This window comes from Chloroherpetonaceae bacterium, from assembly GCA_025056565.1.
In the GTDB taxonomy this organism is placed as follows: Bacteria; Bacteroidota; Chlorobiia; order Chlorobiales; family Thermochlorobacteraceae; genus Thermochlorobacter.
On sequence record JANWWA010000007.1, the window covers coordinates 1 to 115,343 of the forward strand.

General features: G+C 49.8%; 102 protein-coding genes, 1 tRNA gene and 1 pseudogene (1 of these 104 running past the window's edge). 55 read left to right on the forward strand and 49 right to left on the reverse strand.

The features are described from left to right. Window positions 1-174 precede the first annotated feature (174 nt). Window positions 175-798: a Uma2 family endonuclease gene (locus NZM05_06755; protein MCS7013315.1), complete on the forward strand. Its 624-nt coding sequence runs from the start codon at window positions 175-177 to the stop codon at window positions 796-798. Window positions 799-858: 60 nt separating this feature from the next. Here NZM05_06755 and argH read toward each other — a convergent pair whose 3' ends face one another. Next, window positions 859-2,295, reverse strand: a complete 1,437-nt coding sequence (gene argH / locus NZM05_06760) for an argininosuccinate lyase (protein MCS7013316.1) — start codon at window positions 2,293-2,295, stop codon at window positions 859-861. A 95-nt stretch (window positions 2,296-2,390) separates the two neighbouring features. On the opposite strand from argH, the gene NZM05_06765 reads away from it, so the two are divergent. Both NZM05_06765 and NZM05_06770 read left to right on the forward strand, forming a co-directional pair. Then, window positions 2,391-3,047: a hypothetical protein gene (locus NZM05_06765; protein MCS7013317.1), complete on the forward strand. Its 657-nt coding sequence runs from the start codon at window positions 2,391-2,393 to the stop codon at window positions 3,045-3,047. 86 nt (window positions 3,048-3,133) lie between these two features. Further along, window positions 3,134-3,988, forward strand: coding sequence for a PHP domain-containing protein (locus tag NZM05_06770; GenBank protein MCS7013318.1), 855 nt, complete (start codon window positions 3,134-3,136; stop codon window positions 3,986-3,988). A 109-nt stretch (window positions 3,989-4,097) separates the two neighbouring features. On the opposite strand, the gene NZM05_06775 is transcribed toward NZM05_06770, so the two are convergent. Further along, window positions 4,098-5,837 carry a hypothetical protein gene (locus tag NZM05_06775; GenBank protein ID MCS7013319.1) on the reverse strand — a complete coding sequence of 580 codons (1,740 nt, stop codon included), beginning with the start codon at window positions 5,835-5,837 and terminating at the stop codon, window positions 4,098-4,100. A gap of 169 nt (window positions 5,838-6,006) precedes the next feature. Beyond that, window positions 6,007-7,212, reverse strand: a complete 1,206-nt coding sequence (gene aroC / locus NZM05_06780; GenBank protein MCS7013320.1) for a chorismate synthase — start codon at window positions 7,210-7,212, stop codon at window positions 6,007-6,009. A gap of 189 nt (window positions 7,213-7,401) precedes the next feature. Here aroC and acs point away from each other — a divergent pair, with 189 nt between their 5' ends. The 7 genes from acs (at window position 7,402) to NZM05_06815 (ending at window position 17,487) form a co-directional block, all read left to right on the forward strand. Next, entirely contained in the window at window positions 7,402-9,291 is a 1,890-nt protein-coding gene (gene acs / locus NZM05_06785) for an acetate--CoA ligase (GenBank protein MCS7013321.1), read from the forward strand. 169 nt (window positions 9,292-9,460) lie between these two features. Continuing rightward, window positions 9,461-11,857, forward strand: coding sequence for a TonB-dependent receptor (locus NZM05_06790; protein MCS7013322.1), 2,397 nt, complete (start codon window positions 9,461-9,463; stop codon window positions 11,855-11,857). A gap of 69 nt (window positions 11,858-11,926) precedes the next feature. Next, a complete protein-coding gene (locus NZM05_06795; GenBank protein ID MCS7013323.1) occupies window positions 11,927-12,769 on the forward strand; it encodes a DUF4249 domain-containing protein in 843 nt (280 codons plus the stop codon). Window positions 12,770-12,892: 123 nt separating this feature from the next. Continuing rightward, on the forward strand, window positions 12,893-13,249 hold the full coding sequence (locus NZM05_06800) for an SxtJ family membrane protein (GenBank protein MCS7013324.1): 357 nt from the start codon (window positions 12,893-12,895) through the stop codon (window positions 13,247-13,249). A gap of 49 nt (window positions 13,250-13,298) precedes the next feature. Beyond that, window positions 13,299-14,555: an alanine racemase gene (gene alr, locus NZM05_06805; protein MCS7013325.1), complete on the forward strand. Its 1,257-nt coding sequence runs from the start codon at window positions 13,299-13,301 to the stop codon at window positions 14,553-14,555. A gap of 62 nt (window positions 14,556-14,617) precedes the next feature. After that, window positions 14,618-16,450, forward strand: coding sequence for a glutamine--fructose-6-phosphate transaminase (isomerizing) (gene glmS, locus NZM05_06810; protein MCS7013326.1), 1,833 nt, complete (start codon window positions 14,618-14,620; stop codon window positions 16,448-16,450). Between the two features lie 5 nt (window positions 16,451-16,455). After that, window positions 16,456-17,487: an ABC transporter permease gene (locus NZM05_06815; GenBank protein MCS7013327.1), complete on the forward strand. Its 1,032-nt coding sequence runs from the start codon at window positions 16,456-16,458 to the stop codon at window positions 17,485-17,487. Between the two features lie 48 nt (window positions 17,488-17,535). Here the strand turns inward: NZM05_06815 and NZM05_06820 are convergent, their stop codons facing one another. After that, complete coding sequence (locus tag NZM05_06820; protein MCS7013328.1) at window positions 17,536-17,724, reverse strand: hypothetical protein; 189 nt, start codon at window positions 17,722-17,724, stop codon at window positions 17,536-17,538. 359 nt (window positions 17,725-18,083) lie between these two features. Here NZM05_06820 and NZM05_06825 point away from each other — a divergent pair, with 359 nt between their 5' ends. After that, window positions 18,084-18,482 carry a response regulator gene (locus NZM05_06825; GenBank protein MCS7013329.1) on the forward strand — a complete coding sequence of 133 codons (399 nt, stop codon included), beginning with the start codon at window positions 18,084-18,086 and terminating at the stop codon, window positions 18,480-18,482. Here NZM05_06825 and NZM05_06830 read toward each other — a convergent pair. From NZM05_06830 to NZM05_06865, 8 genes are all read right to left on the reverse strand, one after another. Beyond that, the gene (locus tag NZM05_06830; protein ID MCS7013330.1) at window positions 18,452-18,901 is read right to left on the reverse strand and encodes a hypothetical protein; all 450 of its coding nucleotides are present in this window, start codon (window positions 18,899-18,901) and stop codon (window positions 18,452-18,454) included. The two genes, NZM05_06825 and NZM05_06830, sit on opposite strands and share 31 nt — an antisense overlap. A 442-nt stretch (window positions 18,902-19,343) precedes the next feature. Further along, a complete protein-coding gene (locus tag NZM05_06835; GenBank protein ID MCS7013331.1) occupies window positions 19,344-19,493 on the reverse strand; it encodes a DUF5989 family protein in 150 nt (49 codons plus the stop codon). 15 nt (window positions 19,494-19,508) lie between these two features. Then, window positions 19,509-20,636 carry a hypothetical protein gene (locus tag NZM05_06840; protein ID MCS7013332.1) on the reverse strand — a complete coding sequence of 376 codons (1,128 nt, stop codon included), beginning with the start codon at window positions 20,634-20,636 and terminating at the stop codon, window positions 19,509-19,511. Between the two features lie 34 nt (window positions 20,637-20,670). After that, window positions 20,671-21,057, reverse strand: coding sequence for a hypothetical protein (locus NZM05_06845; GenBank protein ID MCS7013333.1), 387 nt, complete (start codon window positions 21,055-21,057; stop codon window positions 20,671-20,673). Further along, the gene (locus tag NZM05_06850) at window positions 20,999-21,274 is read right to left on the reverse strand and encodes a DUF433 domain-containing protein (GenBank protein ID MCS7013334.1); all 276 of its coding nucleotides are present in this window, start codon (window positions 21,272-21,274) and stop codon (window positions 20,999-21,001) included. The genes NZM05_06845 and NZM05_06850 overlap by 59 nt, the downstream gene beginning before the upstream one ends. Before the next feature lie 49 nt (window positions 21,275-21,323). Then, entirely contained in the window at window positions 21,324-22,220 is an 897-nt protein-coding gene (gene prpB / locus NZM05_06855; protein MCS7013335.1) for a methylisocitrate lyase, read from the reverse strand. 22 nt (window positions 22,221-22,242) lie between these two features. Continuing rightward, entirely contained in the window at window positions 22,243-23,625 is a 1,383-nt protein-coding gene (locus tag NZM05_06860) for an MmgE/PrpD family protein (GenBank protein ID MCS7013336.1), read from the reverse strand. A 172-nt stretch (window positions 23,626-23,797) separates the two neighbouring features. Then, window positions 23,798-25,183 (reverse strand): ammonium transporter, encoded by a 1,386-nt coding sequence (locus NZM05_06865; protein MCS7013337.1) that lies wholly within the window; start codon window positions 25,181-25,183, stop codon window positions 23,798-23,800. A 213-nt stretch (window positions 25,184-25,396) separates the two neighbouring features. Here NZM05_06865 and NZM05_06870 point away from each other — a divergent pair, with 213 nt between their 5' ends. The 8 genes from NZM05_06870 to atpH all read left to right on the forward strand — a co-directional run bounded on the left by NZM05_06870 (window position 25,397) and on the right by atpH (window position 29,705). After that, window positions 25,397-26,188 carry a M23 family metallopeptidase gene (locus tag NZM05_06870; protein ID MCS7013338.1) on the forward strand — a complete coding sequence of 264 codons (792 nt, stop codon included), beginning with the start codon at window positions 25,397-25,399 and terminating at the stop codon, window positions 26,186-26,188. A 12-nt stretch (window positions 26,189-26,200) separates the two neighbouring features. After that, window positions 26,201-26,629, forward strand: a complete 429-nt coding sequence (locus NZM05_06875) for a polymer-forming cytoskeletal protein (protein MCS7013339.1) — start codon at window positions 26,201-26,203, stop codon at window positions 26,627-26,629. After that, window positions 26,626-26,928: an AtpZ/AtpI family protein gene (locus tag NZM05_06880; protein ID MCS7013340.1), complete on the forward strand. Its 303-nt coding sequence runs from the start codon at window positions 26,626-26,628 to the stop codon at window positions 26,926-26,928. The genes NZM05_06875 and NZM05_06880 overlap by 4 nt, the downstream gene beginning before the upstream one ends. Beyond that, window positions 26,925-27,332, forward strand: coding sequence for a hypothetical protein (locus NZM05_06885; protein ID MCS7013341.1), 408 nt, complete (start codon window positions 26,925-26,927; stop codon window positions 27,330-27,332). The genes NZM05_06880 and NZM05_06885 overlap by 4 nt, the downstream gene beginning before the upstream one ends. A gap of 15 nt (window positions 27,333-27,347) precedes the next feature. Then, on the forward strand, window positions 27,348-28,262 hold the full coding sequence (atpB, locus tag NZM05_06890) for a F0F1 ATP synthase subunit A (protein ID MCS7013342.1): 915 nt from the start codon (window positions 27,348-27,350) through the stop codon (window positions 28,260-28,262). Between the two features lie 47 nt (window positions 28,263-28,309). Then, window positions 28,310-28,537, forward strand: a complete 228-nt coding sequence (atpE, locus tag NZM05_06895) for an ATP synthase F0 subunit C (protein MCS7013343.1) — start codon at window positions 28,310-28,312, stop codon at window positions 28,535-28,537. Window positions 28,538-28,602: 65 nt separating this feature from the next. After that, window positions 28,603-29,145 (forward strand): F0F1 ATP synthase subunit B, encoded by a 543-nt coding sequence (locus NZM05_06900; GenBank protein ID MCS7013344.1) that lies wholly within the window; start codon window positions 28,603-28,605, stop codon window positions 29,143-29,145. A gap of 20 nt (window positions 29,146-29,165) precedes the next feature. Beyond that, complete coding sequence (atpH, locus tag NZM05_06905) at window positions 29,166-29,705, forward strand: ATP synthase F1 subunit delta (protein MCS7013345.1); 540 nt, start codon at window positions 29,166-29,168, stop codon at window positions 29,703-29,705. Window positions 29,706-29,804: 99 nt separating this feature from the next. On the opposite strand, the gene NZM05_06910 is transcribed toward atpH, so the two are convergent. From NZM05_06910 to NZM05_06925, 4 genes are all read right to left on the reverse strand, one after another. Further along, window positions 29,805-30,692 carry a PorV/PorQ family protein gene (locus NZM05_06910; protein MCS7013346.1) on the reverse strand — a complete coding sequence of 296 codons (888 nt, stop codon included), beginning with the start codon at window positions 30,690-30,692 and terminating at the stop codon, window positions 29,805-29,807. Window positions 30,693-30,753: 61 nt separating this feature from the next. After that, a complete protein-coding gene (locus NZM05_06915; protein MCS7013347.1) occupies window positions 30,754-31,545 on the reverse strand; it encodes a rhomboid family intramembrane serine protease in 792 nt (263 codons plus the stop codon). A 271-nt stretch (window positions 31,546-31,816) separates the two neighbouring features. After that, a complete protein-coding gene (locus tag NZM05_06920) occupies window positions 31,817-33,013 on the reverse strand; it encodes a phosphoglycerate kinase (GenBank protein ID MCS7013348.1) in 1,197 nt (398 codons plus the stop codon). A gap of 18 nt (window positions 33,014-33,031) precedes the next feature. Further along, window positions 33,032-35,074, reverse strand: coding sequence for a hypothetical protein (locus tag NZM05_06925; GenBank protein MCS7013349.1), 2,043 nt, complete (start codon window positions 35,072-35,074; stop codon window positions 33,032-33,034). Between the two features lie 67 nt (window positions 35,075-35,141). Between NZM05_06925 and NZM05_06930 the strand changes: the two genes are divergently transcribed. The 4 genes from NZM05_06930 (at window position 35,142) to NZM05_06945 (ending at window position 39,480) form a co-directional block, all read left to right on the forward strand. Further along, the gene (locus NZM05_06930; protein ID MCS7013350.1) at window positions 35,142-35,624 is read left to right on the forward strand and encodes a metal-dependent hydrolase; all 483 of its coding nucleotides are present in this window, start codon (window positions 35,142-35,144) and stop codon (window positions 35,622-35,624) included. Window positions 35,625-35,765: 141 nt separating this feature from the next. Beyond that, window positions 35,766-38,108, forward strand: a complete 2,343-nt coding sequence (locus tag NZM05_06935) for an adenylate/guanylate cyclase domain-containing protein (protein ID MCS7013351.1) — start codon at window positions 35,766-35,768, stop codon at window positions 38,106-38,108. 2 nt (window positions 38,109-38,110) lie between these two features. Then, window positions 38,111-38,749 (forward strand): leucyl/phenylalanyl-tRNA--protein transferase, encoded by a 639-nt coding sequence (aat, locus tag NZM05_06940; GenBank protein MCS7013352.1) that lies wholly within the window; start codon window positions 38,111-38,113, stop codon window positions 38,747-38,749. A 116-nt stretch (window positions 38,750-38,865) separates the two neighbouring features. Next, window positions 38,866-39,480, forward strand: coding sequence for a rhomboid family intramembrane serine protease (locus tag NZM05_06945; GenBank protein MCS7013353.1), 615 nt, complete (start codon window positions 38,866-38,868; stop codon window positions 39,478-39,480). On the opposite strand, the gene NZM05_06950 is transcribed toward NZM05_06945, so the two are convergent. Next, complete coding sequence (locus tag NZM05_06950; protein ID MCS7013354.1) at window positions 39,481-40,314, reverse strand: AMP nucleosidase; 834 nt, start codon at window positions 40,312-40,314, stop codon at window positions 39,481-39,483. 104 nt (window positions 40,315-40,418) lie between these two features. On the opposite strand from NZM05_06950, the gene NZM05_06955 reads away from it, so the two are divergent. Genes NZM05_06955 through NZM05_06965 form a run of 3 tightly spaced genes read left to right on the forward strand, consistent with a single transcriptional unit; the run spans window position 40,419 to window position 44,845 of the window. Beyond that, window positions 40,419-44,081 carry an SDR family NAD(P)-dependent oxidoreductase gene (locus NZM05_06955; protein MCS7013355.1) on the forward strand — a complete coding sequence of 1,221 codons (3,663 nt, stop codon included), beginning with the start codon at window positions 40,419-40,421 and terminating at the stop codon, window positions 44,079-44,081. Between the two features lie 19 nt (window positions 44,082-44,100). Next, on the forward strand, window positions 44,101-44,322 hold the full coding sequence (locus tag NZM05_06960; GenBank protein ID MCS7013356.1) for a hypothetical protein: 222 nt from the start codon (window positions 44,101-44,103) through the stop codon (window positions 44,320-44,322). Next, window positions 44,309-44,845 (forward strand): DinB family protein, encoded by a 537-nt coding sequence (locus NZM05_06965; GenBank protein ID MCS7013357.1) that lies wholly within the window; start codon window positions 44,309-44,311, stop codon window positions 44,843-44,845. Before NZM05_06960 ends, NZM05_06965 begins: the two co-directional genes overlap by 14 nt. Before the next feature lie 258 nt (window positions 44,846-45,103). Here the strand turns inward: NZM05_06965 and pth are convergent, their stop codons facing one another. Then, on the reverse strand, window positions 45,104-45,682 hold the full coding sequence (pth, locus tag NZM05_06970; GenBank protein MCS7013358.1) for an aminoacyl-tRNA hydrolase: 579 nt from the start codon (window positions 45,680-45,682) through the stop codon (window positions 45,104-45,106). A 168-nt stretch (window positions 45,683-45,850) separates the two neighbouring features. Between pth and NZM05_06975 the strand changes: the two genes are divergently transcribed. From NZM05_06975 to NZM05_07000, 6 genes are all read left to right on the forward strand, one after another. Further along, complete coding sequence (locus NZM05_06975; GenBank protein MCS7013359.1) at window positions 45,851-47,698, forward strand: ABC transporter ATP-binding protein/permease; 1,848 nt, start codon at window positions 45,851-45,853, stop codon at window positions 47,696-47,698. A 156-nt stretch (window positions 47,699-47,854) separates the two neighbouring features. Further along, a complete protein-coding gene (locus tag NZM05_06980; GenBank protein ID MCS7013360.1) occupies window positions 47,855-50,440 on the forward strand; it encodes a M14 family metallopeptidase in 2,586 nt (861 codons plus the stop codon). 19 nt (window positions 50,441-50,459) lie between these two features. Then, window positions 50,460-51,965, forward strand: coding sequence for a M28 family peptidase (locus NZM05_06985; GenBank protein ID MCS7013361.1), 1,506 nt, complete (start codon window positions 50,460-50,462; stop codon window positions 51,963-51,965). Window positions 51,966-52,116: 151 nt separating this feature from the next. Then, on the forward strand, window positions 52,117-53,043 hold the full coding sequence (locus NZM05_06990) for a DUF6268 family outer membrane beta-barrel protein (protein MCS7013362.1): 927 nt from the start codon (window positions 52,117-52,119) through the stop codon (window positions 53,041-53,043). Between the two features lie 15 nt (window positions 53,044-53,058). Next, window positions 53,059-53,952 (forward strand): histone deacetylase, encoded by an 894-nt coding sequence (locus NZM05_06995; protein MCS7013363.1) that lies wholly within the window; start codon window positions 53,059-53,061, stop codon window positions 53,950-53,952. Between the two features lie 94 nt (window positions 53,953-54,046). Next, window positions 54,047-54,814, forward strand: a complete 768-nt coding sequence (locus NZM05_07000; GenBank protein ID MCS7013364.1) for a tetratricopeptide repeat protein — start codon at window positions 54,047-54,049, stop codon at window positions 54,812-54,814. Window positions 54,815-54,829: 15 nt separating this feature from the next. Here the strand turns inward: NZM05_07000 and NZM05_07005 are convergent, their stop codons facing one another. Together NZM05_07005 and NZM05_07010 are read right to left on the reverse strand one after the other, a co-directional pair. Next, entirely contained in the window at window positions 54,830-56,317 is a 1,488-nt protein-coding gene (locus NZM05_07005; protein ID MCS7013365.1) for a DNA photolyase family protein, read from the reverse strand. Window positions 56,318-56,323: 6 nt separating this feature from the next. After that, window positions 56,324-56,716 (reverse strand): hypothetical protein, encoded by a 393-nt coding sequence (locus tag NZM05_07010; GenBank protein ID MCS7013366.1) that lies wholly within the window; start codon window positions 56,714-56,716, stop codon window positions 56,324-56,326. A 224-nt stretch (window positions 56,717-56,940) separates the two neighbouring features. Here NZM05_07010 and NZM05_07015 point away from each other — a divergent pair, with 224 nt between their 5' ends. Genes NZM05_07015 through NZM05_07035 form a run of 5 tightly spaced genes read left to right on the forward strand, consistent with a single transcriptional unit; the run spans window position 56,941 to window position 60,985 of the window. After that, complete coding sequence (locus NZM05_07015; GenBank protein ID MCS7013367.1) at window positions 56,941-57,480, forward strand: hypothetical protein; 540 nt, start codon at window positions 56,941-56,943, stop codon at window positions 57,478-57,480. Window positions 57,481-57,535: 55 nt separating this feature from the next. Next, window positions 57,536-58,444, forward strand: a complete 909-nt coding sequence (locus NZM05_07020) for a prohibitin family protein (protein MCS7013368.1) — start codon at window positions 57,536-57,538, stop codon at window positions 58,442-58,444. A 23-nt stretch (window positions 58,445-58,467) separates the two neighbouring features. Next, window positions 58,468-59,550 carry an LPS export ABC transporter permease LptG gene (gene lptG / locus NZM05_07025; protein MCS7013369.1) on the forward strand — a complete coding sequence of 361 codons (1,083 nt, stop codon included), beginning with the start codon at window positions 58,468-58,470 and terminating at the stop codon, window positions 59,548-59,550. After that, on the forward strand, window positions 59,532-59,906 hold the full coding sequence (locus NZM05_07030) for a YraN family protein (GenBank protein MCS7013370.1): 375 nt from the start codon (window positions 59,532-59,534) through the stop codon (window positions 59,904-59,906). Before lptG ends, NZM05_07030 begins: the two co-directional genes overlap by 19 nt. A gap of 14 nt (window positions 59,907-59,920) precedes the next feature. Next, complete coding sequence (locus tag NZM05_07035; protein MCS7013371.1) at window positions 59,921-60,985, forward strand: glucose-1-phosphate thymidylyltransferase; 1,065 nt, start codon at window positions 59,921-59,923, stop codon at window positions 60,983-60,985. A 50-nt stretch (window positions 60,986-61,035) separates the two neighbouring features. Here NZM05_07035 and gltB read toward each other — a convergent pair whose 3' ends face one another. The 4 genes from gltB to NZM05_07055 all read right to left on the reverse strand — a co-directional run bounded on the left by gltB (window position 61,036) and on the right by NZM05_07055 (window position 68,094). Next, entirely contained in the window at window positions 61,036-65,463 is a 4,428-nt protein-coding gene (gene gltB, locus NZM05_07040) for a glutamate synthase large subunit (GenBank protein ID MCS7013372.1), read from the reverse strand. Between the two features lie 187 nt (window positions 65,464-65,650). Beyond that, a complete protein-coding gene (locus tag NZM05_07045; GenBank protein ID MCS7013373.1) occupies window positions 65,651-65,977 on the reverse strand; it encodes a hypothetical protein in 327 nt (108 codons plus the stop codon). Between the two features lie 67 nt (window positions 65,978-66,044). Then, window positions 66,045-66,425 carry a DUF779 domain-containing protein gene (locus NZM05_07050; GenBank protein ID MCS7013374.1) on the reverse strand — a complete coding sequence of 127 codons (381 nt, stop codon included), beginning with the start codon at window positions 66,423-66,425 and terminating at the stop codon, window positions 66,045-66,047. 133 nt (window positions 66,426-66,558) lie between these two features. Further along, complete coding sequence (locus tag NZM05_07055) at window positions 66,559-68,094, reverse strand: aldehyde dehydrogenase (protein ID MCS7013375.1); 1,536 nt, start codon at window positions 68,092-68,094, stop codon at window positions 66,559-66,561. 288 nt (window positions 68,095-68,382) lie between these two features. Here NZM05_07055 and plsY point away from each other — a divergent pair, with 288 nt between their 5' ends. After that, the gene (plsY, locus tag NZM05_07060; protein MCS7013376.1) at window positions 68,383-69,093 is read left to right on the forward strand and encodes a glycerol-3-phosphate 1-O-acyltransferase PlsY; all 711 of its coding nucleotides are present in this window, start codon (window positions 68,383-68,385) and stop codon (window positions 69,091-69,093) included. Window positions 69,094-69,100: 7 nt separating this feature from the next. Here the strand turns inward: plsY and NZM05_07065 are convergent, their stop codons facing one another. Then, window positions 69,101-71,122, reverse strand: a complete 2,022-nt coding sequence (locus NZM05_07065) for a site-specific recombinase (protein ID MCS7013377.1) — start codon at window positions 71,120-71,122, stop codon at window positions 69,101-69,103. Window positions 71,123-71,295: 173 nt separating this feature from the next. Here NZM05_07065 and NZM05_07070 point away from each other — a divergent pair, with 173 nt between their 5' ends. Beyond that, window positions 71,296-72,300, forward strand: coding sequence for an NAD(P)H-dependent glycerol-3-phosphate dehydrogenase (locus tag NZM05_07070; GenBank protein ID MCS7013378.1), 1,005 nt, complete (start codon window positions 71,296-71,298; stop codon window positions 72,298-72,300). A 77-nt stretch (window positions 72,301-72,377) separates the two neighbouring features. On the opposite strand, the gene icd is transcribed toward NZM05_07070, so the two are convergent. The 11 genes from icd to recF all read right to left on the reverse strand — a co-directional run bounded on the left by icd (window position 72,378) and on the right by recF (window position 81,857). Continuing rightward, the gene (gene icd, locus NZM05_07075; protein MCS7013379.1) at window positions 72,378-73,652 is read right to left on the reverse strand and encodes an NADP-dependent isocitrate dehydrogenase; all 1,275 of its coding nucleotides are present in this window, start codon (window positions 73,650-73,652) and stop codon (window positions 72,378-72,380) included. 30 nt (window positions 73,653-73,682) lie between these two features. Further along, window positions 73,683-74,600, reverse strand: a complete 918-nt coding sequence (locus NZM05_07080) for an FkbM family methyltransferase (GenBank protein MCS7013380.1) — start codon at window positions 74,598-74,600, stop codon at window positions 73,683-73,685. A gap of 57 nt (window positions 74,601-74,657) precedes the next feature. After that, window positions 74,658-75,581: an enoyl-ACP reductase gene (locus tag NZM05_07085; protein MCS7013381.1), complete on the reverse strand. Its 924-nt coding sequence runs from the start codon at window positions 75,579-75,581 to the stop codon at window positions 74,658-74,660. 104 nt (window positions 75,582-75,685) lie between these two features. Further along, on the reverse strand, window positions 75,686-75,976 hold the full coding sequence (locus NZM05_07090; protein MCS7013382.1) for a hypothetical protein: 291 nt from the start codon (window positions 75,974-75,976) through the stop codon (window positions 75,686-75,688). Beyond that, window positions 75,977-76,714, reverse strand: a complete 738-nt coding sequence (locus tag NZM05_07095) for a toxin-antitoxin system YwqK family antitoxin (GenBank protein ID MCS7013383.1) — start codon at window positions 76,712-76,714, stop codon at window positions 75,977-75,979. It abuts the gene before it with no gap. A gap of 10 nt (window positions 76,715-76,724) precedes the next feature. Further along, window positions 76,725-77,021, reverse strand: a complete 297-nt coding sequence (gatC, locus tag NZM05_07100) for an Asp-tRNA(Asn)/Glu-tRNA(Gln) amidotransferase subunit GatC (GenBank protein MCS7013384.1) — start codon at window positions 77,019-77,021, stop codon at window positions 76,725-76,727. A gap of 6 nt (window positions 77,022-77,027) precedes the next feature. Further along, a complete protein-coding gene (locus NZM05_07105) occupies window positions 77,028-78,305 on the reverse strand; it encodes a pyridoxal phosphate-dependent aminotransferase family protein (protein MCS7013385.1) in 1,278 nt (425 codons plus the stop codon). Between the two features lie 168 nt (window positions 78,306-78,473). Further along, the gene (locus tag NZM05_07110) at window positions 78,474-79,190 is read right to left on the reverse strand and encodes a DUF4159 domain-containing protein (protein ID MCS7013386.1); all 717 of its coding nucleotides are present in this window, start codon (window positions 79,188-79,190) and stop codon (window positions 78,474-78,476) included. A gap of 43 nt (window positions 79,191-79,233) precedes the next feature. Then, window positions 79,234-80,436 (reverse strand): glycosyltransferase family 2 protein, encoded by a 1,203-nt coding sequence (locus NZM05_07115; protein MCS7013387.1) that lies wholly within the window; start codon window positions 80,434-80,436, stop codon window positions 79,234-79,236. After that, window positions 80,433-80,726: a DUF721 domain-containing protein gene (locus NZM05_07120; GenBank protein ID MCS7013388.1), complete on the reverse strand. Its 294-nt coding sequence runs from the start codon at window positions 80,724-80,726 to the stop codon at window positions 80,433-80,435. Before NZM05_07120 ends, NZM05_07115 begins: the two co-directional genes overlap by 4 nt. 12 nt (window positions 80,727-80,738) lie before the next feature. Further along, window positions 80,739-81,857: a DNA replication/repair protein RecF gene (gene recF / locus NZM05_07125; protein ID MCS7013389.1), complete on the reverse strand. Its 1,119-nt coding sequence runs from the start codon at window positions 81,855-81,857 to the stop codon at window positions 80,739-80,741. Window positions 81,858-82,238: 381 nt separating this feature from the next. Between recF and NZM05_07130 the strand changes: the two genes are divergently transcribed. Both NZM05_07130 and can read left to right on the forward strand, forming a co-directional pair. Beyond that, window positions 82,239-83,900: a SulP family inorganic anion transporter gene (locus NZM05_07130; protein MCS7013390.1), complete on the forward strand. Its 1,662-nt coding sequence runs from the start codon at window positions 82,239-82,241 to the stop codon at window positions 83,898-83,900. Next, the gene (can, locus tag NZM05_07135; GenBank protein MCS7013391.1) at window positions 83,863-84,585 is read left to right on the forward strand and encodes a carbonate dehydratase; all 723 of its coding nucleotides are present in this window, start codon (window positions 83,863-83,865) and stop codon (window positions 84,583-84,585) included. The genes NZM05_07130 and can overlap by 38 nt, the downstream gene beginning before the upstream one ends. 56 nt (window positions 84,586-84,641) lie before the next feature. Here the strand turns inward: can and dnaN are convergent, their stop codons facing one another. Together dnaN and NZM05_07145 are read right to left on the reverse strand one after the other, a co-directional pair. Then, window positions 84,642-85,775, reverse strand: a complete 1,134-nt coding sequence (dnaN, locus tag NZM05_07140) for a DNA polymerase III subunit beta (GenBank protein MCS7013392.1) — start codon at window positions 85,773-85,775, stop codon at window positions 84,642-84,644. 159 nt (window positions 85,776-85,934) lie between these two features. Next, on the reverse strand, window positions 85,935-88,214 hold the full coding sequence (locus tag NZM05_07145) for a hypothetical protein (protein ID MCS7013393.1): 2,280 nt from the start codon (window positions 88,212-88,214) through the stop codon (window positions 85,935-85,937). A gap of 20 nt (window positions 88,215-88,234) precedes the next feature. Between NZM05_07145 and pgeF the strand changes: the two genes are divergently transcribed. The 4 genes from pgeF (at window position 88,235) to NZM05_07165 (ending at window position 92,427) form a co-directional block, all read left to right on the forward strand. Next, the gene (gene pgeF, locus NZM05_07150; GenBank protein ID MCS7013394.1) at window positions 88,235-89,062 is read left to right on the forward strand and encodes a peptidoglycan editing factor PgeF; all 828 of its coding nucleotides are present in this window, start codon (window positions 88,235-88,237) and stop codon (window positions 89,060-89,062) included. 43 nt (window positions 89,063-89,105) lie between these two features. After that, window positions 89,106-89,615 (forward strand): hypothetical protein, encoded by a 510-nt coding sequence (locus NZM05_07155; protein MCS7013395.1) that lies wholly within the window; start codon window positions 89,106-89,108, stop codon window positions 89,613-89,615. A gap of 112 nt (window positions 89,616-89,727) precedes the next feature. Further along, window positions 89,728-92,331 carry a PAS domain S-box protein gene (locus NZM05_07160; protein ID MCS7013396.1) on the forward strand — a complete coding sequence of 868 codons (2,604 nt, stop codon included), beginning with the start codon at window positions 89,728-89,730 and terminating at the stop codon, window positions 92,329-92,331. 23 nt (window positions 92,332-92,354) lie between these two features. Further along, window positions 92,355-92,427 (forward strand) — tRNA-Gly (locus NZM05_07165). Here NZM05_07165 and NZM05_07170 read toward each other — a convergent pair. Continuing rightward, window positions 92,427-92,963 carry a YkgJ family cysteine cluster protein gene (locus NZM05_07170; protein ID MCS7013397.1) on the reverse strand — a complete coding sequence of 179 codons (537 nt, stop codon included), beginning with the start codon at window positions 92,961-92,963 and terminating at the stop codon, window positions 92,427-92,429. The genes NZM05_07165 and NZM05_07170 overlap by 1 nt on opposite strands. Before the next feature lie 198 nt (window positions 92,964-93,161). On the opposite strand from NZM05_07170, the gene mnmG reads away from it, so the two are divergent. From mnmG to NZM05_07185, 3 genes are all read left to right on the forward strand, one after another. Next, entirely contained in the window at window positions 93,162-95,042 is a 1,881-nt protein-coding gene (gene mnmG / locus NZM05_07175) for a tRNA uridine-5-carboxymethylaminomethyl(34) synthesis enzyme MnmG (protein ID MCS7013398.1), read from the forward strand. A gap of 305 nt (window positions 95,043-95,347) precedes the next feature. Continuing rightward, entirely contained in the window at window positions 95,348-97,792 is a 2,445-nt protein-coding gene (locus NZM05_07180; GenBank protein MCS7013399.1) for a ribonuclease H-like domain-containing protein, read from the forward strand. A gap of 27 nt (window positions 97,793-97,819) precedes the next feature. Further along, window positions 97,820-98,071: a hypothetical protein gene (locus NZM05_07185; GenBank protein ID MCS7013400.1), complete on the forward strand. Its 252-nt coding sequence runs from the start codon at window positions 97,820-97,822 to the stop codon at window positions 98,069-98,071. Here the strand turns inward: NZM05_07185 and NZM05_07190 are convergent. After that, window positions 98,068-98,526 carry a DUF2452 domain-containing protein gene (locus tag NZM05_07190; protein ID MCS7013401.1) on the reverse strand — a complete coding sequence of 153 codons (459 nt, stop codon included), beginning with the start codon at window positions 98,524-98,526 and terminating at the stop codon, window positions 98,068-98,070. The genes NZM05_07185 and NZM05_07190 overlap by 4 nt on opposite strands. 155 nt (window positions 98,527-98,681) lie before the next feature. Between NZM05_07190 and NZM05_07195 the strand changes: the two genes are divergently transcribed. Then, window positions 98,682-98,954, forward strand: a complete 273-nt coding sequence (locus NZM05_07195) for a NifU N-terminal domain-containing protein (GenBank protein ID MCS7013402.1) — start codon at window positions 98,682-98,684, stop codon at window positions 98,952-98,954. Window positions 98,955-99,034: 80 nt separating this feature from the next. Here the strand turns inward: NZM05_07195 and NZM05_07200 are convergent, their stop codons facing one another. Then, on the reverse strand, window positions 99,035-100,750 hold the full coding sequence (locus NZM05_07200) for an alpha/beta hydrolase-fold protein (protein MCS7013403.1): 1,716 nt from the start codon (window positions 100,748-100,750) through the stop codon (window positions 99,035-99,037). A 100-nt stretch (window positions 100,751-100,850) separates the two neighbouring features. Between NZM05_07200 and lpxK the strand changes: the two genes are divergently transcribed. The 3 genes from lpxK (at window position 100,851) to NZM05_07215 (ending at window position 106,135) form a co-directional block, all read left to right on the forward strand. Next, window positions 100,851-101,924: a tetraacyldisaccharide 4'-kinase gene (gene lpxK / locus NZM05_07205; protein ID MCS7013404.1), complete on the forward strand. Its 1,074-nt coding sequence runs from the start codon at window positions 100,851-100,853 to the stop codon at window positions 101,922-101,924. Window positions 101,925-102,361: 437 nt separating this feature from the next. Beyond that, entirely contained in the window at window positions 102,362-104,788 is a 2,427-nt protein-coding gene (locus tag NZM05_07210; protein MCS7013405.1) for a TonB-dependent receptor, read from the forward strand. Window positions 104,789-104,899: 111 nt separating this feature from the next. After that, window positions 104,900-106,135, forward strand: a complete 1,236-nt coding sequence (locus tag NZM05_07215) for an MFS transporter (protein ID MCS7013406.1) — start codon at window positions 104,900-104,902, stop codon at window positions 106,133-106,135. 55 nt (window positions 106,136-106,190) lie between these two features. On the opposite strand, the gene NZM05_07220 is transcribed toward NZM05_07215, so the two are convergent. The 8 genes and pseudogenes from NZM05_07220 to NZM05_07255 all read right to left on the reverse strand — a co-directional run bounded on the left by NZM05_07220 (window position 106,191) and on the right by NZM05_07255 (window position 112,070). Further along, on the reverse strand, window positions 106,191-106,763 hold the full coding sequence (locus NZM05_07220) for a tetratricopeptide repeat protein (protein ID MCS7013407.1): 573 nt from the start codon (window positions 106,761-106,763) through the stop codon (window positions 106,191-106,193). Between the two features lie 4 nt (window positions 106,764-106,767). Continuing rightward, window positions 106,768-107,304: a tetratricopeptide repeat protein gene (locus NZM05_07225; GenBank protein ID MCS7013408.1), complete on the reverse strand. Its 537-nt coding sequence runs from the start codon at window positions 107,302-107,304 to the stop codon at window positions 106,768-106,770. Between the two features lie 27 nt (window positions 107,305-107,331). Beyond that, on the reverse strand, window positions 107,332-107,544 hold the full coding sequence (locus NZM05_07230) for a sigma-70 region 4 domain-containing protein (GenBank protein MCS7013409.1): 213 nt from the start codon (window positions 107,542-107,544) through the stop codon (window positions 107,332-107,334). Window positions 107,545-107,847: 303 nt separating this feature from the next. Further along, window positions 107,848-108,669: pseudogene (locus NZM05_07235) on the reverse strand (chlorophyllide a reductase iron protein subunit X). A gap of 47 nt (window positions 108,670-108,716) precedes the next feature. Continuing rightward, on the reverse strand, window positions 108,717-109,010 hold the full coding sequence (locus NZM05_07240; GenBank protein ID MCS7013410.1) for a YciI family protein: 294 nt from the start codon (window positions 109,008-109,010) through the stop codon (window positions 108,717-108,719). Between the two features lie 2 nt (window positions 109,011-109,012). Further along, window positions 109,013-109,978 carry a chlorophyll synthesis pathway protein BchC gene (gene bchC / locus NZM05_07245; GenBank protein MCS7013411.1) on the reverse strand — a complete coding sequence of 322 codons (966 nt, stop codon included), beginning with the start codon at window positions 109,976-109,978 and terminating at the stop codon, window positions 109,013-109,015. Window positions 109,979-110,072: 94 nt separating this feature from the next. Further along, window positions 110,073-110,543, reverse strand: coding sequence for a 2-vinyl bacteriochlorophyllide hydratase (bchF, locus tag NZM05_07250; GenBank protein MCS7013412.1), 471 nt, complete (start codon window positions 110,541-110,543; stop codon window positions 110,073-110,075). 207 nt (window positions 110,544-110,750) lie between these two features. Continuing rightward, on the reverse strand, window positions 110,751-112,070 hold the full coding sequence (locus tag NZM05_07255; protein ID MCS7013413.1) for a serine hydroxymethyltransferase: 1,320 nt from the start codon (window positions 112,068-112,070) through the stop codon (window positions 110,751-110,753). Window positions 112,071-112,187: 117 nt separating this feature from the next. Between NZM05_07255 and NZM05_07260 the strand changes: the two genes are divergently transcribed. The 3 genes from NZM05_07260 to NZM05_07270 form a co-directional block, all read left to right on the forward strand. Beyond that, window positions 112,188-113,267: a GTP-binding protein gene (locus tag NZM05_07260; GenBank protein ID MCS7013414.1), complete on the forward strand. Its 1,080-nt coding sequence runs from the start codon at window positions 112,188-112,190 to the stop codon at window positions 113,265-113,267. Between the two features lie 368 nt (window positions 113,268-113,635). Beyond that, the gene (pstB, locus tag NZM05_07265) at window positions 113,636-114,532 is read left to right on the forward strand and encodes a phosphate ABC transporter ATP-binding protein PstB (GenBank protein ID MCS7013415.1); all 897 of its coding nucleotides are present in this window, start codon (window positions 113,636-113,638) and stop codon (window positions 114,530-114,532) included. Between the two features lie 99 nt (window positions 114,533-114,631). After that, on the forward strand, window positions 114,632-115,343 hold the start of the coding sequence (locus NZM05_07270) for a hypothetical protein (GenBank protein ID MCS7013416.1). The gene runs 839 nt beyond the window's last position; 712 of the gene's 1,551 nt are visible here — the first part of the coding sequence; the start codon lies at window positions 114,632-114,634; the stop codon falls past the right edge of the window.

Sequence of the window (115,343 nt, forward strand, 5' to 3'; positions counted from 1 at the left end):
GCACCTTGCTGGGGTGGCTCATCTTCCCACAAGCCGAAGAAGTGCGCCTCTATCAGCCCAACTTGCCCCCTCAGCTCATCAAAGGCTTTGACCAAGTCCTCCGTGCTGACCCCATCCTCCCAAACTTCTCACTCGACCTTAGGCTTCTGAAATAATGCCTATCGTTCATACATTATGCATAACGACGGAGATGACGCAATGCTTGATGTGAGCGCCTATTTATCCAAGATTACACTCTCGTTGCCGAAGACGATGGAGATGAGCGACGAGGACTTCTACGAATTTGCCAAAGCCAACCCCACCCTCAAAATGGAACGCGACAAACACCGCCACATCATCTTGATGGCTCTCACAGGCGGCAATACAGGTCGGCGAAACTCCGAAATTGTCGCTGAACTCACACTATGGAACCGCACACATAAGCTCGGCGTCGTTTTTGATTCTTCGACGGGTTTTCGGTTGCCCAACGGCGCAATTCGCTCTCCCGATGCCGCTTTTGTGCGCCTTGAACGCTGGAACGCTCTTTCCGACAAACAAAAAGAAACCTTCCCACCCCTCGCCCCTGACTTTGTCGTGGAACTGATGTCCAACTCCGATGACCTTGCCGACGCCAATGAAAAAATGCACGAGTATCTGGAACACGGCACCTTGCTGGGGTGGCTCATCTTCCCACAAGCCGAAGAAGTGCGCCTCTATCAGCCCAACTTGCCCCCTCAGCTCGTCAAAGGCTTTGACCAAGTCCTCCGTGCTGACCCCATCCTCCCAAACTTCTCACTCGACCTTAGGCTTCTAAGATAGGTGCTCTCTCCAATCGTTACGGTCGCTTGGCACACTGCATACACTCTTGCTAGACTTTTTTTATGCTTTTCTTTTTGCTGCGTTGCCTTTTCCTGAGAGCATTTTTTTCCAAAAATCCAGTTGTGCCATCACTTCTTTTGGGGCGGTGGAGCCTTCGGAGCGTTTGCGTGCTGGTGAGCTTTCAGGATTGAGATAGGCATAGACATCGTCCTCAAACAGCGGAGAAAATTGCTTTAAGATTTTGAGGTCTAAGTCCTGTAGCAAAAGATGCTGCGCAGAGGCATATTGCACGATCTTTGCCGTAATTTCGTGTGCTTCACGGAAAGGAACGCCTTTGTTAGCCAGATAATCGGCTAAGTCTGTAGCGGTGGTATAACCTTGCAATACGGCACGGTGCATCTGCTCCACATTGAAGACCGCCGAGCGCAGCATGGCTGCAAAAACCCGAAGGCAGGCTTCAGTGGTATCTGCCGCATCCAGCATTGGGAATTTGTCTTCTTGCATATCTCGGTTGTATGCCAGGGGCAGACCCTTCATTACGGTCAGGATGTTCATCAGGTCGCCATAGACACGACCTGTCTTACCACGCACCAGCTCTGCCATATCAGGATTTTTTTTCTGGGGCATAATGCTACTTCCTGTAGTAAAGGCATCGCTCAGCGTGATAAAGCGAAACTCCTCTGACGACCACAGCACGACTTCTTCAGCCAGCCGTGATAGATGCATCATTATGATTGAGCAGGCAGCAATGAATTCAATCAGGTAGTCTCGGTCGCTTACGGCATCCATACTGTTGCGCAGAACGTCGGAGAAACCTAATGTGCGGGCAGTCCGACGGCGGTCAATCGGGTGTGGAGTGCCAGCAAGCGCCGCTGCCCCCAGTGGAGAGACATTTAGCCTCACTCGGCAATCTTGCAAGCGAGACTTGTCGCGCTCGAACATTTCGCAGTAGGCAAGCAGATGATGCGAGAGTAGAACTGGCTGTGCACGCTGCAGATGAGTGTATCCGGGCATCACAGCATTGAAGTATTTATCCGCTTTGGCAACCAGTTCCGTTTGCAATGTAGTGAGGCAGGCGATGAGTTCATCAATTCGGCGACGCAAATAGAGTCGTTCATCGGTGGCGACTTGGTCGTTGCGGCTGCGTGCGGTGTGCAACTTGCCTGCTACGCTGCCCACGAGGTCATAAAGCCGCTTCTCAATTGCAAGATGAATGTCCTCTTGACCATTTTCAAACGGAAACTTGCCCTGCTCCAGCTCTTTTTCAACGGTGTGAAGTGCTTGCGTGAGTGTCGCTGCTTCTCGCTTCGAAAGCAAGCCTTGCGCCGCCAGCATGTCTATGTGGGCTAAGCTGCCTTGAATGTCTTCTTTGTAGAGCCTTGCATCGAGATTGATCGACTTTGAGAATTCAAAGGCAAGCTCATCTAATTCTTCTCTGAAGCCACCGCCCCAGAGTTTTGTATTGCTGCGCCTTGAAGATGCTTTTGATTTTGCCATCGCTTAGTTTTTCTCTCAAAGTTACTCTGTTTCGTCGCTAAATTGCGACAAAGTTGGTTTTGATTTGCCCACGCTCTTACGCAAGTGGTTTGAAAATGTCATTCTCGAAGGTGCTTTTCTTTGAAGGCTCTGCAGGAAAGTTGGAGGCAATTTTTAATCCAGTGCCCTCGCCACTGTTCTTGGCGGTGGTCTGTCACCCCCATCCGCTCTATCAAGGCACGATGCACAATAAGGTGGTTGCCACAACTGCACGCGCCTTGCACAATTTAGGCGGAGCGGTGCTTCGCTTCAACTTTCGGGGTGTGATGGCGAGCGACGGGCGGTATGATAACGGTATTGGCGAACAAGACGATGTTCGAGCTGCTATTGATTTTCTGTGCTCTATGCATCACAGTCTGTCCATACCCGTCGTTGTTGCTGGCTTTTCTTTCGGGGCATGGGTTGGACTGTCATATGGCGCTAGCGATACTCGCGTGTCACATCTTATTGCTATTGGGCTTCCCACTCGCCTGTTTGAAACAGCTCCCTTTGCGACATCGGTCAAGCCGAAGCTCTTTATTCACGGTCAGTGTGATACAATTGCTCCCTTTGAGCACTTCCTGCGCCGCTATGAGGGCATTAGCGACCCCAAAACGCTCTATGCCGTCCCTGATGCGGATCACTTTTTTACAGGCAAGCAGGACGCTATTCAGCATGCTATCGTGGAGTGGAGCGTCGCACAAGGATTGGCGGCCAGTGCTGAACAGCGGTAAGCTCAGACCCCCCCGCTGTTAGGAATTTTTGCCTACCCTCAGTAAGTTTCTTCGAAAAATGAGAAACGATAAACTTCATCAACGATATGACACCGTTACGCGCTACCGATAGCGAGCGCGGGCTCGCTGCGGTTGACTTACACATGCATACGACTTGCTCGGACGGAAAGTATTCACCTCAGGAACTTGTCAGAAAAGCCTTTGCAGCAGGCTTAAAAGTTATCAGCATCACAGACCACGATAACCTTGCAGCGTATCACGAGGCTAAACCTGTTGCCGATGAATTAGGTATAGAATTGATTCCAGGTGTTGAAGTCAGCACTTCCCATCAAGGTCGTGATGTGCACATCTTAGGCTATTTCGTTCAAGAAGATTCTGAGCTAAACGAGTATCTGAAAGCCTGCCGCGAGCGCCGCATTTTGCGCACAGAGAAAATTGTCGAAAACTTGCGCAAAATGGGTGTCTATATCCGAATCGAGCAAGTCTTCGCAAAAGCTGCAAATGGCTCGGTTGGGCGACCGCATATTGCTGCTGTGTTGCAAGAATCAGGCTATGTGCAAAGTTACAGTGAAGCCTTTGCGAAGTATATCGGCACACACAGTCCTGCTTATGAAAAGAGCGAGGAGACCGAGCCAGCTGAAGTAATTCGCCTCATCAACGAAGCAGGGGGGCTTTCCTTTCTTGCACACCCCGGGCGATTTGTGCCCGACGACACAGTTCGATACCTTATTGACCTTGGCATTGATGGCTTAGAGATTATTCACCCTGCACACGACTCAGAGCGGCAGGAGTTCTATCGCGCCATCGCCAACGAATACTTCCTTCTAATGTCTGGTGGCTCTGACTATCACGGCGCCAAGCCACAAGATGACGAACTTTTCGGGCAGATGTATATCTCCTACAACTGGCTGGAGAAAATGAAAAATCGTCTTGCTGTGTGAGTTTTAAAGAGCTGAGCCCTGACTACACTTGTCAGGGTTTTTTGTTCTGACTGTCAAGTGTGAAATGCTTCTCTTTTACACGGTTTCAAGTGCATTTCATTAGCGTGGCTCAGTAGTCAATATCTGTTGGAAGCAGCGATGTTACATCCACTGCCGAAGAGCTTGGCAGCGTGAAGGAAATGCTTGCACCAATCACCACGCCTGAGAAGTTAATGTCTTGGAAGGGACGCATTCGGTCTTCGTCTGTTCTCAAATTAATTTCGTCACTACCCCTAAACTTAACTGAGCCGACAAGTGGCGCCGTTGTAAGCTTGTAGCCTAAGCTAACAGAGAAGAGCAAGTCAGGACTGAGCATCAATTCCAGCGAAGCATCGAGTCGAGCACCCAGCATCATTAGATTCAAACTTTCCAGCTGACCTGTATTGTTGTTGCTGCCCGAGATACTCAGAAAATCTGCACCTGCCAACGCACTGAGGCTGAGATTAATCCAACTAAACCAGAATTTTTTCTGCGCGCCTAAGCTAACATTCCATGAGGTGAGAAAAACGTCTGAACCTCTGGCAAGTGGAATCGCCAGTCCTCCCTCAAGCAGTCCGAAGAACTGAGTAATACCAGTGTATCGCGCCAAATTCAGCAGCAGAGCTGCTTCTATACCTGCTGCCGAGCTTGCATTCTCGTTGAGTGCAAATATGCTGCCAAATCCAATTCGCCCTGCAACAAGGTTGTTGTATGTGAACTCATTAGCAGGGACAGCCGTGCGTGGAATGTTAAGCGTTGTAAATCGTGGGCGAATGCGTACATCGACAGGTAGGCGCGGGCGCTCAACTAACAAACTGCCACGGTCAACGCCTGCACGAATGTAGCCATAAAAGAGCGACGACTGGCTATCATCATTGCGATTATCGACAACTTGTGCAGCGCGGTAAAACCCAATTTCTTTTGCAACCACTCCGCCATTGCCATCATCATAGAAATCCACCACATTGAAGCCATCGTCCAAATTTATGCCTTCTCGCTTGCCAAGTCCTGCTGTCACAAACTGCCCTTCCACGCTACGAATTTCCGCTGAAAGCTTGAACTCAGGCAACTCACGCATAGCTAAAGCTTCAGCTTGTGCCCACCCGCCGATGGCCTTCAGCCGTGCGTAGGTTTTTCCATCAACTTCTCGCCGCTTGAGTTTGACCTTTTCGTCGGGGTTGTGGCTCCAAGCCCCCGCCTTCGGCTGAGACAGACTTGTAAGTAGCACCGCCGAAGCATTCTTGCCATCATCTGAGACGATGATGCGATACCACAGGATATAGCCCTTGACTTCTACCACGAAGTTGTCAGCTACTGTCTGCTCTGTGTAGTCCGTGATAACAGGTAGGTAAATGAACGCTGAGTTATAGACTTTCTTAATATCTTCTGCAGTGAGTCCTGAGCCTTTCATTTTATCAACGGCTGCACGCGCCAAATCTTCTTCTTTGAGATTACCTTGCGCCCGCAAGGCAGCTACCGCTTTTACCACCTCGAGCACTTTTGGCACCACAGTTTGATTTAAGGCTGCCCCAATGCTCTCAGGGCTTAGGTCTGTTTGATTGGCCTTCTGGCGGAACTCTCGCATAGTGTTTTCCGAGAGCACGTTAAAGTCGAAGCGCGGCAGTTCTATGTATGCTTTCAAGCGATTCTGCACAATATCCAAGTCGGGCTTTGTTGCCAGTCCGGGCTTGATGAGCACAGACCCAAGCGATGTAATAGATTTTCGGGCATACTTGCGCTCCTGCGCGCTGACCGCTGAGCAGATAAGCAGGCAGATTACCACTCCTAACAGCGGCTTGCAAAGACGGGACAGAGAAGACACTGCGTTCATTTTTCGCAAAAGTTTTTGTTCAGGGGGCAAGTTGCCCCGCAAAGATAGACGATATGCGGAGATTCTCAAAGCCGCAAGGTGTGAGAGCAGCGATTTTGCCCTGCTGTCCTGCGCTGCTCAGCACAGGGCAGTGTTCCAAGTTCCATCGTCCGACGATACCCTTTTCTGCCTATGGCGAAACTGACTTTCGCTGAAAACGCGCCGCTATGCGGTCTCTGTATTGAGCTAATCGCTCTTGCACCTCTTGCAGGCTATCACCTCCAAACTTTTCAAGTAGGGCGTTTGCAATAACGGGCGCAATGACTGCTTCGACAATCACGGAACAAGCAGGAACAGCACACACATCGGAGCGCTCAATGTGAGAGTGTGTTTTTTCCAGCGTCTGCAGGTTGATAGAGTGAAGTGGATTCATCAGCGTAGAGATAGGTTTCATCGCCACACGCAGGTGCAGCGGTGCACCGTTTGTCATACCGCCTTCCAAACCACCTGCTCGGTTGGTCTTGCGAGTTGGCATTCCTGTTTCATCAAAGAACAGCTCATCGTGCACCTCTGAGCCAAAACGTGTCGCATTGCGGAATGCCGGCCCGATTTCAAATCCTTTTACCGCTTGAATTGAAAGAACAGCTTTGGCTAACTCGCCGTCTAACTTGCGGTCGAACTGCACATAACTGCCTAAACCGATTGGTAGGCCTGTTACGAAGACCTCAATAATGCCACCGAGCGTATCGCCACGCTGTTTTGCCTCGTCAATACAGGCCATCGCTTTTTCTTCCGCTTCCTTATGCAACATTCGCACAGGAGACATGTCGGCTGCCTGACTGATTAGCTCTGCGCGCTGCGATAGCATAGCTTCAAGGGTCGCTGGGGCTTCAGGCTCCAGAGCCGGCCCGATGGCTGATACATAGCTGCCGATAGAAATTCCACACTCTTGCAAGAGTAGTCGTGCTACTGTGCAAGCGGCCACGCGCGCGGCTGTTTCTCGCGCAGAGGCACGCTCAATAACAGGACGAATGTCGTCAAAGTCGTATTTCAGCACTCCTGCAAAATCTGCATGCCCGGGTCGTGGCACTTCTACAGGCTTGACAGGCGATGCAGGCGGTGCAAACTGACTCATCTTTTCCATCCAATTTTTCCAGTCGGCATTACGAATCAGCAGCGTAATTGGCGAACCTATCGTCTTACCAAAGCGCACACCTGAGAGAATCTCGACCGCATCAGATTCAATCTTCATTCGATGACCGCGCCCATAGCCTTGTTGACGGCGATAGAGTTGCGCATCAATCTGCGCAGGTGAGAGGGGCACGCCTGCTGGCATCCCTTCTACAATTGCCGTTAGCGCCGGCCCATGTGATTCTCCTGCTGTTAGATAGCGTATCATTTAGCGTTCTCTCTTGCTTAGGAAAGTTAAGCTGCTTGCTGGCAAGAAAGCAACGGTTGTGAAGTTTAACCAGTGCGAGCGCACGATTTCATAGCCTGCTGCAATGCCACAAAGCAGCTTTGAACTCTCTTTTCACCTATCTAACTTTTCCTGCCCTTACTCAGCACAAACAAAGGAGAGTCATTTATGTCATCTATTGAAACGCTTGCGGCTGAAAAACGTGTCATTGTGCCACCTGAATCGCTTCGTAAAAATGCACTGATTCAAGATTACGATGCGCTCTACCGATACAGCATTTCTGCGCCCGAAAAATTTTGGGAAAGCATTGCCAGTGAACTCTGGTGGCAAGAAAAATGGCATACCGTCCTGAAATTTGAGCCACCGCATCACGAATGGTTCATTGGCGGCAAGACGAACATCACTATCAACGCACTCGACCGCAATGTCAACAGTCATCGGCGCAATAAAGTCGCGTTCATCTGGACGACGGAAAGCGGCAAGGAAGTCGTGGTCACTTACGACCGATTGCTCCGCCGTGTCTCGCAAGTGGCTAACGCGCTCAAAGAAGCAGGCGTGCGGAAAGGCGACCGCGTGATTATCTATATGCCGCTCACGGTGGAAGGCATTTACGCCATGCTTGCATGCGCGCGCATCGGTGCAATTCACTCTGTCGTCTATGCAGGAATGGGCGTCGGCGCGCTTAGAACGCGCATTGAGGACTCTCGTGCCAAAGTCGTCTTCTGCGCCGACGTAACTTACCGCGCAGGCAAGACCGTCAACCTCAAAAGCATCGTCGATGAAGCGGTGCGCGACATTGAGTTCATTGAGAAAATCGTCGTCTTGCGTCGCCAAGAACCGAAGCAGGAACTTGCCTCTTCGCGCGAGGTCGATTTCTTCGAGTTCATTGAGCATCAACCGCAGCACTGCGACGCAGAAATTGTCGATGCCGAACATCCGCTTTTCATTCTCTACACGAGCGGCACGACCGGTAAACCCAAAGGCGTGGTGCACGTCCATGGCGGCTATATGGTCGGCACATACTACTTTGCACGCGCATTCTACGACATCAAAGAGACTGACGTTTTCTGGTCGACTTCTGACCTTGGTTGGGCAGTTGGACATAGCTACATTGTCTATGGGCCGCTGCTCAATGGTGCCACTGTGCTCGTGCGCGAGGGCGCGCTTGATTATCCGCACCCAGGCATCGTTTGGCAAACGGTTGAGCGACACGGTGTCAATTTGATGTTTACTGCGCCCACTGCAATTCGTATGTTTATGAAGCACGGTGCGGAGCACGTCAAGAAGTTCGACACCAGTTCGCTCCGATTGATTGCCTGCGCAGGCGAACCGCTCAATCCCGAAGCCCATCAGTGGGCGCAAGAGACCATTCTTGGCGAGCGGGGTTTCGTAGTTGATAATTGGTGGCAAACAGAAATTGCTTCGCCTGTGATTGGCACGCTGCCTGCCTTCAAAGCTAAACTCGGTAAAGCTGGCAAGCCAATGCCAACTGCAGTGGTTGATATAGTTTCACCTGACGGCAAGCCAGTGGCCCCCAATCAAGGCGGATTGCTCATTTTGCGCCGACCGCTTCCGTATATGATGCGCACCGTTTGGGGCGACGATGCACGCTACAAAAAATACTGGGAGGATTTTGAAGGCTGCTACACATCAGGCGACGTGGCGTTCTATGATGAAGAGGGTTACATCTGCATCTTAGGTAGAGCCGATGATGTGATGAATGTCGCTGGGCATCGCATCGGCACGGCGGAAGTGGAGAGCGCCTTCCTTACGCATGGCGCCGTTGCCGAAGCCGCTGTCATCGGCTTGCCTGATGAAATCAAAGGCGAGCGTATCAAAGCCTTTGTGGTGCTCAAAGCAGGACACGAACCTACGGAGACTCTGCGCAACGTCTTGCGCGACCATGTGCGGCGCGAGTTAGGACCGATTGCCACGCCGAGCGAAATTGAGTTTCGCGCAACGCTTCCGAAAACACGCAGTGGCAAAATTATGCGTCGCTTGCTCAAAGCCGAATCACTTGGACAAGACGTCGGGGACTTATCAACACTGGAAGAGTAAAGTGCCCACCCCGAGACTTTAAAGCTCGAGCATTGCTTTCAGTAGATAGCGATGCAACTGTGGTGCCCCTACAATTCTTGCTCAGAGGGAACGAATCTGGACAGCTTTGCAGTTTTTGCAAGTGTCTTGCAGTTTTCCCGCTTCTCATAGCTTAATTACTTGGCTGGTTATGTATCGAGATTGTTTTTCTAAGGCGAAGGGCTTTCTGTTCACACTCTTCCTTGTTACAGTGTCTCACACAGCACTGGCACAAACGGTTACGCTAAGCGGCTATGTGCGCGATGCCAAAACAGGCGAAGAGCTTGTTGGTGCAACGGTGCAACTTAAAGAAATCGCCAGAGGCACTGCTACGAATGCAAATGGTTATTACGCTATCACGGCTGAGCCAGGCACTTACACGGTCATTGTGCGCAGCATTGGCTACCAAGAATTGCGCCAAACCCTCACACTTAGAAGTAACCTCACTAAAAATTTTCTCTTAGAGCCAGCTGAGCTGCAAGCAGAGGAAGTTACCGTATCTGCAGAACGCCCCTCAACAAATGTAACCAGCACAGAGATGGGTGCTACAAAGTTCGATGCAGAGACCGCTAAGCGCGTGCCTGTTGTTTTGGGCGAGACCGACATTTTGAAAACACTACAGCTATTGCCCGGCGTCTCAGCTCCCGAAGGCACCACAGGCTACAGTGTGCGCGGCGGTAGCACCGACCAAAATCTTATCTTGCTCGATGAAGCCACAATCTACAACGCCGCACACCTGCTTGGCTTTTTTTCTGTCTTCAATTCCGATGCAATTGAGGACTTTAAGCTCTACAAGGCAGCTATCCCTGCTAATTATGGCGGTCGGCTCTCATCGGTCTTAGATGTGCATCAGCGCAGAGGCAATCCTAGCGAGCTTAGTTTGAATGGCGGGATTGGTCTCCTCAGTAGCCGACTTCTTTTTGAAGGCCCGATTGTTAAGGAGCGCGGCTCTTTTTTACTTGCAGGACGCCGCTCGTATGCGGACCTGTTTTTAAATCTCTCACGCGACTTTCGGGGCACTGTGCTTTACTTTTATGACTTGAACCTGAAAGCCAGCTACACCTTCAGCGAAAATGACCGTCTCTCTTTCTCGGGTTACTTGGGTCGTGATGATTTTGGTTTACCTGAAATTTTTGGCACGGGATATGGCAATCTTGCGCTTTCGCTCCACTGGAATCACCTTCTCAGTCGTAGCTTTTTCTCGAGTTTCACCGCAGTTTACAGCAGTTACGATAACATTTTACGCATCCTTTCCCCTGGTGCTGAATTTCAATTGATTTCGGGTATTATCACCCCTACTTTCAAAGCTGATTTTACTTATCTTATCAGCGACGACCACCAAATTGACTTCGGCATTGAGGCTGTCTACTATCAGTTCATACCTGGTCGCCTCGAGCCCTTGCGCGATTCACCTATTCGCCCGTCAGTGCTGGACGAGAAGTATGCCTTTGAGCCATCATTCTACATTCGGCACGAGTTTCCTCTCACGAAGGAACTTAGCCTCGATTATGGCGCGCGGTTTAATTTCTTCTATCGCTTTGGTCCAGAGCCTATTCGGGAGTATGTTGATGGGAAACCGCTGGTGTTTAGCCGCATCACAGGCCGCTATGAAAACGGGCGGGTTGCTCGCACTACCAACTTTAGTCGCGGTCAGCTCATCAGCTCCTTTTTTGGCATTGAGCCACGCATCGCCTTGCGCTGGCTAATTGATGAATCGACCTCCTTCAAAGCAAGCTATAATCGCACCCGTCAGAACTTGCATTTTGTTTCTAACACTGCCTCACCTACGCCGCTCGACCTCTACACACCAAGCGGTCCTTTCTTCGAGCCTCAGGTAGCAGACCAATTTTCAATCGGGTTGTTCAAAAATTTGTTTGGTAATGACATTGAAATTTCACTCGAGGCTTACTACAAAGACCTGCGTAACTTGATTGATTTTGTTGATGGCGCAAATCTCTTTGGCAACAACAACATAGAAACAGAGGTGCTGCCTGGCATCGGTCGCGCTTACGGCATTGAGCTATTTGTGCGCAAAAACACGGGCAAACTAACAGGCTGGCTAAGCTACACGCTCTCCCGCTCTGAGCGCAAAGTAGATGGTGTTGACGGCGGTCCAGGCATCAATCGTGGAGAGTGGTATCTTTCACCTTTTGACCGCACGCATAACCTCAATCTTGTCGGAATCTACAAAATCAGCGATGCTTGGACGGTATCGGCTGACTTCGTGTTGCAAACAGGCATTCCTGCCAATTTTCCCATTGCTGCATATGAAATCTCGGGGGCAATTATTCGTCACTTCCCTGAGACGCGCAACGCCGAGCGCTTGCCGCTATACCACCGCTTAGATGTTTCCGTGCGCTGGGACGCCAGCGCGCCTGATGCACGTTTCAAGTCAGCGTGGGTGCTGGGACTCTATAACATCTACAACCATCGCAACGCAGCTTCTATTACTTTCCGACAAAGTCGTGAAAATCGCTTTCAAGGCGAGGCAATTCGATTGGCATTCTTTGGAATTGTGCCAAGCCTGTCGTGGGAATTCAAGTTTTAATCTTGGTGCTGAATCGTCATGCGACCGCTGAGTGCAAAGTGTGTTACTAAAGCTGCTTTCGCTATCGCTTTGTTTGTCTCTGCCTCGTGCCAAGACCCTATTCAATTAGACTTGCCAACTGAGGCGCCACGCTTGGTGGTGGAAGGCATCATTGAGCGTAAAGTAGGCGAGCCTGATTCAGCGTTTCAGCGCATCAAGCTCACAAAGAGCATTGCATTTCTTGCAGGCGTGCGCCCGCCCCTTGTGCGCAATGCGCAAGTCAGTGTCATTCGTTCCGATGGTGTGGAAACTCCGTTTGTCTTTTCAGAACGCGACAGTGCATACATTACTACTTCGTTGGTTGTGCAAGAAAACTTTGGCTACCGCTTGCGCATTCTCTACGATGGCGAGGTTTATGAAACAGGCCTTGATAGCGCACGGCGCGGCGGCAAGATAGACTCCATTTATCAAAAACCGCGTCGCAACAACGTTTTTGCTCCTACGCGCGGCCTAACCGTTGCGGTCGACTTTACAGACCCAGCAGAGGTGCGGAATTTCTACTTCATCAAGCTCTTCAAGAATGGGCGCGATACGCAGGAGATTACTCCCGGCAATCAATTTTCTTCAATTCGTTCTGACGAGTTTTTCAACGGTCAGACTTTGCGTGGCTTAGAGCCGCCGGGTAACATTCTCTTTCAGCCGGGTGATACAGCGCTGGTAAAAGTTATCTCTATTGGTGAGTCGCTCTTCGAGTACCTGCGAGCACTTTTCATTCAAACGCAGGGAGGTGGTGGCGGCACTTTCAATCCGCCCCCTGCACCTATTCGCTCCAATGTCCTTAACCGCACCAATCCTGAGCGATACCCACTTGGATACTTTGGTGTTGGCTGGACTTCGCAGCGAAAGCTCATCATTCGCCCTCAACCGCAATGAGCAGTTGTAGCATTGCATAGCACATTGCCTTACTCTCTTTCAAGGGGAGTCATTTCTGCTTGCTAGACTTGCACAGTTTCTTTTTCTGTTGCACCTTGAGCACAAATTCATTCAGGCAGCGCGATGCACTTATCGCACAAGGCAGAGTTAGCGATTGTAACAGGGTTTCTTGTGCTGTTTTTGATTTTTCAGCAGGCGTGGTTGGTGTATGTTGCCTGTACGTTCGGCATTGCCTTTCTCCTTTCCGCTACGCTTACGCGTGTCATTCTCTGGGCGTGGTTCAAGCTATCAGAGGCATTAGGTTACCTAAGTCAGCGCATTCTGCTCTCTACTCTCTTCTTTCTACTGCTCACGCCGCTGGCACTTTTGCGACGTTTGCAGCACAAGAATCCCCTCTTTCTGCACGCTCCGCCACCGAACTCCATGTTCAAAGCGCGCTTACACAGATTTAGCCGCATAGACTTTGAAAAGACGTGGTAGTCTTCATTAGAGCGCCGCACCTTGCTTGCTGCTCTCACGCGGCTAAACTTTGAGAAAATGTGCAAAGCTGTATCTTTGCGAAAACTTTGCTATCACGCTGAACACTTTGCTAAACGCAACGGACTTAATTGCAGCACAGGCTCACTCGACGCGCTCTGCTTCGTCGCCTGCAGAATCGCATACCTTACTGCCTCACCTGTCGCAAGCGGTGATTTCTCTCCGCCACCTTCGGCAAAATGTGCGCGCCCTGAAGCAGTGGATTGGTCAGCGAGAGATAATGGCGATTGTCAAGGCAAACGGGTATGGGCACGGCGTAGAAGGCATTGCCAAGCCGCTGGTCTCGGAGGGTGTGTCTCACTTTGGTGTCGCAAACATCAGCGAAGCCATACATCTTCGCCATGTGTTGCAAAAGCAAGCCGTGCGTCAGCCTGTGCATATTCTTGCGTTTGCTTCTGCCCTACCTGAGCATTTGCCGCTTTATCTCCAGCACGATATTGAGCTTTCAATCAGCGATGAGCGGCTATTTCGCTGTGCAGAAACAGTTGCTGCCAGCTTCGGCAAGCCAATCGTAGCGCATCTAAAAATTGACACAGGAATGGGCCGCTTGGGCGTAGCTCCCTCTGAAGCACTTGCACTTGCTGAAAAGATATTTCACTCGCCTTTCGTTAAACTAAAAGCGCTCTATACGCATTTTGCATCCAGCGGCGTGGACTGTGAGTTTACACGCACGCAGCTATCCACTTACCTTTCGCTGGTGCGTGAGTTTGAGCATCGCACACAGAGACGGGTTCTAAGGCATGCTGCCAACAGTGGCGCAATTCTAACTGAAAGAGCCTCGCACTTGGATATGGTGCGCCCCGGCATTTTGCTCTACGGCTATGCACCCAGCTCCGACTTCAAGGTTACTATGCCGCTTCAACCTGTGATGCAGCTGCAGTCTCGCGTGATGTTCATCAAGTGGGTTGAGCAAGGCACCACCATCAGCTATGGACGTCAATGGCGTGCACCACGCCGCACACGTATTGCTACTGTCTCGATAGGATACGCCGATGGCTACCCGCGCGCGCTGTCGAACAAAGCGACTGTCTGGATTCGCGGCAAGCCTTTTCCACAGGTCGGTGCCGTTACAATGGACGCTATAATGGTTGACTTAGGCACCGATGAATCGGTGCAGGTTGGTGATGAAGTGGTACTTTTTGGCTGGAATGCAGAGCCGGTTAATAGCTTGGCTGAGCGCATCGGCACAATTGGCTACGAAATGCTGTGTGCTGTGTCGCCCCGTGTTGCTCGCGTCTGGGTAGAATAATTCACTGTTTTTTATCTTGCGTTTTCTGCAAGAAAAAATCGGTAACTCAAACCTGCCACACAATGTGCGGAATTGTCGGATACATCGGTTATCGGAATGCTGCACCGATTCTGATTGAGGGTCTTAAGCGCTTGGAGTATCGAGGCTATGACTCTGCAGGTATTGCACTGCTCAATGGTAAGCTGGAAATTCACAAGCGCAAAGGAAAGGTGGCTGAGCTGGAAGCGTCCTTGCCCAGTTCGCTGCTTCAAGCGACAATGGGCATCGGGCACACGCGCTGGGCAACACACGGCATTCCAAACGACATCAACGCACACCCACACACCAGTGGCGATGGCACAATTGCCATCATTCATAACGGCATCATTGAAAACTATGCCGCCATTCGTGCTGAGCTACTGAGAAAAGGTCATCAATTCAAGGGTGAAACAGACACTGAAGTGCTGGCACACCTTATTGAGGAAGTGCAGCGTGAAGTAGACTGCGATTTAGAGACTGCTGTGCGCTTAGCGCTCCGTGAAGTGGTCGGCACATATGGATTATGCATCATCTCCACACGCGAGCCTGACAAGCTCATTGTTGCTCGCAACGGCAGCCCACTGCTGATTGGCATTGGTGAAGGAGAGCACTTTGTCGGCTCAGATGCTTCACCCGTGGTTGGCTACACCCGCAAAGTTATCTATCTCTCCGATGGAGAAATTGCAACGCTCACGCGTAACAGCTGCAGCGTCAAGACTATAGAAAACATTGAGCTACCTAAGCCAATCGAAGAACTTACCATTAGCATCTCTGAAATTGAGAAAGGGGGCTACGAGCACTTTATGCTCAAAGAAATTTACGAGCAGCCTGATTCAATTTTGAATTGTATGCGTGGGCGCGTGCTTAGTGAAGAAAATGCCATTCGCTTAGGCGGCTTGCGAGAGCATCTCGATAAGCTGCGTGCTGCGCCTCGCATCATCATTTGTGCTTGTGGCACCAGTTGGCACGCTGGCTTAGTAGGCGAGCGATTGATTGAAGACCTTGCACGCATTCCCGTTGAGGTCGAGTATGCTTCCGAGTTTCGCTATCGTAATCCTATCATCAGAGAAGGCGATGTAGTGATTGTCATCTCGCAGTCAGGCGAAACTGCAGATACGCTGGCTGCACTGCGCGAAGCTAAAGCGCGGGGCGCGCTGGTTGTTGGCGTTTGCAATGTCGTCGGTTCTACGATTGCGCGCGAGACGCATTGCGGCGTCTATACGCACGCAGGGCCTGAAATTGGCGTCGCTTCCACCAAAGCCTTCACGGCACAAGTCACCGTGCTGGCACTGATAGCGCTCTCTTTAGGCCATCGCCGCACCCTCTCTGACGCAGAAGTGAAAACTTTCATTACGGAACTTTTGCAACTGCCGCAAAAGGTTCAGCAGATTCTTTCGCAAAATGAGCTGATTGTCAAAATTGCGGACACCTTCAAAGATGCCCGCAACTTCCTCTACTTGGGGCGCGGTTACAATTTCCCTGTGGCACTTGAAGGCGCTCTGAAGCTCAAGGAAATTTCCTATATCCATGCCGAAGGCTACCCTGCGGCTGAAATGAAGCACGGTCCAATTGCCCTCATTGACGAGAATATGCCTGTCGTGTTTATCGCTACCAAAGACGCAATCTACCATAAGGTGATCAGCAACATTGAGGAAGTGCGCAGCCGCAAAGGACGCGTGATTGCAATTGCAACAGAGGGCGATGATGCCATCAATCATCTAGCGGAATTTGTTATTCGCGTGCCCGAAACACTTGATGCTCTGCTTCCTATCCTCACTGTAATTCCGCTTCAGCTCTTAGCATATCACATTGCGGTCATGCGCGGGTGCAATGTCGATCAGCCACGCAATTTGGCAAAGTCTGTAACCGTGGAGTAAAGCGCATGCAAGCTGCATTACCCAAGTGGGTAGAGTGGTCTAAACCGCTCTTAGCGATTTTCGCTGCATTTGGGCTTAGCGCTGTCTTGATTGCGCTTATCGGGCAAGACCCCATTGAGATTTATGAAAAGCTCTTTTCACGCACACTAGGCACAGGATATGGCATCGGTCAAGTGCTCTACAAGGCGACACCTCTTGTGCTGACAGGCTTAGCTGTTGCAATTCCCTACAAAGCAGGACTGTTTAACATCGGTGGCGAAGGACAAGCAATGATGGGCGCATTTTTCTGTGCATTAGTGGGTGCATCGCTTTCTCCCTCACTGCCTGCTTGGCTTGCTGTATCAATCTGTTTGGGTGTGTCGGCCCTTATCGGCAGCCTCTGGGCTGCAATAGCAGGATTCTTGCGTGCTCGCTTTGGCATCAGCGAAGTCATTGCAACGATTATGCTTAACTTTGTCGCACAAGCCATCGTGAGCTACTGGCTTAGTCAAGTTGCACTGCCCGGCACCACACGCACTGCGGATATTCCTGACGCTGCTTGGCTACCTCGTCTTTCTTTTCTTGTGGCTACGGCACGCTCACCTCTAAACGCCGCCATTTTTCTCTCCGTGCTACTGGCATTGCTGGTGCATTGGCTGCTGGCACGCACCCGACTTGGTTATGAACTGCGTGCTGTTGGCTTGAATGCCGAAGCTGCACAGTATGCGGGTATCAATGCACCGTTTCACATTATGTTTTCAATGAGTGCTGCAGGGGCGCTGGCAGGACTGGTTGCCGCAAATTATGTTTTGGGGTACCGCCACTACTATGAACTTGGCAGCACCGCCGGCATCGGGTTTCTCGGTATCGCAGTCGCAATGCTCGCCAACACTAATCCGCTTGGCATTCTGCTCTCCGCCCTGCTCTTCGGGCTATTGGACTACGGCGGGCTGACTATCAATGCAGACGTGCCCAAAGAGATTTTCCTCATTGTCCAAGCCCTCGTGATTCTTTTCGTGATTGCTTCACAGCGACTTTCTGATGCGTCGCTGCGCTAAGTCTCCCGTGATATTCCACTCTTTTTGCAGTAAGATACAGTGGCTCTCTTAGGTGTCTTTTTTGATTTTGATAATCAGCTCGCTGAGCAGTGCCACCTGCGCCTCCAGTTTCAAAATTTCCTTCCGAAGCTCCTCGTTTTCCTTGCGTAGCGCATCAACTTCCTTGCGCAGCGCTGCTTCATCGGACACTCCCTGCACTGCTCTTTGCGGTCCAACGGTGTGATTTGAGTCAAACATAGTTCCCCTTCCTGTCAAGAGCCAGTCTGTATCGATATTAAATTTTCGCTTTAGAGAATGAAGCAATTGAACTCCAGGTAACTTCTTGCCGCTTTCTACTTCACTAACAAAGCCTGTGGAGGTGTGCAGATATGAGGCAAAAGACTGCTGATTAAGATTGAAAAAGAGCCGCACCTCTCTCAGCCGAGCTCCAATACCCTCTGCTACCTTGCGTTTTTCCTCATCCGTGTCATTTATCTCTACCATATTACAAATTTTCTTTTTAGAGAAAAAAAATTTGATTTTTCTCTAAAGAGATGTAGCTTTTGTGCGTAAATTTTCCCTAATCGTTTCAGTCCTGAAAAAACTATCGTTGCCTTATGCTGCTCTTGCTGGAAGATGACCACGTTCTACGAGAAACCCTGACTGACTTTCTTTCGGAGCAATACAAGGTGGTTGCTGCCCCGAATGGCGCAGTCGGTGTGATGCTTCTTGAGCGTTTTGGTAACGCTATCTGCGGTATCCTCACGGATTATGAGATGCCAATGATGAATGGTATAGAGTTTTTGCGATTTGCACGCAGCAAAGGCTTCATGATGCCTGCCCTTGTGATGACAGGCAAAGATTTGAGCCAAGACGAGATGAATGAGGTATTGCTGCTAACTGGCTGCCAGCCGCTGCTCAAGCCTATTGACTTTGACACCATCTTAGCAGAAGTGCAGCAGAGGCTTTCTTTGCCTTCCTCTGGCTACAGTGAAGGGTCATCTCCCGCTCTTTGATGTTGGGCGACTTCTCGGTCGTATTCCAGCATTTTCTCTACGGCGTTATACTCCACCACCAGCGAAATCACCGTAGCGCGAACCGTCTCTAAGCTTGGCTCTGTTTCTTTGAAGTTTTTGCAAGTAAAGTGTTGATGCTCGCAAAAGGCTTCAAGAAAATAGCCAATGTATGTCTCTTCGCTCTCATCTTCCCGGATGCGCACAGCCTCTCGCATCTCGAGTCCGTAACTGAGCAGATATCGGTTTTGCTTGTCAAATATCGCAAACGCATAAAGCACAGGCGGTTCGCTAAGATACTTCTCTCGCAAGACTTCGGTGTCAAGTGGGCAGACATAGACATCTATGAAATACTGGTCGGTCTCAATTTCTTCGACCTTCTCAAGGCGTGCCCAGCGCGGACTAAGTTGCGTCTTTGACATAAATGTTTGCTTTCAGATAAACCGTGCAGTTGATTTCAGTAAGCTGGACTTGCTTCTGCACCTACTAGGTGTTGTTTGAAAGTGATTTTTTGCACTGTTTCGTTCAGTATTAGCTGCAATCTTACTTTTGCCGCAATGCGCTGATTTGCCAAAGAGTGGAGAAGTGCTGCGCTCAAAGCTCACCTGTTGCAGACACATTTTTGCTGTCAAGGCTACACAAGCGCCCTTTGTGGCTTGAACAGAAGCATAGCACAATAGAGCGCGCTTAGAGAGGCTCACTTCATTTCCAGCACGATGAGCCTACATCGTGTCCCTTCGGAGCGAAGTCGTGGCGCTGCTTTGCTTTCTGAGCCCACACCTTAGGAGCGCCAGAGATGCAAGAAGCAGATTTGGAGAGAAGTAGATTTCATCCATTCTCCCTGATGCCCGGTGCTGCTGCAACCTAAAACAATGTGTAGATGAAGGGTGCGATTGCAGTGCCGCCGCCCAGAACAATCAACACGCCAAGAAACAGCAGCACCACGATAATAGGCGCTAACCACCACTTTTTGCGCTCTGCTAAAAACTGAAATAAATCTTTGAAGATGTCCATTGCTTTGCCGTTCAATTATAGATGTAAGTCCTCTGCGCCGTCATAGAGTGCACGCGGTCGAATCAAGCGGTTGTCGCTGTGCTGCTCAGTGATGTGGGCTACCAGCCCTGCAATGCGTGAGCAGAAGAAAATTGGCGTATAAAGCTCAATTGGAATACCCAAAAGGTAGAACATTAAGCCAATTGGATAGTCGGCATTTGGATAGATGCCTTTCTCGCGCGCCATGACTTTTTCAATCGTTTGATGAATTTTGTAGAGTTCTTCACCATCTTTGTGTCGATGAATGAGCTTTGGCAAGTAGTCTTTCAGCAGCCATGCACGTGGGTCATACTTTTTCATATAGACACGATGCCCAAAGCCCATAATTTTGTCTTTTCGTGCGAGCTTTTCCATAATGATTTCTTCGGCTTTCGCAGCGCCGCCTTTTTGCAGCACATCAAGCAACATATACACGCAAGCTTCATTTGCCCCGCCGTGCAGTGGGCCCTTAAGTGACGCCACTGCACCCACGATTGCGCCGTAGATGTCAGCAAGCGTTGATGCAATCACACGCGCCGTGAAAGTGGAATTTGGCAGTTCGTGGTCAATGTAGTTGGTTAAAATCAGGTCGAACATCTTAGCGGTTTCCTCATCAGGTCTTTCGCCTTGAATCATATAGAGGAAGTTTTCAGAGAACGAAAGCGAGGGGTTTGGCTTGATGAATGGCAAGTTGCGATTGGCACGATAAGCATTGACCATAATGGTCGGAGCCTTGGCTAAAATTTTTACGCCCTTTTCAATATCTGCTGCTTTGGAATTGTCATTCAGCAACTTGTGGTCTTCGTAGCCTGAGAGAATAGACAGTCCTGTGCGGAGCAAGTCCATCGTGTCCATTCCTTTTGGTAGCAACTCAAAAATGCGATACATCTCGTCAGGTATGAACATCTCTTGCTTGATGTGCTCGGCAAAGGCCTTTGCTTCGTCAGGGGTAGGTAATTTTTCATAAATCAACAAGTGCGCCACGTCAAGGTATGGGACGCGCTGCGCCAGCTCTATCAGGTCATAGCCGCGAATGATGATTTTTTCCTTCACTACATCAAGGGCGGACACTTTGGTTTTAACCGCAAGGATGTTTTCCAATCCGGGGACAAACTGCTCACTCATAGAGGTTTAGGGTTTTGTGTTTTGTTGATAGAAGTTACCAAGTTTCAAAGTTCCGCTGGTCGCTGCCCAGCGTCCAGAAGTGAATGCCGTCAGGCGATAGCCTTACCACTTTCCCCAAGCGCTGCCTTAGCTGACGGAACTGCTTGTGTCTTAGAAAACGGCGAATGTAGGTTGCTTCCTCAGATTGCGCCACATCCAAATACACAAGGCAGTAGCGCTGATGCCGCAATTCCGCTTTGTAAAAGTCTCTATCTGCTGTAAAGAACGTGATATTTCCGCGTTGATGTAGAAGCGGTATGATTTTCTGTAAATCATCATCTCCAAGCACTGCAATATCTTTTCCAATTTGGCGAATGCGAATCTTAAAGCGTCGCAGCTTTTGAGCCTCTGGCTCGGGTATGTTTTCGTCCAGAAGGTTCATAAATTTTTTCCAGAGCCTTTGCCGCAAGCATCACTGCTTCGGCTACCGCTTCTTTGGAGATGCGGTGATGAAAAGCTGCTGCCGCTGCTTCAAGCGAATATCCTTCGGCAATCAGCTCTAATACTCGAGATACAGGAATACGCGTGCCTTTAAAGCGCAGTTCGCCTTCGCCTACTTTTGGGTCGCTAAAAATGTATTTGCCAATTTCTCGCCGCATTGCTCTCTGAGCTATGGATTACACAACTCACCCTCGGGTTTTGCCTTAGTTAGAATTTTCGCTCCAGTGCAAAGGTTTTGTCCACTGATTCATAGTCGTGATAGCGAATCAGCTCGTATAGCTCTTTGCGCGTCTGCATACGCTCAAGCCACTTTTCTTGGGTGCCGCTTTCCAAAAGTTCCTTGAAGACACCTTCTACGGCTTTCATCGCTACTCGAAGCGAGGTTACGGGGTAAATTACGACCTTGTATCCCCAGTCTTCGAACTGCTGTGCTGAGATGTAGGGCGTTTTGCCAAACTCTGTCATATTCGCCAGCAGCGGTGCTTGGATTTCCTTTGCTGCCAATTTGAACTCTTCCTCGCTTTGCAGGGCTTCGGGGAAAATCAGGTCCGCACCTGCTTCAGCATACAGGTTTGCCCGGCGAATGGTCTCGCCAATGCCAGCAATCGCCTTGGCGTCAGTGCGTGCCACAATCAGCATTTCCTTGCGCACGGATTTTGCCGCACGAATTTTCTCAATCATCTCTTCAGCTGTGATAATTTCCTTTCCGTCCAAATGACCGCACTTTTTTGGCATCACTTGGTCTTCAATCTGCACTGCGGCAGCGCCTGCTTCCTCGAGTTCTTTCACGGTGCGCATCACATTAAGCGTCTCGCCAAAGCCTGTGTCCACATCCACGATGAGCGGCAAATCACTGGCGCGCACAATCGCACGCACTGCATCGGCTAATTCGGAGAGCGTAAAAAGCCCCAAGTCTGGCATGCCCATTGAGGCAGAAAAAGCAGCACCCGAAAAGTAAGCTGTGTCGAAGCCTACTTGTTTGGCGCAGAGCGCCACCAGCGCATTGAACACGCCAGGCGCTTTGATAATTGCGGGCTGCAAGAGTCGCGTCTTTAAGCGCGCTCCTGCCGACACTTGTGAGCGATGTTGCACCAGCCAAGTCATATTGCAAAAAGTTGTCAGGTAGTTAAATGCGAATAGCTTCTACGACTTCAGCGACGGTATGCTTTTCGTAGTTGAAGACCATTTCTACGACACGGTCGCGCTGTGCATCGGTCCAGCAGTGTTCTGTATTCGCAGCGAGCTTTTCGACTACTTCGCTATCGCTCATTGGATTTTGCGCATGCCCTCTCGGGAACGAGACCTCAAGCGAGTGGGTCTGACCATCATCTGTTGTAACCGTGATGCGGTTGGGAATACCAAATGGATAACCTTCTGTCAGTTTCGGGTCTTCCGCAACGGTTACACTGTTCTTCAGAATTGCACGTGTCGTTGGGTCGAAGATGCGCGCATGCGAGAATGATTCTTTGGTGATTTTACCATCCATCAGCGCTACCAGCGTGATGTATTGAATAGAATGGTCTGCTGTTTCACGCGTTTTTGGCTCCCACTTCTCAGGGTCTTTGGCAATAATCTCATACGATGCCTTGAAGGTGTCAATATGCAGCGATTTGATTTTGGCACCGTTCATTTTTTTGTGAAGCTGCAGCGCTGCATCGACGGCACTTTGCGCATGATACTCGACGGGCCAGAATTTGATGTAGGTATCCAGAATGCGGCGTGGCGGTTCTTTTTTCTCTAATCTCTCGAGCACCCTATCATCAAACTTTTCGCCGTTTAGCAATTGGCGGAAGAAGCCCATTTCACCTTCAAAAGGCTGATAGGGTCCAGTCACACCTTTTGCCGCCAGCAAAGCGCCAAAGACACCGTTGCGGGCGGAGTTTGCTGCAGCGGCGCCTTTCCACATTGAAAGTTCGCCTGCTCGCGTCTGCCGCATTGAAGCGTGCGGCACGATGGCAATTGAAATTGCATGCTCAATTTGCTCTCCTTTTAGCCCTAAGAGCTTTGCTGCTCCGCACGCTGTGCCAATGCCAATGTAATTCACATGGTCCCAACGATTTTTACGCAGACTTGCCGCATCGCAAAGGTTAATTGGAATTTCGTAAGCGATTGCCAGCGCAGTGATAAGCTCTTCGGTCGAATTGCCATTCCACTCAGCGAGTGCCATCAGTGCACCAATCATATCTGACGGATGAAGCGGTTCTTTGGAAAGGTAAGTGTCATTGAAGTCGAGGTAGCGCACTGCCACGCCATTGACAAAGCCCGCAATTTCAGGTGGTGTTTTTGTTGCCGTGCCCCAGAGTGTGCTGCCACGCTGTCCAGGCGCAAGTGCAAAGTCGTAAGCGTAGTTGCGCACGGCTTTTGGTGTATCTTCGCCGATTGCACTCATAGCCGTGCCAAAACTATCCAGAATGCGGCGCTTGACCTCATGGATGGTCTCCTTTGGCAATTGTGAATATGTGATGGCTTCAGTATAGGAGGCAAAGAGCTTACTGTAACGATCCGACATTGTTTGACTTCGTTGAAAGGTTGTTTGGAAGCAATAGTGGGCGAAGATAAAAAACTTACGTGGAAATTCGCTTGGCAAGCTTGCTCATTCTGTCAAGTTGACGGTTCTCTGCAAATAAAAGAGGGCGGGTTACAGCCGCCCTGCACACCAGATTGCCCTTTTGCGCACTCCCTTAGTTCACTGACGCGGTTATCGGCGCATCTTGCGAGACACTCTTTGTATGGCTGCTACCCAGCGTGGGTGCGAAGCTATCGAGCGATTCACCATGCTGGCTAATGTCAAGACCGATTTCTTCTTGCTCTTCGCGTACTCGCAGGGGAATAATCATATCAGTTACCTTGTAGAGTATGTACGACCCGCCAAAGGTGTAGACGGAAACAATCAGCAAAGCCAAGAGATGATAAAGGAAGGTCTCTGTTTTCCCGAAGGCTAAGCCAACGCCCTGCGCAAAAATTCCTGTCGCAATCATTCCCACGATGCCACCAACGCCGTGACAAGGGAACACATCCAGCGTATCGTCCAGCGTAGATTGATTTTTCCAGTGCACGGCAAGGTTGCTCACTATGCTTGCAATCGTGCCAATGAAAAGACTTGCTCCAACACTCACATATCCAGCTGCAGGCGTAATTGCCACAAGTCCGACCACCGCACCCACACAGGCGCCCAAGGCAGATGGCTTTCTGCCACGCAGACCGTCGAAGAAAATCCATGAGAGCATGGCTGCGGCTGATGCAGTGTTGGTGGCTAAGAAGGCCGATGTGGCGGTCTCATTCGCCGCCAAGGCTGAGCCCGCATTGAACCCAAACCAGCCAAACCAGAGCATTCCCGTTCCCAAAATCACAAATGGGATATTGGCTGGAGTGTGTGCCTCGCCTGAATGGTGCGACTTACGCCGCCCTAAAAAGAGTGCGCCTGCTAAGGCAGCAAACCCAGCTGACATATGCACCACCGTGCCCCCTGCAAAATCCAGCACGCCCCAGTTGCGCAGAAAACCATTCGGATGCCATGTCCAGTGTGCCAGAGGCGCATAGATAAAGAGGCTAAACAAGCAGATGAACAGTAGGTAACTTGAAAAGCGCACGCGCTCCGCAAAAGAGCCCGTAATTAACGCAGGGGTGATAATTGCAAACTTTAGCTGAAAGAGTGAAAAGAGCACCAGTGGAATGGTCGGTGCCAGCGCTTCGTCTGTCGAGACACTCACACCTTGAAACATAAAGAAAGTCAGCGGATTGCCGATGAGCCCAAACTTTTCTCCCCCGAGGCTTTCGCCAAAGGCCAGGCTGAAGCCACACACAATCCAGAGAATGGAAATGACGCCCATAGCAATAAAACTTTGCAGCATGGTCGAAATGACATTGCGTCGTCCCACCATTCCGCCGTAGAAAAACGAGAGTCCGGGCGTCATGAGCAACACTAAGCCTGTTGCAGTCAGCATCCAAGCTACGTCGGCTGCAACGATTGGCTTTGCGTTTGGATTTATTGGCGCAACGGGCACAAACAGCCCTACTATACTGGCTAGGACAAGTAACGCAAACGGCACTATCCACTTTTTCTCCATTGCTTCCTCCATTTAATAGGTTAAGCGATACAGCGCTAAAGTAAAAAATTTTTAAGTTTTTCCAAATCAAACCTAATCTTTTTAGAAATAGCACCGCTAAAACTTTATATTTGAAAGCAATTCCTCAGCTCAACCAGCTTCTTCCTCATTAATTCTGTGCGCTGGGTTTGGCATTGCCTTACAAAGGTTTTATTTTCTTTTGCTTTAAGCATTATGGTCAAGCGTAAGAAAGCCGTTGTAACCTACGAGGTTGCAATTATTCCCAGTGATGGCTCGGCGGCACGTACATACAGCGGATTGACTAAAGGCAAGGTTATTTCCGCTCTGGTTGCACTCTGCGCTGGTGTAGCGCTTATCTCGACGCTGCTGATTGCACTCACGCCTATTCGCACTTTGCTTCCGGGCTATGGCGATGCAGACCGCTACCAGAAACTCTTGCTTGAGAATCAAATGCGCCTTGATAGCTTGAGCAGTCGCTTGATGTTGTTTGATGCATACAGCCGAAAGTTGCGCACGGTGCTTGGCGCGCTTAGCGACACGAATGCGAAAGGCACCCCTTCTATGCCTAGTCGCACACGAGCAGGTGTTGCGGTCTCACTCCCAAGTGATGCCTATGCGTCTCTTTCTCGCAAAGCGCCTGAGACATTTTTAGGGTTTCTGGTGCAAGGCACACCATCGCAGCCCTTTCGCCGTGAGCGCAGCCACTACGGCCTTGACATTGCGACCGCCTTAAACGAACCCATCGGAGCTATTGCAGATGGCACCGTCATCTTTGCAGATTGGACTGACGACTATGGCTACACGCTGATTCTCTGGCACGGTTCATACCTTAGCTTCTACAAGCACTGCAACGCAGTGCTGGTGCGAGACGGCGAACCTGTGCTCAAAGGTCAGATTGTTGCGCTGACGGGCAACACAGGGCGAGAGAGTTCTGCACCGCACTTGCATCTTGAAATTTGGAAAGACGGTATTCCACAAGATCCTGAGCTTTATCTTTCTAAATAACTGACGCAGCACATGTTTGGGAAAAAGGACAATCGTCAGACGGCTTTTGCCACTTCTCTGCCAAGCAATGGAAGTGAAAACAAGCTCAGCATCGTTGCAGAAGGCACAACAGTGCGCGGCGATTTTGAAACTGCTGGCAATTTGCGTATTGACGGCAAAGTGCTTGGTAACATTATCTCATCAGCAAATGTTGCCATCGGTCAAGGTGGTTCTGTAGAGGGCAATATCACAGCTGCAATGGTTAAAATTTCTGGTCGCGTGCATGGTAACTTGGAAGTACATGGTCGATTAATTTTAGACGCCACTGCGGTACTTATCGGTGAAGTGAAAACCAAGCTGCTCTCGGTAGAAGAAGGGGCTACCTTCAATGGCAAGGTTACAATGGAAAGTGGGCTTGGCACAGAAACCGTTACCTCTGTTAGCAAGGAGTATGCACAATGAGCCTGCTGGGCGATCTGCGCAAATCCGTGCGTGAAGCGGGCGAGGCACAGCGTAAGTCGGCTGCATATTTGAGCGTTGGGATTCAGATAGCTGTTGCGTTTGCACTGTTCGTGTTTGGTGGCTACAAGCTCGACGAGGCACTGGGCACAAAGCCTATCTTTCTACTTCTTGGCATGCTGTGTGCCTTGATTGCCCTTTTTACGATTCTCCTTCGCCTTGCAGGATGGAGCTCAGGATCTTCTCGCACCCTTTCAGATTCTACATCTCCGAAGTCTAATTCAAGCACTAATCCACAATGAAATTAATATCCGCTAAACCGCTCTTGGATTTTCTTGCCTTGATGGCTATCTTTACTTTTCTTCTGTGGATACTGATTGCGCTGGCTGGAATTGGGTCGCACTCGGTTTTCTATGCGTGGGCGATTGTCGCCACAAATGCAGTGCTGGGCTATGTCCTCTTTGAGTACGGCTACGCGATAAAATCGCCCCATTTCTTCCGCACCGTGTTGCTTGGGCAAGCGATGCGTCTTTTTTTTGTCGCAGCCGCTATTGTGGCACTCACGCTTCTCCGAGTGGTGGAATTAGCACCTTTTGCTTGGTCAGTGATAGGCTTTTACGCAGTTTATCTACCTATTGAGGTGTTGGCATGCCTTGGTAGGATGAAAATGGAAAAAAGATTGGAGAAGTTAAGACAACTTTTTTAACTGTCTGTGGCTTATATGCTTGGCTTGAAGGCATCTTTTCTTGCGCTTAGCCTTGCGGCAATCGTGAGCTTGCCTGCTTTGGCTTCCGACTCCAAGCACGATGAAGGCGATAGCCAGAAATTAGACGTAATGCATCACATTTTAGATGCTCGCACCTTAGATTTTGAGCCTTTCGGGGAGATACATTTGCCGCAGTTTCCACCCATTCAGATTGGCAGTTTTACGATTGATATTTCACCTACTCGCCATGTGGTGATGATGTGGATTGCCTCGGCGTTGCTCTTAGCGCTGATGATTCGCGTCGGCAATCGCTACAAAGCGATGACTTCACCAGCGGCGCCAAGCGGGCTAGCGAATGTGGTGGAAGCGGTCGTGCAGTTTATCCGTGACGACATTGCGCGCCCGAATATTGGTGAGCACTATCAGCGCTTTCTGCCTTATCTTTTGACGGTCTTTTTCTTCATTCTTTTCTGCAATTTGCTTGGTCTGGTACCTTTTGCTGCAACTGCTACGGGCAACATTGCCGTAACGATGACGCTTGCTACGTTCACATTTGTTCTCACGCAGTATGCAGGTATTCGGGAAAACGGCATTCGTGGGTGGCTTGCGCATCTGACAGGCGGCGCACCGCCTGTGCTCTGGATTATTATGATTCCTGTGGAAATTGTCAGTCTCTTTGTCAAGCCCTTTGCACTCACGATGCGTCTTTTTGCCAATATGACCGCTGGGCACACGGTTATTATCGTGCTCATCAGCTTAATTTTTATCTTTAAGAGTTTTCTAGTCGCACCTGTTTCAATTGCACTCACGCTGGCTATCTACGGCTTGGAGCTGTTTGTTGCCTTTATGCAGGCTTACATTTTCACGATGCTCTCGAGCGTTTTTATTGGCTTAGCGATGGCGCATGGGCACGAAGAGGGTGCGCACTGAATAGTGCGTTTTTTCTTTTAACCATCTCCTGGAGGAAAACATCAAACATGGGTAACGAAGCACTTGCATTTCTGGGCGCAGGCATCGGCGCTGGTATTGCCGCTGTCGGTGCGGGCATTGGTATTGGCAATGCAGTAGGCTCTGCTGCCGAAGCAATTGCCCGTCAACCTCAAGCCTCGGGCGACATTCGCGGTCTGACTCTCATTGCTGCGGGTCTGGTTGAAGGTGCAGCGATTATTGCGCTGGTCGTGTGCTTGCTCCTTGCCATAAAGTAACCTATCGGGCGTAAGGCATTGCCTTGCGCCCATTTTCTTAAATTTGCGTTGAACCGATACCGTTTATGGCGCTACTTAGTCTCATTTTGCTGGAGGGCAGTCTGCTGAGTCCCAACCCTGGACTGATTTTCTGGACTGCGGTTACTTTTCTCATTTTGCTGTTCGTCTTGCGTGCTACAGCTTGGACGCCGATTGTCAATGCCTTAGACGAGCGTGAACGCAGCATTCAATCGGCAATTGCACGCGCAGAACAAGCTCGCACCGAAGCTGAAAAACTCTTAGCTGAGCACAAAGCGATGCTGGCTAAGGCTCAGTTAGAAGCTGACCGCATTATTCAGGAAAGCCGAGTGGCGGCAGAAAAGATTCGCAGCGAGATTTTGGAGAAGGCAAATGCCGAAGCACGCAAAATGATTGAAGAAGCCAAGCTCACAATTGCCACAGAAAGACAGCGTGCCTTAGCGGCTCTGCGCGATGAGGTCGCTGAACTTGCTATTAAGAGCGCTGAGCTGATTATTCGCCACAATCTTGATGCAGAGCGACACAAGGAGCTTATTGCCGCTGCCCTAAATGAGATGCCCGCTCAGGTTACAGAATTTGCTGGCAAGTAATTCAAAAACGTTTGCGCCAAATGAAATCACGTGTTGGTTTGCGCTACGCCACAGCTATCCTTCAAGGTGCGGGTGAAGATCTCCCGACTGTTGCCCAAGACCTTGAGCTGGTTAAGCAAATCCTTGCTGAATCCAAAGAACTCAGCAATGTGCTCAAAAGTCCCATTGTAAAAGACGATGACAAAATTGCCATCTTAAAGCAGGTCTTCATCGGTAGAATTTCCATCAAAACGCTGGAGGCACTTGAGCTACTTGTGCGCAAAGGTCGCAGTGCCTTTATTGCAGATACGATTGCTGAATTTCAAGCTTTGCTTGATGCCCAAAACGGAGTGCTCAATGCCGAAGTTTGCAGCGCTGTGGAGTTAGATGATACACAGAAGAACCTGATTTCAGCACAGTTGGAGCGCCTTATGCACAAAAAGGTTCGTCTCTCCACTAAAGTAATGCCAGCTCTCATCGGTGGTCTGACCATCCGTATTGGTGATACCGTCATTGATAGTAGCGTCAAACACCAGCTTGAACGATTGCGCGGAAAGTTTAAGCAAGCTGTGCTGAATTAACTGCTCTCTCTGCTCCTTATGTTTGTCTTTTCCTCAGCCGCATCATCGGTCAGAGTTGCTACGCTCCTACAGCTATCGCACGCAATTGGCTGTTCTTTCTTAGTATTGGAACTGCAGCGTCAAAATGTTGGCTGAGCCTAATTGGCTGGTGAATGGAATAAAGGCGTAGTCAAAGACGATACTTGCCCACTTAATGCCCACACCCGCTGAGAAGTTGCGGGCTGCATTTCCAAGCATTGCACCGATGCGAAGCCAGAGCAGCTCTCGGAACATATACTCTGCTCCTACGCTCAGATGTGCTGCATCTGAAAAGACGCTCACGGCGTTGGCTTCCAGTATCAAGGAACTTTCCACAGTGGGCAGCATCAGTTGGTAGGCAGCGCCAATGCGTAGCAGCGCTGGCAGTCTTGTGCTTTCACTTGCCAGTGCATTCATTGCTCCCACATTTTGCAGCGATGCTCCTAAAGTTAGTCCCTGAAGCGGGCGGAACAGACCTGATATATCGACTGCAAAGCCCGTTGCATCATCAATAAAGATGCGCTCAAAGAGAAACTTGCCCGTTAGAGCTATGGCGAGCTTATCTGTTAGGTTTTGGCTGTAGGCGACACTGGCAGCGAGATTTTGTGCCGCAAATGTGCCTTCGGGCGTTGGCGTAGGACGCAAGCGAATCGGAATGTTACTTACCGTGAGCCAAAAGAGCGAAACGCCCAGCGCACTTTGACCGAAGTTGAACTTGGTTGCGACGTAACTTGCATAGGTATCCAAGAGCCAGAAACTTTGCGAGAAAAGGATACCAGATTTTTCGCTTGCAGAAAGTAGTGCAGAATTGTAGTAATTCGCTGCTGCGCTTTGTGCAGAGGCGACACCTGTGTTGGCTAAGGCTTGTTCTCGCGCAGTTACGCCTACTTGCAGGAAGGAGAGCCCCGTTTGGCTGAACAGCGACAGTGGATAGCAGAGCAGAAGAATAGCAAGAAAAAATTGACGCATAGCGCTAAAAGTAGGAAGGGACTTACTTCTGTGTAAGCCCAGCAAAAGCCCCTTATGTCGCTTAGTTTTTATCTTTGCTGGCCTCTAGTAAGATGCGCTTTTCTTCGCTAGTGAGCGACTCATAGCCACTGCGTGAAATCTTGTCTAAAATCTCATCAATGCGGTCTTGCGTGATGTGACGAGAAGAGGAGCGATACGACTGTGAGCGCGACCCACTGGCTGAAATTTTTTCAAACCACGACTGGAACGGGAACTCTCGCTGCATTACCTTTATGTAGATGTATCCAATCGCCATTCCGCCCAAGTGGGCAAAGTGCGCAATACCGCTGGAAGATTGGTCGAAGCTCGCAATAAACTCTAAGACAGCATAGAGTGCGACCAGATACTTCGCCTTGATAGGAAGGAGAAAATAAATGTAGATGTATCGGTCAGGAAACATCATTCCGAAAGCCAATAGCACGCCATAGACGGCACCTGACGCCCCTACAGTCGGATACACGCCGCTTGTTAGCAGCAGATTGATAATTCCTGCACCAATGCCACAGGTAAAGTAGTAGATTGTAAATTGCTGCGTGCCCCAATAGTTTTCAATCTCTGCCCCAAACATCCATAGCGCGAACATATTGAAGAGAATGTGCCAAACGCCGCCGTGCATAAACATATAGGTTACAAGCTGCCAAATCTCAAAGCGGTTCGAGTCCAACGTCCAGAGCGCGCCAAACTCCAACAGAGGCACCCGCATCGGTGTAAAAAACTGGAAGAAAAAGACGACTACATTGACGATGATGATTAACTTAATCGCAGGCGGCATCACGGAGAATCCACCTGGGCGATACTCATCGTAATACCTCATACTGTCTCCTTCCTTGTTTAGTCTCAGTAAGCGAAACAGATGTTTGTGGCAAAAGATTCGCTCAAACTTAATACGTGTTCAGATTGCAAGCAAAATTTCACCTGTTCTTTTTGCCTTCGTTCTATGCCTTCTTTTTTTGCAAGTGAAAGGATAGGAAAGCCTTGCAACCTGTTTCATTTTTCCTTCTTGCAGTCTTCATCAATCTATCCTTTGCACAAGTGCACTTTGCACAAACGTTCTCCACAAACTTGTTACAACATGATTCCACTGGCTACTTATCGTTCAGTGCTGCGATGCCGGGCAACACTTTGCCTTCGAGGAACTCCAGACTTGCTCCGCCGCCTGTTGAGACATGCGTAACGGATTTTTCCAGACCTGCTTTGGCAATTGCCGCCGCACTGTCACCTCCACCAATGACCGTGATAGCCCCTTTTGCCGTTGCTTCAGCTAAGGCTTTTGCAATTTCCACTGTGCCAGTGGCAAACTTTTCCATTTCGAAAACGCCCATCGGGCCGTTCCACACCACTGTCTTAGCGCTAAGAATTTCCTTTCGATACATCTCAATTGTTCTCGGCCCGATGTCCATTCCAATCCAATCGTCTGGAATGTCCGTAATCTGCACAACTTTGCTTTCCGCATCAGGCTCAAATTTATTGGCGACCACCACATCCAGTGGCAAAAAGAGTGAGACACCTTTCGCATCAGCACGCTCCATTACCGCTTTTGCCACGTCTAACTTGTCATCTTCAACCAGCGACTTGCCCACTCTTAGACTATTTGCTTTGAAGAAGGTAAAAATCATTGCACCTCCAACCAAGATTTTGTCAACCTTATCAATCAGTCGCTCCAAGACGTCAATTTTGCCTGAAATTTTTGCTCCTCCCAAGATGGCCACGAAGGGTCTTGCGGGGTTTTCAGTCGCTTCACCGAGATACTTTAGCTCTTTTTCAATAAGAAAGCCTGCCACCGCTACTGGCACAAAGCGCGTGACGCCTTCGGTTGAGGCGTGTGCACGGTGCGCTGTGCCAAACGCATCATTGACATAAATCTCACCTAACGCTGCCAGCTTCTTTGCAAACTCTGGATTGTTATCCTCCTCGTCAGGATAGAAGCGCAGGTTTTCGAGCATCAAGACCTCGCCGTTTTTCAAGGCGTGCACCTTTGCTTCGACTTCAGGACCGATGCAGTCTTCTGCCATCTGCACAGGTCGCCCTAGAAGTTCAGAGAGCCGTTCTGCTGCGGGTCTAAGGGAGAACTCCATATTGCGCTTGCCTTTCGGTCGCCCCAAGTGCGACATTAGAATTACGCGCGCGCCGTCGCTTACAAGTTTCTGAATCGTAGGTAGCGACTCCCGAATACGCGTGTCATCTTCAATGCGCCCCGACTTGTCAAGTGGCACGTTGAAGTCGACGCGCACCAGTACCCGTTTGCCGCTAACAGAGATATCCGAGATAGTTTTCTTGTTCATACTACACTGCGTTAAAAGTTAGTCTGATGAGCCGATGCGATAGGTGCTTTGAACAATTGCACGCAGTTGCAGCACATCGCTTGCACGCACACGTGCCAGCTGTGGTTGAGCACCTTGCCTTGTGTCGGCTTGCAGTTCAAGAAAGAGATAGCGTGCCCGAGGCAATGCTTTCAGCTCTTCATCATTTAGCTCGAGCACAATGCGGCTTGGCGTCAAGGCTGTGCTCTCGCCAGCCGCATTGACAGGTGCCGCAGCAATCGTTGCAAAGTCAGCGCGCGGTAACGACAGCGTTTGGCGCGTGGTGGCACTGACTACAATCGGTCGATACGCCGCATCCAGAAATACCGTCCTAAGACGCGTGTTGATGGGGAGACTGGATTGCACCTGCAGGGCAAGGCGTGCAGCTTGCACACTGCTCAGGTCAGGCGGTGTTAGTGCTACAGTATCACGCAAACCAAAGGCTGCAAGGTTGAATCGGAAGGGCAAGCGGAAACTGAGAGCCACGCTGACGCGACTTGTATCCGTTACGAACCCAAATACTCGGTTTGGGTTCAGCACAGCCGTGCCGCGCGTCACGATGCGATTCGGCAGGCGCGTAAAAACTTGCGAGATGTTGCTATTCTGCGCATTGAGTACCAGCCGCGTGGTGGCATTTGGTGACACTTCCAGCGTAATTGGCTGACCATTCAGCAGCACATCTAAAGAATCACGTCGACGCGCACTGAAAGTTACAAAACGGGTCGTAGATCGCACCAAAAAGCCAATTGAACTTTGAAAGTCCAGCGTGAGATTTGGAAATAGTTCTCCACTCAGCGTGTCGACATCCGACAAGTTTAGCTCAAGCGGGTCGAGTGTAAAGCTAAAATCCAGCGGACGGTTTTCATCGACACGCCAGACCACGCCTTCCGCACGAGAAGCGGCAATCTGCGCGGTTTGATAGACGGTTACAAACTCTGTGTTTGGGTCAATGCGAATAAAGTCTCGTGCTTCGTTGGTGCGTGCCGTAATTTCATACGGAATCACGGTATCACCCTGAGCTGTAATCGTCCAGCCCCCGAGATTCGAGATAGTTACAACTGCGGTTTGCAGTGCTGGCACGAAGGTCTCCTCTTCATAGCGGCGATTGCCTTGCGTAACGGTGGGCAGGACTACACGCGCAGTGCCGTTAATCGCAATTGGATTAATAAAGCGTATGCTGACTGTTCCGCGTCGCAGTGTAACGCTGCGTAAGCGCTCTACAACCCCGCCTGTCGCACGCACCGTGCCCTTCTCCAAAAAGGTCTGTGCTTGGAAGCGCACTTCTGCCGCAGAGTAGGCAACTGTGTCGGTTGGCTGAATTGTTACCGTGAGCGGTGCCGTCAGTGCAATGGTTGCAGCCTGCGCTGGAATGACGCCATTTACAATCCGCACTGCTAAGCGACTTGTAAAGCGCTGATTAGACAGCATCACTGAGTCCATCACCGTTTGACCTGCATTCAGGCTCGGCACGGTTATTGCGCCTAGTGTTACATTTTGCGTCAGGTCTTGCAGCTCAAAGCGTAGTTGCTCGAAGCGCACACCTGTGCCATTGGACACACGGATTTTGATGCCGCCTTCCACCACATCTACAAAACGAATGTTCTCGTCGAGCTCGAAGCGATATGCTTCAGAGCGAAGATTGTCGAATCGTGGCAAAGTCGTGCTACCTGTTGGCAACGAAATGCCCGATGCGGAGGCGATACTACCTAAGGATTGCGTTGCGCTCTTTTCGAACTTAGGAATTCGCAGTCGTCGGCTTGCTTTTGTGCGTGCTGAATCTGAGATGCGAATTGTCAGTGAGTCGCCAATGTCGAAGGTGCTGCGGTATGTGGTATCATAGACGAACTGAATATCGCCAGACGGTGTAATTTCTAGCGGCGGGTCTTTTAATTTTCCAATGAGCGAGCGAGCGGTGTAGCTTGCGTTCAAAAGCGGAAATGCACCCGAAATATCCCAGATGGGTGTAACAGGACGCTCTATGTTGCAACTAATTGCGCCAAGTAGCAGCGTGAGCAAAATTGCACGGGCTAGCAAGGTTTTCACGGCACAATTTCTCGGGATAGACAAGTTTGCAGCGTAAAGTAAGAAATAATTTCAAAAAAGCGTTTGAATGGCATCATATCGCGGACACTTGTGGGGCGGCATCATTTTCTTTGTTCCATTTGTGTTGCTCCTTGTTTTTTTCTTCGACTTCTACCGCCAGCCTCTTCCAGCGCTGCTGGTGCAGATTGTGATTTTGCTCGGCATTACAATGCTGTTTGCACTGTTTCCTGACATTGACATCAAGAGCAAAGGGCAGCGCATTTTCTACCTCATCTTTTTTTGCGTCGACATTCTCCTTATTGCCACAGGGCACTGGCGCGAAGCAGCATTTTTGGGACTTTTTGCGATGTTACCACTTATCACCGAGCATCGTGGCTGGACGCACTCTTTTTGGGCTGCGCTTGTTATTCCGCTGCCTTTTTTGCTTCTTCCTATCTGGTTTGCCAAAGCTGGCTGGAAAGCGGGTCTGCCCTACTACCTTGCTGCCGTTACAGGCTACCTCAGCCATCGTTTCATGGACGGTATCTTCTTTGGTCGTGGAAAGCGCTGAGATGTGTCTGTCCGTGCAGTGCTGCACCTGAATGGCTCTTGCTTTGCCTCCTTCCTAACACCGCTGCTGCCTGCGCAACTGCTGACACGATTTGTCTATAAATTTCAGCGTGCTAAATTTCTCTGAAAACCGTGATGCACTATGGCAGAGCGAGATTACGACAGCTCAACCTTGCGAGAATTTTTAAAGCATAAAGTCTTCGGTAAGGTTTGGTTTAGCGCACTGCTTATTGCTCCTGCTGTTGTGTTCTTCGCCTTTCTGATTGCGCGGCTTGATGTGCTCAGCAATTTGGAGATGAAGCTCTTGGACACCAAGTTCAATCTGCGCCCCTTAGATACGACCTTCAAGCAGCGTTCTCAGGTGGTGCTGATTGGCATTACAGACCAAGCGCAGCAAGCGGTGCAGTCATTTCCATGGCCGCGTGACTACCATGCGCGCATTATTCGCAATCTGCACCGTGCTGGCGCAAAAGTGATTGCCTTTGACTTGATGTTTGACGAAGTTGACAAGCGAGGCGGTGATGCTGCTTTTCGAGCAGCAGCTGCAGAAGCGCAAAATGTTGTGGTCGCAGGACGCGAGCCAACCTCTATGACGGAAGGACGGCAAGTAGAATACAAGTCGCTTGGCAAGGTCGACTATGTAACCATCTTTGACGGCTCGCCGGGCACAACAGTTGGCAACGTTTATGTGCGTCAAGATAACGATGGGGTACTGCGACGCTATCATCCTGCCAGCGCTAATGTGCTAGGCAATCAATTTCTCTCCTTTGCATATGCGATTCTCAAGGTTTATTTCCAGACCAGCGACTCTTTGCGCTACGAAGAGGGGGATTTTGTCTTTGCAGGCAAGCGAATTCCCAGTTTCGACGGCGAGTCTGTGCTGCTAAACCCTTACGGTCCAAGTCATGCCTTTCCCGAGATTTCTGCCGAGAACATTCTCGATGACCGTGAGTTTATGACCAAGTTCGAGTATGAGCAGTTTCAGCAAGTCATGAAAGAAACAGGGCTAGACTCACTTTCGCTGGTTCGGAATGAAGAGCTACGCGACCTCTGGGCAACTGACCTCTTTGACGACCCGCTAAGCGGCATTCAAGAGCAAGTTAGGGGCAAGATTTGCATTATCGGTCCAATGTTTCCCGAAGCTAAAGATGATTTTCCTACCTCAATGTGGACAGATGGTCGCCCTGACCAAAACAAGATGTATGGAGTTGAGATTCACGCCACAGCTGTCCAGAATTTCATTGATGGACAGTTCATTCGAGTGGCGAATCCATTTGCGGTGATTGGTGTGCTCCTGTTGCTTAGCTACGTGCTCTTTGTAGCTGCTGTCTCTATCAAGCGCGTGCGCATCCCAAACCAAAAGATTATGCTTTTTGTAACGATTGGCGCAATGCTGCTTGCTCTATACAGTGCCAGTGCGCTTACCGTCTATATTCTTGGTGCCAATCCTCTGCAATACTTCCTCTCTTTGCCCCTTACTACGCAACTACTCTTTGTTGGCAGCACCATTGCGGGTTCAATTGCTGCAGCCTTTGGCTTTAAGCGCGCTGGCACTATGCAGGAATTTAGCGTAGAGGTGCTATCGCTGCTTCTGTCAGTTGGTCTGTTTGTTGCGGCGTATCAATACTCCATTTACCACTTTGTGGAAGATGGCGTGCTGATTTATGCCATTCCTTTTGCGACCACAATCGCCTTCTCATATGCTGCCACAATTCTCTACCAGTATTTTACGGAGTCGCGTCAGAAGAAACTTATCAAAGGCTTCTTTAACGCATATGTGCCACCTGCGCTGGTGGAGCAGATGCTTGCTAATCCCGATTCCTTTAAGTTAGGTGGTGAGCGCCGTGAGCTGACAATGTTTTTCAGTGACATTAAAGGTTTCACCAATATCTCCGAAGGCTACAAAGACAACCCCGAGAAACTCGTTGAGCTTCTGAATGAGTATCTCGGCACGATGACAGACATCATCTTTAAGTATGGTGGCACGCTGGATAAGTATATCGGCGACGCCGTGGTCGCATTCTGGAATGCACCGCTGCCCGTAGAAGACCACGCTAAACAAGCCTGCTGGGCTGCGTTGGAGATGCAAGAGACGCTGAAAAAGCTCCGTGAGAAGTGGATTGCAGAGGGCAAGCCGCCGATTTACTCGCGTATGGGTATCAACACTGGCACAGTCATCGTTGGCAATATGGGCTCGCAGTCTCGCTTTGCTTACACAGCAATGGGTGATGCGATGAACTTAGCTGCACGTCTTGAAGCGGCAAATAAGGCGTTCGGCACATCAATTATGATTTCGCAATACACTTATGAGCGTGTCAAAGACTATTGTCTTTGTCGGGAGCTTGCGACTATTACTGTGCAAGGCAAAGCTGAGCCTATAAAGGTTTATGAATTGGTCGGACGCAAAGAGCCGGGCAAAGTCTATGAAGAATTGCCACCTGCTGAAACTGCCTCGAAGGGTATTCTAGCGATTGCCAAAGATTAGCTATGGCGATAAGTTACAATCAAGCGGCGCCGATGGCCTCTCGTCAATCCAGATATGAGCTTACGCCTGATATGTTGCTTTATGCTTACTCGGTTGGCATTTTTCCGATGGCGGATTCAGATACTGGAGAGGTGCACTGGTATCAGCCCAAAATGCGTGCAATTATTCCGATTGACACCTTCAAGCCCCCTCGCTCACTGCGGCAAGTAATCAAGAAAGGCATCTTTGAAGTGCGTCTCAACACCGCATTTGAGCAAGTGATGCGCAACTGCGCCACCGAACGTGGCGACGGCTTAGGCACATGGATTTCCGAAGAGATGATAGATGCTTACACACGTCTTCATCACTTGGGCTATGCACATAGCGTTGAGACTTTTCTGAATGGTCAGCTAGTCGGCGGTCTCTATGGCGTTGCTATTGGCGCCGCATTTTTTGGAGAGTCAATGTTTTATCGCGTCTCAAATGCTTCAAAGGTGGCCTTTGTCGCACTGATTGAACGCTTGCGTGCCCGTGGCTTTGAGCTTTTGGACTCACAGTATATCAACGACAATGTCAGGCGCTTTGGAGCCATTGAGATTCCGCATCACATCTATATTGAACGCCTACAAGCTGCCCTGCGCAAGCCTGTCTCATTCGTTTAGGGTAAGCCCATCGTGAATCGCAATGACGCAAGCGAGCACACTACCTGACCTTGCTGCACTGCTTCAATGCGCAAGAAGTGATTTTCTTTCTCAAGGGTGCTTGAACACTGTGTGACATGAACCTCTTTCAAGCTGCACCTGCTGCCACCAGCATCTTTATTGCAAACATTGCTCTAAGCCTCGTGGCGTTTGTAGGTGGCAAGTCGATTTATGAAAAACTCTGGCTACATCCTTATAGCATTGTGCGCCGTCATCGCTATTACCTACTTCTTACCAGTGGGTTTATTCACGCTGACTTCGGACATCTTGCCTTCAATATGATTACCTTTTTCTTCTTTGGCTTTCCACTGGCAAGACAGATTGGCGATATGGATTTCCTTGCTGTCTATTTTGGCAGCCTTATTCTTTCTAACATTCCGACTGTGATAAAGGAGCAGCACAACCCTGACTACAAGAGCATTGGCGCCAGCGGCGCAATTTCGGGCGTGCTTTTTGGATACATTCTTTTTGCGCCGCTAAGCAAAATCTATGTCTTCCTAATCCCGATTGGCATTCCAGCAGTGCTTTTCGCTGGACTGTATTTGGCGTTTAGTTACTATGCAGCTCAGCACAACTGGGGCAATATCAACCACGAAGCCCATTTCTGGGGTGCGCTGGCGGGCACACTGCTCACGATTTTGCTTGAGCCACAAGCACTGGACATTTTCTACCAAACTGTGTTGGGTGCCTGATTACCACTCGAAGTGTCTCACATCGAGCGTGTCGCCACGCCGACGCAGTTCTTGCAGTGCTTTGATGCCAAGCTCAAGGTGCTTATGCGTGTATTCGGCAAAGACATGGTTCGCTGAGGCTTTGGTTTTGATGCCCTCTTTTGTGAGTGGCAAATCACTTACTAGCATCAATGCCCCAATTGCAACCTTGACGGCAAACCCCGTGATAAAGAGCGTAGCGCACTCCATATCAATCGCAATGGCGCGCTCCTGAAGTAAGCCTTGCTTGAATTCTTCATCAAATTCCCAAAAGCGGTAGTCCGTTGTATGAATCACACCTGTGCGATACGAGTAGCCGTTTTCTACCAACACTTGCGAGAGAATTTTCTGAATATTGAACGTAGGTAAGGCAGGCACGTGCGGCGGCATATAGTGCAGTGAAGCGCCATCGTCGCGAATTGCGGCAATTGGCAAGATAAATTCGCCCACTTTGAGCCGCTTGTTTAGTCCGCCACATAAGCCCAGCATAATCACCGCTCTTGGCTTTGGCTTGCGGAATGAAAGCAAATCCATCACAAGTGCTGCAGTGGGGCTGCCAATCTTGTAGTCAATCAGTGAGATGTCTTCGCTTGGCACATTGACGGCTTGAAAGCCTGAGCCTGCCACAATCGGTGCATTGAACTTTTCAGCAAATTCCTTGACATAGCGCGTAAAGTTGGTGAGCAAAATGTAGTTGCCGATTTCACTGGCGGCACAGCCAGTGTAGCGCTCAAGCATATCCAAGCCAATTTCTTCCTTGTGCACTGCGCGCGGCAGCGCATAGACATCTTGTGAAGTTGGTTTTTCGGCCTTCATAGCGATTTTATTTCGTCTGCGATTCTTTTAACTTTACTCTTCCTTCGAACCTATTGAGAGCAAACACTCTGGGCACATTTAACGAATTATCGGGAGAATTTCCAATGCCAGCAAAAGAGAAAAATGTCGCACTCAAGCCCCTCGGTGAAGCTATCACGCAAGGACGACTTCAAGACAAAATTTGCCTTATCACTGGCGGCGCCGGCAATATTGGCGAAACCATTACGGCGCGCTTTTTATCGGAAGGTGCGATTTGCATCATTACAGGACGCAATCAAGAAAAACTCGAGCAATTGCGCCAAAAGCTCTTTGCTGCTGAGAGCAATGGGCGCTCAAAGTCGCTTCACCTGATGGCATTCAATGCTGCTGACCCCGAAGCCGTTCATCGTGCAATGGACACCATCAAGCGTGAGTTTGGTCGCCTTGATGTGTTAGTGAACAATGCGGGTACAGCTGGCCCAAAGCAACTGCTTTCGAATTTGCCCTTTACTAAAGCGGAGCTGGAAGCCCTGCGTCAACAGGGCTTTATGGACAGTGAAACCGTCTCAGATGCAGTGGGCAATATCTTGGGCATCACTTGGCTGATGACACGTGCGGCATTTGAGATTCTCTCCGTTGGTGCCAGTGTCATCAATGTCTCTACCATTTTTTCGCGCACAGAATACTTCGGACGCGCCGCTTACAGCGTGCCTAAGTCTGCACTTAATGCACTGAGCAAACATCTTGCAAAAGAGCTTGGGCTTTCAAAGAAAGGCATTCGGCTCAACCTTGTCTATCCAGGGCCAATTGATACCGACCGCATTCGCATGGTCTTCAACGCAATGGATAAGCTCAAGGGGCAAAAAGAAGGCTCTATGCAAGAGCACTTTTTCGGCAAGATGATTCTGCAGCGCGAAAGCGAAGCTGGAATGGGCAAAATGTTTCCGAAAACCGAAGATGTTGCCAGTGTGATTGTCTTTCTTGCCAGTGATGAATCAGCGGCATTTGCAGGGCACTCGTTCGAAGTTACCAATGGTATGCAAGTGCCTGAGGAAAGTCGCACGACGCTCACGAGTCGCCCACGCCTCCGCATTTCCGATGGAACAGGCAAAAAAACGCTCATTATCGCAGGCGACCAGATTGAAGATGCCACCGGCTATGCCAAGAAATTCCTTGATGCGAAGTCCAGTGTGATTGTTGTCTTTCAGCATCCAACTTACTACGAGCGTGCCAAGGCGGAGTATCCACACTTAGACATTCGGCATTTCAACGCACTTGACGCTGAAAGTCGTCACGCTTTTTTTGAAAATCTGCTCAAAGAAGCACCGATTGATAATGTGCTCATTTTGCCACGCTGCGAAAAGAACTTCCAAAATGCCTACCTCCTAGATACAAGCGATGAGATGGCACAGAAATTTTTAGAGCAAGAAATCGTTGGCACGCTGGCAGTTGCATCGTCGCTGGCAAAGTTCTTTGTCGCCGAGCAAGAGCTACTGCGCGAAGCTCCGCGCGTGGTCTTCGTTTCTTCACCAGCTTACGGGCGTTCAGTGTATCACGACATCTTACGCGCTGCCAATGAAGAGCTGATTCGCATTTGGCGCGATGAAGCTGAGACCTTGAAAGCACAAGGCAAACAAAAGTTTGGTATCGTGGCGCATCAACTTCTACGCTATTCGCAAAAAGAGGAGAACAATTTTGAGCTGACAGCAGGATTTGCACTGGAGCTGCTTTGCACAGCAAAGAAACTCGAAGAAATCAACCTCTACTTGCCAACCTACATTGAGCAACCTGCACAATCAGGGTTGATTGACTCACTCTATGGCATGCACTTGGGCAAAGTCGCTGTCATCACAGGTGGTTCACAGGGTATTGGTGGTGAAATTGGGCGGATGTTGGCTCTGGCAGGGGCACGGGTAGTGCTGGCTGCACGGCGTGAGCCAGAATTGCAAGCCAAACGCAAACAAATCATTGCCGAGCTGGAACGTATCGGCTACTCTAATCCTGAAGAGCGTGTCGCAATTGTGCCGAATGTGGACGTTGCAGATGAAGCGGCGCTCGGCAGATTGGTGGAGTTTGTCGTGCAACGCTTCGGTCGTGTTGATTACCTTATCAACAACGCAGGCATTGCGGGTGCAGAAACGATGGTTGTCGATATGAGCCTTAAAGACTGGAGGCATACCCTTAAAGCCAATCTTATCAGCAACTTCTCCCTGATGCGCAAGGTTTTGCCGCTGATGAAGCGACAAGGCTATGGCTACATTTTGAATGTCAGCTCATACTTTGGCGGTGAAAAGTATGTGGCAGTGCCGTATCCCAATCGCGCTGACTATGCAGTCAGCAAAGCAGGGCAGCGCGCACTGGCAGAAAGTTTTGCCAAGTTTTTAGGGCCTGAACTGGTTATTAACGCAATTGCACCAGGCCCTGTGGAGGGTATCCGCTTGGCTGGTGAAGGCAATCGCCCTGGACTGTTTGAGCGGCGCAGCCGACTGATTCTTTCTACAAAGCGCGTCAATGACCTCTATGCAGCCACGATTCAAGCCTTAGAAGCGGGTGCTAAAATCGAAGACCTCTTGGCATCTATGCAGCACAATAGTGTAGCAGAACTGCTCGATGGCGCTACTGTGCATCAACGCTTGCAACTGCTTGCGCAACACATTCAGAGCACTGCCGATAGCCATAGTGCTTCCTACACGCATCTGATGGATAAGACGATTGCTGAAAAATTCATTGAACGCTTAAAAGTCGGTTGCTACCTAACTGACCACCAGCTTGCTGAAAAATTCTTGCGCGACCTGCCGCTACCCACAGAGGACTTTTTCAGCAAAGAGTTTCTGCTTAGAGAAGCCAAAAAAATTCATGACGGCATTCTCAGTATGCTTTACCTTAAGCGAATGCCAACCGAAGAAGATGTGGCGCTTGCTACGGTGCACTACCTTGCTGCAGGTGGTGTCTCGGGCGAAACGTTTCATCCATCGGGCGGTTTGCGCTTCGATCGCACTGTCACTGAAGGCGAACTTTTTGGCAAACCCAAGCAAGAGCGCTTGGCACAGTTTGAAGGCAAGACCATTTACATCTTCAGCGAGTATCTCTTTGAAGAAGCTGCACGGCTCATTCAGGCATACATTGGCGAATACAAGGTTAAGCAAGTGGTGCTCTTCACAAAGAGCACCTATATTGCAGAGCAATTCCGTTTGCGTTTTGCGGAATGGGCAAAGTCAGGTCGCCTGCATGCGCGCGCCATCGGTATGCAACTGGAAGATGCTATTGATGCAGCGGTTGCAGACTTTGGTCGCCCAGACGCAGTTATCTCCATGCCTTTCGAGCCCATTCCAATTAAGCCGCTGGTAGCCGACAAGTCAGGCAACTGGGAAAATGTCTTCAACGAAGAGGATTTCGAGGAGCTGGTGGAGAACAACCTTACTTTCCACTTCCGTATTGCACGAAAGTGTTCACTTCTGGGTCCGCTACAAATTGTGCTCGTTACGCCCAAAACTTCGCAGCGCTCCACTGCAGAAGAGTTTGCGCTTGCCAATTTCATCAAGACAACGCTCCACAGTCTTACCGCGACATTAGGCGTTGAAAATGAACGCCTCATTCATCACGCGGCTGTCAATCAAGTCGACCTCACACGGCGCGCCAAGTCTGAAAAGCCGCAAACTGAGAGCGAAATCGAGGAGGAGTTGGAGCGATTCGTTACAGCTTGTCTGCTGACTTCTGCGCCGCTGCCTACGCCAGAAGTGTCGCGCTATCGATCGCGCATCTATCGTGGCAATGCGATTACAGTATAACCAATTTGCTATGAAGTCAATGCGTAGCTTACCTTGGCTGCTTTTCTTTTCAGCCTTTCTTTCTGGCGCCAGCTGGGCGCTTCTTATTGCTGATTGGCAGCGTGTTGAGCAAAGCGGGTATTTTCTCTTGCAGGGTGCCGCAGGATTTTTCTTTGGGCTGGTTGCACTTTGGCAAGTGAAAGCGTTGCGTGAAGCCCTTTTGCCACCTAACTCTAACGGCAACTACTATGGCCACAATTAGAAATCCGTTCGAGCCAATGCCACCTGTTTCCAGCACGGCTTCACATGCGCCTGACCTCGAGCGCTACGCCAAAGCGCCCAGCAAGATTGAACTGGCTCTCGAGCGACTTACAGAATCGAAACTTAGGTGGAAGCCTAACCCAAAGAAGTGGTCAATTCGTGAGATTGTCTGCCACCTTGCTGACTCTGAAATCGTGGGTGTAGCCCGCATGCATCAAATTGTCTCATCGTCAAAAGACTCGCCTCCTACACTGATTGCTTACGACCAAGACGCTCTGGCAGAGCGATACGGCTATAACAGCTACGATGAACAGCAAGCACTGCAGCTCTTCAAAATTCTGCGCAAACACACCACTGCCCTGCTGAAAGCCCTGCCACCTGATGCTTTCGAGAAGAAGGGCATACATCCTAAGCTCGGTATGATGAGCTTGGCTGACCTTGTCAAGCTCTATGCTGACCACGCTGAGACGCATTTGCGCCAAATTGAAACTCTTAAAGAGCAGCTCAAAGGTGAGGAGCGGTAAGTGTGTCCTTGCAAATTTTCGTAAAGTCCAGCAAAACGCACAACGACCGCCAGTCCCGAAGAAGCCAAAGCACACTCGGAAGAGCTTATTGAAAAAACCCTCGCAGGCGAAACGGTTGAAATCCTTGCCAAAGGACGTCAAGCCCAGCCGGAAGTTGTCAAGACCAGTAATGACCACATCGATTTGCCTCTGCCAGTAGGAACTGCCTAGAGAAAAATTGCTTGGCAACTTACTCTGCGCAAAGGCAACTCCACCTTGCTACAGCGAAGCAGGTTCTTTGCGATTAAAGCGGGTCATGGCGAGCTGAATGCCGTGTTCGACGAAGCACAAGCATGCCTTTACGCAGTGCGCAATTGCTTCTTGCACAATCGGCAGTTCATCAGCACGGAATGGTGATAGCACGTAGTTTGCTGCCGCTCCCTTGTGAGGTGGATTGCCAATGCCAAACCTTAGACGCGCAAAGTCCTCTCGCCCTAATTCTGTAATAATATTCCTCAATCCATTTTGCCCTCCAGCTGAGCCTTTCGGGCGCAAGCGCACTGCACCTAAGGGCAGATTCAGGTCATCGCACACGACCAGCACATCTGACACACTCACCTTGTAGAACTGCATAGCTTGCCGCACTGCCCGTCCTGAAAGGTTCATATAGGTCAATGGTTTTTGCAACAGCACATCAATGCCAGCGTAATGCGCTTTTGCAAGGAGATAATCTCCTTTGCCTGACTGGAATGCCACCCCTAATTCTTGGGCAAGCGCATCAAGAATTGCAAAGCCGATATTGTGGCGTGTGCCGTCGTATCGTGGTTCGGGATTGCCTAATCCTACGATGAGTTTCATTGCGATTGCAGATTTGCTTGCACCAGCTAAACTTGACAGCGCTTCTTGGAAATTCCCAAAGTGAAGAATCATGTTAGACCATACATCCTTTGGCGACGCTCAAGTGCGAAATTTTTTGCATCAGCCTTCCCGTTTTCTGAGTAGGGTTTTACAAACGCTTATAGTTCAATGGCAGAGCAAAAGACACCTCAGAAAGGCTTGCAGATGGATTCTGATGCACCATCGGGCAATGTGTTTGATGCATTGCTCCTGCGTCGCCTCTACCGCTATGTGCGTCCGTATCCGCTTCTCTTAGCCAGTGCTACGCTGCTCACTGTTCTTGCTGCACTTTTTTCGCCCCTCCGTCCGTATCTGGTTAAGCTCGCTGTGGACAACCATATTGCCATAGGCGATACAGACGGTCTAATGCGGCTCAGCGCCCTGTTTCTTGGCGTGTTATGTCTGGAAGCGCTGACACAATTTGGTAGCGCCTATCTTACCCAACTGCTGGGGCAGAAGGCGGTCTTCAACCTGCGTCAAGAGCTATTTGCACACGTGCAGCGCCTTGCGCTCTCGTTTTTCGACCGTAATCCTATTGGCAGACTCATGACACGCATTACAAATGACGTGGAGTCGCTCAATGAAATGCTTTCGAGTGGACTGGTTTCACTGCTTGGCGATGTATTTCAGCTTGCATTCATCATTGTGATGATGCTCATTCTGGATTGGCAACTTACGCTGGTGAGTTTTAGCGTTCTGCCACTGATGTTTTGGGCAACGATGGTGTTTAAGAAGTATGTGCGTGTCGCTTACCAAGATGTGCGCACCGAAGTTGCGCGACTGAATGCCTTCTTGCAGGAACACATTACGGGTATGATGATTGTGCAGCTTTTCAGCCGAGAGCAAAAAGAGTTCGAGAAACATTCTGAAATCAATGCTGCGCATCGAGATGCGAACATTCGCTCTGTGTGGTACTACTCCATTTTCTATCCCACCATTGAGTTGCTCTCTGCTATTGCGCTCGGCTTAATCATTTGGCATAGCAGCCAGCGTATTTTGTCGCACTCGCTTACGCTGGGCGTCGTGATTTCTTTTGTGCAATATATTGCTCTCTTTTTCCGACCGCTGCAAGACCTCTCCGATAAATTCAACATTATGCAGACTGCTATTACCAGCGCTGAGCGCATTTTTAGACTGCTTGACCAAAAAGTTTTTATCAGAGCGCCAGAGCACCCCGTCATACTGCAGCACGTCCGTGGCGATATTGCCTTCGAGAATGTCTCCTTTGCCTACACAGATGAGAACTGGGTGCTGCGCGACATTTCCTTTGAAGCTAAAGCGGGCGAGAAAATTGCATTGGTAGGAGCAACAGGTAGCGGTAAATCTACCATTATTAGTCTCCTGTCTAAGTTTTACGAGCCGCAAAAGGGCAGAATTCTACTCGACGGCATAGACATCCGCCAAATTCCTGAGCGAGAACTTCGCCGTCACATTGGTGTGGTTTTGCAAGATGTCTTCCTTTTTTCGGGCACTATTCGTGACAATATCACGCTAGGTAATGCCGAAATTAGCGACGCTGCGATTGATGCCGCTGCTCGGCTGGTCGGCGCACACACATTCATTGAGAAGCTACCCCGTCAGTATGATTACCTTGTGCAAGAGCGGGGGAGTGCTTTATCAGCTGGGCAGCGTCAGCTTATTGCATTTGTGCGCGCACTGGTGTATGACCCCAAAATCTTAGTCCTTGATGAAGCAACAAGTTCGGTTGACACAGAAACCGAGCAGCTCATTGAACGCGCCTTAGAGAAGTTGATGGCTGGGCGCACGGCTCTTATCATCGCCCATCGGTTATCGACCGTGCAGAAGGCAGACAAAATCATCGTTCTGCATCGGGGCACTATTCGGGAAATGGGCACGCATCAAGCACTTTTGCAGCAGCGCGGGCTTTACTACAAGCTCTATCAATTGCAATATGCTGAGCAAGTAGGCGTGCCTCACTCTGCAGAGAACCTCACCGCCAAAGATGAAGCATCTTGATACCATATGCCTGACTGCGCTACGGCACTTCGCTTAGAGTAGGTAGCAAACCGTGTTTGCACGTTTTTTCGCTGCCTCACTTTTCACAACGCTGGAAAAACCGTAGATTCCTGAACGAATTAACCTTTCTAAAAACCGTTCATCCAAGCTGGTGCCATGACACATCGCTTCTTTCTTGCTCCCCTCCTTTTGCTCTTTCTATACACGCCGCTTACTGCACAAGTCAAACTGGACTACTACCTACCCAAAGTTGACTACAATCCTCAAGTGCCTACCCCTGAGGCGTTCTTTGGTTTTCAAATTGGCGAATGGCATTTGCGTCCTGACCAGATTGATGCCTACCTTTATGCGCTCGCCGCTACCAGTGAGCGAGTTACAATCGAGCGAATCGGCAAAACATATGAAGAGCGACCGCTCCTACTGGTTATCATCACTTCACCAGAAAATCAGCGTAACCTTGCCTTCATTAAGCAGCAGCATAAAGACCTTACCAATCCACAGAAGTCCAGCCGCCTGTCCATTGAATCAATGCCTGTGGTGGTTTGGTTAGGTTACAGCGTGCACGGTGACGAACCCAGTGGCGCTAATGCTGTGCCGCTTATTGCGTATCATCTTGCGGCCGCGCTTGACGACGAAGTCGAAAAGTGGCTTCGCAATACGATTATTCTTCTTGACCCGCATATCAATCCTGACGGCATTGCACGCTTCGCACAATGGGCGAATATGCACAAAGGCAAGCACGTGATTGCTGACCCAGAGCATCGTGAGCACAATCAACTCTTTCCTGCTGGGCGATTTAATCACTATTGGTTTGATTTGAACCGTGATTGGCTGCCTGTGCAACTTCTCGAAAGCCAAGCCCGTCTGGCTAAGTTTCATGAGTGGATGCCAAACATTCTAACCGACCATCATGAGCAAGGCACGAATGCGACCTTTTTCTTTCAGCCGGGTGTGCCTTCACGAAATCATCCGCTCTTGCCTAAGCGTACTATTGAGCTGACCGAAGCAATTGCACAGTACCACGCCAAAGCCCTTGACGAAATTGGCTCGCTTTATTTCACGAAGGAGAACTATGATGACTTCTATTTCGGCAAAGGCTCTACTTACCCAGACCTGCAGGGCTGCATTGGCATTCTCTTCGAGCAAGCCAGCTCTCGCGGGCATGCGCAAGAAAGCGCGAACGGTGTGCTGACTTTTTCCTTCACCATTCGCAATCAAGTGGTTACCACTTTCTCTACACTGCGAGCTGCACAAGCCCTGCGGAAGGATTTGCTATCACACCAGCGCGACTTTTTTGCTTCCGCTTTAGTGGAAGCAGAGAAATCACCTGTTAAGACATATATCTTTGGCTCCCCAAGCGACGCTGCAAAGAATTTTCATTTTGTTGATTTTCTGCGGCGGCACGGCATAGAAGTGTATGAACTAACCAAAGACCTCAAAGCAGGAGGCACTGAGTTCAAGGCTGGTAAAGCCTTTGCTGTGCCCACCAATCAACCGCAGTATCGGTTAATTACGGCTATTTTTGAGAAGCGCACCTCGTTTCAGGATAGCCTTTTTTACGACATTTCAGCTTGGACCATGCCGCTGGCATTTGGCTTGCCTTTTGCAGAACTTGGCTCACGCGTAGAGGGCAAGCGCATTGACACGCTGATTTTCCCACAAGGCAAAGTGATTGGCAGCAAAGCCAGCTATGCATATCTCTTTGATTGGTCGCCCTACTATGCACCGCGCGCTCTGTATCAACTGCAGAAAGCTGGGCTTCGCGTCAAAGTTGCCACCCAGCCTTTTGAAATCACGACTCAAGCTGGCATGCGCAAGTTTGATTACGGCACGGTAATGGTGGCTGTAAGCCAGCAGCGCCTCTCACCAGATTCACTCTTTGCACTCATGGAGCGTGTGGCAAGGTCAAATGCATTGGAGATTTATGCCGTTAGTACTGGGCTTTCAACTGTCGGCTTAGGCAGCTCGAGCTTTGAGACAGTGTCGCTACCACGCCTTGCTATGCTTACGGGCGTGAGCATTACGCCAACGGACGCTGGCGAAATCTGGCATCTCTTAGACCAGCGCTTCGATATAGAGCTTTCGCTCCTCGAACTGTCACAATTAGGCAGAGTCAATCTTTCCAAGTATTCGGCAGTGCTGATGCCAAGCGGCAGTTACAGTGCACTGGATTCAGCAGGCATTGCGAACCTACGCCGATATGTCTTGCAAGGCGGCACTCTCGTGGCAATAAAAGGTGCAGTGGAGTGGCTCATTCAGCGCGGCATTATAACAGAGAAAATTAAAAAGCCGAAGGACGATACGGCACGCATCCGTCGTCCCTTTGAACACATTGAGGAAGACGAACGCGCCCAAACTATCACGGGTGCAATTTTCGAGGCTACGCTTGACCGCTCGCATCCGCTTTGCTTCGGCTACGAGAGTGACAAAATTGCACTCTTTCGTGACCACACACTTTTTTTAGAGCTTTCACGCAACCAATACGCCACACCCTTGCAATACACTGCAAAGCCGCTTCTTTCTGGCTACATCTCCAAGCGAAACGAGGAAGCGCTGCGCAACACCGCTGCTGCACTGGTGAGCCGCGTCGGCGCAGGGCGTGCTATTCTCTTTGCCGATAACCCTAATTTTCGTGCCTTCTGGTATGGCACAAATAAACTTTTTCTCAACAGCCTTTTCTTTGGTGCGATAATGACACGTGGTGCACGTGCTGAAACACCCAATGAAGACGCTTCACATTAACACTAAACTGTAACTCTAAATGAAAGCTCTCATACTTTGCCTCGCGCTTGCTTTTCTTGCCTTGCCCTTAGCCGCACAGAAGCGGAATGCTTCGCGAACACCTTCCTTGCCAGAGTTTCTGCTCTCATCGCAGGAAACAGCTGCGCACATTCGCTTCCTCGCTTCTGATGAATTGATGGGCCGAATGACGGGCGAAATCGGCAATAACGTTGCGGCACGCTACATCGCTGAGCAATTTCGGCTCTACGGCTTAAAAGAGGTACAAGGTGCAGCTGGTTACTACCAGAAAGTACCCCTTGTGAAAGTGCGACCACCAAAAGATGCGTTTTTGGTTTGGGGGACTGATACGCTGCGTCAAGGCAAGGATCTATTGGTTCTAAATGGCTCAAAACTGACTGTGACTGCGCCTGTTGTGTTTGCCAAACACGGCATCGTTGATGACAAGGCAGGACGCAACGATTACGAAGGCATAGACGCAAAAGGCAAAATCGTGGTGGTCAAACTCGGCGATGCTGACAATACCGATGTGCGGCAAGCCCTGCGTTTGCGAGAAACCAAGCAGAAGGCCGCCGCTGAGCGTGGGGCGATGGCACTCCTTGAACTCTATGATGCCACTGTCCCATGGTCGCTTATTATGCAGTTTGCTAACCGTGAGACCATTCAACTTCCTTCTGAAGAAACCGCTCACCTCACATACATCTGGCTTAGCGATGCTGGGAAAACATATCTCGAGCGCGCCCTGCGCACTGAAAGCCTCACGATTGAATCCAGTGGGCTTCAGCGCGAGCCGTTCTTCTCACAAAATGTGATTGGTCTTATTGAAGGCAGCGATCCCAAGCTCCGCAATGAATACATTTTGCTTAGTGCGCACTACGACCACATCGGCACAGGACGACGTCCTAACCAAACTGATACAATCTTCAACGGCGCTCGCGACAACGGCATGGGCACCACCGCTCTCCTTGCCGCCGCCAAAGCCTTCTCCCAGAAACCGCCCAAGCGATCGGTCATCTGTTTGGCTGTGACTGCAGAAGAGGTAGGGCTTTTAGGTAGCCAATACTACGCCACACACCCCCTCGTGCCGCTGGAACAAACTGTTTTTAATCTTAATGTTGATGGCGCTGGCTACAACGATACCACCATTGTAACCGTCATTGGTTGGGAACGCACCACTGCAATGAAAGACATCGAAGCAGGCGCCAAGGCTTTTGGTTTGGGCATTATTAGCGACCCTGCACCAGAGCAAAATCTCTTCGACCGCTCCGACAATGTTAGCTTTGCTGCAAAAGGCGTCCCCGCACCGACCTTCAGTGAAGGCTTCCGTAGCTTCGACGCAGAAATTGGCAAATACTATCATCAACCTGCTGACCAAGCCGACGAGAATTTCAACTTTTCGTATCTGCACCGATTCTGTCAAGCCTACATTCATGCCGCGCGCCGTATTGCTGACCGTCCTGAGCGTCCTCGCTGGGTCAAAGGCGATAAGTATGAACCCGCGTTCAATCTGCTCTACGGCAAAAGGTAGCGACCTCTGACTTTCCCGCCATGCCCTCGCCCTAAAAGGCGTAGAGCGAGGGCAACACCAATTCACCGCATTCGAACTTAACCCTCTTTGATTGCCCTGAAATTGCACGTAATTTCGCCCACTTTCACTGCAACCAAAGAACCAAAGCACGATGAGACTTTTTCTCTACCAGCTTTTGACCTTTTCACTTTGCTTTGTCATTTCCGCTCCGCTTTACGCCCAGCGCGAGCAGCTTGGGATTCGCTATGAGCAATTTGGCGTGGTGAATTTGGACCGAGCAGAGCCGTCGCTTGCAGGCAATTCGTTCAGCGCCTCTGCGCTTTCTCTGAACGCTTCGTTTAAGGTGTTTTTGGACAAGCGTGGGGCATCATCGCTAACAGTCGGAGCGCAGTATCGCTTTGTGTCAATTGCGCAAAGTATCAATGTGCGTCCGAGTAATAACCCCGGCCCAAGTGTGCCTGCACCACGCGAAGCACACCTGCTTTACTTAGACTTGGTGTGGCAACAGCGACTTTCTACGGACTTTACTTTGCTGGTCGCCGCACGTCCAGGTATTTTTTCAGACTTTCGCAACATCGTCTTTGACCACACTCGTTTGGAAGGCGCAGCGTTTGTAGACTGGCGGCTCAGCGATGAGCTTACCTTAGGACTGGGCGCCTCCCGCACCAGCAACTTCGGGCGCGTGCTCATTGTGCCCATTCTTCATATCATCTACTTTGGCGGCGAACTTTTTATGATTGATGCCATCATTCCACGCAACCTTGACTTTATCTTTTACCCGTCAAAAGAATGGGAAATTGGACTTAGTATTTTGCTTAATGGCAGTGAGTATCGTGTAGGTGATGCCGCTCTGAACAACCTCAATATGAATCAATTTGGCTTTGCAAACCTGACAGTTGGCCCGATTGTTCGGTATCAATTCTTGGAGAAAACATACCTCTCGCTGGAAGGCGGCTATACGGTTCTGCGACGCACAGAGCTTGCCGATTACCGCCTCTCAGGCGATGCACGATTTCTGGTTCAGTTCAACCCTGCTAACACATGGTTCATACGTGCTGGCTTTCAAGTGATGTATTAACCCACAGGCTTGGCGATGAAGGTGTTTTATTCTGACCGATACACTATCCCGCTGCCAGAGGGGCATCGCTTCCCAATGGAGAAGTATCGGCTGATTCGCTTTGCGCTTCTGCGTGAAGGCGTAGTGCGTGATTCAGAGTTGCAGGAGCCGCCGCTTGCCACACGCGAGCAATTGCTTCTGGCACACTCTGCTGAATACGTCGATGCAATGTGCCGCGGCACAGTCTCGCCTGACGTGATTCGCCGCATTGGCTTTCCATGGAGCGAGGCCTTAGTGATTCGCTCACTTGCAACAGTTGGTGGTGCCATTGCAGCAGCAGAAAGCGCGTTGCACGATGGCATATCGGGCAACTTAGCTGGCGGCACGCATCATGCATTGCGACATTCTGGTGAGGGCTATTGTGTCTTCAATGACTTAGCTGTTACAGCTCTCTGGCTGCTTAAGTATCGCCGCGTGCACCGCATTGCCATCATTGACTTGGACGTCCATCAAGGTAACGGCAACTCCGACATCCTTCGTCATCGTGAAGATGTCTTCATTTTCAGTATGCACGGCGAAAAGAATTATCCCTTCCGCAAAGTGCCCTCTACGCTTGATGTAGCGCTACCCGATGGCACCGATGACCAGACCTTCCTTGACGCCCTTGCAGCGCATCTGCCTAAGGTGTTTGCCTTCCGCCCTGACCTTGTGCTCTACCAAGCTGGCGTCGACCCGCTCAAGGAAGACACCTTAGGTCGGCTGGCTCTTTCACACGACGGCTTAATGCAGCGCGACCGCCTTGTGCTCTCGGAGTGTAGACGACGTGGCATTCCCGTCTCGCTGGCATTAGGCGGCGGATATGCCAAACCAATTGACCTCACGGTAGACGCGCATGTTGGTACTTACAAAGTCGTGCGAGAAGTGTTTTAGCTGCTTAGTCCCTAAGCATCACTCTCTTCTTCTCTTGCAAGCCATGTTGTATTTTCGCCGCATCACCTTTTGACAACCATAAACACACGATGCTATGCACAGAGCAAAGCTGACCTATCTTTCTCTCTTTGTTTGCTTTTTTCTTCTGACTTCACATGGATATGCACAAGATTCCAAAGCAATATGTAGTGAAATTGATGCCTTGCTCGAGCAAATTAAGTTAGCCGAAGCCAAAGCGAAGGTCGATGAAGCCTTAGCCAAATTTCCAAATGATTTTGAGGTTACATGGCGCGCTTCGCGCGTCTATGTCGCATATGGGGATACTCAGCCGAAAAGCGAGCAAGAGAAAATTTACATTCGTGCAAAAGAACTTGCCGATGAAGCCATCAGGCTCAATCCGCAGTCCTCAATTGGCTATGTGCGCCGTGCTGTGGCAAATGGCAAGGTTGCTTTGTTCAAAGGCGTGCTGACTGTCAAAGACCTTGTCAAGCAAACACGCGCTGATGCCGAGAAAGCCATTCAGCTGAACAACGGCGGTGAGCAAGTCTTAGCCACGGCTTACTATGTGCTCGGTCGTGCTCACCTCAAGCTCTCGGAGACACCTGAAGTGATGCGTATGCCGATTGGCTTAGCGTGGGGCAACTTGGACGATGCCATCAAAAACTTAGCAAAGGCAGTGGAGTTGCGTGGCGACTTTGTGATGTTTCGCTTGGACTATGCCCGTGCCTTAGAGCGTGACGATCGATTCGCTGAAGCCCGCGCTCAGCTTGAGAAAATTGCCTCGCTTAAAGTGCAAGAATACGGCGATGAAGAGCGCAAGAAAGAAGCCGCTCAGCTCTTGGAGAAATTGAAAGGCAAGTAAAAAGCGGTCATTCACTTAATCACGTGCTTCACTCTCCTTAGCCGTCCGCACCGTGTGCATTGCTAAGATGCGTGCATTTTCGGCTTTAACTTCAGGCTTTTCTCGCCATGCCCAAAGCAGGCGGTTCGCTGTACGGTAGGCTTGCTCAAAGTTCAGAATCGGTCTTGGATAGTCTCGCCCTAATCGCACGCCGAACAAGTCTTCCTCCAGTGCGGTTAGCTTGTTAGGTGTGTGAATGAGGCTATTTGGCAAAGCGTTCAGCTCGGGGCACCACTGTCGGATAAACTCACCGTCAGGGTCATTCTCTATTGACTGCTTGATAGGATTGTAGGTGCGAATGGTGTGCACGCCTGTTGTGCCTGCTTGCATCTGCACCTGTGGATAGTGAATGCCGGGTTCATAATCCAAGAATTGCTGCGCCAGAAATCGCGCCCCCTCTCGCCAGTCCTGCCAGCAAAGATGTGTGAGAAACGACACGAGCATGGCACGCATTCGGAAGTTAATCCAGCCCGTTGCTTTCAGGCATCGCATTGCTGCATCGACAATAGGGAAGCCTGTTTGACCTGCTTTCCACGCCTCGATCAGCATACCGTTATACGGTTTTTGAAGGCGGTCAAACCCTCGATTGAAATTTTCTGTCTCAATGCGGCACTCGGACTCAAACTTTTGAATGAAGTGGTCGCGCCATGCAAGGCGTGCCTCAAATGCGGTCAAATTTTTCTGCACGCGCTTTGGCATCTCAGCTTTTGCCTTTTGCAGAGCGTGATAGACCTGTCGCACCGATAAGTTCCCCCACGCCAAGTAAGGCGAAAGCCGAGAGCAACTTTTGCGACTTGCGGCAGGCTTTGAGAGTGAAGCAAGATACTGCTCGCAGCGCTCCGAAAGAAAGGAGTGCAAATACTGCTTTGCGCTGCGCTCGCCCCCTTGCTGCATCACTGCCTCTCTTTCATTGAGTCCATCAGGCCGCTTTGCACACAGCGCTTGCTCCAACTCTGGGGACAATCTCACGGTTTGGAGCTTATCGAGATTCGGCTGCGCCAGTGGCGCAGTCATCACTTTCTGCCAATGTTCTGCCCAGCCCACACGATGTTTTAGCCCTCGCTGCACAGCACTGTGCGGAAATTCTTGCCACTGAATACCGCGCCGTTTGCAGAAGGCTCTCACCGCTCTGTCGCGCGCAAATGTCGGCGCCGTGCCAATTTCTTCTTCCGAGAAAATCGTCTGAATACGATACTGACTTGCCAGCTGCCCAAGCACTTCCAGCATCTCTGCATAGAAGAGGTATAGCCGATGCTGGCGTTTGGCAAACGCTTCTTGCATCTCTTGGAGCGATTGGTAGGCAAAGCGCCAGTGGCGAATGTTCCAATCGGGATAGCTTTGCACGCTGGGCTCAAAGGTAAAAAATAGCAAGGCTGGTAGTGCCGATTCTGCTGCAGCTTTTAGCGGCATGTTGTCCTCGAGGCGCAAATTGCGCTTGAACCACACCAAGTTAATCTGCTCCATCGCCTTTTACCGCACCATTTTGAGCATAAGCCACGAGAGCCACACACTGCGTAAGCTCCAGAGCACCGTGCGAAGCCAGTTTGTTGCAACCAGTGACTGATGCACCGCTGCATTGAAGCCATAACTTAGCTGAGTATGCTTCGGCACTTGCAGAAGCGCAGTAGACAGCCAGATAAGGCTGAGCATCACTAAACCCACAATCGCCTCGACGGCACTTACAGCATGCGGTCGCTCAAAACACAGCCAGAGTGCGGTGAGAAGCTCTATCAGCATAGGCACTATTACCACGCTGGTTGTGAGCGTTGTGTGCAAGGCTTCATAGTCTTTGAAGGCCTCACTGCCCACACGGCTAAAGAGCGGGTAGTGCACCACCTGCACAAACCAAATCACGCCTGTCATAAAAAGCGTGGTGGTAAAATTCAGAAGTAAAATTAGCGTAGAAAGGGTAGGCAAGCGTTACTTCTTTTCAGCTTGAAACTCTCCATGGGGCAAATAGCGTTCCAACAGTGGCAGCTTGTATCAACAGACAGATAAAGCGGGAGATTGGTGCAGCACAGCACGATCTCCCAAGTGTAGTGCAGCTTGGTATTTTTCGAAACATAGAAAATTCAGCAAGGCAAACTATGACACAAGACTTCACTACCTCTGCACGTGAAAACCGCATCAGTCTCTGGATTAGCGTAAGTTTTCTCTGGGGCACGATTTTCTACATCTCTTCTATCTTTGTGCTCACCCTTGTGAGCGAGCAATGCGGCAGCTCTTTTCACCCCGACTTTTTGGATAGCGTTAAATCCTATTTCTTTTATGCCGTCTTGATTGTTGCCGTTGCGTTAGGTAGCTATGTGGTCAATAAGCTCTATGACCCTACTGGTGAGAAGCGTCAAAGACGCATTCGTGAAGTTAGTGCAGGTCGAAAAGAGCAAGTATTTGTTTCGTTCTTGGGCAGCATTGCTACCAGTTTCATTTTTTGCCTGATGACCGCCTTAGCGTTCTGGGCAGCACATTTGACAATTGGTGTTGCGTTTGATATGCCGTTCAGCACGGTGCTGATTGGTTCTCTGGCGAATGTGATTCCCGGCATATTAGGTTCTTTGGCGACGGGACTGGTCTTTTTAGGCTTAAAACTCACAGGCCGATTTCCGACCAGTGAAGCGATGCCGTAATGCAGTGCTTTTGTTATCTTAGCGCGCTGCAGTTTCAACCTTAACCACATCGCACATGTCGTCATTAATTGTTCTTGGCATCATCTTAGTCATCGTCGGCTTCGTTGCTGCTGGCACGAATCCAAACTATCAGCGTTTTTCCGCGCTCTTTCGCTTGGGTGGCGTCGCTGTTATTGCTATTGGCATTTTAGCCAAATCCATCGTGCAGATTGATGGTGGCACAGTGGGCGTCAAGCGGCTCTTTGGTGAAATTCAAAGCGATGTGCTCACTGAAGGGCTGCGTTTTATCAATCCACTGGTTGATGTCGTGCGCTTCGACATTAAGACGCAGAACTATACAATGTCAGGTGCTAACGATGAGGCAGGTCGCTCAACGGACGATGCACTCCGGGTTCTCAGCGCAGATGGGTTAGAAGTGGTGCTTGATGTCACCGTACTTTATCGTGTTATCCCAAGTGAAGCCCCTCGTCTTTTGCGGGAAGTCGGGGTTGACTACCGCGATAAAATTGTGCGCCCTATTATTCGCACTGCAATTCGCGATAATGCGGTCTACTACAATGCGGTTGATTTATACTCCACCAAGCGCGATGAATTTCAGCAGCGCATTGTGGAGAAAATCCGCAAGGATTTTGAATCACGTGGTCTTTTCTTGGAGCAAGTCTTGGTGCGCAACATCGCCTTACCCCCTTCGGTGAAAGCTGCTATTGAGGCTAAGATTAATGCTGAACAAGAGGCGCAAAAGATGCAGTTCATTTTACTCAAAGAGCAGCAAGAAGCCGAGCGTAAGCGTGTGGAAGCGCAAGGCATTTCGGACTACCAGAAAATCATTAACAGCACCCTCACCGATAAGCAACTCCAATACGAGCAAATTAAAGCAATGCAGGAGCTGGTTAAATCACCAAATGCAAAAGTGATTTTTATGGGCAGAGGCGCCGGCGCATCTGTCTTGATTGGCGACAAGTAACGCTCCCTAAGGCAACACACGCTGTGAGAATTCTCGACCGATATATTCTCTCACAATACGCGCAATCGTTCCTCTTTGGCACGATTGCGTTCATTGCGCTTTTTATTTTGATTGACGTCATTGAGAAAATCGACTACTACATTGACCGCAAAGCGAGTTTTTTTGCCGTTGCTGGCTACTACCTCTACCTCCTTCCTGAAAATATCAAGCTCACTGCACCTATCAGTGCACTTTTGGCTGCACTCTTCGTCACAGGCAATCTTTCTAAGCAGACGGAGCTGACGGCCATGAAAGCCAGCGGCATTAGTCTGTATCGGATTCTGGTGCCGTTTTTCATTGTCTCAGCCGTCATCACGGCAGTGGATTTTCTTTTTTCTGGCTGGATTGTACCCTACACAACGCGTGAGAAGCAAAAATTTGAGTCGGTGCAGCTGGGCAAGACATTCTGGACGGGTGGCAGTCGCAGCAATTTTAATATCTTGGACAAAGCAGATCGCTTGGTGAGCATTGGCTACTTCGACGATGCGCAAAGTATCTGCTACAATGTTAGCGTGCAGCAATTTGAAGGCTCTTCAATGCGCTGGCGCATTGACGCCAAGCAGATGATTTTCGACACGCTCTCCAAGCGCTGGGTCTTGCAAGATGCCATCTGCCGAAATTTTCTCTACCAGCCTGAACAGTTAATCGTTGAAAGCGCGATTGACTCTTTTAGCTTTTCTTTTACCCTGCGTGATTTACGCGAAAACACCTCAGCACTTGACCTACTCACCTTGCCCGACCACCGTGCCTTTATTGAGAAACGTCAGCGCAGTGGCTTTGAGGCAGTCGATGAAGCCCTTGTGAAGTATCACAGCAAAATCGCCTTTCCACTGGCCTGCCTCATTGTCGTGCTGATTGGTGTACCACTTTCTGCCACCAAAAAGCGTAGCGGCTTGGCGCTGGAAGCAGGGATTAGTATCTTGATCGGCTTTATCTACATTGGCTTGCAGCAAACTTTTGCCACACTGGGCTACAAGGGCGAGATTCCGCCTTGGCTAGCGGCATGGTTTCCAAACTTGCTGTTTTTGGCTGTTGGACTGGTCCTGCTATGGAAGGCGCAAAAATAAATCTTCATACCTTAGGGCAGCGCGGGGAAGCCCTTGCCGCAGAGTTTTTGAAAGCGAAAGGCTTTGAGATTTTGGCGCAAAACTACCGCTGCGGCAGAAACGAAATTGACCTTATTGCCAAGCGCAATAATGTGATTTCCTTTGTGGAAGTCAAAACACGGCGCAGCTATGAATTTGGTCACCCTGCTGAAGCGGTTACCAAATCTAAGCAGCGTGAGATAGCCAAAGCGGCACTATGCTACATTGAGCGTGCTGCGCATCAAGGCGTTACCTATCGGTTTGATGTTGTGGCAGTTATGTTGCACCACACGCCTCCAGCTATTGAACTTATTGAGGACGCATTCCGAATTTTCTAACGCAGACTTGTAAGATGAAAGCGCTCATTACTTCTGGCGGACATGGCACACGCCTTCGCCCAATTACACACACTCAAAACAAGCATCTTATACCGATTGCCAATAAGCCTATGCTGCACTATGCAATTGAAGCAGTCGCTGCAGCTGGCATCAAAGAAGTGGGCATTGTTACAAATGCTAAGAGCAAAGATGTGGAGAATGCCATCGGTTCAGGCAAAGAGTTCGGCGTGCGCATTACCTACATTCCGCAGGAAGCACCGCTTGGACTGGCACATGTGGTTAAAATCTCCCAAGACTTTATCAAGGATGAGCCATTCATCTTCTACTTGGGCGATAATATGCTGGTAGGGGGCGTCAAGCGCTTTATTGATGAATTCTACGCACAAAAATCAAACTGTCATCTTACGCTAGCGAAAGTCAAAGACCCAGAGCGCTTTGGCGTGCCTGAAATTTGCAATGGTCGCATTGTCTCCATTGAGGAAAAGCCCAAACACCCTAAATCCAGTTATGCGGTCGCTGGCATTTACATCTACGACTCACACATTTTTGAAGCGGTGAATGCAATTCAGCCGAGTGCGCGTGGTGAGTTGGAAATTTCTGATGCTCACCAATACCTGCTTGAAAAAAACTACCGTGTTACATACTCCGAAATCACAGGCTGGTGGAAAGACACAGGTAAGCCCTTTGATTTGCTGGAAGCCAACCGCCTTGTTTTAGAAAATCAAGAGACCTTGATTGAGGGCGAGGTGGATAAAGACTCCACGATTACAGGCAAGGTCGTTATTGGCAAAGGCACGAAAATCCAAAATAGCGTTCTGCGCGGCCCGTGCATCATTGGCAAAAATTGCCTCATTAAGGATAGTTACATCGGGCCTTTCACATCTATCTACGATGATTGCTTGGTTAACAAATCTGAGATTGAGTTCAGTATTGTGCTGAAGAGCTGCCGCATTGACGAAGTCGGTATCCGTATTGAGGAAAGCCTTTTGGGCAATGATGTGCATATCGTGCGCTCCACCAGAAAGCCTAAAACCAATCGCTTTATGCTGGGCGACCAATCACGCGTGGAAGTTGTGTGAACCTCACAAAATCCAGACCCGTTAGCGCCTCATTTCATGCATAAGCTTGCTTAGGCTGTTAGCTCGTGCTCAACGCCCTTCACTTCGCTTGTTTTAGCCAGTGCCAGCGGCAAGTATTTCACGAAGCGACTTTTCTCCGAAGACCAGTTTTCCAGAATGCGCTTGGCAGAGCGACTTTCAGTGCTCCACGCATAATCTTGAAGAAGCTGGTATAACTCGCTTTCATCTTCTTTGGTCATTGGCGTAGGCATAAGATAGTCGTGATTGATGCACGCTTCATCAGGCAAGTAAAGGTAGGCTTTACCACCTGTCATGCCTGCCCCAAAGTTATACGAGCATTTGCCAAGCACCACGACCAGCCCATTTGTCATATACTCGCAGCCGTGCAATCCAATGCCCTCGACCACTGCGGTTGCACCGCTATTTCGCACTGCAAAACGATCGCCTGCAAGACCGCGCACGAACAGCGTGCCGCCCGTTGCACCATAGAGCGCGCAGTTCCCAATAATCGCATTTGTTTCCGCCTCGAAGCGGGCTTTCACACTGGGCACAATTACAACCTTTCCTCCCGACATTGATTTGCAGACTGAATCGTTTGCTTCGCCCTCGAGGCGCACATTTAATCCTTCTGTAAGAAACGCACCAAACCCTTGTCCTGCGCTCCCCCTGAAATGAATGTTTATCTTGCCTGTAAATGCGATGTTTTCATTTGCAAAACCTGTGCGACGCCGCTGCTCCAAGATTGCTTCAGCAATTCTACCCGACAGCGTGGCTAGCACGGCACGGTCAGTTGGGTAAATGTCGTAGCTTAGGTCAATCTGTGCAGCCCGATTTTCTTTGAAGGCATCTAAGACTGGCTGAGCATCTTCCACCAGCCGTGCATTGAGTTGCCCAATGCCTTCGTTGAATGCACCTTTTGGCACCGATGGCGAGCTCTCCAGCGTCGGCACATCATCACTCAAAAAGAAGCTTAAATCCAGCTTACGTGCATTGATAAGTGGCAGGTGTTGCGGGTTGATAGTGAGCAAGTCGGTTCTGCCAATAAGGGCTTTCAGCGTGGGCACGCCCAACTGAGCCAGATAGGCTCGCACTTCGTCAGCCAGCATGCACAGGAGTTTCACGATGTGGTCTTGGTGCCCTTTGTATTTGGCTTTGAACTTTGGGTCGTGTGTGGCGATGCCCGTCGGGCAAGTATTCTTCTCGCAGATGCGCGCCATCACGCAGCCTTCAGCGACCAGCAGCAATTTGCCGAATTCAAACTCTTCAGCACCCAAGATTGCTGCCAGAATAATGTCTTTGCCTGTAGAGAGTCCACCATCAGTGCGTAAGCGCACGGTCTGGCGCAAGTTATTCTCCAGCAGAGCACGGTGCACTTCCAGCAAGCCAAACTCCCATGGCAGACCTGCATGCTTCATAGAGGACAGTGCAGCTGCACCAGTGCCGCCGTCGCACCCTGCAATGTGAATAATATCCGCACCTGCTTTTGCCACGCCTACTGCAATAGTGCCAATGCCTGCACCAGATACCAACTTTACGCTTACCTCTGCCTTTGGGTGCACTTGACGCAGCTCATAGATAAGTTCCTTTAAGTCCTCAATGCTATAAATGTCGTGCATTGGGGGCGGCGAAATTAGGTCAATTCCAACTGGCGAGTGGCGTGCTTTGGCAATATCTGCATTAACCTTAGCCGCCATCAACTGTCCGCCTTCGCCCGGCTTTGCGCCTTGTGCGATTTTAATCTGAATTTCCTTGCCTGAAATGAGATATTCTGCCGTGACCCCGAATCGCCCTGATGCTACTTGCTTTGTATGAGCGGTGATGCCTTCCTTGAAGTAGTAGGGGTTTTCGCCGCCCTCTCCTGAATTGGAGCGCCCGCCAATTTTATGCATTGCCAGAAAAATATCACGCTGCGCCTCTGCACTAATTGCGCCAAAGCTCATGGCGCCTGAACCAAAGGTTCTCAGAATTTCTTCCCTTGATTGTACTGACTCAATTGGCAGCGGCGTCGCTGCGGGCTTTACATCAAAGAGATGCCGCACATTGATTGGCTCACTTTCCTGACCCAAGCGGAGATAGTCGCGATAGAGCGCTTCATCTTGTGCGGCACTCTGGCTTTCGCGCACCAGTTTGTGGATAATCTTGGCACGTGCGTTGGTCATTGAGTGCCGCTCACCCTCAGTGCCCAGATTGTGCTCTTTGTATTGGAAGGTGTGCAGCAACGCCTTTGAGGCAAATAACCGCTCTGTGTGCATTAGGCTTTGCTCAATCACATCGTCAAATTCCAAGCCGCCCAACGGTGAAAAAACGCCAGGGAAAAACTCCTTTATCAGTCCTTGCCCGATTCCGACGGCGGAAAAGAGCATGGAACTTTGGTAGCTTTTTGCCACCGAAATACCCATCTTGCTCATTACTTTGAGCAAGCCTGTTTCAAAGGCTTTCACCAAATTGGCTTCACGCTGTTCGGGGGTGAGGACGCTGAGAGCAGGCGAAGTTTCACTTCGTGCCACAGAGAGCGCCAGATACGGACACACCGCCTTTGCTCCAAAACTCACAAGGCAGGCTAAGTGATGAATAGAGCGCACCTCACCCGAGTGCACGACAAGTGAGGTCGATAGTCGCAATCCTGCATTGTTCAGAGCATTGATGACCGCTCGTAGGGCTAATAGAATTGGAATAGGGGGTCGCTCGAACGTGGCGTGCCTATCCGAGAGAATTACAATCGAAGCGCCACGCCGCACCGCTTCAACCGCCTGCTTGCTTAGCTCATTGAGCCTCGTGCGTGCTCCCACCGCTCCTTCACTGCGCCAAAATGTCGTATCCAACTCCTCTGCTACCAAGCGGGGGTCAGGTGAATGCGGCGCCCCTCGTCTGAACGACTCAATGAATGCCATTTGCCCAAGCGAGAGCACAGGGCTTTCAATTGCAATGCCTACAGGCGGCGGGATCAGCTCTTTTGGCGCAAAGATGTTTGGCTTTTTGCCCAGCTCCATTGATAAATCCGCCACCATCGCTTCACGAATGTAGTCCACAGGAGGGTTGGTTACTTGGGCAAAGTGTTGATAGAAGTAATCGAAGAAACTGCGTGGTTCATTTGAGAAAATCGCCAGTCGTGCTGTATCTCCCATTGAACCGATTGGCTCTTTGCCCGTCAGAATCATCGGTATCAAGACCTTTTGCTCATCTTCAGCTGTCCAGCCAAATACTTTTTTCTGCTCGAGGGTCGGTGCAGGCAGCTGCACAGGAAGGCTACTTGCTCTCAAGAGATGTGCGTCGAATAGTGCATCACGATAGTCTGGTGAATCTGCAGGGTCGGTAAAATCCACCTCTCCAGTCTCTATGTTCACGACCACGCTCGACCCTGCTGGCAGGGTGCCTTTTGCCAAAATCATGCTTTCATCAAGGTTGAAAGAGCCTGCCTCAGAGGAGAGATAGAAGTGCGTATCAGTCATCGCCCAGCGGCATGGACGAAAGCCGTTTCGATCCAAGCGCGCTCCCACATACTGCCCGTCGGAGAAAGTAATCAGTGCAGGACCATCCCATGGCTCCATCGCCCGAGACCAGAACTTGTAGAAGCGCTTTCGACTTTGAGCAGGTGGCACGAGAATTGCCATCACATCGGCAATGTCAGGAATACTGCTACGATAAAGCAAGGCTTCCACCATTTCATTGAGCGACCCTGTGTCGCTTATGCCGTGATGCGTCAGCAACTCACCTTCACGCAAACCCAAGACTTTTTCGCGTGAAAAGCTCCATGAGCGATTGCCTGCAATGGTGTTGATTTCACCGTTATGTGCAATCAGTCGAAAGGGTTGCGCTTTATCCCAAGCTGTGCGCGTGTTGGTGCTAAAGCGCCGATGAAACATTGCAAAGCGTGTCTTGTAGCGCGGGTCTTGCAGGTCTAAGTAAAACTCTGCAAGCTGGTCAGCTGTCGTAAGTGCTTTGTAGACAATTGTGTTGGTAGAAAGCGAGGCGTAGAAAAATTCTTTGAGGCCTTGGTCGCTGGCACGAAGCCGTGTGGCTTGCTTGGCAGCATACAGCAACTTGTTGAATGCATCATCAGTGCGGCAATGCTCTGGACGGCGAATGATAATGTGCTTGATAGCCGGCATGGTTTTGCGTGCCTGCTCACCTAAGACGGCGGGGTTAATTGGCACATCACGGTAGGCTTCGATTTCGAGTCCAAAAAACTTGAATGTCTCTGCAAAAATTTTCAGCGCAATGCGTTGCCCCTCAATGCCAAGGGGTATGAAGAGCGTCGCAATTGCCACTGTTCCTTTTTCATATCCAAAGAGTTCAAACGGAATATCGGTCATTATGCCTGCGCCGTCGCTGGTGCGCCTGTCTGCTCCACATGCACCACGATGCTCGACGCAGCGCAAGGCATATAGTGCTTGTTCTAAGTGCGAGCGGCTTGTCTCGCCACATCGGCTAACTACAAAGCCTACACCACAAGCCGATTTTTCCTCGTATTGCACCATTTTCACTCTCCTCCAGAAAAGATTTCCCCTAAAGCACTTCTCTCTCTCGATCTGAGAGGGCTTCTCATTGCAGCGTTAATTGGAAAGGTTCAGAGGCTTAGGGTGTAATGAAACAAAATTTTTGACTTTTGCAAGACGTGCGGGCAAAGGCTCTGCAGGTTTTTAGACAGGAAGTTACAAAGCCACTCTAATGCAGCGACCAGAGGAAGAGCGAAAACAGCATTTCACAGAAGATAAACCCAATGAGCATCTTAATAGAAAAGGGAATGTTCCTCTGCAGCATTAGCTGGTAGACGAGATTGGCAATTAGCAACATTGTTGCAGCAAAGGTTGCGCCTACAATCGATGAACCCGCTTGCGTGGTTGGTAGCGCTGTCGAAAACCCATCGGTTGCACGGTGCAGCAGCATCAGAGCTGAGACAAAATTGATGACCGCTGATAGCCATAGCAGACGCGACCATTGAGAAAGATGCCGTTGCCTCGAGGGCAGCTTATCATTTGGAGTGTGTTGCATACTTCAGTGAAGCTCACGCTGTATGGTTTAACCCTACACACGGTCTTACCAGAAACCCACACAGCACTTATTCGGTTTCAGCACCGATTTGAACAGGCTCCAATTGCTCAAGCTCTTCATCGGTAAAAAGCCGTGATTTGGTCAGAAAGCGCACGCCAAGTGGAATTTCGAGTGAGAAACTTGCGCCTCTGCCTTTCACGACGTCAATGATAAGCTGCGTGTGTTTCCAATACTCAAATTGCTCGCGTGACATATAGAAGGCACAGCCTGCAATTTCACCGAGCTTTACATCGTTGCTTCCCACGCGGTAATCATTTACGGAGTAGCACATTGGCGCGGAGCCATCGCAACAGCCACCGCTTTGATGAAAGAGCAACTCACCATGCTCCGCTCTCAGCTGATTGACCACTGCTTCGGCTTCGGGTGTGATTAAGACTCGCTTGACCATTTGTAAGAAGTTAAAGCTTTGTTTGTCCCAATCGATCGGCTCTTCGTTGCCGCTCCGCTCAGAGAGACTCAAAACAGTAAAAGACAGATGAGGCGATCTCACTTAGGGATCACCTCATCTGCTTCGCTTTCAATTAGAAGAATCCGAGCTTATTCTTGTTGTAAGAAATGAGAATGTTCTTGTTTTGGCGGTAGTGATTGAGCATCATTAGGTGTGTCTCGCGACCAAAGCCCGACTTTTTGTATCCGCCAAACGGTGCATGTGCAGGGTAGAGGTGGTAACAGTTAACCCACACGCGCCCAGCCTGAATGGCACGTGGCACCATATAGGCTTCGTGCATATCGCGCGTCCAGACCCCTGCGCCAAGACCATAGATCGTGTCATTGGCGATTTCAATCGCTTCCTCTACGGTTCTAAAGGTCGTGATAGCGGTTACAGGTCCAAAGATTTCTTCTTGGAAGACGCGCATTTTGTTGTTGCCGCGCAGAATCGTCGGCTCAATGTAGTAGCCATTTGCTAATTCGCCGTTGATATTTGCACGCTTGCCGCCCAAGAGAATCTCTGCGCCTTCTTTCTTTGCGATGTCAAAGTAGGAAAGAATCTTTTCCATCTGGTCGTTGGAGGCTTGTGCGCCGACCATTGTGTCTTCATCGAGCGGGTTACCTTGCTTGATAGACTTAGTGCGCGTAATAAAGCGCTCGATAAACCTTTCCGCAATGCTCTCTTGCACCAGCACGCGCGATGGACAGGTGCACACTTCACCTTGATTGAGCGCGAACATTACTGCGCCTTCTAAGCACTTGTCGAGGAATTCATCGTCTGCATCCATCACACTCTTGAAGTAGATGTTAGGTGATTTGCCGCCAAGTTCCATCGTAGCAGGCACGAGATTGTCGGCAGTGTATTGCAGAATCAAGCGCCCTGTTGTGGTTTCACCCGTAAAGGCGACCTTTGCGACGCGTGGTGAAGATGCCAGCGGTTTGCCTGCCTCAGGCCCGAAGCCATTGACCACGTTCAGCACACCTTCAGGAATCAGGTCTTGAATGAGCTCAAGCCAGACCATAATGCTTGTAGGCGTTTGCTCGGCTGGCTTGACGACCGTGCAGCATCCAGCTGCAAGCGCAGGTGCAATTTTCCATGCTGCCATCAAGAGCGGGAAATTCCACGGAATGATTTGCCCGACCACGCCAATTGGCTCCTTGATGTTGAGCGACAGTGTGGTAGCATCCAGCTCAGTTGCAGTGCCTTCTTCGGCGCGAATCACCCCTGCAAAGTAACGGAAGTGGTCGACCACCAGCGGCAAGTCTGCATTAAGCGTTTCACGAATAGGCTTGCCATTGTCCATCGTTTCCACTTCGGCAAGATAGACGAGATTTTTCTCAGTCACTTCGGCAATCTTCAGCAAGATGTTGCTGCGTTCTGTAGCGGAGGTTCTTGACCACTTCGGGAAGGCTTTATGTGCGGCATCAAGCGCAAGGTCAATGTCCTCCTTTGTGGAGCGCGCTACGCGCGAGATGAATGAACCATCAACAGGCGAGTAATTTTCAAAGTATTGCCCTTTGACAGGCGGCACCCACTTGCCACCGATGAAGTTTTCGTATTGCTCCTTGAACTTCGGCTTCGGATGAACCTTTGAAGCCCTCGCCGCTTCTTCGACCAGCATTGACATAGTTAATGGAATGGTTAAGTTGATAATTAGACCGAAACTAAACTAATGTAGGTGAGAGCAATACTACACAATGCTCGCATCTGAGCGTTGCACAATCGTCTCAATTTGAAACGACCAAAGCAGCTTTTTTCAGAGAGGGTCAGATAGCTATGCAGCAGAACGCGCAGTATGCCTCCAGCTTCGTGAAAACCAGCTTTGCAACAAGGCGCTGTTGCAAATGCGCTCTTGAGGAAGTTAACTTTCAGGACAAACAAGGCTTGAAAAAACTCTTATAAAACTTAGCGCTCAATGCTCTCGATTGCTGTTATTCTTCTGGTCAGCTACCTTATCGGCTCCATTCCCACGAGCATCATTGTTAGCAAGTGGGTCAAAGGGATAGATATTCGCGACTATGGTAGCGGCAACGCTGGTGGCACAAATGCCTTTCGCGTGCTTGGCTGGAAAGCTGGGCTATTTGTTACGCTGGTTGATATGCTAAAGGGCGTTGCGGTTGTGCTTTGGGTCGTTGGCTTCTTCACCTATAACCAGTTAGATAAGCTACCCGAAATGAACAAGGTTGTGCTGCAGCTTTTAGCAGGCACGGCTGCAATCATTGGGCACGTCTATACGATTTTTGCAGATTTCAGAGGGGGCAAAGGTGTTAGCACTGCCGCCGGAATTATGTTTGGCATCGCACCCGTTACAATGGCTATCACGCTTGCACTTTTCTTTGCGGTTATGATCGTTTCACGCTATGTTTCCCTTGCCTCTATGTTGGCGGCGCTTTCATTCCCACTTATCGTGGCATTGCGCAAGCACATTGTCGGTGCAGATGGCATTGATTATGAAATTCAGCTCTTTGGCTCTTCGCACCTCATTCACGATAGCTTAGACACAACCCTTATCGTAATCGGCAGCTTTATTGCACTCGGCATTATCTACACCCATCGCTCAAATATTCAGCGCTTGCGACTGGGCACCGAGAATAGAGTGAATCTCTTTAACAGAACTCGTTCTTAGGTCCGACCTATCGTGGTGGGAAGAAAAACTGCATCGGACGTCTTCTGAACTGACGCAGCACCAGTGCAATCAGTGCTCTTCCTTGTTTGAAATTTGCGCGCCGTGAGCTTAATGCTAAGGCGAGTGAAAGCCCAAAGCTGAAAAGAAAGTTCATTAAGCCGACCAAAAACACCCCAAGCGCCGCAATTGCTATATCCGATGCCTTCACGCTATCCCATAGTGTGGCAATCGCCATTGCAGAGCCGCCGCCTGCAATCGTGACATGCCGCACATCAAGCGGCAGCCCTGTAATTGCCCCAAGAATGGGTAACATTCCAAGTGCAAAGCCCAAGAAAAGGTTACCCATCAGTCCACCGAAGTTGCGCTCGAGGTATGCACCCACCTTGCTGAGCCGATCCGGTGAGAGGTAGCGACGTAGCCATCGATGTTGTTCAATGCGCAAGCGCAAGTTGGAGTATGCGACAAAGTTATCAAAGTAGCCCGTTACAAATCCGCCCAAATACAGAATGCCCCCTGTAATCGCTGCGTAAAAGACAGTGAGTGAGGTAAAGGGATTAAATGCTGCCAGCGTAGCTAATGCTTTTTGTTCATTTGCAATGTGCGAGCCAGATACAAAATACCATACCCAAGAGAGTGCAAACGCCAGTGGCAATACCACTACCAGATTCCCCAAGAATGAAGCAAATTGACTGCGTGCAATTTTCGTAATCAGCATCACTGCATTCTCCAAATTCAGGCTGTCTGAATCCCTCGAGTCTAAGGCACGGGCTAAGGCTGAAGCCGTCATTGCAGGTTGCTTGGTTGCTAGCGAGAAGTGAAACACCTGCATCGTAATAAAGCTACCTGCATAATTGAGACTGTACAAGAACCCGCTCACCAGCGGTGCAGCATGAAGGTAGGCAATGAGAAACTTCACCCAGTTTGTAAAGGCAATCACCAACCCACCGCCCATCGCTGCCCGCAGGTGTTCCCAGTATTCTTTGCGCGTGGTAGTAATGTAGTGCTCGCCTGTCTGACTGGTATGCTCTGCAACTTTGTATGCCAATAGACTCATTGCTTCACCAAAGTGCTCGCCCAGCTTACGGCTTAGGTTAATATCCCTAACCAGCTCCTTGAAGAAACTTACTGCCAGCGTGGTGCGGTTGCTCTGCTCAAAGGGTGAGATAAGGCGCAGCAATTTTTTCATTCGTTCAATTGCGCGTCGAATGCGCAGCATCAGATACACAAGCTGCAGGCTTACGCCTCTTTCCGCCTGAATCTGCCGCATTTCATCTAACACCTCCGCGCAATCTACAATTGCGCTCAAGGCTTTCTCGTATTGCATCGCAAGGGCATCTTCGTCAATTTTTTCTGGCGAGACCAAGAATTTCTGATAGAGTTCAATGTAATTGCCAACTTCCGTGCCCAAAGTGATGAACGGCGATCTAAAATGGTCAATCGGTGGCATTCGGCAGAGCAGCTCAGGCTCTAAACCCATTGCCGTAATGCGATGCGACAACACCAGCGCAGCTTGCGATACTGCAAACATCAATGTACCAGATGCAGTCAGCGCTCCATCGGCATCTATCAGTTGCCACAGTTCAACCCATAGCGCATTAGGAATTGCCCTTACCCAGAGATAGTCTTTGCTTTGCTCGAAGCTGTTGTCGAGGAAGTCCAACATCTCTGTCGGGTTCGAGAGCGGCGGCAGAAGCTTTTCTCCCAATCGTTTCCAGACTTCTGCGATAAAACTGGCGTGAACAGCTACTCCGGGCTCTGTAAAAAGACGCACATAGTTTTGCCGTTCAAGATGGAAGTGCACGTAGTGCCGCACCCGTTCTAACGCATCAGGATTGCTGCGCAGCGCATAAATCAGTTGCTGCAATCGCCGCACTGGCTCAGTTAGCGTTTCCGACTTCTGCGGGCGTAATGCAGCCACCAAACTTTGAAACCATTTTCCACCATCGTCTATCTCCGCATTCGGTATATTTGCCAAAACTTCTTCAAGCTTCGGGTGGGTTTGTGGTGATATTTTGAGCAATGAGAGCATAGCCTTCTGTTGTGCGTTCTTGTCGTGTTAGCAAGCTACAACTTGGCATCTGCGAAGTAGAACACGTCTTCTTTTCTTCCTCTCAATTAGGTAAAGCGGAGAGGAATAGAGCAACTTCATCAAGCAAAAGAAACAAAAATTCGCTGACTACAAAAACTTTTTGAGCATAAACAATGGAGTCTGATATTGCCGTTTTAGGCGCTGGTAGTTGGGGCACAACCTTAGCAGTTCTGCTTGCTGAGAAAGGTTACCGTGTCTTTCTCTGGGCGCACCGCAAAGAGTTTGCCGAAGAGCTTTCGCGCACACGCGAAAACCGACGCTATCTGGCTGGTATCACGCTGCCCGACACGATTGATATTTCATCAGAGATTGAGAGAGCACAAGCGGCTCAGATTATTGTTGTTGCCACACCATCTCAGGCTGTCCGTGAAACCCTGTCGCATTTAGACGCTCAGAAGGTTGCTGGTGCTATCTTCGTCAATGTCTCCAAAGGGATTGAGATTGGCACTGGCATGAGGATGTCCGAAGTCACGCAAAGTGTGTTGCCCACTGTGCCTCTGGCACACATTACGGCACTGTATGGACCTAGTCATGCCGAAGAAGTCAGTCGCCACCAACCGACCACAGTCGTTGCTGCCAGCGTGAGCAAAGACACAGCAAAGTATGTCCAAGATGTGTTCCGAACCCCAATGTTTCGCGTCTATGCAAATACAGATTTGATTGGCGTAGAGATTGCAGGTTCAGTAAAAAACATTATGGCGATTGCTGCAGGAATTGCCGACGGCATTGGATACGGCGATAATGCTAAAGCTGCAATTATCACACGTGGTTTAGCTGAAGTCACACGGCTCGGTGTGCGGCTTGGCGCCAACCCTCGCACCTTTTCGGGCTTAGCAGGCGTTGGCGACTTGGTTGTCACTTGCTCCAGCAAGCATAGCCGCAATCGCTATGTGGGAGAGCAAATTGGCAAAGGCAAAACCCTTGAACAAGTTTTGTCCGAAATGGTCATGGTCGCTGAAGGCATCTCTACCACCAAAGCGGTCTATGAACTGGCGCAAAAGTTAGGGGTAGAGATGCCCATCACGGCTGCTGTCTACGAAATGCTCTTTCACCGGAAAAATCCCACTGAGCTGGTCTACGAACTTATGACTCGTGAGCCAAAAGAGGAACTGCTCTAAATGCATCAATGCGATGGACAAGCATGTGGCTGACTTTTATGCAAGGGCAGCACAGCTGTGCTGCCCCTGAAAGCGCCTTACTTTTCAATGTGTCTGACAACTTCTCGAGCAAACTCTGAGCACTTGACCTCTGTTGCGCCCTCCATCAGGCGTGCAAAGTCGTAGGTTACGGTCTTTTGTCCGATTGCACCATTCAAGCCTTTGATAATAAGGTCGGCTGCTTCAGTCCAGCCCAAGTAGCGCAGCATCATTTCACCAGAGAGAATAACAGAGCCGGGATTGACCTTATCCTGCCCTGCATACTTTGGAGCAGTGCCGTGTGTGGCTTCAAAGACGGCATAGCCTGTCTCGTAGTTAATATTAGCGCCGGGTGCAATGCCAATTCCACCAACTTGAGCTGCCAGTGCATCAGAGATGTAATCGCCATTTAGATTCAGCGTTGCAATTACATCAAAGTCCGTTGGGCGCGTTAGGATTTGCTGCAAGAACGCGTCGGCAATCGCGTCTTTGATAACAATGCCATTAGGCAACTTGCACCATGGCCCACCGTCAAATTCCACTGCACCAAACTCTTCCTTAGCAAGTTCATACCCCCACTCACGGAAGCCACCCTCAGTATATTTCATAATGTTGCCTTTGTGCACAAGCGTAACCGACTTGCGGTTATTCTGAATTGCATAGCGAATTGCAGCGCGAATCAGTCGCTTAGAGCCTTCAATAGACACAGGCTTAATGCCAATTGAGGACGTCTCAGGGAAGCGAATTTTCTTAACGCCCATTTCCTTTTGCAGGAAATCAATGACTTTCTTTGCTTCTGGCGTGCCTGCTTTGTACTCAATGCCTGCGTAGATGTCTTCAGTATTCTCGCGGAAGATGACCATATTGACTAGTTCCGGGTGCTTTACAGGTGAGGGCACACCATTGAAGTACTGCACAGGGCGCACGCAGGCATATAGGTCAAGCATCTGTCGCAGTGCTACATTAATGCTACGGAAACCGCCACCGACGGGTGTGGTTAGCGGTCCCTTAATGCCAACCATATATTCGTTAATTGCCTTGAGCGTATCATCAGGCAGCCAAACTTCTCGCTCATAGACTTTGTTAGCTTTCTCACCAGCATACACTTCAAACCAGATAATTTCTCTCTGTCCTGAATAGGCCTTCCTAACTGCAGCATCAAAGACCATTTGCGCCGCCGGCCAGATATCGACACCTGTGCCATCGCCTTCAATGAACGGAATGATGGGCTTGTCGGGCACACGGAGTTTGCCACCAACCATTGTGATTTTTTCGCCGCGTGTAGGTGGCGAAAGCCGCTCATAAACTGCTTGCTCAGTGATAAGTGCTGACATACTACGTTCATTTTTTGGTTGTTGAAAGGCCTACCAATTCCCGAGATAGTCCCACTCGAACTTAGTGAGAAAACGACCTAATTGCTTAACAATTTTCTCAGCTGTGTGCTTGCCTCTAAAATCTACTGTGCGATTCCGTCCTCTTTTTTCAATAAAGGTAGCTATCTCATTGAACTCGCTATCAGAGAGTTTATTATTTTGCCGTGCGTGTTTGGCAATTTCCATAGCAAAGTCAAAATAGCAATACTGCAGCACCAAAAGAATTGCACGTATAAGTTTGTTCTTTTCGTAAAACGGACTGTCGAGTGGTAGCAACGGAATGTCGCGGAAGTAGATTGCGTCGCCTGCAACAAGCTGCCCCTTCGGGCCGCCCAAGTGAGCTCCTATTTTACGCTTGAAGTAGTTGCTTTTCGCTAAATCGAACAGCACAAAGCCCTGCTCAGTAAGCAGAGCATCAATGTCGCGAAAAAGAGGTGCATTCTCAAACACTGGATTGAACCACACTTCGACTTCAACTGCAAATACTTTCTGGAGGGTATTCTTTGCACCAATTAGAATGTTTTGCTCACAGCCCTCAGTGTCAATTTTGAGGTAGTCAATCTCATCGACATTCGCTTGCTTGAGAGCATGGTCTAGCGTCGTAGTCTGTATGGGGATTTTACGTTTGATTCTGTAGTTTGGCTCAGAAACACATCGCTCTATGAACGAGTAATTTGGGTAAAAAAGTGAGCTACTGGGCTCGGATTCCAGCACATAGAATGTACATATCTCATCTTTATCACTGAGAGCATACGGCAGATACTTTACAAACGACTCGCCCTTAGCATTGAGCACTGCACATTCACTACTATCGGGCTCAAAGCCTATAATCTCGATAGGAAATTGTTTCAGTAGCTTTAACCAGCGCGTATGAATGCCCGCTCGTGCTCCAACATCGACAAGTCGCATTGGTTTTGAAGAGTATTGCCTAAGAAACTTCATTCTTTCACTGAAGAAATTGCTTCCCTACGAGCGAGGCGCATCGGCACTGGCTTTGACGACATCGGACTTAAAATTCGGTGGCATAAACTCCTCGAAGCGTGCTTGCCTGACAAGGTCTTCGTGTTGTAATGCCGCATGCACCAGTCGAATGAATGGCAGTGTGGTGCCCATCATACTGTAGCCGCCATCGTGGTAGATATTTTGCATGGTTACTTTTCGCGTCAGGTCAGAGAGCAACACTACGGCAAAATCAGCACACTCTTCGGCAGTTGCATTGCCCAGCGGCGAATGCAGATTTGCAAACTCAAACATCTTGTCAAAGTCCTCAATACCGCTGCCAGCTCGCGTGTAGGTCGGGCTTTGCGAAATCGTATTGATGCGAATGCCGCGGCGCGCTAAGCGCGGCCCATAGCTACGCACAATTGACTCCAGCAATGCTTTCGCATCGCCCATATCGGAGTAAGTCCAGTAGTTGCGTTGTGCTGCAATGTAGGATAGTGCAATGATAGAGCCGAAGTCGTTAATTGCATCGTGCTTTAGGGCAACGCTGATGATACGATGCAGGGAAATTGCAGAGACATCAAGCGTTTTGATAAACCAGTCGTAGTTGAGGTCCTCATATGGTCTTTCCTTGCGAATGTTTTGCGACATTCCGACCGAGTGCACAATGAAATCTACAGAGCCAACTTTCTCCTTTAGCTCAGTAAAGGCAGCGTTCAGCTCGTCCATATTTGTTACATCGCATAAAATCAGCGGTGTGCCTAGCATTTCAGCCAGCTGCTTGACCTTGCCGAAGCGTGCTGCAACCGCAATGTTGGAGACCACAACCTCTGCTCCCTCACGATGAGCTGCAAGGGCAATGTTCCAGCCAAGCGAGCTTTCGTCAAAAGGTCCAAAAACGATGCCTTTTTTGCCTTTCAGCAGGCCATATGATTTGCGTTCTGACATAGCGTTTATGTTTGAATGGCAATTGGGCTGAAAAATAATAGTTGCGTGGCTCAAAAGAAAAAGCAGCGCCTTCGACAGACTATGCTCAAATTCGACTCAGCAACTTACTCAACTCGGAACTCACCACTCTGGCAAAAGGCAATAAATTGTCTCAAATACGCTTGTTCATTTGAAGGCACAGCGCGGCAGGCAAGTCGAAGTGCAGCAGCAAGTGCCTCCGCATCTCGAGCAGAAATAGCGTAGCCATCGCTGGAAAAGTAATATCGTTCCCACGGCTCAGCTGGCGCATCGAGTGGCATCCAGCCATATTCCTTTGCAAGGAGTAGGGTTTCTTCCCACTGGTGGTTTGAAAAGTAAAATCGCTTTCCAGAGATGCTTACTAACTCAATCGGCACCTATCGACGCAAGCGTTGGCGCTGGAGGGCGCGTTCATCTAACTCTTCGACCAAATTGCCTCGCTCATCGTAGCGTTTGGTGTGAACCTTTACACCATTGCGAAATGTATTTATCTCTTCGAGCCTGCCATCGTCAGAGTAAATGCGCTCCTCGCCATCCAGCTGGTCATCTTTGTAGGTTTGCCGAACTTTCAGTGTACCATTTGCCAAGTAGCGGCGCAATTCCCCAGAGCGCATGCCATTGCGATAATGCTCTTCCATCTCCAGCGCACCGTTGCTGTGATAGGTTCGCTTTGTGCCCTCCAGCAACCCTGCTGCATTCACTGAAGCTTCTTCACGCAGGCGACCGTTGGGGTGGTAGAAGTAGTATTTGACCACGCCTACAAGGGTGTCGCGGTGGTAGAGCGCATCAGATTGAATCTTGCCATTTTCGTAGAACTCTCGCATTGAGCCGTGACGCAGACCATCCTTAAAGTAGGTCTCTGAACGCAGCTGCCCATTGTCGTAGTACTCTCGGCGCACACTATCAATTTTTCCGTTCACATAATACTCCTCCACGCGCAACTGTCCTTGCTCCGTGTATTCTCGGAAGTAGCCACTTGGCGTGTCACCAATGTAACTCATTTCAGCGCGCAGTTTTCCGTTAGGGTAGTAAAGCCGCTTCACTACGGGCTGCTGCGCTAGTATTTGCTGGCTGCATAGCAGGCTTATTACTATGCCGACCCATAGCTTCTGCATTGCTCGGCTGCTATTCAGATTGGGAAATCACCTTTGGAACTTTGAAGAACCGGTCTTGACTATCGGGTGCATTTTGGAGGGCTACAGTGTTGGGTGTTGGAGGCACTGGCTCATCTTCCCGCAACACATTTACCCGCTCATTCATATTTTGAAGCGGCTCAATCTGCTCAGTGTCTAAGGCATTGAGCTTTTCCATATACCGCAGCACCGAGTTTAGTTCAGCTGTTAGTTTCTCTTTTTCCTCTTCCGAGAAGGAGAGCTTGGCAAGTGCCGCAATATGTTCCACATCTCTCTTTGTAACCGCCATATTGGCTCAGATGATGCCTAATTCTTTTCCAATTCTGCCAAATTCTGTTACAATCTTATCCAAGTGCCATTCTTCGTGCGTGGACATGTAACTGGTGCGCAGCATCTCGTAGCCGGGCATCACACCAGGACGCACAAAAGCATTGACGAAAATTCCTGCATCATAGAGCTTGCGCCAGAAGAGCAGAGTCTTATCTTGGTCGCCAATAATCACGGAGACAATTGCGGTGCGAGCGTCCATTAGCCGGAAACCAAGCGACTTTAAGCCCTCACGCACACGCGTTGCATTCTTAATAAGCCGTTCAATGCGTTCTGGCTCTTGCTGCATAATTTCAAGTGCCTTCAGTGCAGCTGCAACGCTTGCAGCCGTAGGTGAGGCGCTAAAAATCAGCGCAGGTGCATGATGGCGAAGGTAGTTAATGACCGCTCGCTCGCCCACTATGAACCCTCCCAGCGAGGCAAAGCTCTTTGAAAATGTGCCCATCGTTAGGTCAACCTCCTTTTCTAAACCAAACTCCGATGCCGTGCCTCGGCCGCCTTTGCCAATTACACCTACGGCATGGGCATCATCAACCATTACGCGAGCGTTGTATTTCTTCGCTAAACGCACCACCTCAGGCAAGTTGACAATTGCACCCGAGACAGAAAACACACCATCAGTTGCAATGAGCTTGGGTGCTTCCAGTGGCAGTTTCTGCAGCACGCGCTCCAAGTCTTGCATATCGTTGTGCTTGTATCGCTCCACATTCGCTGTAGCGCCGCGTGCCATTAAGTTTGCCACAACAATGCAGGCATGGTTATCCTTGTCACTGACCACATACTCATTGCGTCCTTGAACCAGCGTTGGAATAATGGCTTGTCCTGCCTGAAAGCCTGTGCTAACCAGCATACAATCTTCGGTGCCGAAGAACTCTGCCAGCTTTTCCTCCAGCTCCACGTGCAGCTTGACCGTGCCTGTCAGATATCGTGAACCTGAGCAGCTTGTGCCGTATTTATCAATTGCTTTCTTTGCCGCTTCCTTTACGCGTGGGTCAGCCGTTAGCCCCAAGTAGTTGTTGGAGCCAGCCATGATGATTTTCCGCCCTTCAATCGTTACGACTGGACCTTCGTTTTCTTCCAGCGGACGAAAGTAGGGATATAGTCCTTTAGCCTTGACTTCGTCTGCAATCGTGAAGTCATAGCACTTTTGAAACAAGTCTTTGAGCTTCGGTGGCGTTGAAACGGCACTGTTACCGTTCACCTGCACATCGGGCTGTGCGGCGCTATTGGTTTCACGACTTTCCATTATGCGTCAGTTTGTTATGAAATCATACAAGGTAAGCCCGAAAATAGCACGAGTCCCGCAATTAGCGAAATTTTAGCCGCTGCAAGAAGTAAGAGAAGCTACTCTCTTTTTACGTTGAAGCAGCAGACATGGGAGAAGTTTCCCAAGTTGCAAGTAACTTCTCTTGCTCTATGCCGTCATTGCATAGAGAATGATGTTTACGCCAAACTTGGTGTTGTCTTCAGCAAGCCAGCGTTTGTTGCGAAAGTCATAATCCCATTCGCAGCCGTAGTCTTTGTTGCTGTATAGCACGCCAATGCGTCCGTTGATTTCAATTGCTTTGAGGTAATCGTGTACAAGGTCATCGCCCCAGCCGTTCAGTTCGAAGGAGGTTGTGGGCGGGCCGTTTTCAAACTTGAAGAAGGCGGAGTAGAGCTTGTGCGAGTTCGGAATTTTCCTAAGTGCGCCTTGCCCAAAGATAGCAGCCATCTGCGCTTCAAATGATCTGGCAAAAAGCCCATCAATATCGTGGTTGCAGTCGTCGACAAACACGAAACCACCGTTTCGCACATACTTCTCGAAATTCTCACGCTCTTTGGTTGTAAACTGCACAAGCTTATGTCCACTCAAGTAACAAAACGGTGAGTCAAATAAAGCAGGGCTATCGAGCGAGACGATTTTCTCTCGGGTATCTACTTCAATGGTTGTGTATTCAATGAGTGAGTTAAGCAGGTTGTATGGCATCCGCTGGTCAGTGTCCCAGTTGCCTGAAGCGTATTGGAGGCGCGTAAAGACAAAATCTTTCCGTCGCCGCTCGAACTGTGAGGCAACTGCATTTGCCAGTGGCGAGAGCGTAACTGCCGCAGCGCCTACGGCAAGCCTTGCTAAAAATTCTCTTCGCGTCATCTTTTGCGATATGGTGATGCGTCAGCTGCTAACGAGAGCAAAATTATTCGCTTGCACAAGTGGCTACTGTCGCCACAGAGTGAGCTTTATTTGCTTCTGAGAAATCATACCTTCGCCCCTTCCACTCTGCACCTTTGCCTGACCAAATCAGCCGCATAGAGTTAAATGCAATGCCAATGAAAAGCATAATGGAGACCAGATGCAACCATGCGCTTATCTGCGGTAACTTAAACCGCCAAGCAATAAGAAGCCGCATCAGCACTGCAAGTAAAATCTGCAGAAGCGGCAAGCTAAACCACTCGCAAGAAAAGGGCGCCACCCAACATGAACCAATGAGAAACAGATACGGAGCTACGAAGCAAGCACACATCATCAGTGCAATAGCCACCATTGTGGCGTAATTGTAATTCACCCCCGCAAAAAGATTTTTTGAAAAACCTTTCCATACATCACTCAGTGAGTGATACATTCGGCAGTTCACTGCATCAATGCCATTGAAGACCATCGCTTTGCCCCCTGCGCGCTTTGTGGCTTTCACCAGCCAGACATCTTCAACCAGTGCAGTTCTGACGGCTCTGTGCCCACCTATTTTTTCGTAGAACTTGCGCCGAAAAAGAATAAACTGCCCGCATGCAAAAGAGAAAGCCGTGTTTCGACTCTTCCACACTTGCGACAGCGGCAGAAAGCACATTATGAGAAAGTGCACCAGTGGCACTCCCATTTTTTCCCAAAACGATTCCATCACTTGATAGGGCACTACAGTCAGCATATCAGACTTCGTAGCCAGCAAGGTTGCCACTGCGCGTCGCACTGCACTGGGTCGGTGAGCTGTGTCTGCATCGGTAAAGAGCAGAAGTTCTCCATGCGCAGCTTCAGCTAACTGTTGACACGCCCACGCCTTGCCTAGCCAACCGTTTGGCAAATCTTTCCCATTCAAAACTCTTAGGCGAGCCTCTTTTTGCTGCAATGCGGTTAGAATCTCACCAGTGCGGTCTGTGCTGTGGTCGTTGAGCACAATTACTTCAAACTTTGGGTAGTCTTGCGCAAGAAGTGAACGGACGCATCGCTCAATGTTGTGTTCTTCATTGCGAGCTGGAACAAGAATTGAAACAAAGGGGTATTCTGTCGATTCACTAAACAGAAAACGCAGGTCAAAGAGATTTTTGATTAGAATGCCGAAGAAGACCAACAGGCACGCTAAGATGAACAGTTGGTAGTAAAAGAGCGTTGCTTGGGCTGCCATCATTTGAACACAATATCGCGTACAAAAGGACTACCGATTCGATGATTCAGCTGATGAATAATGCTTTGCTTTCGGAAAGTCAGTTCGTTGCGCCATGCTGAATTTTTCACCTTCACGTGCAGTATCCCATCCACGATTTTTTCCACCTCAGAGACCCGTGCAATATGGCTACCGACGACTTCCCGCCAGAGCCGAATGGCTTTAAATTCCTCTGCCGCTATGTTGAAGTGTAGCTCGCCGTAGAGCGCATCTAAAACCACCTCAAAACGATTTGGAGCCTTTGTGTATGGCATCGTCAGCTTGATTTAGATTACACTTTCTCTGCGAATGTATGCTACATCGATTTGACTTACTCCGCTGAACGACTTACGCTCAGTAGTTGTAATGAGCGACTGCCCAAGTGGCTTTAGGATTTCAATCAGGTCGTTTGCGCGCTCACGGTCTAGTTCGCTAAAGACATCGTCCAGCAGGAAAATAGGCGTCTCTTTCAACCGCTCGTGAATATAGGCATACTGTGCCAGTTTTAGGCAAATCAAGAATGTCTTGTGCTGACCTTGCGAAGCGTAGCGGCGCAGCGAGCGATGGTTAATGAGAAACTCCAAGTCATCGCGATGCGGTCCCAATAGCGTCTGACCGCGATGCAGTTCTTCAGTTTTCAACATCATTAATTTTGTGCGGAAATCTTGGCGGATTCCCTCTACCGTCTTTGTGCCGAAGCACACCCCTTCGCTTTCATAGCGCAAAGCCGGCTCCTCACTAAACGAAGCAAACTTTCGGTATGCCGCTTTGAGGTAGCCCGCAAATTCTTCGGCGAACCGCACACGCTGGAAAATGATAGCGGTGGCAAGTTGTGTAAATTGCTCTGTCCAAACTTCCAACGCACTTCGCTGTGCTGGGGTCAGCATACCTTGCTGTTTGATTTCGGAGAGAAGCTTGTTGCGCTGGTTCAGTGCACGCCGATAGTTCATTAAGTCTTCCAGATACGCCCGATTTGCCTGCGAGATGGTATTATCCAAAAAGCGGCGACGCTCTTGCGGAGCGCCTTGCACCAGACCCAAATCAAATGGGGAAAGCGCAATGCAAGGATACTCACCTACAATCTTGGAAAACTGCGCAAGCTCCGTGCGATTGATAAACACATGCTTGCCTTCTTCGCTCGAGAAATAGACACGCACCTGCGACTGAATTCCTAAGTCACTTTGCATCTCTGCTTCAATCTCAAAGAAAGGGGCATCGAATTGCAAGCACTCTGCGTCGCTTGCGCCGAAAAGACTCTTTGTTAAGCAGACAAAGTGCACAGCCTCCAGAATGTTGGTTTTTCCAACTCCGTTTCGCCCGTAGAGGATATTGACTCCCTCGCTTAGCGGAAGGAGCAACTCTCGATGACTGCGAAAGTGCCGAAGGTGCAGCAAAACAACTCTCAACTTGAAGACCCTTTTCTTCAAATAAACGCGTTTGTGTGACAGAACAAACGTTTGGAAGTGTTAGAAACGTGGAAATGTGGAAAAAAGCATATCAGTTCCGCTAAGTGGCTCAAATGCAAGCACTTCGCCCTCAAAGCTGAGAAAATTTGGCAGTGGATAGCGTGTGAAAAGATAGGTAGCAGAGGCTCAGAGCAGAAGAGTAGACCAAAATGCAGTGCAAGACTCCACTTTCTTTCACAACGATTTGACGGTCTATTCACAGGGTTTTTCACGGTGTTTTCCACGTGGAAAAGAAGTGTGGTTTTCCACGCATTTTGCACTTCTCTCTTCTTTTGTTACCTTGCTACGGTTTCGGTTACGCAACTAAAATGTGCAAGTAGTATGGTGCAGAAGATTGATTACAAGCCGGGCGTTGCCGAAAACTTGAGGTATGACTTCCCCGCAGGTATTGTGGTCTTCCTCGTTGCTGTCCCGCTCTGCTTAGGAATTGCCTTGGCATCGAATGCTCCGCTTTTTTCTGGCATCATTGCAGGAATCGTAGGAGGAATGGTTGTGAGCATCTTTTCAGGCTCTGAGCTGAGCGTAAGTGGACCTGCTGCAGGCTTAACAGTGATTGTGGCGTCCTCAATCGCAAAGTTAGGTTCATTTGAAGCATTCCTCACAGCGGTAGTGTTAGCGGGCATGCTTCAAATCGTGTTTGGGGTACTCCGAGCTGGTATCATTGGCGACTATGTGCCGAACAGTGTAATCAAAGGAATGCTGGCTGCGATTGGCATTATTATCATCATCAAACAGTTCCCATATGCATTAGGGCACAGCACAGGTCAGTATGATGACCGCGAAGACATAGAGTTCTTGCGCCACTTTGGTGAGGACAGTGCGTTTGCCCAGCTCGTGGCGACTATCTTCGACATTTCCCCTGTAGCCACACTCATCACTGTGCTCTCAATTGCTTTGCTGATTTTGTGGGATAGGCCTTTTTTGCAAAAGTATCTTTTCTTTCGTTTGGTACCTGGACCGCTGGCAGTGGTCTTCTTGGGTGTGCTCATCAATCAGTTGTTTATATGGCTCTTTGCAGGTCAGGAAGGGTGGTATCTGTCAGCGGAAAGGGGGCAGTTGGTCGTGCTTCCAACTTTTGAAAGTCCGCTCCACGTAGTGCAGGGCATCACGTTGCCTGATATGAGTGCGCTCACTCGCAAAGACACTTATATTGTCGCGCTAACCTTAGCTGTCGTAGCGAGCATTGAAACGCTGCTGACGGTTGAGGCAGTCGACAAATTAGACCCCTTCAAGCGCATTAGTGACAAGGAAAAGGAGCTAAAAGCACAGGGAATCGGAAATCTGGTCTCAGGGCTATTAGGCGGGCTACCGATGACAGCTGTCATTGTTCGCTCATCGGCAAATGTCTATGCTGGCGCGCGCACGCGAACCGCGTCGTTTGTGCACGGTTTCTTTCTTCTGATTTCCGTGCTCTTTATTCCGAACCTGCTCAATATGATTCCGTTAGCCAGTCTGGCGGCAATTCTAATGACGATTGGGTATAAATTGGCAAGCGTCAAGCTCTTTAAGGCGATGTATAAGACGGGCGGCGAACAGTTTATCGCATTTATTACCACAATTGTGGCGATTGTGTTCACCGACCTGCTGATTGGAATTTTTATCGGCTCAGCCGTTGCCATTTTCTTTGTGCTGCGCATCTATCACCACTCTTCACTTACTGTCGTCAGCCAAGACAATTGCTACCTGATTCGTTGCAACAAGGATATGTCGTTTGTTAATAAAGCTGAGCTAAAGAGAGAACTCTCGAAAATCCCAGATAACTCAATGGTGATTATTGAAGGCACAAAAGCGATGTTTATTGATAGGGACATCTATGAAGTTATTGATGATTTTCGTGAGTCGGCAAAGTATCGCAATATTGAGGTAGAGTTGAAGTATATGGACTCGAAGTATCTGCCGTTGTTTGGTGAATACGGCAGAAAAAAGAAAAAGGAGGATAACAAAGATGATGGAGTCGTACAAGAAACTCTTGCTCGCAAATAAGGCGTGGGCGAAGGAGAAATTGGATATCCGCCCGGATTATTTTGAGCGGATGGCGAAGAATCAAAAGCCAGAATTCTTGTGGATTGGCTGCGCCGATAGCCGCGTGCCCGCCGAAGAAATCACAGGCACTGAGCCGGGCGAACTCTTTGTGCATCGCAACATCGCCAATATGGTGATTCACACTGACCTCAATATGCTAAGCGTGCTGCAATATGCCGTAGAAGTGCTAAAAGTAAACCACGTAATCGTCTGTGGTCACTACAACTGTGGCGGAGTCAGGAATGCAATGAGTCACCAGAGCTTGGGGCTGATTAACAAATGGCTGCGCCATATCAAGGATGTCTATCGGTTCCACATGGCAGAGCTGGACGCCATTCCAGATGAAGAACAGCGTTACCGCCGCTTAATTGAACTAAATGTTATCGAGCAATTGCGCAACGTGGCAGAAACATCGTTTGTGCAACGTGCGTGGCACTTTGAAAAGCGACCTTACCTGCACGGCTGGGTCTATGATGTCGAGACGGGGCTGCTCAAGCAACTGTCCTTAATGGAACCTAATGCGGAGCTGTATGACATTTACCGATATGACTTCACCATTGATAGACGCAAAAGCCCCGCTCAAGCACACGCACTGCAGAACGAATTTGGAACAGCGAATGGTGCACCAGCGCAAGCGGCGCACTAAGGAAATGCATAGAGAAATGAAATGGGCGGGCATGTTACCCGCCCTTTTTGGTTCTGTCAGACATTCAATCGAACAGGCATCACCAGAATAAGAATATCATCGCTTTTTTTCTCGTGCCGCACAGGACGAATCACGGCGGCGCGTGTAGGAGTGCTAAACTCAAACTGTGTTTCCTCTTCATCAAGGTGAGAGAGCGCATCTTCTAAAAACTTTGCATTGAAGCCAATCAGTAGCTTGTCATTGAACTGGCAGGGCACGACCTCTTCGGCAAAAGCACCTTCATCAGCGTTCTCGGCTGAAACCTTTACCGCATCGCTTTCAATTTGCAAGCGCACATCGCCCCGCGAAGAAAACCGTGCAACCCGCTTGACCGTAGCCGCAAGGTTGGCGCGATTGACAATCATCTTCTTGTCGTTCTCAAGCGGAATCACCGCTTCGTAGTTTGGGTAGGTCTCGGCAATCAGCCCGGCAACGATAGCAGTTTCACCAAACTTAATCTGAATGCGCTCCTCTTTGGTGGCAACGGAAATTTCAACCGTGTCCTCTGCATCCAGCGCACGCTGCACAATGCTGAAAACCCGTGCTGGCACGATAACCTTCACCTTGCTGCTTGCACCTGTCTCAATGACCTTCGTGTAGCGAGAAAGTCGGTGTCCATCTGTTGCAACGGCACGCAGTTCGTTAGGGTGAAGTTCAAGCAAAACACCCATCATTGCAGGGCGCATACTGTCGACGCTGACAGCAAAAAGCGTCTTGTCTGCAATATCCTTGAAGTCTTCGCTACTGAGCGAAAAAGAAAGGTCAAAGGTAGGCAGCTTTTTTTCAGAGCGCTCTTGACGCTCGCTGCTGCCAGAAATCTTATACTTGCCACGCCCCGTGTCAATTGTGAAAGTAAGTTCGCCTTCGCTTTCCTTCTTTTTGGTCTCGAAGCTGGCGGTCTCATCAGGCAGACTTCTCAGAATGTCCTGCAACCGCTTTGCATTGAGCAAAATAGAGCCTTTGTCGCTGGAGTCAACTGCAAGAGAAGTTGTAAAGGAAATGTCTCCGTCGGTCGTAAAAAGCGAGAGTTTTTTCTTCTCGAGCGAAAGCAGCACACTCTCGAAGCGAAAGTCAGTGGCTTTGGGCGGAAGTGCTAAAACAGCGTGGCTAATTGCTTCCGCAAAGGGTTTAAGTTCAACGGAAAATTTCATCGCTGGAGTTTAGATAAAATTCCTAAGCCAAGCATGACCTTGCTACTGGGCAAGGTAAAGAGAAATGCCGCAAAGATAACGATTCACAAGCAGATTTCAATTTGTCTCGGTCCAAGGTATTAGAGGGAGGCGATAGCGAAAATGACTCATCAACCAACCTTAGCGCCGCACCACCGCAATCTTCCCAATTGCACTCTGTCGACCGTCTTCACTGGTCGCAACAGCTAAATAAATCCCTGTGGCGACGTCGTTGCCATTTTGGTCCTTTCCATCCCACTCGACTAAACGACTGCCTGCTGCGTTAAGTGTGCGAACCAAAGTGCCTGAGAGCGTAATGATGCGCACAGAGGCATTGCGCACCAATCCATCAATTACCAAGCGCTGGGTAGCAGGCACTCGAAAAGGATTGGGATAGACTCGAAGCGTAGAGAAAGTTTCCTCAGGCTCAACGGCATCAGTGGCGAGCACGGAAAGTCCACGGTCGGTGCCGAAATACATTTTGCCCGTCTTGCGGTCATATGCGATAGAGCGCACATTGTTGGATAACAGAGGGGAGTTCTCTGTTGTGTATCGCCGCAAAAGGCTATCGCCACTTGCACTAATCACCCAAACACCATTTTGTGAGCCAAACCACTTGCGGTTCAGTGCATCAATTGCTAACGAACTGAGGAACTCATTGCGCAGGTCAAAAACAATAGTCGCATTCGGAATGCGCGTCTGAAACACAAGGTCTGCATCAAAGAAATATGCAGCCCCTCTATCGGTGGCAAGCCACACACCGCCATCGCGGTCGAACTGGATATCGTTTACCTTTGGGTTAGGCAAGCGACCAAAGCCAACGCGTTCGTCGAGCAGAACATAGCGGTCATCACGCACATCTGTAAGAGTTCCTCTGTCGTCGAAGACCACAATGCCGCGCCCTGTAACGCCGTCTTCGCTTTGCACCGCAATCCACTTTCGATTGTTTGCATCAACAGCAATGCGCAGGGCAGTTAAGCCTGATGGAAACTCTCGTCCAGCACCTAAACCACTGCTTCCGAAGCGCAAAATTTCACCGTTAGGGCGATAAGCATAGATTGGGTTCTGTGCAGTAAGGAAGTTTGCAATCCAGACCGTACCGCCTGCGTCAGTGGCAAGCGAGGGAAGCACCACAAAGTTTTCTGCTTGGCGAATGCCGACAAAGGGGGAATTGCTGCGGTTCAGCACGCGCACACTGTCGCTTGCAGTGAATTCAAAAAGTCCACCGCCCCATGTGCCTAAAAGTGTCGTGCTGCCTCGTGATGCAAGAGCACTGAACTGGCTAACTGGCGCAGTGCCCGGTGAGGGCAAGTTTTCAAAGTTTTGCCATACACCATTTTCCAGCCGATAAAATCCTTGTGCACCCGTATTACGCACCGAAGAGCTGCCCCAGACGCGACCTTTTGCATCAAGCTGAACAACCTCAAAGCTATTGGAAAGGGGCGAATTGGGCACAATTGCGGAAATGCGCTCACCTGCGACGCTAAGCAGCGATTGCCGACCATCGGCAAGAAAGATACTGCCAGCGTCATCGAGCGCGGCACTGCGCACCAAAGCAAAGTTACCTGTGCGGCGCACAAGCGTGCCACTTGGTTGCCGCACCAGTAGCTCATCGCTGGCAAGTGCTAATAGGGTCGTGCGGTTTGCAGCCAGCGCAGTAAGAGGCTTCTCTGGAAAAGCGGTCTCGCGTGTAAGTCCAGTAGGCGTGAGGCGAAACAACCCTTGTGAAGTGGCTACAAATACGCTGCTACCTTGCACTGCCAAAGCACTGGCTCCGCCTTGCACCGCAATTGTTTGCCACTCTGTTGGTGCATTCAAATTTCGGGAAGAAAGTGAGGCAACAGCAACACCCAGCGCAGTGGCTGCAATGATTTGATTTTGCACAATTGCAATGGCGCGCACAGCCGTTGCACTGGGAAAAGTGCCAAAGCGGACAAATGTTTCACGAAACTCGCGCCTCGAGGGAACAAGAAGCGAAATGCCAAAGTCAGTAGCCACATAAAGAGAATCGCCTTGCACAAAAAAGTATCGAACAGCACGGTTGGGAAATTGTGTGGCGCGTGAAAGCTCCAGAAAATGTGTAATGCGCTCTGTCTCTAAGCTCATACTGCTCACGGCGCCGCTTTCATAGCCAATCCACAAGCGGTTTTGCGTGCTGTCGAGAGCAAGTGCAGTAATGCGTGTCTCAAACAAGCCTTCAAGGTTTGTAAAGGTGCGCACCGTGCCATCTTGACGATTAAATCGATACAATCCGCCATCTGTGCCAACCCACACTGCACGTCGACCTTCCAGTGCCAGTGATGAGGCATTTCGTAGTGAGGTGTAATTTTTCCATAAGCCAATGCTTTGCCCAGTTGCGGGGCTTTCCCATAGCATCAAGCCAAGCCAGATGCTAAGACACACACTGATGCGTTTGAGCATCAAAGAAAAAAATCGTAGTTATGCAGTGCTCGAACTTTCGCAAAGTTAATGTTTGCTATGGCAATATGCAGCAGGTAGGGTTAGTGCCTAATGGACAGTGCTTTCTTGTGCCATCAATTTTTGCAAGCGAACCAGATGTACTTGCGGCGCAAAGCTTGCGTTTGGGTGGTGTAAGCGAAGCACCCTTTGACTCTTTGAATCTGGGCCTGTCGTCAGGCGACCGTCAGGAACACGTGCTGCACAATCGAGAAATTTTTTATGCGTCGTTGGGTGTGCCCCCGTCGCGTGTGGTACTAGCCCATCAAACACACAGCGACCACATCTTGCGTGTCGACGCACCCGGCCGGTATAGCGACTTTGATGCCTTGATTACGAACCAGCGAAATCTTTTCCTAACGGTCTCTGTGGCTGACTGCACGCCGATTTTGATTTATGACCGCGCTCACAAAGCAATAGGAGCGGTGCACGCTGGTTGGCGCGGCACAGCACAACGCATTCTTTACAAAACCCTGCTTGCAATGCAAGAAGCCTTTGACACTCGAGCCAAAGATTGCATTGCCTACATTGGCACGTGCATTTCAGCTGAGTCATATGCTGTAGATGCCGATGTGGCGCAGTATTTCGAGTCAACCTTCAAAGTCTATGACAGTGTCTCTCGCAAGTTTTTCTTGGATTTGAAGGCAGCAAACTTGCACCAGCTTTACGACTTTGGCTTTGAACGCGCACAGGTTGAAATCTCCCCGTATTGCTCTTATCGCGACCACCAATACTTCTTTTCATATCGGCGTGCTGTGCACGAGACTGAAGGTCGAACAGGTCGCATGCAGGCAATTATCGGCTTACGCTGAACTCCGAAACATAGCTTTCTAAAACCTAAACTGCACAACCTCTATGCAAACTCGCACTACACGGGCGTTACCGACGGCTGCGTTGCTGCTTGTGCTCTCATATGCTGCTCTGAGCGCACCAGCCAGCGCTAACGCGCAGTCGCTTTTTCTCCGCAAAACAACGCTCTTAGGCGTCGGCATCGGAATTGATGGCTTCGGCGGTCTGCCGCTATTTGGGCAATTGGAATTTGGTGTCGGACCCAAAGTAGGTATTGGGCGGTTCGGCGTTGGAGCACTCGGCGGAGTGTTCTTTACGCCCGGCGCTTCCTTCGCTGTCATCGGCGGTCAAGGAAACTACCACTTCGACATTACCAGCGTGCCTGAGCTGGACATCTTTCTGGGCTTGAACCTGCTAATTGGATTTGCCGGCAGTCGCTTCGGAGGGGCATCTACAGGCGTGGGACTTGGTCTAAACGCCGGCGTGCGATACTTCTTTACGCCCACCATTGCAGGTTTCTTGCGACTGGGCTGGGGCTTTTCGCTAGCAACTATCGGCGTAGACTTCGCACTCTGAAAAGTCTTAGCCTGAGAGGCAAGTCTCTGAACGTCCAGTGTGAAGTCAATGTTACGCTTTCCAGCGGCATCAGGGAGAAGCATTGAAATGCCAAAGCAGTGGAAAGAGAACTATGCTAAGCGAACTACGGTCGCTGATTCCTGATGAAAATCTTTGCGCTAAGGTGCTGGCGCTGCTGGAAGCCGAGCTGGAAAAGCGAGAGGCTCAGCACAAGGAACTCGAAGAAACGCTTCAGCATACCATTGAAACCCTACATGGTGAAGTGCGGGAAAAGTTGCGTTTGCAGGAGGAGTTCCGCAGAAACACAGAGCAAAAGTTTCACATTGCAGCTGAGCTCGCAGGAGAATATATCTATGAAGCCACAGTTGACGATGGAAAGATTCGCGCTCTCTATGTTTCACCTGAATTTACACATTTAACAGGCTACGGGATAGACGAGATTAATGCGGGAAATGGTTGGCTGGACTTCATTTACCCTGACGACCTACCAACTGTCCGCAGCGCAGTAGCAAACATCTTGTCTGGCAAGCCAGCCAAAACTGAATACCGTGTCCGTTGCAAGGATGGCAGGACGCTCTGGATTCGAGATTTCAGCCAACCATTTCTTGACGAGCAGGGGCGCTATGTGAAATCAATTGGTGTTTCACGCAATATCACGGCAGAGAAAGAAGCAGAGTTAGCCCTTAGACGGGAGCAGCAACTCTTAGATGCGCTCTTCAACACTGTGCCACTAGGCATCTGCCTGTCCGACGAAGAGGGCACCTTCCTACGTATCAACCGCGAGCTTTCAAACATCTTAGGCTATGAAGCGGCTGACCTCCTCGGAAAGCACTTCTCTTTCGTTCTCGCCGAAGAGTATCGGGAACTGGCAAAAGAAGCACATCAGACATTTATGGCAGGTGATTCACTCATTACATCGGGCGAGTGGCCGATTCAGCGTAAAGATGGCGAAAGACGCTGGGTTCAGATTATTGCACGGAAGTTTCAGCGTGAAGATGGCAGATGGGTTCGGGTTACTGCAGCAAGAGACATCACAAGAGAGCGAGAGCAAGAGAAAGAGAGAGCGCACCTCTTGGAGCTATTAGCCCGCACGGAAGCCCTAGCTCATATCGGCAGTTGGGAGTTTGATTTCAAAACAGCTCGCTTTACGAAGTGGTCCGATGAACTCTTTCGCATTCACGAGCGCCCGATGGAACTCGGCTTGCCTGATGTCGAGGAATACCGCAAGCGCTATATCCTGCCCGAAGCAGATGAACGCTTGAGAGCGTGGTGCGACAAGCTCATTCAAACGGGGCAGAATGGGGAAATTGAAATCCCTATTATCACGCATCTGGGCAACCGAAAGATTATTCGCATCCGAGGATACCTCACTTTCCAAAATAGCGTTCCTATTGGGGCACAAGGAATGACACAAGACATTACGCGCGAGAAAATGCTCGAGAAGCAAAAGGAGGAACTCACGGCGCAGTTGATGCATTCGCAAAAGATGGAAGCGATTGGCACGCTCACAGGTGGTATCGCACACGAGTTCAACAACATCTTGGGCGGAATGCTGGGCAACCTGCGACTGCTGGAGAAAAAGTTCGGCCATGAGCCAACGGTAAAGAAATACACCGACCGCTTAATTAGTCTGAATCAACGAGCAACGACGATTGTGTCGCAGATGCTGGGTTTTGCGCGCAAAGGCAAGTATCAACCGCAGCCCCTCTCGCTCAAGATGTGCGTGAGCAATGTGCTGCAAATTCTTGCACCCTCGACAGATAGGCGCATTCGCTTCCACATTGAGTCGAAGAGCAATGTGCCCTTGATTTATGCCGACCCAACACAGATAGAACAAGTTATCTTGAACCTTGCAAAGAATGCGGTCGATGCGATTGAGCCGCTTTTAGGCAAGGAGCGAGATACAGGGCACATTACATTTCGCCTGAGCTTTGAAGCGATTGCTGAGCGCTTCGGTAGTGGGCTACAAGCGGAAATGCGCAACATGCCAATGGTGCTACTGGAAGTGCGCGACAATGGCACGGGCATTCCGCCCGAGTTACAATCGAGAATTTTTGAGCCATTTTTTACCACGAAGCCTGTGGGTCAAGGCACAGGCTTGGGCTTGCCGATGGTGTATGGTATTGTGGAAAATCATGGTGGGCATCTTTTCTTAGAGAGTGAAGTAGGGAAGGGCACATCATTTTTCCTATACTTCCCTGCAGTATGCAGTGCGATGAGTAGCACTCACACCAATTCGGATGAGCTTGAGAAGAAACTGAGTCTAACGGGTGCACACGTCTTGGTTATTGATGATGAAGCGATAGTGCGAGAAACCCTTGCAGAGTACCTAAGCGAGCTTGGCGCAACGGTCGAGGTAGCGGAAAGTGGTGAAAAAGGTCTTGAACGATTTTATGCATTGCCAAAAGAAAACTTGGTTGTGGTCTTGGATTTAAACCTGCCTGACATAAGCGGCGTGCAGGTCTTGGAGGCATTGCGCGCAGCAGAGTCGCGCGTAAAGGTCATCATTGGAACAGGCTATGCTGGAAATGGGCATGCTGAGGAGCTTCAAGCGTTGGGGGCAAAACAAATTCTCACTAAGCCCTATCGCTTAGAAGAAGTGGCGATGCAAATTGCTGAACTTGTTCCTCTCTCCTCTCGATTGGAAGGATGCGAACCGCAGAAGCGAGGGGAGTCAAGTAACAGTGTGCTTGAAAAAGAGCAAGAAAGTTTGTAGAATAGGTGCAGTTCTTTTTGAGTGCGGGCGTAACTCAATTGGCAGAGTGTCAGCTTCCCAAGCTGAAGGCTGCGGGTTCGAGTCCCGTCGCCCGCTCAAGTCCTCATTTCAGCATCGTGCAAGGCGCTCTCGAAATGGAGAGCGCGCTTGAGTTTCTCCACCACATTGAACACGATAGGGCAAATCGGATATTTCTCCATTACCGAGTGGAAGCGGTATTTGAAGTGCGGTCCTACAAGATTGGGAAAGGTTTGGCAGCTTTTCGGTCGATGGGCATAAATGCTGCAGAGGTTATCTGGCTGCAACATCGGACAAGGCGTAGACGCAAAATAGTAGGCTTCCTTGTAGGGCACAAGAAACTCAGCCTTGAAGGCTTCCACAGAGCGTCCTTTCTCTGCAGCAAGAGGCGGAAGTTCATTTTCGAGTGCTGCAGCATGAAAATGTCGGCAACAGTTGCCGCATGTAGTGCAGTCAATTTGAGGCTCAACTTCAGCATTCAGGGTCGTCACCAGCGCATCCAGTCTCTCAGAAGGAATGCGGCGTAAAAAGGTTTTGAAGCGCTGGTTTTCCTCAGTGTGCGTGCGAGCATATTCTGCAATTGCCTGCAAGTTGGTTTCAAGAGTTTTGCACATCGTGGAAAAGTTTGTGGAAAATGTTCCACGTGAAACATTCAGAGGCGGTCAAAAATTTTTCTGCTCTGGCAAGTGGTTAACGGGTAGGGTCGGCTTAACTGGAAATAATTGCTTCGGCTGCGTTTGAGTGCGAAAAGGAACAGGCTGATGAGAAAATGTTTCACGTGAAACATCTATAACCTTTAATTCGCCGTAACCATGACGGATTACGATGTCATTGTCGTTGGAGCGGGGCATGCAGGTTGCGAAGCGGTCTTAGCTGCCGCGAAGATGGGACAGCGCTGCCTGCTCATAACAATGGATTTAATGGCGATTGCGCGGATGTCCTGCAATCCTGCAATCGGTGGTGTGGCGAAAGGACAAATGGTGCGCGAGATTGATGCCTTAGGAGGAGCCATGGGGAAGGTCACGGACGCTGCGGGCATTCAATTTCGAATGCTGAACCGTAGCAAAGGGCCTGCCATGTTTTCGCCACGCGCCCAGTGCGACCGAGTGCAATACTCGATTGAGATGCGAAAGCTCATTGAAAAAGAGCCACTCATTGACTTGCGGCAAGATTCTGTGATAGGCGTGCGCGTCGAGCGCCGAAAAATCAAATCAGTCATCCTTCGTGGGGGACAGGAAATAACCGCCAAAGCCGTGGTGCTAACCAACGGCACATTTCTCAATGGCAAAATTCACATTGGGCTGAAAAACTATTCAGGCGGCCGCACGATGGCTGAACCAGCGGCAGTGGGTTTGACTGAATGCCTTGTTGAACTTGGTTTCACTGCGGGGCGTCTCAAAACTGGCACGCCCCCACGCATTGATGCGCGCAGCGTCGACTATAGCAAGGTAGAAATTCAACCGCCCGATGAAGTGATTGAGCCATTTTCTTTTGACACCGATGAGGTAGAATTTCAAAAGAAGCGTCAGCTCTCGTGCTTTATCACCTATACCAACGAGGAGACGCACCGCATTCTGGAGTCGGGCTTTGACCAATCACCAATGTTTCGTGGTCTCATTGAGGGTGTCGGTCCCAGATACTGCCCATCTATTGAAGACAAGGTGTGCCGCTTTCGTGACAAGGACCGGCATCAAATTTTTCTTGAGCCCGAAGGCTTCGAGACAAATGAGATGTATGTCAATGGGTTCTCTACCTCGCTGCCAGAGGAGATTCAGTTGCGCGGGCTGCGCACTATTGCAGGCTTGGAGAAGGTGAAAATGATTCGCCCGGGCTATGCGATTGAATACGATTACTTTCACCCACATCAATTGAAGCCAACATTGGAGACAAAACTTGTAGAAGGACTTTTCTTTGCAGGGCAGATTAACGGCACATCAGGCTATGAAGAAGCCGCAGCACAGGGACTTATTGCGGGCATCAATGCAGCGCTATATGCACGCGGCGAAGGTGAAACCTTTACGCTGCGGCGCGATGAAGCCTATATCGGTGTCCTCATTGATGACCTGATTACAAAGAGCACTGATGAACCTTACCGAATGTTCACCTCTCGAGCGGAGTATCGCATTCTTTTGCGGCAAGATAATGCAGACCGCCGCTTGCGTGAAAAGGGCTACAAGTTAGGCTTGGTCTCTGAGGAAAGTTATCAGAAGTTTCTGCGCAAAAAGCATGAGATTGAGGCGCTCTTACAACTTTTGCGTGAAGAAGTGGTAGAGGCAGCCTCTATCAATCCGGCGATTGAGCAGCTCGGCGGTTCGCCGTTTCGGAAAAACGAACGTGCTGCAGATGTGTTGCGTCGCCAAGAAATGACCTTTGCTAAGCTGATAGAAGTGCTGCCAGAGTTGCGACAGAAAGTTGAAGCGATTTCCACAAATCGGCGCGTCTATGAGCAGGTGGAGCTGGACATTAAGTATGAAGGTTATATTCGGCGCGAGCTGCAAAATGCGGAGAAGCTCTCTCGCCTCGAAAGCGTCCTGATTCCACCCAGTTATGACTTTGACCGCATCAAGGGGCTGTCCGCAGAAGGGCGAGAGAAGCTAAAGAAAGTGCGCCCCACTTCTTTGGGGCAAGCCTCACGCATCTCGGGCGTTACGCCAGCCGATGTGTCTATCCTGATGGTGCACTTAGGGCGATAAGGCTTTTGCACAAGTGTGCATAGCAAGGGTGGAAAGCATGTGAAAAAACCAGCTCATCGGCTGAAAAATGTTCCACGTGAAACATTTTTTGCAGCATGGTTTCTTGCAGGGTCAGTCACTTGTATCTTCTGCTTGTGGGATTAGCTCGCAGTGAAGCGAGAATAACGAGGATAAATCTTGTCCTTGCTGCGGGGGCCTAAGAGGTCAGAGAAAAGCCCAAAAACGCATTTGCTTTTCGCAGAGTGGGCGCCGCATTGTAAATTCCGGTTGTTCTTAAAATGCTTGCAAACCAACCACGCTAAGCTATGTCTGAGACATCTGTAGCCGCTTTCGTTGCAGCGGATGCGCAGCAGTCGCTGGCGCAGAGTTTTTTATCCAATGAACTGCTTTATGGCAAAGACCGTGAAGCAGGTCTTATTGCTGTGCATCAAATTTCAGATACTCAAGTGCGGCTCTACAAGCGGGAAAACGGGCAGCTTACTTACCGTGATGAACCGTTCTATCCCTTCTTCTTTATTTCAAATCCTGGGCTTCTGAGCGGCTACAAAGCTGAAGTGGGCGGCGGATTCTGGCTGAAGGAATTGGAAGGCAGTAACTACTACAAGCACTTAGCCATCTTCAAGAGCTGGAAAGACTACCGTGCCGCATTGGACTTTGCGGCAGACGCAAAGCGAAAGCTCTCAACAGGTGAGAGCCACCTTACAACCGATGAAGAGGGAGACTGGCGCATAGATGAGATTTACGCCAAAGGCGATGCAGCCTCCCAGTATCTGTTTCACACGGGTAAAACGCTCTTCAAGGGAATGACCTTTCAGGACCTGCGCCGAATGCAACTGGACATTGAGACCTACTACGACAAAGAGTCGCAGCAGCTTTCAGGTTTGCAAATTGGGCGCGATAAAATCATCATCATTTCTCTTGCTGACTCTACAGGCTGGGAGGAAGTCTTGCATATCAAGCAATACTCAGAAAAAGAAATGCTGGAGCGCCTCGTGGAGATTATCCGAGAGCGAGACCCCGATGTCATCGAAGGGCACAACATTTTTAGCTTCGACCTGCCTTACATTCAGCGCCGCTGCGACCTATACGGTATAAAGTTTGCAGTCGGGCGCGATGGCTCAACGCCGCGCAGCTACCCTGCAAGCATTCGCTTTGCGGAGCGCACCGTAGAGTATCCCTACTGTGAGATTGCTGGACGGCACGTGGTCGACACCTATTTTCTTGTGCAGTGGTTCGATATTGCAAAGCGCGCAATGCCGAGTTACAGTCTCAAAGAATGCGCAAAGTATTTCGGCTTTGCGACTGAAGGTCGCACCTACATTGAGCACAAGGACATTGCGGAAACATGGGACAAGGCGCCTGAAAAACTGCTCGCATATGCTTTAGATGATGTGCGAGAGACGCGCAAGCTCTCGGAGTTGCTATCAGGCAGCAACTTTTATATGACCCAGATGATGCCGTTCAGCTACGCACAAGTCTCACGAATGGGGCCAGCAGCGAAAATTGAAGCGCTTTTCGTGCGAGAGTATTTGCGCCATAAGCACTCCATTCCACGCCCGCAGCAAGGTCAGCAGGAGAGCGGTGGCTTTACAGAAGTCTTTCTCAAAGGCATCTTAGGCCCGATTGTGTATGCCGATGTGGAGTCGCTTTACCCGAGCATTATGCTAACCTACAACATTTGCCCTGCAACCGATGAACGACGGCTATTTCCGAGAATTCTGGCTGACCTCAAGAACCTCCGCCTTGCTGCCAAAGCACGAATGAAAGAAGCAAAGAAAGAAGGCGACACCATTACGGCTGACCTCTACGATGCCATGCAAAATTCGTTCAAGATACTAATCAACGCGATGTATGGCTACTTGGGCTTTCGCGCTGGTATCTTCAACGACTACAGTGAAGCCGACCGCGTAACGACCACAGGGCAAATGATTGCGAAGAAAATGATTGCTGAGTTCGAGAAGCGCGGTTGCCGCATCGTGGAAGTGGATACAGATGGGATTTACTTCATTCCGCCGCCTGAGGTGCAAACCGAAGAACAAGAAGCGGCACTGGTAAAAGCGGTCTCTGCCACGATGCCCGAGGGCATCTCAATTGCTTACGATGGTCGCTTCAAGAAAATGATTTCATATATGAAAAAGAATTACCTCCTGCAGGGCTATGACGGAAAAATCAAAATCAAAGGCTCCTCACTTGTCAGTCGCAGCGCAGAAAAGTTTGGGCGCGATTTTGTCCGAAAAGGCTTCGAGTGCTTGCTGAATGAAGACATCGCTGGCTTGCATCGACTCTATGTGGAAACACGTGAGCGCATTTTGAGCAAATCAATGCATGTTTCAGAATTCAGTCGCACCGAAACCTTGAAAAGTAGCCTCGAGGAGTATAAAGAAGAAGTAAAGGCGGGTAGACGCAACAAAGCCATTACCTACGAGATTGCAATCAAGAAGAAATTGCAAGTGAGCAAAGGCGACCGCATTACTTACTATGTAACTGGCTCAGGGCTGACTGGAAACTATGCAGAGCGGGGCAAGCTGGCAAGCGACTGGGATCCAGAGAAACCCGACCAGAATGTCGACTTTTACCTCAAGCGCCTTGATGAGTTTGCTGAAAAGTTTCGGGAGTTTTTTAAGCCCAGCGATTTCAGCAAAATTTTTACAGTTGATGAGTTGTTCGGCTTCTCGCCAGAAGGGATTGAGCTTATCAAGGAAATTCATCACCGTGACACAGCAGAGCTGGAAGATGAAGTGCCCTTCTAAAACGGTGATGCAAAGGCACGCAGCTGAATGTCCGCATCACGAGAATCTTGTCAGACCTGCCTTAGCACTCGACTTATCAAAGTGACTGCCAAGACCAGTGAGTATTGCCTCGTTGAAATGGCAGGGCAGCGTCGCTTAGGCAGTGTGCCCAACGATATGAATATTGGTGGCGACGAATACCTCGAGTTTCAATACTGCTTAGACTGCGGACAAGTGCAGGGCCGTTTTCCACTACCTACAACAGAACTGGAACGGCAACTGGAATCCGCACGCCGCTAAAGTTCGCCCTCTAAGACTTCCCAAGTATGGTCAGCTAACAGTCGCACCTTTGCAACAAACTCTAGCGACCGCTGGCTACGTCCCCACTCTGATGGGGCAATCAACGAAAGCACATCTTCGCCGTCGGGACGGCGATAGAGATAATACGTGTGTGAAATAAGTGGCTCGAAAGACATCTTTGCCGCATAAATGCGCTCTGAGATTTCTACGCGTCTTTTGATTGCTTGCACTTGCTCAGCAAGGAGTGCCATCTGCTCATAAATTTGCGCAATTTGCATCTCCGTTTGCTGGCGCATAGCCATGACTGCCCGACCTTTAAGCTTGCCCATATCCTCAGGCTTAATCACTGCGCTGCCGACTGTATGAGCAAACGGTAATAAGCCAGGCGAATCAGCCGTTTTCGTCTTCATCTTCTCCAAATCAAGCTTGGAGAGATCGATTTCTTTCCCGTGCATATCAGCCTTGTTTGGTTTAACTCCGTAGAAAACTGCAATTTCCGAAAAAACATTTATGTATTCTGGGGTGTTAGAAATTTCAAAACAACATAGCGTTGCCTGCTGCAAGGCAATGTAGCCCTAACTTTGCAAAGTTTCTAACTCTCTTGAGCGCAATGCAAGTGATTGATATTCAGCCAACCCCTAACCCAAACGCAATGAAATTTGTTGTAAATGGGGTTTTTCCACCCGGCTCTCACGCCTTTATGTCAGCTGCGGAAGCAGAAAAAGACCCACTGGCGAAAGAAATCTTTGCACTGAGCGGCGTGACATCTGTATTCTATATGAATAACTTTCTTACTGTGAGCAAAGCGCCGAATGCGGCTTGGGACGAAATACGCGAAGGCGTCGTCGCAGCATTAGCAAAGCATGGATTCAGGGCGACCTAAACTGAGCCTTCTAACTTACCCTAGACTGAAAGAAGCAAGTTGGGAAAAGTTGCTCCGTCTCAATAGCGAGCAGCGAAAGCCTAATACCGCCAGCTTTTAAGGTCAGCACCGGGCGGCGCAGTCTTTTCGATGCGCTCGAGAATTTTTTGCACATACATCGTATGATAGCGCAGGCGCGTAATATAGTTCGGGAGTGTGGGGTCACCATTCCAACAATGCTCGAAGCGGTCGCCGTATTTTACTTCAGCTTCGGCTTTTGGATTGTCTAAACTCTTTAGCGTCTCCTCCATCAGATACACAGCGTTGTTAAGGTAGTAGTTGTCCATATCGCCACAGTAAATGTGAATCTTGCCTTTAAGCTTATGACCGATTTTGGGCCAGTCACGCTTAATGATATGCTGCAAGTCGTAGTGCTCTCGCCAGTATTCAGCAACGGAATGATCTATCTCGCCAGTGAGCTTATTCCAGATGCGCTTCGGGTAGCCATCTTCACCTGGAGGAGAAAAGACAGCTTCCCAGATGTCCCACTGGTCACCAGAGCGTGACTTTGTGCCTAAGACCAGTTCTTTGATGTTCATATCTTCAAGCAGCGCGCTAATGTGCCCCAAGTAATCTCGTTTGCCTGGGCGGGGTGTGCGCCGAAAAGGGCCTTCTTGATAGTAAGCATTTTTGTCCTTGTAGATATTGACCACAGTATAAGCGCGAAAATCAACAGGGTCAGGGCATGCGGCAAAGCAGCCGTTGTATTCATCAGGATAGAAGATTTGTGCAGCCAGTGCTTCCCAGCCGCCTGTAGAGCCGCCGTAAAGAAAGCGTGCCCAGCCTTCGCCGATACCACGAAATTGCTTTTCGATGTAGGGAATAAGCTCGTAGGTAATGGCGTCGCCATATGGGCCTAAGTTGGCGGAGTTAACGGCGTAGGAATCATCATAGTAAGGGTTCGGATGCTGAATTTCGACGATAAGAAAGCGCGGAAAATTTTTGCTGGTCCAAATCTTGTAAAAATTATAGGCTTCCTCAGCTTGAATTTTCTTGTAGCCATAGATTTTGAAGCGCTCGTTGTAGTCGCTGGTGTCCATATCGGCGGGGGGCGGTGTCTCGCTAAAGCCGGAAAAATCTCGTGAAAAATGTCCGTGAAAGATGCAAAGCGGGTAGCGTGCTTCAGGATGTTCATCAAAACCTTCTGGCAGGAGCACATGAGCGCCCAAATACATCGGGCGACCCCAGAATTCAGTAAGTAGCTTGCTTTGAATTTTAATGTGCTTGATATATTTGGTGTCCTTCGGCTCAGGAATCGGTGGATTTTTCTTGGTGAGCTGGATACGGAGCACCGCGTTTTTCTTAGGGTCAATCGTCATTGTAAGCACCTCGCTAACGAGGTTGCCGGGCGCAATGCGAAAGTTTTGCCCTTCGCCGCGATCCATTGGTAGCTTGAGCACGCGTCCATCTTTGAGCCTGAAGGTTTCGTAGCGGTGCAGCAGGGCTTGCACAAAGTATTTGCCTGCTTTAAGGTCGCGCAGACTGCGAATCGGATAGCCTAAAACACTGGCGTCAATGAAAGCAGGTTTATCAGGCTGCCAGTTCTCAACGTCAATGCCAAAGACCTGAGCAGTCGTGAATTCATCACGGATCTGATAGCGTGGCTCGCTGGTGCTGTCAGTAGAAATCATTAAAAGCAGGCGACCGTCGAGGCTACTGGACTCGAGGCTCTTTGGGAAAGAAATTGAGAATTTGATTTGCGCCTGAAGTGATAGGCAGAAAGCACTAAGCAGAACAAGAAGTCCAGAAAATCGCATCTTGGTGTTGCGGTTTTGCGAAGTGAGTACGTTAAAAATGCTACGGTTATTTGTAGCAGCAAGTTCGTTGTCGGAATTTAGTTAAAACCATCGGAATCACTTGCGCTTTTTTCTCTACATTGCTGCGTGGCTATATGGCTTAACAGTCAGCGTACGGAATTGGCTCTTCGACAGAGGCATACTGTGCGCTGCGCCGTCTGCAATCCCTGTTATCTCCGTAGGCAATCTCACGGTAGGTGGAGTGGGCAAAACGCCCACAGTGGATTGGATTGTCAAATTCTACCAGCGTGAAGGCAAGCGCGTGGCAGTAGTGTCACGCGGCTACAAGCGCAAGACTAAAGGCGTGGTCTTGGTCGGTGATGGGGAACTGGTGCGCGTCAGTGCCGATGAAGCGGGTGATGAACCCTTGATGCTGGCACGTCGAAATCCGACGGCAATTGTCGTGGTAGCCGAAAAGCGTCTCGAGGCTATAAAGTTTATTGAGCAGCACTTCCAAAATCGCTTGCCAGATGTCGTCGTGCTGGATGATGGGTTTCAGCATCGGTGGCTACGGCGCACGCTCGATATAGTCGTGATTCACGCTGAGCAGAATGTGTTTAAGGACTCGCTCCTGCCACTGGGCAGATTGCGTGAGCCGACACAAAGCCTTGCACGTGCACAGCTCATCTTGCTCTCGAAGGTAACGAAGTATCTTGACCTGCAGCCTTTGCTCAAAGGATTAGAGCCATTTCAAAAGCCGATTGTGCATTCCAGCGTAAAAATCGTGGGATTGCGCAGTTTCTTTTCATCTGAACTAGTGCCACTGGGCACGCAGCCTTTTCTTTACACTTGGGCATTTGCGTTTTCAGGTATCGGCGACCCCAAAAACTTTATGGAAACTTTGCAGTATGCGGGACTGATTGTGGAACACGCTAAGCACTTCCCTGACCATCACGACTACACTGAAGCTGATATTGACTTTATTCTGAGCGAGACAGTGCGACACGGCTCCAACATTATCGTTACAACGGAAAAAGACTTCTATCGGCTCAAGGCGAAGGACAAACTCTTTGAGCGACTAAGGCAGGCTCCCTGTTTTTACCTTGAAATTGAGTTCGAGATGAAACAGGGCTGTGATAAATTGGAGGCACTGCTGCGGGCTGCAGCACAAGCAAAGCACATAGGAACGAATTGAGCAAAAAAAGCAAAGTCTCGCCGCTGCTCTCCCTCGAAGAGAGAGTTTGTTGTATTCTACCACACCTCGGCCTTAAGACTTTGAAGAATGCTCTCCTTTGGTCCAGTCTTTGCGATTATTAGCGATTGACGCTCTTCTTGATTTTGAGCACGAAAACGTTTTGCATTAAATTTGCATTCTGACAGCCGACCGACGGGTCGGTCGGCTTTACAACCTGAAACAGCGGAAGTCAGATTCGCTATTCTCCTTGATGGAAACGACATCATTAGCCTTGTTACATCAAGCAGAAAATGCTTGCCTTGAATTCTTTTGCTGGACAAGCACGAAAGGTGCTCACCCACCGATGGAATTAGCAGTGGAGATGACGCTTTTCTGCAGCTCAAAACAGACAAACCTCTCAAACAAGGTTTTCTCAACCCATCAAACAAGAAGTCAAAATGAAGAAAGCGTATCTCATCATTTTGTTTCTTGGCGTTAGCATTTGCACATATGCGCAGACAGCCACGCTCAAAGGCAAAGTCACGACCTTCGATGGTGATGTTGCTGCTGGCGTTTCCGTGTTCATCAAGGACACGAAGATTGGAACAGTTACGAAAGCCGATGGCTCATATCGTTTGGAGAAACTTCCAGCAGGCACGCAGACCATTGTTGTCTCTGGCGTAGGCTACAAGCGCACCGAGCGCACGGTTGAGCTTTTGCCAGATGAAGAAACCATTGCAGATTTTGTGCTTGAAGTCGAGCCTGTCAAGGCGCAAGACATCGTGGTCTATGGAGCATCACGCCGCAGACAAAAACTTACCGAAGCACCTGCCGCTGTGACGGTTATCACTCCAACAGAGTTGGAGCGTGGTTCGAATCACGGTCAATTGGGAAAAATCTTGGAGCATCATCAAGGCATTGATGTGGTGCAATCAGGTGCAAACGATTTTAACATCAATGCGCGCGGCTTCAACAACTCCATCAATCGTCGCGTCTTGGTCTTGATTGACGGGCGCGACCCCTCAACGCCTCTGCTAAACTTGCAAGAGTGGAACTCACTTGCCACGACCGTTTCCGATGTGCAACAAATTGAGGTCGTGCGCGGCCCAGGCTCTGCACTTTTCGGCACAAACGCCTACAACGGCGTGATTAACATCACCACCTACGCCCCGCGTGATGTGCTTGGCACACGAGCCGCCTTCACCTTCGGCGAGTGGAACACATATCGTGGCGAGTTCCGGCATGCGCAAGCCTTCGGCAACTTTGCCTTCAAAATCAACGGCGGCTTTGCAAGGATGCGAAATATTACGCTCGTCTCGCGTGACACCACAAGGGGTGGATACTTGGAATATCCTGGACTTGACATTGACCGCCGTCCGCTCGAGGATGACTGGCTTAACACCTTCAACAACATTCTTACCATTCGCGGTGATTACGATTTCAATACCGATGAACGGCTCACGCTCGAAGGCGGCATTTCCAACAGCGGCAATGAGGTGTATGTGAACAACATTGGTCGCATTCTGATCCCTCTCGTCAACAAGCCGTTCGTTCGCCTTGCTTACAATTCGCCTCACTTGAACTTTCAATCCGTTTGGAACCGACGCTTTACGCCATTTCCGCAGCCCGTCTTGAACACGCCTGCTGCAAACTCCGCCGAAGATTCCGACGACATCACAACGGAATTGCAAGTCAACGGTCTTTTCTTCGAGAATCGCTTGCGTGCCATTGCAGGCATCTCACATCAGTGGCAACGCATTGAGACAGCCGTTTCAGGCGCGCAGCCCCTGCTTAGTGCAAATTCGCTCACGCGCAACAACTTGCACAACACCTTCACAGGCATTTATGGACAACTTGAATACAATCTCCTCCCGAATCTTCAACTCGTAGGTGCAACACGCGTGGATTTTTCAACCTTGATTGAAACGAAGGTTTCACCGAAAGCTGCTATTGTGTATTCGCCGTTTGAAAACCACACATTCCGTTTCACTATCAATCAGGCGTTTTTGCGCCCGAGTTATCCTGATTTTTATCGACGCTCGCAACTTGGCGCGCCAATTAACCTTGCTTCGACGGTGCGCGCTATCAACGATTCGTTGCGACTTCTTGGCGTGAGCGATACGCTGACATTCTCGCATCTCGATCGCTTCTCGCTTGGCAATCCGAACATTCGTCCCGAAGAGGCCTTGTCGTTTGAAATTGGTTACAGAGGCGTCATTTCGCGCTCGCTTTTCGTTACGATCGATGCATATCTGAACCGCCGGAGAAATTTCATCTCGTCGCCGCTCAGCGTCAATGCACCGCTGGTGTTCGAGCCGTATCGCTACACGAGTGCTACGCCTGAAATCAACGCATATGTGAATCGTCGCCTGGCGGAAGGGATTCGTGCTGCAAGGATTAATCCTGTTGAACTCGTCATTGCGGAAAATCGCCCAGTGCTCGCCCAAACAGTGGCTAATGTTGGCTTGATTGAAGAGATTGGCCTAGAAATCGGCGTAAATTATTACGTAACGGATAACCTTCTGCTTATGGCGAACTATGCGTATCTGGATGCAAAAGTTTTGGAGAATGCTGTGCCGACACAGCCGATTTTCCCGAACACGTCGCCACACCGTTTCAATGTAGGCGTGTCTTACAACGTGCCGAACAAGTTCGATGTCTCAGCAAATCTTCGCTATGTCGAGAGCTTTCCATGGCTTGCGGGTGTGCAACAAGGCTTCGTGCCTGCCTACGCCGTGCTAAACTTGAACGGCAGCTATCATGTGACACGAAATTGGCGCATCGGCTTCAATGTCTTCAACGCCCTTGACCGCCGTCATTACCAAATTTTCGGCGGAACAATTTTGCGCCGGCAAGCTACTGTTACAACGAGCGTTAACTTTTAATCGATGAAACGAGAAACCAACGCCGCTGCTCTTTCAGATTCCTTGCTTGCTCGGAACGACAGAGCGGTGGCTCAGAATGAAAACGAATTCAAAACTTTCATCAGATTCGCAATGCGTCCGCTCCTTTTGTCGCTTTCAGCGGTTTACTTGACCTATATGCTGGACTATCTGATAATGCCCGCTTTGACGCAAGCATTTGTGAAGGCATTTGATTCTTCGGCAAGAGAATTAGGCGCATTGGTCTCATCTTATAGTTTGAGCGCAAGCGTGTTTGGACTGCTGGGCGCAATGTTTCTGGATCGATTTAATCGCAAGGTGGCGTTGCTTGTGCTTTACGGCGGGTTTGTGTTCTCGCTTCTCTTGTGCGCTCTTGCGCCGTCAGCGACGTATCTGATTGTGGCGCGAGCGATTGCAGGCGCATTTGGCGGTTTGATGGTGGCGACGATTTTTTCCATCATCGGCGACCACATTGCACCTGAACATCAAGGCGTCGCTTTCGGAACGGTGTTAAGTTCGTTTGCAATTGCAGCGCTGGTTGGCGTTCCGTTAGGACTGCTTCTTGCGGAGCGATTCGGTTGGAACACGACTTTCTTTCTCAATGTGCTTTTGAGTTTTCTTGTTTGGGTCTGGCTTTTGATTCAATTGCCACCGATGAACGCACATCTTTCGCAGAACAGTTCGAGACGAGCGTTTTCGCAAGCGGTCGCCATTCTCTCGTCGCGAAGCAACCTTGCGGCGTTTCTCGTCAGCGCGCTCATTGCTATGGCAAGTTACGCCGTGATTCCGTTCATCAATCCATTTCTTGCTGCCAATCGCGGACTTTCGGACTCGGAGATTCGTTGGCTTTACACAGCAGGCGGCGTAGCAACGCTTTTTGTGTCGTATCCCACAGGTTGGCTTTCAGATCGCTTTGGCAGGTTTCGGCTTTTCGTTGCCATCAGTTTCACGCTTGTTCCGCTGACGCTTCTGTTTGCGACCATGCCGACAAGCTCTTATGCGCTCATTGCGTTGATTTTTGTTCTTTTTATGTCGCTCTCACGGGCGCGGCGCATTCCTGCACTCGCATTGATTACGTCGAGCGTTTCGCCAGAAGTTCGCGCGGGATTTATGAGCGTCAATGCAGCATTTGAGCAGTTTTTTTCGGGTGTGTCCGCCTCCGTTGCAAGTTTGCTCGTGATGCGATTGCCGTCGGGAGAAATTGAAGGTTTTTTGTCGGCGGGCGTTTTGTCAGCAAGTGTTGCGTTAATAGCAGCGTTTTGTTTGCGCTTCGTCAAAGAGCCTTGCGAGGACAGCATGGCCCAAACCTTGCCGCAAAGCGTGTTGAGCAACGGAACATTTGAGGAGTGAGGAATTCAATGCTGCTATCAGATTTGCTTTGGTATTCCGTAGATACAGCATTGACTTATTTTGAGAGCTTGCGAAACAAAGCACCTGCAAGGTAAGTGTTTTTGTCCTTGATGCGCTCGTAGCAAAGCCGCACTGAATCACGCTCACCTAATTCGTAGTAACAGATGCCAAGGCTGTAGTGAGCGTCCACATCCATTGAATCAATAGCGAGGGCTTTCTTGTATGCATCGCGAGCCTCTTCAAACTTCTTCATTTTGACATAAGCGTTGCCAATGTTGCGATAGGCATCGCGGCTGTTGGGCTTCAAGGCTGCAATTTTCTTAAATGCATCAACTGCATCACTGTATCGCTCAAGCTGAAAAGCCATAATGCCAAGAAGCGAGAGCGTAGCCGTGTCGGTCGGATTCAACTCTACAGCTTTTTGGTACGCAGGAATTGCTTTGTCGTATTCACCGAGCGACGCATATGCAGCGCCGAGCCGTAGGAAGATTTTAGGGTTGTTTGGTGCGTATTTAACAGCTTCTTGCAAGTTTTGAATGTCCTCGCGCGCCTTTGCCTTAGGGTCGTTGCAGGCACTGGCTGCAAGCAGCATCGCAAGGGCAAAAAGCAAGGTGCAAGTCTCTTTCATACTCTTAGAGCAGTCTTGCGAGTTGTTCAGCTAAGGGACTTTGCAAAGCTTGAAGCACGCGATATTGCTCACGCACGCCCTTCTGGTTGCCAATGCGGTAGTAAAGAAAACCTAAGGCAAGATGCACTTCCTCGTAATCTGGCTTCAAGTCGAGCGCTGTCTCAAAAGCTTTGATGGCTTCTTCGTTTTTGCCTGCATCATCGAGCGCATTGCCTAAATAGAAGTGAATTTCTGCAGATTGGGGGGATAGAGCTGCCGCTTTGGACAAAGCCTCCACTGCAGAAACGATTTCACCCCGCTGCAACTCCACAAGGCCTAAGCCCACCAGTGCTTCAATGTAATTGGGATTGCAGGTTAGTGCAGCGTGGTATGCTTTAGCGGCTTCAGCAAAGCGACCGCGTAAAGCGAGCACTTCCGCCAGAGCAAAATGTGCAACTGCATTTTGTGGTTCAGCTATGCAGCGCTGTTCTAAGGCAGCCAGCTCAAATGTTTCTTTCTCCGATTCCTCGATGGCGCGACGCAATGCATCATCATACTGCATATCGCCAAATGTTCGACAGTTGATAAATTAGTGCCACTCTGCATTGAAGAAAAGTTCTTTTAGATGCTGACGGGCATTCTTAAGATGCATTTCAATTTCGTGCTTGTCCAGATGTCGCTCAATTGAGATTTCATCAATGCTTTTGCGCCGCAGTTCATAGAGCGTAATTATGTCGCGCTCTATGCGAGGGAGTTTTTCAATGCAGTAGAGCAAACGCTCATGGTCTGTTTTGGGTGCCATCTTTTGCGCAGCGGGCTTTTCCGGAAGTGGTTTGACAGTGCCATAGCGCTTAGCAGCCATTGGTGGCACTCTACGCTGAGAGGTCTCATTTGACTTCACCACGAATTCATCAGTTTCTGGTAAAGAGTCTGCATTTGTGCCGATGGCAACCTTATCGCCTAACTGATTACGCTCAGGTGGCAGCTTCGATAGGTCAATCGTGATAGGCTTTTGTTTTTCTCGGAGAAGCGTCTGGGGGTCTAAGTTGATTTTCTCTGTAAGCCGTAGGTCGTGCAGGTGAGCAGGTTCCGGTTTGCGTGTATCGACCTCGCCAAAGAGCGCCATGAATTCATCATATTTTAGGCCGCGCGCTTCACAGTATGGAATTTCACGATTCCAGATGCGCTGACAAAGGTCTTCAAATCGCTCGGCTATCTCAGGTAAGCGAATTGCAACCTCGAAGGAGTCAGCAAGGTCGCGTGCGGCTGAACTATAAGGCAGTTTCATTAGGATATTGATACCAGCTTCTTTGGCATACCGCTCGGCAATACCGCTGCCATCATCGCGGTTGATGATAAGACCCAACAGGCGGGAACTGCCGCCAACGGTCTTGAAGTAGTTATTAGCAATGCAGATGTTGTTCGCCGCAAAAATGGATTGGCGGTCGTTGGAGACAACCAAAATTACTTCTTCGCTCAGCGAGCGTGCCAGTGGAGTGGCAAATCCGCCGCAGACGACGTCGCCGAGAAAATCCATCAAGATGATATCCAAGTCCCACTGGAAAAGTCCCAGTCGCTCCAGCACATCAAAGCCTGAGATAATGCCACGCCCGCCACAACCGCGCCCAACCTCCGGCCCTCCGATTTCAATGCCAAACACAGGCTGTGCAATGCCGTCGAGTTGGCGCTTAAAAACAATGTCCTCAATTTGCACCTTCTCGTGCGTCTCAGTTTTCTTGCCAAAGACTTCGGTAACCGTAGGCAGTGAAATGCCGCCAAAGAGAGAAGTCGTAGAGTCGTGTTTAGGGTCGCAGCCAATTTGCAGCGCGCGTTTGTTCATTTTTGCAAAGGTGGCAGTAAGATTGGTGGTAATAAAACTCTTTCCAATTCCACCTTTGCCATAAATCGCAATCGTCCGTGCAGGCATTGTATCCTCCTTTTTCAATAAATGTGCGTGAAGAGACTGCTCTAAACTTAGTGCACGTTCAAGAATGGTGCAAACTCAGGCGCGTATTTAGCGGGCACAAATTCAATGATTTGGTAAGTTGCCACACCACTCGTGATGTATGGGTCTTGCTGCAAAATTGCCTCCAAGCGTTCGCGTAGCGTTAGGTGCGAAATAAGCACGCCACCCACAGGCGGATTTTGACGACCCGATACGACAAAATTGCCCGCAGCATACTCCTTGTCTAAAAAGGCCAAGTGGGCTGCACGATGCTCATTGACTTCCTCCAGTGGCTTGGTATAAGTGTAAAGCACCACAAACATTTTTACTCAGGCTTCCAAGAAAGTACCATTTTGAGACAATTGTTATCGAACAAAGCGGTTTCATAAGCTTCAGCTAAGCCATTCCAAGCAGAGCTGTAATGCGTAAAGATGCGCTTGGCATCAATTTCGCCCGATGCAAGAATTGAGAGCGTGCGCTCTAAATCGCCCAGTGCCCATTGCTTAGCAGGCAGAATTTTGATTTCCTTCATAAAGGCAAAGTGATACGCAAGGTCAATGCGCTCGTAGTAACCGCCAAGCACCAGCACGCCATTCATTTTGAGAAACCGTAAGCTCTCCTCAATGGCGCGCATGACGCCCGTGCAATCAATAAGCGCATCAAACTCGGCATGACCTAATGCGCTCTCGAGAGCCGTTTGCGTCACATTGACACGCACATCAGCTGTAGATTTGGAGAGCCGAAAATCACTTAGGTCAGTAGCAACAGTGTAAGCAGCATGGAAATGCCGTGCAAAGTCCACCACCAGCAGCCCCACTGCACCTTGACCCAAGACCAGAATGCGCTTGTCTGTAACATGAGCCAAGTCAACGATGTGTAGGGCAGTGGCGGCAAGTGGGAGCGCAAGACCGAGCGACACATCGCTCAGCACATCTAAGCGCGTAACTTTATGATATGGGGAGACGATATACTGCGATGCGCCGCCGAATGCGGCATTAACATCTGTGTAACCAAACGACCCTGAAACATAGACAAACTTACCCAAGTATCCATCAGGCACATCACTGCCGACTTCAATGACCTTTCCAACGGTTTCGTAGCCAGGGATAACGGGGTATTGCGTCATTTGCATTTTCGGCAAGCGACCAGTGTAAAGCATTTTCTCCGTCCCTGCGCTTACCGATGTCCAAAATGTCTCCACGAGCACATCGCTGGGCTCGAGTGCACGCAGCGTAACCTCCCGCATCTCGAGCTGCTCTGGTGCCGTGAAAACCACTGCCATTGACTTCATAGTATTCTCCTTTCTACGACCACTACAAAAGAACATGGCTGCACTGCAACCACAGCTTGCCGAACAGTGGGTGCAGGATAGCCTGTCGCTTCAACTAAATCAACCCTTGAGCCTTCAGGCGCTTTTCATTGCGCTTTTCCAGCCAAACACGCACCAAATACTGCGCCGCATTAACCACATAGCTGAAATACGCTGCAAAAGCACACCAAATCAACACCTCTGTCGAGGCATTGAAATAGGCTAATACAAAGTATGAAAAATGCACAATGATGGCAATCGTGCTGCCAACATCTTCCCAGAAAAACTCAGGCGAGTAAATCCACATTCCAAAGACTTCCTTTTCCCAAACTGCACCTGTAGCAAACAGTAAAACTAAGAACAGCGTCTTCACGAAAACAGCAAGCGTAACCAGCGAAAAATTGTGAATCGTGCCATTGTAGTAAAGAAAGGTAATGATGACACCCACGAGAAACACCACAAACTGAATGGGGGCTAAGGTAAACTGCACTTTCGTCCAGATAGACGAATTGCGGATGCGAAGTTGCTCTGGCGTATAGCGAGGCATACTCCAATGTGTTCCTTTCTCTTGAGTGCTAAGGTCAAATGTAGCATAATTCACCCCGACTTGCAACAATTAACAAGTAGGGTTGCAAGAAGCGGACACACGGCGACGCAAGCCGGAGCGATTCTGCAGCGTCAAACAGTGTTAAGGTTAGAGCAGAATCGCTCATAAAATACTACGGGGCAGTTAAGTTCGAACAGTGAAAGTAGCTCAGGCAGTTATGGCAAAGTCGTAGAGTGGGAACTTTGCCGTCAGCTCTCTGACCTCTTGACGCACGTCTATGCACACTTGTTCGATGTGCGCAGAATGAGCATTTGAAATCACGCGGTCAATAAGTTCTGCAACATAGATGAACTCTTGTTCTCTAAATCCGCGTGTGGTCATTGCAGGGGTGCCAATGCGAATGCCACTAGTGATAAAGGCACTCTTGTCGTCGAAGGGCACCATATTCTTGTTAAGTGTGATGCCGGCTTTATGCAAAAGGTGTTCAGCTTCTTTGCCACTAATGTGCTTGTGTCGCAAGTCAATGAGCATAAGGTGGTTGTCTGTGCCACCCGAGATGATGTGGTAGCCAAGCGACAGGAATTTTTCTGCCATTGCGCGAGCGTTGCGCTGCACTTGCATCGTGTAGTCTTTGTATTCAGGTCTAAGGGCTTCGCCGAAGGCTACAGCCTTTGCCGCAATGATATGCATGAGTGGTCCGCCCTGCACGCCGGGCATCACTTCCGTATCTAAAACTTCAGACATCATTTTGAGGCGTTCACCGGTTTTGGTCTTAACCTTGATGCCGAAGGGGTTTTCAAAATCTTGTCCCATTAGAATCATTCCGCCGCGCGGCCCGCGCAAGGTTTTATGGGTGGTGGTGGTAACGAAGTGGCAATAAGGCAGTGGGTTGTTTAGCAGTCCTGTCGCAATCAGTCCAGCGGGGTGGGCGATGTCTGCAAGCAAAAATGCGCCAACGGAGTCAGCAATTTCGCGGAAGGCTTTGTAGTCCCAGTCACGGGAATACGCACTGGCGCCGCAGATGATAAGCTTTGGCTTCACTTCTTTGGCTTTGGCAGCGACTTTATCCATATCAATTCGTCCTGTCTCTTTCTCCACGCCATAGAAATGCGCTTCATAGAGCTTGCCAGAGAAATTAACTGGAGAGCCGTGCGTGAGATGGCCACCGTGTGCTAAGTCGAAGCCTAAGATGCGGTCGCCGGGTTTTAGCACCGCAAAGAAGACCGCCATGTTGGCGTTTGAGCCTGAGTGCGGTTGCACATTTGCATATTCTGCGCCGAAGAGTTTCTTGGCGCGCTCACGAGCCAGATTTTCAGCAATATCTACAAACTCGCAACCGCCGTAGTAGCGCTTGCCCGGGTAGCCTTCGGCATACTTGTTGGTCATCACCGAGCCAGCTGCTTCCAACACGGCACGACTGGCAAAGTTTTCAGACGCAATGAGCTCAATTGTTTCGGTTTGTCGTTCCAATTCACCTTGAAGAGCGGCGAAAATTTCGGGGTCAGTAGTGCGAAGTGTCTCTAACATTTGCTTAGCTTGGTTGAAAATTCAAAAGATTGGGCGAAGATACGGCATCGCAAGCCGTTTTACAACTCTTTAGCAGCGCTGCAATTTTTGCTACATTTCAGGCAAACGTCTGTTCCAATGCAGCACGAGCGCATTCCAACTATCATCATCACAGGCTTTTTGGGCAGTGGCAAAACCACGCTCATCAAACATTTACTAAACACATCGTTAAAAGACCGCAAGGTCGCTCTGATTGAAAACGAGATTGGTGAAGTCAGTGTCGACACCACCATTCTCAAAACGCAAAACGTAGAGATTTCAGAGCTGACAGCGGGCTGTATGTGCTGCACCATCTCGGGCGATTTTTCCAATGCCGTTACCGATATTCTTAGTGGGGTAACGCCTGATGTGCTGCTCATTGAGACTACTGGCATTGCAAACCCAATTTCCATTTTTATGATGCTGGCTAATGACCAGCGACTTATCTTGGATACCATCATCACGGTTGCTGATGCCGAGCGCTTAGAGGATAACTTGGCAGAAAATCTGGTGGCAGAAATCCAGCTGACGATTAGTGACCTTGTAGTGCTGAACAAGACTGATGTGTGCAGCGAGGCGGCATTGCTGCGAGCAGAAAAACTTATTCGCCAGATGAATGAGCGCGCACCGATTTTTAGAACCGTGCAAGGGCAAATTCCACCAGAGCTGATCTTTGCTCCCAAGCGTGAAGGTCTAAGAGAAGAGCTGCGCGCGCAAGTGCTCGAGCTGAAAAAGAAATACGATGCAGAGATTGAGCGAAGGTTGCATCTGAAGCGTGCGGAGCAAGCTGCGCTGGCAAGTCCGACAATAGGACAACCCGCGCCCGCCCATAACCACCATCACGAGCACGGCGCAGAGAGCTACCACTTGGAGGTTGACCAAATTGAGACGTTTGCCTTTGAACGCCCTGAGGTATTTGTGCAGCGCAAATTTGAGGAGCTTTTGGCAACGCTGCCACGCTACTACTACCGTGCTAAGGGGATTGTGAATTTCGTGGAGATGCAAAACCCGACCATCTTCAACTTCGCTTCAGGACGCTACACCTTCGACTACGAGACTCTGCAAGATGAGGATTTCAGAAAAAGTGGCTCAAGCTCACTTTTTGTCTTTATCGGCAAACAGATTGCAGGCGAGCGCGAGCAGATGCTGGAACGACTGCTGGCATGCAAAGCCTACTAATCCCGGCTAGCAGCGAATTCATGAAATTACCTAAACAGCGGGGAAGTAGACGCATCTCTGCGCCGTGATTCTATTGCTGTTCCGCTATTAGGTAAGTACTCTCAACATTTTAGCAGGTGCGGGCGCAAGGCAGCGCCTTAGACCAAGCTCCTGACCCTCCCCTGTAAGGAAGAGAAAACCTAACATTGCGAACAGTGCTGCGGCAAAAAGCCGCATAGAGTGATGGCTATGCCTGCTCTACTGAGTGCAAGGTCGGGACACTCCAACAGCCTGTAAGGAGAGAGCGGGACGCGGTGGCCGACAAAAGCTCGAGCAAGAAGGTATAATTTTTTAACTTTCGCCTGCTTAACCTATGTTACCAAGCGTCTATGACCACAGAGCCAAACGAACCCAATTTTTCCAGGTCAAGAGAAACACCAGTCTTTCGCACTGCGCCGAAAGAAATTGACGAGACACCAGTCTTTCGCACTGAAAAAGAAACTGAGCTACCGAAAGCGCCGCGTGTGCTCACGGAGGTCGTGCTAAGCATTGAAAAATTCAAGTTCTACTACGGTCAAACCTTAGCGCTGCGAGAAATCACGATGAACGTGATGCGCGGGGAGGTAGTGGCGCTGATTGGTCCATCGGGCTGCGGCAAATCAACCTTGCTCAAAGCGATTAATCGCATTCACGAAGTTTCCTATCCTGTGCGCATTGAAGGGCGCATTCTTTTAGACGGCAAAGATATATATGCACCAGAAGTAGATGTAACGGCGCTGCGGCGGCGTGTCGGAATGGTCTTCCAAAAACCAAATCCCTTTCCAAAATCGGTCTATGAGAACGTGGCATTTGGTCTTAAAATTCTGGGCGGCTATACCAAATCCGACATTGATGGCATTGTAGAACAGAGCTTGAAACAGGCGGCACTGTGGGACGAGGTGAAAGACCGCTTGCATACTAACGCACTGGGCTTATCAGGCGGGCAGCAGCAGCGGCTATGCATTGCACGTGCCTTAGCCACTCAGCCTGAAATTCTATTGATGGACGAGCCTTGCTCCGCACTCGACCCAATCTCCACGCAGAAGATTGAAGACCTGATTGATGAGCTAAAATCGCAGTATACCTTCATCATTGTGACCCACAATATGCAGCAAGCTGCGCGCGTAAGCGACCGCACAGCCTTTATGATGCAAGGCAGCTTAATTGAATACGACAGCACAGAGAAAATCTTCACCAAGCCTGCGCAGAAATTAACTGAGGATTATATCCTGGGTCGCTTCGGATAGCGCCGGCGCAAGCTGCCCACAAAGTTTGCCGTAAAGTGTGGCGCTAAGCAAGTGCTTGTCCGAACTTCTCTCAAGCCATATCCGTTAATAGGGCGTGCGATGAGTGACACAAGACCAATATACGAAAAGGTCGCTGACCGACTAATTGGGCATCTGGGAGATTTGTCGGAGTTGTCTTACTCCGCTTTGCAGTTGCTGCCATTTCCCCTGCTTTTTAAGAACATCTTCTTTGCTGAATTGCGTCGTGAGGCGAGAGAAGAATTGCGCCGCTTCAAATCTGAGCGGTTTCTTTTTGGACATAGCTCCCTTGAACCCTATCGAAACGCTTTGGCAGATGCGGCGACTGCTACGGCGGTGCTCTCGCGTGAAGAATGCATAAAACTCATTCGACGCACGGCACGCCTGCAAGGTGAGTACCTTGAGCGCCCACAGCACTTTCTTTGCAAGCACCTTTATGCGGAAAGCTACGAACTCAGTGCTGAAGCCATTCGACAAGCTCTTTCACCCTTCACTGAGTATCAGTATCTAACCGAAGTCTTGCTGCAATACCTTTCTCGCAAACGGGTGGCATCACTGAGCGATGAGCGATTTGAAAAGTTGATTGCAGATATTGATAGAAAAGTGTGCGCCACCTACAACTCGGCCGAGTGGGCATATCTGTTGGAACCGCTGTATGCCTACTATTCACTGGGCGGTGAATTGAGAGTACCAATTAGCGTGCTGCAGGTTTTCCTACGAGAAAAAGATGCGCTCTCGGCGCTGAGTGCGCTGATGCACCTTCGTGAGCACGGCATAGATGCCCTTGCGCATT

Coding starts and splice junctions, on each gene's coding strand:
- NZM05_06835 (MCS7013331.1), bottom strand. CDS start 19,493: ATGGACATCTTCAAAGATTTATTTCAGTTTTTAGCAGAGCGCAAAAAG.
- NZM05_07145 (MCS7013393.1), bottom strand. CDS start 88,214: ATGCTCAAACGCATCAGTGTGTGTCTTAGCATCTGGCTTGGCTTGATG.
- NZM05_07110 (MCS7013386.1), bottom strand. CDS start 79,190: ATGACGCGAAGAGAATTTTTAGCAAGGCTTGCCGTAGGCGCTGCGGCA.
- NZM05_06900 (MCS7013344.1), top strand. CDS start 28,603: ATGGCGCTACTTAGTCTCATTTTGCTGGAGGGCAGTCTGCTGAGTCCC.
- NZM05_07015 (MCS7013367.1), top strand. CDS start 56,941: ATGACACAAGACTTCACTACCTCTGCACGTGAAAACCGCATCAGTCTC.
- acs (MCS7013321.1), top strand. CDS start 7,402: ATGTCATCTATTGAAACGCTTGCGGCTGAAAAACGTGTCATTGTGCCA.
- NZM05_06880 (MCS7013340.1), top strand. CDS start 26,626: ATGAGCCTGCTGGGCGATCTGCGCAAATCCGTGCGTGAAGCGGGCGAG.
- NZM05_06820 (MCS7013328.1), bottom strand. CDS start 17,724: ATGTTTGACTCAAATCACACCGTTGGACCGCAAAGAGCAGTGCAGGGA.
- NZM05_07120 (MCS7013388.1), bottom strand. CDS start 80,726: ATGCCATACACAAAGGCTCCAAATCGTTTTGAGGTGGTTTTAGATGCG.
- NZM05_06845 (MCS7013333.1), bottom strand. CDS start 21,057: ATGAACCTTCTGGACGAAAACATACCCGAGCCAGAGGCTCAAAAGCTG.
- bchC (MCS7013411.1), bottom strand. CDS start 109,978: ATGAAGTCAATGGCAGTGGTTTTCACGGCACCAGAGCAGCTCGAGATG.
- NZM05_07225 (MCS7013408.1), bottom strand. CDS start 107,304: ATGCAGTATGATGATGCATTGCGTCGCGCCATCGAGGAATCGGAGAAA.
- NZM05_07000 (MCS7013364.1), top strand. CDS start 54,047: ATGCACAGAGCAAAGCTGACCTATCTTTCTCTCTTTGTTTGCTTTTTT.
- NZM05_06920 (MCS7013348.1), bottom strand. CDS start 33,013: ATGAACAAGAAAACTATCTCGGATATCTCTGTTAGCGGCAAACGGGTA.
- atpH (MCS7013345.1), top strand. CDS start 29,166: ATGAAATCACGTGTTGGTTTGCGCTACGCCACAGCTATCCTTCAAGGT.
- NZM05_06945 (MCS7013353.1), top strand. CDS start 38,866: ATGAACCTCTTTCAAGCTGCACCTGCTGCCACCAGCATCTTTATTGCA.
- NZM05_06755 (MCS7013315.1), top strand. CDS start 175: ATGCATAACGACGGAGATGACGCAATGCTTGATGTGAGCGCCTATTTA.
- NZM05_07020 (MCS7013368.1), top strand. CDS start 57,536: ATGTCGTCATTAATTGTTCTTGGCATCATCTTAGTCATCGTCGGCTTC.
- argH (MCS7013316.1), bottom strand. CDS start 2,295: ATGGCAAAATCAAAAGCATCTTCAAGGCGCAGCAATACAAAACTCTGG.
- NZM05_07035 (MCS7013371.1), top strand. CDS start 59,921: ATGAAAGCGCTCATTACTTCTGGCGGACATGGCACACGCCTTCGCCCA.
- NZM05_07200 (MCS7013403.1), bottom strand. CDS start 100,750: ATGCGATTTTCTGGACTTCTTGTTCTGCTTAGTGCTTTCTGCCTATCA.
- NZM05_06985 (MCS7013361.1), top strand. CDS start 50,460: ATGAAAGCTCTCATACTTTGCCTCGCGCTTGCTTTTCTTGCCTTGCCC.
- NZM05_07180 (MCS7013399.1), top strand. CDS start 95,348: ATGTCTGAGACATCTGTAGCCGCTTTCGTTGCAGCGGATGCGCAGCAG.
- icd (MCS7013379.1), bottom strand. CDS start 73,652: ATGTCAGCACTTATCACTGAGCAAGCAGTTTATGAGCGGCTTTCGCCA.
- NZM05_07050 (MCS7013374.1), bottom strand. CDS start 66,425: ATGGTCAAGCGAGTCTTAATCACACCCGAAGCCGAAGCAGTGGTCAAT.
- NZM05_06995 (MCS7013363.1), top strand. CDS start 53,059: ATGAAGGTGTTTTATTCTGACCGATACACTATCCCGCTGCCAGAGGGG.
- NZM05_07255 (MCS7013413.1), bottom strand. CDS start 112,070: ATGTTAGAGACACTTCGCACTACTGACCCCGAAATTTTCGCCGCTCTT.
- NZM05_07130 (MCS7013390.1), top strand. CDS start 82,239: ATGGTGCAGAAGATTGATTACAAGCCGGGCGTTGCCGAAAACTTGAGG.
- NZM05_07070 (MCS7013378.1), top strand. CDS start 71,296: ATGGAGTCTGATATTGCCGTTTTAGGCGCTGGTAGTTGGGGCACAACC.
- NZM05_06815 (MCS7013327.1), top strand. CDS start 16,456: ATGCAAGCTGCATTACCCAAGTGGGTAGAGTGGTCTAAACCGCTCTTA.
- pstB (MCS7013415.1), top strand. CDS start 113,636: ATGACCACAGAGCCAAACGAACCCAATTTTTCCAGGTCAAGAGAAACA.
- prpB (MCS7013335.1), bottom strand. CDS start 22,220: ATGACTTGGCTGGTGCAACATCGCTCACAAGTGTCGGCAGGAGCGCGC.
- NZM05_06800 (MCS7013324.1), top strand. CDS start 12,893: ATGCACTTATCGCACAAGGCAGAGTTAGCGATTGTAACAGGGTTTCTT.
- NZM05_07185 (MCS7013400.1), top strand. CDS start 97,820: ATGTCCGCATCACGAGAATCTTGTCAGACCTGCCTTAGCACTCGACTT.
- NZM05_07170 (MCS7013397.1), bottom strand. CDS start 92,963: ATGTGCAAAACTCTTGAAACCAACTTGCAGGCAATTGCAGAATATGCT.
- atpE (MCS7013343.1), top strand. CDS start 28,310: ATGGGTAACGAAGCACTTGCATTTCTGGGCGCAGGCATCGGCGCTGGT.
- NZM05_07080 (MCS7013380.1), bottom strand. CDS start 74,600: ATGCGACTTGTCGATGTTGGAGCACGAGCGGGCATTCATACGCGCTGG.
- pgeF (MCS7013394.1), top strand. CDS start 88,235: ATGCAGTGCTCGAACTTTCGCAAAGTTAATGTTTGCTATGGCAATATG.
- NZM05_07005 (MCS7013365.1), bottom strand. CDS start 56,317: ATGGAGCAGATTAACTTGGTGTGGTTCAAGCGCAATTTGCGCCTCGAG.
- NZM05_06955 (MCS7013355.1), top strand. CDS start 40,419: ATGCCAGCAAAAGAGAAAAATGTCGCACTCAAGCCCCTCGGTGAAGCT.
- NZM05_07065 (MCS7013377.1), bottom strand. CDS start 71,122: ATGCTCTCATTGCTCAAAATATCACCACAAACCCACCCGAAGCTTGAA.
- NZM05_06860 (MCS7013336.1), bottom strand. CDS start 23,625: ATGTCGGATCGTTACAGTAAGCTCTTTGCCTCCTATACTGAAGCCATC.
- NZM05_07240 (MCS7013410.1), bottom strand. CDS start 109,010: ATGTTTGTGGTGCTTTACACTTATACCAAGCCACTGGAGGAAGTCAAT.
- NZM05_06850 (MCS7013334.1), bottom strand. CDS start 21,274: ATGCGGCGAGAAATTGGCAAATACATTTTTAGCGACCCAAAAGTAGGC.
- NZM05_06870 (MCS7013338.1), top strand. CDS start 25,397: ATGGTCAAGCGTAAGAAAGCCGTTGTAACCTACGAGGTTGCAATTATT.
- NZM05_06930 (MCS7013350.1), top strand. CDS start 35,142: ATGGCATCATATCGCGGACACTTGTGGGGCGGCATCATTTTCTTTGTT.
- NZM05_07215 (MCS7013406.1), top strand. CDS start 104,900: ATGCGTCCGCTCCTTTTGTCGCTTTCAGCGGTTTACTTGACCTATATG.
- NZM05_07230 (MCS7013409.1), bottom strand. CDS start 107,544: ATGGCACCCAAAACAGACCATGAGCGTTTGCTCTACTGCATTGAAAAA.
- NZM05_07115 (MCS7013387.1), bottom strand. CDS start 80,436: ATGATGGCAGCCCAAGCAACGCTCTTTTACTACCAACTGTTCATCTTA.
- NZM05_06915 (MCS7013347.1), bottom strand. CDS start 31,545: ATGAGGTATTACGATGAGTATCGCCCAGGTGGATTCTCCGTGATGCCG.
- NZM05_06950 (MCS7013354.1), bottom strand. CDS start 40,314: ATGAAGGCCGAAAAACCAACTTCACAAGATGTCTATGCGCTGCCGCGC.
- NZM05_06875 (MCS7013339.1), top strand. CDS start 26,201: ATGTTTGGGAAAAAGGACAATCGTCAGACGGCTTTTGCCACTTCTCTG.
- NZM05_06975 (MCS7013359.1), top strand. CDS start 45,851: ATGGCAGAGCAAAAGACACCTCAGAAAGGCTTGCAGATGGATTCTGAT.
- bchF (MCS7013412.1), bottom strand. CDS start 110,543: ATGCCTCGCTATACGCCAGAGCAACTTCGCATCCGCAATTCGTCTATC.
- NZM05_07055 (MCS7013375.1), bottom strand. CDS start 68,094: ATGTCAATGCTGGTCGAAGAAGCGGCGAGGGCTTCAAAGGTTCATCCG.
- NZM05_06765 (MCS7013317.1), top strand. CDS start 2,391: ATGTCATTCTCGAAGGTGCTTTTCTTTGAAGGCTCTGCAGGAAAGTTG.
- NZM05_07210 (MCS7013405.1), top strand. CDS start 102,362: ATGAAGAAAGCGTATCTCATCATTTTGTTTCTTGGCGTTAGCATTTGC.
- NZM05_06960 (MCS7013356.1), top strand. CDS start 44,101: ATGCGTAGCTTACCTTGGCTGCTTTTCTTTTCAGCCTTTCTTTCTGGC.
- dnaN (MCS7013392.1), bottom strand. CDS start 85,775: ATGAAATTTTCCGTTGAACTTAAACCCTTTGCGGAAGCAATTAGCCAC.
- NZM05_06840 (MCS7013332.1), bottom strand. CDS start 20,636: ATGAGTGAGCAGTTTGTCCCCGGATTGGAAAACATCCTTGCGGTTAAA.
- NZM05_07030 (MCS7013370.1), top strand. CDS start 59,532: ATGGAAGGCGCAAAAATAAATCTTCATACCTTAGGGCAGCGCGGGGAA.
- mnmG (MCS7013398.1), top strand. CDS start 93,162: ATGACGGATTACGATGTCATTGTCGTTGGAGCGGGGCATGCAGGTTGC.
- NZM05_07220 (MCS7013407.1), bottom strand. CDS start 106,763: ATGAAAGAGACTTGCACCTTGCTTTTTGCCCTTGCGATGCTGCTTGCA.
- NZM05_06980 (MCS7013360.1), top strand. CDS start 47,855: ATGACACATCGCTTCTTTCTTGCTCCCCTCCTTTTGCTCTTTCTATAC.
- NZM05_07190 (MCS7013401.1), bottom strand. CDS start 98,526: ATGCACGGGAAAGAAATCGATCTCTCCAAGCTTGATTTGGAGAAGATG.
- NZM05_07155 (MCS7013395.1), top strand. CDS start 89,106: ATGCAAACTCGCACTACACGGGCGTTACCGACGGCTGCGTTGCTGCTT.
- atpB (MCS7013342.1), top strand. CDS start 27,348: ATGCTTGGCTTGAAGGCATCTTTTCTTGCGCTTAGCCTTGCGGCAATC.
- NZM05_06935 (MCS7013351.1), top strand. CDS start 35,766: ATGGCAGAGCGAGATTACGACAGCTCAACCTTGCGAGAATTTTTAAAG.
- NZM05_07045 (MCS7013373.1), bottom strand. CDS start 65,977: ATGCAACACACTCCAAATGATAAGCTGCCCTCGAGGCAACGGCATCTT.
- NZM05_07160 (MCS7013396.1), top strand. CDS start 89,728: ATGCTAAGCGAACTACGGTCGCTGATTCCTGATGAAAATCTTTGCGCT.
- NZM05_06825 (MCS7013329.1), top strand. CDS start 18,084: ATGCTGCTCTTGCTGGAAGATGACCACGTTCTACGAGAAACCCTGACT.
- NZM05_06990 (MCS7013362.1), top strand. CDS start 52,117: ATGAGACTTTTTCTCTACCAGCTTTTGACCTTTTCACTTTGCTTTGTC.
- gatC (MCS7013384.1), bottom strand. CDS start 77,021: ATGGCGGTTACAAAGAGAGATGTGGAACATATTGCGGCACTTGCCAAG.
- NZM05_06770 (MCS7013318.1), top strand. CDS start 3,134: ATGACACCGTTACGCGCTACCGATAGCGAGCGCGGGCTCGCTGCGGTT.
- NZM05_06830 (MCS7013330.1), bottom strand. CDS start 18,901: ATGTCAAAGACGCAACTTAGTCCGCGCTGGGCACGCCTTGAGAAGGTC.
- NZM05_07095 (MCS7013383.1), bottom strand. CDS start 76,714: ATGCAGAAGCTATGGGTCGGCATAGTAATAAGCCTGCTATGCAGCCAG.
- aat (MCS7013352.1), top strand. CDS start 38,111: ATGGCGATAAGTTACAATCAAGCGGCGCCGATGGCCTCTCGTCAATCC.
- NZM05_06790 (MCS7013322.1), top strand. CDS start 9,461: ATGTATCGAGATTGTTTTTCTAAGGCGAAGGGCTTTCTGTTCACACTC.
- gltB (MCS7013372.1), bottom strand. CDS start 65,463: ATGGTGCAATACGAGGAAAAATCGGCTTGTGGTGTAGGCTTTGTAGTT.
- NZM05_06965 (MCS7013357.1), top strand. CDS start 44,309: ATGGCCACAATTAGAAATCCGTTCGAGCCAATGCCACCTGTTTCCAGC.
- NZM05_06775 (MCS7013319.1), bottom strand. CDS start 5,837: ATGAACGCAGTGTCTTCTCTGTCCCGTCTTTGCAAGCCGCTGTTAGGA.
- NZM05_07195 (MCS7013402.1), top strand. CDS start 98,682: ATGCAAGTGATTGATATTCAGCCAACCCCTAACCCAAACGCAATGAAA.
- can (MCS7013391.1), top strand. CDS start 83,863: ATGATGGAGTCGTACAAGAAACTCTTGCTCGCAAATAAGGCGTGGGCG.
- NZM05_06865 (MCS7013337.1), bottom strand. CDS start 25,183: ATGGAGAAAAAGTGGATAGTGCCGTTTGCGTTACTTGTCCTAGCCAGT.
- pth (MCS7013358.1), bottom strand. CDS start 45,682: ATGAAACTCATCGTAGGATTAGGCAATCCCGAACCACGATACGACGGC.
- NZM05_06885 (MCS7013341.1), top strand. CDS start 26,925: ATGAAATTAATATCCGCTAAACCGCTCTTGGATTTTCTTGCCTTGATG.
- NZM05_07105 (MCS7013385.1), bottom strand. CDS start 78,305: ATGGAAAGTCGTGAAACCAATAGCGCCGCACAGCCCGATGTGCAGGTG.
- glmS (MCS7013326.1), top strand. CDS start 14,618: ATGTGCGGAATTGTCGGATACATCGGTTATCGGAATGCTGCACCGATT.
- NZM05_07260 (MCS7013414.1), top strand. CDS start 112,188: ATGCAGCACGAGCGCATTCCAACTATCATCATCACAGGCTTTTTGGGC.
- NZM05_07085 (MCS7013381.1), bottom strand. CDS start 75,581: ATGTCAGAACGCAAATCATATGGCCTGCTGAAAGGCAAAAAAGGCATC.
- NZM05_07010 (MCS7013366.1), bottom strand. CDS start 56,716: ATGACAGGCGTGATTTGGTTTGTGCAGGTGGTGCACTACCCGCTCTTT.
- NZM05_06910 (MCS7013346.1), bottom strand. CDS start 30,692: ATGCGTCAATTTTTTCTTGCTATTCTTCTGCTCTGCTATCCACTGTCG.
- plsY (MCS7013376.1), top strand. CDS start 68,383: ATGCTCTCGATTGCTGTTATTCTTCTGGTCAGCTACCTTATCGGCTCC.